The 115,343-nt window shown below is 69.8% G+C and carries 89 protein-coding genes and 1 pseudogene (2 of these 90 only partly in view); 55 read left to right on the top strand and 35 right to left on the bottom strand.

From position 1 onward, the window contains the following. From OG205_RS11890 to OG205_RS11860, 7 genes are all read left to right on the top strand, one after another. Positions 1 to 8,994, top strand: partial view of an SDR family NAD(P)-dependent oxidoreductase gene (locus tag OG205_RS11890; protein WP_330276270.1) — the final stretch only. 14,061 nt of this gene lie to the left of the window's left edge; 8,994 of the gene's 23,055 nt are visible here — the last part of the coding sequence; its start codon lies off the left edge, out of view; the stop codon is at positions 8,992 to 8,994. Then, on the top strand, positions 8,991 to 11,198 hold the full coding sequence (gene fabD, locus OG205_RS11885) for an ACP S-malonyltransferase (protein ID WP_330276269.1): 2,208 nt from the start codon (positions 8,991 to 8,993) through the stop codon (positions 11,196 to 11,198). The genes OG205_RS11890 and fabD overlap by 4 nt, the downstream gene beginning before the upstream one ends. Positions 11,199 to 11,353: 155 nt before the next feature. Further along, complete coding sequence (locus OG205_RS11880) at positions 11,354 to 17,704, top strand: SDR family NAD(P)-dependent oxidoreductase (protein ID WP_330276268.1); 6,351 nt, start codon at positions 11,354 to 11,356, stop codon at positions 17,702 to 17,704. Between the two features lie 43 nt (positions 17,705 to 17,747). Then, positions 17,748 to 18,947, top strand: coding sequence for a methionine adenosyltransferase (gene metK / locus OG205_RS11875; RefSeq protein WP_330276267.1), 1,200 nt, complete (start codon positions 17,748 to 17,750; stop codon positions 18,945 to 18,947). A gap of 2 nt (positions 18,948 to 18,949) precedes the next feature. Beyond that, on the top strand, positions 18,950 to 19,948 hold the full coding sequence (locus tag OG205_RS11870) for a carbohydrate kinase family protein (protein WP_330276266.1): 999 nt from the start codon (positions 18,950 to 18,952) through the stop codon (positions 19,946 to 19,948). A 21-nt stretch (positions 19,949 to 19,969) separates the two neighbouring features. Next, the gene (gene ahcY / locus OG205_RS11865; RefSeq protein ID WP_330276265.1) at positions 19,970 to 21,433 is read left to right on the top strand and encodes an adenosylhomocysteinase; all 1,464 of its coding nucleotides are present in this window, start codon (positions 19,970 to 19,972) and stop codon (positions 21,431 to 21,433) included. 201 nt (positions 21,434 to 21,634) lie between these two features. Further along, a complete protein-coding gene (locus OG205_RS11860; RefSeq protein WP_330276264.1) occupies positions 21,635 to 22,825 on the top strand; it encodes a cytochrome P450 in 1,191 nt (396 codons plus the stop codon). A 6-nt stretch (positions 22,826 to 22,831) separates the two neighbouring features. Here the strand turns inward: OG205_RS11860 and OG205_RS11855 are convergent, their stop codons facing one another. Continuing rightward, positions 22,832 to 23,551, bottom strand: a complete 720-nt coding sequence (locus OG205_RS11855) for a DinB family protein (RefSeq protein ID WP_330276263.1) — start codon at positions 23,549 to 23,551, stop codon at positions 22,832 to 22,834. A 229-nt stretch (positions 23,552 to 23,780) separates the two neighbouring features. On the opposite strand from OG205_RS11855, the gene OG205_RS11850 reads away from it, so the two are divergent. From OG205_RS11850 to OG205_RS11810, 9 genes are all read left to right on the top strand, one after another. After that, the gene (locus OG205_RS11850) at positions 23,781 to 24,374 is read left to right on the top strand and encodes a winged helix-turn-helix domain-containing protein (RefSeq protein ID WP_330276262.1); all 594 of its coding nucleotides are present in this window, start codon (positions 23,781 to 23,783) and stop codon (positions 24,372 to 24,374) included. Next, complete coding sequence (locus OG205_RS11845) at positions 24,371 to 25,657, top strand: MFS transporter (protein WP_330276261.1); 1,287 nt, start codon at positions 24,371 to 24,373, stop codon at positions 25,655 to 25,657. Before OG205_RS11850 ends, OG205_RS11845 begins: the two co-directional genes overlap by 4 nt. Next, positions 25,657 to 26,097 (top strand): hypothetical protein, encoded by a 441-nt coding sequence (locus OG205_RS11840; protein ID WP_330276260.1) that lies wholly within the window; start codon positions 25,657 to 25,659, stop codon positions 26,095 to 26,097. Before OG205_RS11845 ends, OG205_RS11840 begins: the two co-directional genes overlap by 1 nt. Then, positions 26,094 to 27,323, top strand: a complete 1,230-nt coding sequence (locus OG205_RS11835; protein WP_330276259.1) for an ATP-binding protein — start codon at positions 26,094 to 26,096, stop codon at positions 27,321 to 27,323. The genes OG205_RS11840 and OG205_RS11835 overlap by 4 nt, the downstream gene beginning before the upstream one ends. Then, positions 27,320 to 29,086: a tetratricopeptide repeat protein gene (locus tag OG205_RS11830; RefSeq protein ID WP_330276258.1), complete on the top strand. Its 1,767-nt coding sequence runs from the start codon at positions 27,320 to 27,322 to the stop codon at positions 29,084 to 29,086. The genes OG205_RS11835 and OG205_RS11830 overlap by 4 nt, the downstream gene beginning before the upstream one ends. Positions 29,087 to 29,227: 141 nt before the next feature. Next, positions 29,228 to 29,884, top strand: coding sequence for a hypothetical protein (locus OG205_RS11825; RefSeq protein ID WP_330276257.1), 657 nt, complete (start codon positions 29,228 to 29,230; stop codon positions 29,882 to 29,884). Positions 29,885 to 30,165: 281 nt separating this feature from the next. Further along, complete coding sequence (locus OG205_RS11820; RefSeq protein ID WP_330276256.1) at positions 30,166 to 32,187, top strand: MGH1-like glycoside hydrolase domain-containing protein; 2,022 nt, start codon at positions 30,166 to 30,168, stop codon at positions 32,185 to 32,187. Between the two features lie 293 nt (positions 32,188 to 32,480). Further along, positions 32,481 to 33,041 (top strand): snapalysin family zinc-dependent metalloprotease, encoded by a 561-nt coding sequence (locus tag OG205_RS11815; protein WP_330276255.1) that lies wholly within the window; start codon positions 32,481 to 32,483, stop codon positions 33,039 to 33,041. A 176-nt stretch (positions 33,042 to 33,217) separates the two neighbouring features. Further along, positions 33,218 to 35,113, top strand: a complete 1,896-nt coding sequence (locus tag OG205_RS11810; RefSeq protein ID WP_330276254.1) for a DUF1996 domain-containing protein — start codon at positions 33,218 to 33,220, stop codon at positions 35,111 to 35,113. A 534-nt stretch (positions 35,114 to 35,647) separates the two neighbouring features. Here OG205_RS11810 and OG205_RS11805 read toward each other — a convergent pair. Continuing rightward, a complete protein-coding gene (locus OG205_RS11805) occupies positions 35,648 to 38,656 on the bottom strand; it encodes a substrate-binding domain-containing protein (RefSeq protein ID WP_330276253.1) in 3,009 nt (1,002 codons plus the stop codon). Between the two features lie 252 nt (positions 38,657 to 38,908). Here OG205_RS11805 and OG205_RS11800 point away from each other — a divergent pair, with 252 nt between their 5' ends. Further along, positions 38,909 to 39,427 (top strand): RICIN domain-containing protein, encoded by a 519-nt coding sequence (locus OG205_RS11800; RefSeq protein WP_330276252.1) that lies wholly within the window; start codon positions 38,909 to 38,911, stop codon positions 39,425 to 39,427. 87 nt (positions 39,428 to 39,514) lie between these two features. After that, entirely contained in the window at positions 39,515 to 39,715 is a 201-nt protein-coding gene (locus OG205_RS11795; protein ID WP_330276251.1) for a hypothetical protein, read from the top strand. On the opposite strand, the gene OG205_RS11790 is transcribed toward OG205_RS11795, so the two are convergent. Continuing rightward, positions 39,712 to 40,857 carry a serine hydrolase domain-containing protein gene (locus OG205_RS11790; RefSeq protein ID WP_330276250.1) on the bottom strand — a complete coding sequence of 382 codons (1,146 nt, stop codon included), beginning with the start codon at positions 40,855 to 40,857 and terminating at the stop codon, positions 39,712 to 39,714. The two genes, OG205_RS11795 and OG205_RS11790, sit on opposite strands and share 4 nt — an antisense overlap. A 178-nt stretch (positions 40,858 to 41,035) precedes the next feature. Here OG205_RS11790 and OG205_RS11785 point away from each other — a divergent pair. After that, positions 41,036 to 41,707 (top strand): annotated as a pseudogene (locus OG205_RS11785) (DUF4389 domain-containing protein); the annotation flags it as partial. Between the two features lie 174 nt (positions 41,708 to 41,881). Here OG205_RS11785 and OG205_RS11780 read toward each other — a convergent pair. The 3 genes from OG205_RS11780 to OG205_RS11770 all read right to left on the bottom strand — a co-directional run bounded on the left by OG205_RS11780 (position 41,882) and on the right by OG205_RS11770 (position 46,099). Further along, complete coding sequence (locus tag OG205_RS11780) at positions 41,882 to 43,531, bottom strand: GAF domain-containing protein (protein WP_330276249.1); 1,650 nt, start codon at positions 43,529 to 43,531, stop codon at positions 41,882 to 41,884. 101 nt (positions 43,532 to 43,632) lie between these two features. Beyond that, positions 43,633 to 45,000: a wax ester/triacylglycerol synthase domain-containing protein gene (locus tag OG205_RS11775; protein WP_330276248.1), complete on the bottom strand. Its 1,368-nt coding sequence runs from the start codon at positions 44,998 to 45,000 to the stop codon at positions 43,633 to 43,635. Positions 45,001 to 45,112: 112 nt separating this feature from the next. Continuing rightward, complete coding sequence (locus OG205_RS11770) at positions 45,113 to 46,099, bottom strand: LacI family DNA-binding transcriptional regulator (protein ID WP_330276247.1); 987 nt, start codon at positions 46,097 to 46,099, stop codon at positions 45,113 to 45,115. A 227-nt stretch (positions 46,100 to 46,326) separates the two neighbouring features. Between OG205_RS11770 and OG205_RS11765 the strand changes: the two genes are divergently transcribed. The 10 genes from OG205_RS11765 (at position 46,327) to OG205_RS11720 (ending at position 62,125) form a co-directional block, all read left to right on the top strand. Beyond that, positions 46,327 to 48,231, top strand: a complete 1,905-nt coding sequence (locus OG205_RS11765; protein ID WP_330276246.1) for a glycoside hydrolase family 127 protein — start codon at positions 46,327 to 46,329, stop codon at positions 48,229 to 48,231. Positions 48,232 to 48,260: 29 nt separating this feature from the next. Further along, on the top strand, positions 48,261 to 49,535 hold the full coding sequence (locus tag OG205_RS11760; RefSeq protein ID WP_330276245.1) for an ABC transporter substrate-binding protein: 1,275 nt from the start codon (positions 48,261 to 48,263) through the stop codon (positions 49,533 to 49,535). A 17-nt stretch (positions 49,536 to 49,552) separates the two neighbouring features. Then, positions 49,553 to 50,500 (top strand): carbohydrate ABC transporter permease, encoded by a 948-nt coding sequence (locus OG205_RS11755; RefSeq protein ID WP_330276244.1) that lies wholly within the window; start codon positions 49,553 to 49,555, stop codon positions 50,498 to 50,500. 14 nt (positions 50,501 to 50,514) lie between these two features. Continuing rightward, positions 50,515 to 51,324, top strand: coding sequence for a carbohydrate ABC transporter permease (locus OG205_RS11750; RefSeq protein WP_330276243.1), 810 nt, complete (start codon positions 50,515 to 50,517; stop codon positions 51,322 to 51,324). A 97-nt stretch (positions 51,325 to 51,421) separates the two neighbouring features. Next, positions 51,422 to 52,198 carry a hypothetical protein gene (locus tag OG205_RS11745; RefSeq protein ID WP_330276242.1) on the top strand — a complete coding sequence of 259 codons (777 nt, stop codon included), beginning with the start codon at positions 51,422 to 51,424 and terminating at the stop codon, positions 52,196 to 52,198. A 95-nt stretch (positions 52,199 to 52,293) separates the two neighbouring features. Further along, complete coding sequence (locus OG205_RS11740) at positions 52,294 to 54,783, top strand: glycoside hydrolase family 127 protein (RefSeq protein WP_330276241.1); 2,490 nt, start codon at positions 52,294 to 52,296, stop codon at positions 54,781 to 54,783. A gap of 28 nt (positions 54,784 to 54,811) precedes the next feature. Beyond that, positions 54,812 to 56,242 (top strand): glycoside hydrolase family 43 protein, encoded by a 1,431-nt coding sequence (locus OG205_RS11735; protein WP_330276240.1) that lies wholly within the window; start codon positions 54,812 to 54,814, stop codon positions 56,240 to 56,242. A gap of 25 nt (positions 56,243 to 56,267) precedes the next feature. Continuing rightward, complete coding sequence (locus OG205_RS11730) at positions 56,268 to 59,573, top strand: discoidin domain-containing protein (RefSeq protein WP_330276239.1); 3,306 nt, start codon at positions 56,268 to 56,270, stop codon at positions 59,571 to 59,573. A 78-nt stretch (positions 59,574 to 59,651) separates the two neighbouring features. Beyond that, positions 59,652 to 60,800 (top strand): RICIN domain-containing protein, encoded by a 1,149-nt coding sequence (locus OG205_RS11725; RefSeq protein ID WP_330276238.1) that lies wholly within the window; start codon positions 59,652 to 59,654, stop codon positions 60,798 to 60,800. A gap of 71 nt (positions 60,801 to 60,871) precedes the next feature. Continuing rightward, on the top strand, positions 60,872 to 62,125 hold the full coding sequence (locus OG205_RS11720; protein WP_330276237.1) for a PP2C family protein-serine/threonine phosphatase: 1,254 nt from the start codon (positions 60,872 to 60,874) through the stop codon (positions 62,123 to 62,125). On the opposite strand, the gene OG205_RS11715 is transcribed toward OG205_RS11720, so the two are convergent. Further along, the gene (locus OG205_RS11715; RefSeq protein ID WP_330276236.1) at positions 62,112 to 62,429 is read right to left on the bottom strand and encodes a hypothetical protein; all 318 of its coding nucleotides are present in this window, start codon (positions 62,427 to 62,429) and stop codon (positions 62,112 to 62,114) included. The genes OG205_RS11720 and OG205_RS11715 overlap by 14 nt on opposite strands. A 478-nt stretch (positions 62,430 to 62,907) precedes the next feature. Between OG205_RS11715 and OG205_RS11710 the strand changes: the two genes are divergently transcribed. Continuing rightward, positions 62,908 to 63,309, top strand: coding sequence for an STAS domain-containing protein (locus tag OG205_RS11710; RefSeq protein WP_330276235.1), 402 nt, complete (start codon positions 62,908 to 62,910; stop codon positions 63,307 to 63,309). A gap of 29 nt (positions 63,310 to 63,338) precedes the next feature. On the opposite strand, the gene OG205_RS11705 is transcribed toward OG205_RS11710, so the two are convergent. From OG205_RS11705 to OG205_RS11690, 4 genes are all read right to left on the bottom strand, one after another. Then, positions 63,339 to 63,770: an ATP-binding protein gene (locus OG205_RS11705; protein WP_330276234.1), complete on the bottom strand. Its 432-nt coding sequence runs from the start codon at positions 63,768 to 63,770 to the stop codon at positions 63,339 to 63,341. An 89-nt stretch (positions 63,771 to 63,859) separates the two neighbouring features. After that, complete coding sequence (locus tag OG205_RS11700; protein ID WP_330276233.1) at positions 63,860 to 65,416, bottom strand: hypothetical protein; 1,557 nt, start codon at positions 65,414 to 65,416, stop codon at positions 63,860 to 63,862. Positions 65,417 to 65,527: 111 nt separating this feature from the next. Then, a complete protein-coding gene (locus OG205_RS11695) occupies positions 65,528 to 66,013 on the bottom strand; it encodes a GNAT family N-acetyltransferase (RefSeq protein WP_330276232.1) in 486 nt (161 codons plus the stop codon). Continuing rightward, positions 65,994 to 66,872, bottom strand: a complete 879-nt coding sequence (locus OG205_RS11690; RefSeq protein ID WP_330276231.1) for an aminoglycoside phosphotransferase family protein — start codon at positions 66,870 to 66,872, stop codon at positions 65,994 to 65,996. Before OG205_RS11690 ends, OG205_RS11695 begins: the two co-directional genes overlap by 20 nt. A gap of 122 nt (positions 66,873 to 66,994) precedes the next feature. On the opposite strand from OG205_RS11690, the gene OG205_RS11685 reads away from it, so the two are divergent. From OG205_RS11685 to OG205_RS11650, 8 genes are all read left to right on the top strand, one after another. After that, complete coding sequence (locus tag OG205_RS11685; RefSeq protein WP_330276230.1) at positions 66,995 to 67,318, top strand: hypothetical protein; 324 nt, start codon at positions 66,995 to 66,997, stop codon at positions 67,316 to 67,318. Positions 67,319 to 67,390: 72 nt separating this feature from the next. Further along, entirely contained in the window at positions 67,391 to 68,938 is a 1,548-nt protein-coding gene (locus OG205_RS11680; protein ID WP_330276229.1) for a PucR family transcriptional regulator, read from the top strand. Positions 68,939 to 69,022: 84 nt separating this feature from the next. After that, on the top strand, positions 69,023 to 70,276 hold the full coding sequence (locus OG205_RS11675; protein WP_330276228.1) for an NAD(P)/FAD-dependent oxidoreductase: 1,254 nt from the start codon (positions 69,023 to 69,025) through the stop codon (positions 70,274 to 70,276). Positions 70,277 to 70,283: 7 nt separating this feature from the next. Then, entirely contained in the window at positions 70,284 to 70,463 is a 180-nt protein-coding gene (locus OG205_RS11670) for a hypothetical protein (RefSeq protein ID WP_330276227.1), read from the top strand. A gap of 120 nt (positions 70,464 to 70,583) precedes the next feature. Further along, positions 70,584 to 71,054 (top strand): GreA/GreB family elongation factor, encoded by a 471-nt coding sequence (locus OG205_RS11665; protein WP_330276226.1) that lies wholly within the window; start codon positions 70,584 to 70,586, stop codon positions 71,052 to 71,054. Positions 71,055 to 71,090: 36 nt separating this feature from the next. Further along, positions 71,091 to 71,387 carry a DUF3040 domain-containing protein gene (locus OG205_RS11660; protein ID WP_330276225.1) on the top strand — a complete coding sequence of 99 codons (297 nt, stop codon included), beginning with the start codon at positions 71,091 to 71,093 and terminating at the stop codon, positions 71,385 to 71,387. After that, a complete protein-coding gene (locus OG205_RS11655) occupies positions 71,384 to 72,286 on the top strand; it encodes a universal stress protein (RefSeq protein WP_330276224.1) in 903 nt (300 codons plus the stop codon). Before OG205_RS11660 ends, OG205_RS11655 begins: the two co-directional genes overlap by 4 nt. 52 nt (positions 72,287 to 72,338) lie before the next feature. Next, positions 72,339 to 72,713: a hypothetical protein gene (locus OG205_RS11650; protein ID WP_330276223.1), complete on the top strand. Its 375-nt coding sequence runs from the start codon at positions 72,339 to 72,341 to the stop codon at positions 72,711 to 72,713. Here OG205_RS11650 and OG205_RS11645 read toward each other — a convergent pair. Beyond that, positions 72,642 to 73,322: a TetR/AcrR family transcriptional regulator gene (locus OG205_RS11645; RefSeq protein ID WP_330276222.1), complete on the bottom strand. Its 681-nt coding sequence runs from the start codon at positions 73,320 to 73,322 to the stop codon at positions 72,642 to 72,644. The genes OG205_RS11650 and OG205_RS11645 overlap by 72 nt on opposite strands. Positions 73,323 to 73,380: 58 nt before the next feature. On the opposite strand from OG205_RS11645, the gene OG205_RS11640 reads away from it, so the two are divergent. Both OG205_RS11640 and OG205_RS11635 read left to right on the top strand, forming a co-directional pair. Next, the gene (locus OG205_RS11640) at positions 73,381 to 74,607 is read left to right on the top strand and encodes a metal-dependent hydrolase family protein (protein ID WP_330276221.1); all 1,227 of its coding nucleotides are present in this window, start codon (positions 73,381 to 73,383) and stop codon (positions 74,605 to 74,607) included. After that, positions 74,604 to 75,452: an alpha/beta hydrolase gene (locus tag OG205_RS11635; protein ID WP_330276220.1), complete on the top strand. Its 849-nt coding sequence runs from the start codon at positions 74,604 to 74,606 to the stop codon at positions 75,450 to 75,452. The genes OG205_RS11640 and OG205_RS11635 overlap by 4 nt, the downstream gene beginning before the upstream one ends. A gap of 32 nt (positions 75,453 to 75,484) precedes the next feature. On the opposite strand, the gene OG205_RS11630 is transcribed toward OG205_RS11635, so the two are convergent. Further along, positions 75,485 to 76,267, bottom strand: a complete 783-nt coding sequence (locus tag OG205_RS11630; RefSeq protein WP_330276219.1) for a DeoR/GlpR family DNA-binding transcription regulator — start codon at positions 76,265 to 76,267, stop codon at positions 75,485 to 75,487. Positions 76,268 to 76,312: 45 nt separating this feature from the next. Continuing rightward, positions 76,313 to 78,490: a 4-hydroxythreonine-4-phosphate dehydrogenase PdxA gene (gene pdxA / locus OG205_RS11625; RefSeq protein WP_330276218.1), complete on the bottom strand. Its 2,178-nt coding sequence runs from the start codon at positions 78,488 to 78,490 to the stop codon at positions 76,313 to 76,315. Positions 78,491 to 78,667: 177 nt separating this feature from the next. On the opposite strand from pdxA, the gene OG205_RS11620 reads away from it, so the two are divergent. The 10 genes from OG205_RS11620 (at position 78,668) to OG205_RS11575 (ending at position 89,069) form a co-directional block, all read left to right on the top strand. After that, positions 78,668 to 80,245: an ABC transporter substrate-binding protein gene (locus OG205_RS11620; protein ID WP_330276217.1), complete on the top strand. Its 1,578-nt coding sequence runs from the start codon at positions 78,668 to 78,670 to the stop codon at positions 80,243 to 80,245. Positions 80,246 to 80,248: 3 nt separating this feature from the next. Next, positions 80,249 to 81,184, top strand: coding sequence for an ABC transporter permease (locus OG205_RS11615; RefSeq protein WP_330276216.1), 936 nt, complete (start codon positions 80,249 to 80,251; stop codon positions 81,182 to 81,184). Next, positions 81,181 to 82,104 (top strand): ABC transporter permease, encoded by a 924-nt coding sequence (locus OG205_RS11610; protein ID WP_330276215.1) that lies wholly within the window; start codon positions 81,181 to 81,183, stop codon positions 82,102 to 82,104. Before OG205_RS11615 ends, OG205_RS11610 begins: the two co-directional genes overlap by 4 nt. Further along, positions 82,101 to 82,931: an ABC transporter ATP-binding protein gene (locus OG205_RS11605; protein ID WP_330276214.1), complete on the top strand. Its 831-nt coding sequence runs from the start codon at positions 82,101 to 82,103 to the stop codon at positions 82,929 to 82,931. The genes OG205_RS11610 and OG205_RS11605 overlap by 4 nt, the downstream gene beginning before the upstream one ends. Further along, positions 82,928 to 83,755, top strand: coding sequence for an ABC transporter ATP-binding protein (locus OG205_RS11600; protein WP_330276213.1), 828 nt, complete (start codon positions 82,928 to 82,930; stop codon positions 83,753 to 83,755). Before OG205_RS11605 ends, OG205_RS11600 begins: the two co-directional genes overlap by 4 nt. Beyond that, positions 83,752 to 84,708 (top strand): aldo/keto reductase, encoded by a 957-nt coding sequence (locus tag OG205_RS11595; RefSeq protein ID WP_330276212.1) that lies wholly within the window; start codon positions 83,752 to 83,754, stop codon positions 84,706 to 84,708. The genes OG205_RS11600 and OG205_RS11595 overlap by 4 nt, the downstream gene beginning before the upstream one ends. Positions 84,709 to 84,728: 20 nt before the next feature. Next, positions 84,729 to 85,496, top strand: coding sequence for an HpcH/HpaI aldolase family protein (locus OG205_RS11590; RefSeq protein WP_330276211.1), 768 nt, complete (start codon positions 84,729 to 84,731; stop codon positions 85,494 to 85,496). After that, positions 85,493 to 86,668, top strand: a complete 1,176-nt coding sequence (locus tag OG205_RS11585) for a sialidase family protein (RefSeq protein WP_330276210.1) — start codon at positions 85,493 to 85,495, stop codon at positions 86,666 to 86,668. Before OG205_RS11590 ends, OG205_RS11585 begins: the two co-directional genes overlap by 4 nt. Continuing rightward, complete coding sequence (locus OG205_RS11580) at positions 86,665 to 87,345, top strand: SDR family NAD(P)-dependent oxidoreductase (protein ID WP_330276209.1); 681 nt, start codon at positions 86,665 to 86,667, stop codon at positions 87,343 to 87,345. Before OG205_RS11585 ends, OG205_RS11580 begins: the two co-directional genes overlap by 4 nt. Before the next feature lie 143 nt (positions 87,346 to 87,488). After that, positions 87,489 to 89,069, top strand: a complete 1,581-nt coding sequence (locus OG205_RS11575) for a translation factor GTPase family protein (protein WP_330276208.1) — start codon at positions 87,489 to 87,491, stop codon at positions 89,067 to 89,069. Here OG205_RS11575 and OG205_RS11570 read toward each other — a convergent pair. The 10 genes from OG205_RS11570 to OG205_RS11525 all read right to left on the bottom strand — a co-directional run bounded on the left by OG205_RS11570 (position 89,060) and on the right by OG205_RS11525 (position 97,545). Beyond that, positions 89,060 to 89,359, bottom strand: coding sequence for an STAS domain-containing protein (locus tag OG205_RS11570; protein WP_330276207.1), 300 nt, complete (start codon positions 89,357 to 89,359; stop codon positions 89,060 to 89,062). The genes OG205_RS11575 and OG205_RS11570 overlap by 10 nt on opposite strands. 303 nt (positions 89,360 to 89,662) lie before the next feature. Next, on the bottom strand, positions 89,663 to 90,058 hold the full coding sequence (locus tag OG205_RS11565) for an HPF/RaiA family ribosome-associated protein (RefSeq protein WP_330276206.1): 396 nt from the start codon (positions 90,056 to 90,058) through the stop codon (positions 89,663 to 89,665). Positions 90,059 to 90,062: 4 nt separating this feature from the next. Beyond that, entirely contained in the window at positions 90,063 to 91,079 is a 1,017-nt protein-coding gene (locus tag OG205_RS11560) for a hypothetical protein (protein WP_330276205.1), read from the bottom strand. After that, positions 91,076 to 92,209, bottom strand: coding sequence for a glycosyltransferase (locus tag OG205_RS11555; RefSeq protein ID WP_330276204.1), 1,134 nt, complete (start codon positions 92,207 to 92,209; stop codon positions 91,076 to 91,078). The genes OG205_RS11560 and OG205_RS11555 overlap by 4 nt, the downstream gene beginning before the upstream one ends. A 49-nt stretch (positions 92,210 to 92,258) precedes the next feature. Continuing rightward, positions 92,259 to 92,555, bottom strand: coding sequence for a hypothetical protein (locus OG205_RS11550; RefSeq protein ID WP_330276203.1), 297 nt, complete (start codon positions 92,553 to 92,555; stop codon positions 92,259 to 92,261). 364 nt (positions 92,556 to 92,919) lie between these two features. After that, positions 92,920 to 93,756, bottom strand: a complete 837-nt coding sequence (locus OG205_RS11545; protein ID WP_330276202.1) for an alpha/beta fold hydrolase — start codon at positions 93,754 to 93,756, stop codon at positions 92,920 to 92,922. A gap of 99 nt (positions 93,757 to 93,855) precedes the next feature. Beyond that, positions 93,856 to 94,170: an NIPSNAP family protein gene (locus tag OG205_RS11540; protein ID WP_330276201.1), complete on the bottom strand. Its 315-nt coding sequence runs from the start codon at positions 94,168 to 94,170 to the stop codon at positions 93,856 to 93,858. A 20-nt stretch (positions 94,171 to 94,190) separates the two neighbouring features. After that, positions 94,191 to 94,676, bottom strand: coding sequence for a nuclear transport factor 2 family protein (locus tag OG205_RS11535; RefSeq protein ID WP_330276200.1), 486 nt, complete (start codon positions 94,674 to 94,676; stop codon positions 94,191 to 94,193). Continuing rightward, positions 94,673 to 96,430, bottom strand: coding sequence for a CocE/NonD family hydrolase (locus tag OG205_RS11530; RefSeq protein WP_330276199.1), 1,758 nt, complete (start codon positions 96,428 to 96,430; stop codon positions 94,673 to 94,675). The genes OG205_RS11535 and OG205_RS11530 overlap by 4 nt, the downstream gene beginning before the upstream one ends. Next, positions 96,427 to 97,545: an FAD-dependent monooxygenase gene (locus OG205_RS11525; protein ID WP_330276198.1), complete on the bottom strand. Its 1,119-nt coding sequence runs from the start codon at positions 97,543 to 97,545 to the stop codon at positions 96,427 to 96,429. The genes OG205_RS11530 and OG205_RS11525 overlap by 4 nt, the downstream gene beginning before the upstream one ends. A gap of 107 nt (positions 97,546 to 97,652) precedes the next feature. Between OG205_RS11525 and OG205_RS11520 the strand changes: the two genes are divergently transcribed. Continuing rightward, complete coding sequence (locus tag OG205_RS11520; protein WP_330276197.1) at positions 97,653 to 98,570, top strand: LysR family transcriptional regulator; 918 nt, start codon at positions 97,653 to 97,655, stop codon at positions 98,568 to 98,570. Here OG205_RS11520 and OG205_RS11515 read toward each other — a convergent pair. The 4 genes from OG205_RS11515 to OG205_RS11500 form a co-directional block, all read right to left on the bottom strand. Beyond that, entirely contained in the window at positions 98,560 to 99,183 is a 624-nt protein-coding gene (locus OG205_RS11515; protein WP_330276196.1) for a DedA family protein, read from the bottom strand. The genes OG205_RS11520 and OG205_RS11515 overlap by 11 nt on opposite strands. A 245-nt stretch (positions 99,184 to 99,428) precedes the next feature. Beyond that, positions 99,429 to 100,157 carry a GH12 family glycosyl hydrolase domain-containing protein gene (locus tag OG205_RS11510; protein WP_330276195.1) on the bottom strand — a complete coding sequence of 243 codons (729 nt, stop codon included), beginning with the start codon at positions 100,155 to 100,157 and terminating at the stop codon, positions 99,429 to 99,431. A gap of 185 nt (positions 100,158 to 100,342) precedes the next feature. Next, positions 100,343 to 101,161 (bottom strand): SDR family oxidoreductase, encoded by an 819-nt coding sequence (locus OG205_RS11505; RefSeq protein ID WP_330276194.1) that lies wholly within the window; start codon positions 101,159 to 101,161, stop codon positions 100,343 to 100,345. 46 nt (positions 101,162 to 101,207) lie between these two features. Continuing rightward, positions 101,208 to 101,906, bottom strand: coding sequence for a nitroreductase (locus OG205_RS11500; RefSeq protein WP_330276193.1), 699 nt, complete (start codon positions 101,904 to 101,906; stop codon positions 101,208 to 101,210). 86 nt (positions 101,907 to 101,992) lie between these two features. Here OG205_RS11500 and OG205_RS11495 point away from each other — a divergent pair, with 86 nt between their 5' ends. Further along, positions 101,993 to 102,466 carry a winged helix-turn-helix transcriptional regulator gene (locus tag OG205_RS11495; RefSeq protein ID WP_330276192.1) on the top strand — a complete coding sequence of 158 codons (474 nt, stop codon included), beginning with the start codon at positions 101,993 to 101,995 and terminating at the stop codon, positions 102,464 to 102,466. A 273-nt stretch (positions 102,467 to 102,739) separates the two neighbouring features. Here the strand turns inward: OG205_RS11495 and OG205_RS11490 are convergent, their stop codons facing one another. After that, positions 102,740 to 104,002: an extracellular catalytic domain type 1 short-chain-length polyhydroxyalkanoate depolymerase gene (locus tag OG205_RS11490; RefSeq protein WP_330276191.1), complete on the bottom strand. Its 1,263-nt coding sequence runs from the start codon at positions 104,000 to 104,002 to the stop codon at positions 102,740 to 102,742. A gap of 121 nt (positions 104,003 to 104,123) precedes the next feature. Further along, positions 104,124 to 106,130: an ATP-dependent Clp protease ATP-binding subunit gene (locus OG205_RS11485; RefSeq protein WP_330276190.1), complete on the bottom strand. Its 2,007-nt coding sequence runs from the start codon at positions 106,128 to 106,130 to the stop codon at positions 104,124 to 104,126. A 369-nt stretch (positions 106,131 to 106,499) separates the two neighbouring features. Between OG205_RS11485 and OG205_RS11480 the strand changes: the two genes are divergently transcribed. After that, entirely contained in the window at positions 106,500 to 107,768 is a 1,269-nt protein-coding gene (locus OG205_RS11480) for a glucuronoxylanase (RefSeq protein WP_330276189.1), read from the top strand. A 14-nt stretch (positions 107,769 to 107,782) separates the two neighbouring features. Here OG205_RS11480 and OG205_RS11475 read toward each other — a convergent pair whose 3' ends face one another. The 3 genes from OG205_RS11475 to OG205_RS11465 form a co-directional block, all read right to left on the bottom strand. Then, complete coding sequence (locus OG205_RS11475) at positions 107,783 to 108,469, bottom strand: ferritin-like domain-containing protein (RefSeq protein WP_330276188.1); 687 nt, start codon at positions 108,467 to 108,469, stop codon at positions 107,783 to 107,785. Positions 108,470 to 108,546: 77 nt separating this feature from the next. Further along, positions 108,547 to 109,212, bottom strand: coding sequence for a Type 1 glutamine amidotransferase-like domain-containing protein (locus OG205_RS11470; protein ID WP_330276187.1), 666 nt, complete (start codon positions 109,210 to 109,212; stop codon positions 108,547 to 108,549). Positions 109,213 to 109,325: 113 nt separating this feature from the next. After that, the gene (locus OG205_RS11465; protein ID WP_330276186.1) at positions 109,326 to 110,519 is read right to left on the bottom strand and encodes a fumarylacetoacetate hydrolase family protein; all 1,194 of its coding nucleotides are present in this window, start codon (positions 110,517 to 110,519) and stop codon (positions 109,326 to 109,328) included. A 185-nt stretch (positions 110,520 to 110,704) separates the two neighbouring features. Between OG205_RS11465 and OG205_RS11460 the strand changes: the two genes are divergently transcribed. Next, entirely contained in the window at positions 110,705 to 112,528 is a 1,824-nt protein-coding gene (locus tag OG205_RS11460; RefSeq protein ID WP_330276185.1) for an ABC transporter ATP-binding protein, read from the top strand. Positions 112,529 to 112,746: 218 nt separating this feature from the next. After that, positions 112,747 to 113,013 (top strand): isoamylase, encoded by a 267-nt coding sequence (locus OG205_RS11455; RefSeq protein WP_330276184.1) that lies wholly within the window; start codon positions 112,747 to 112,749, stop codon positions 113,011 to 113,013. A 38-nt stretch (positions 113,014 to 113,051) separates the two neighbouring features. Here the strand turns inward: OG205_RS11455 and OG205_RS11450 are convergent, their stop codons facing one another. Beyond that, on the bottom strand, positions 113,052 to 113,345 hold the full coding sequence (locus OG205_RS11450; protein ID WP_330276183.1) for an STAS domain-containing protein: 294 nt from the start codon (positions 113,343 to 113,345) through the stop codon (positions 113,052 to 113,054). Further along, positions 113,275 to 115,343, bottom strand: the 3' end of a protein-coding gene (locus tag OG205_RS11445) for a SpoIIE family protein phosphatase (RefSeq protein ID WP_330276182.1). The gene runs 2,149 nt beyond the window's last position; only the last 2,069 of its 4,218 coding nucleotides appear in the window; its start codon lies off the right edge, out of view — the gene reads right to left on this strand; the stop codon is at positions 113,275 to 113,277. Before OG205_RS11445 ends, OG205_RS11450 begins: the two co-directional genes overlap by 71 nt.

Below are 115,343 nucleotides of genomic sequence, written 5' to 3'. Positions count from 1 at the left end.
GCCGACGGCGACGACCTGGTCGGCCCGATCGAGCGCTGGGACACCTCCGGTCCGGAGTGGACGGACGTGGCCTGCCGGGAGGGCGGTTTCCTCGACGGCATCGACGAGTTCGACGCGCAGTTCTTCCGCATGTCCGGTCGCGAGGCGGCGTACACCGACCCGCAGCAGCGCCTGTTCGTGGAAGAGGCGTGGACGGCACTGGAGAACGCCGGCTACGTCGGTGCGGCGCTCGACGGCAAGCGCGCGGGCGTTTACGTCGGCTGTACCAGCGGCGACTACACGTCATGGTTCACCGAGCGTCCGCCCGCCCAGGCCGCCTGGGGCAACGCCCCGTCGATCGTGCCGGCCAGGGTGGCGTACCACCTGAACCTGCACGGTCCGGCGATCGCCGTCGACACCGCGTGCTCCAGCTCGCTCGTCGCGATCCACCTGGCCTGCCAGAGCCTGCGCGACGGGGAGACCGACCTGGCCGTCGCCGGTGGCGTGGCCGTGCAGACGACCCCGAACACCTACCTGACCGCGGGCCACGCCGGGATGCTGTCCCCGACCGGCCGCTGCCACACCTTCGACGCGTCCGCCGACGGGTTCGTGCCCGGCGAGGGAGTCGGCGTCGTCGTGCTCAAGCGACTGTCCGACGCGCTCGCCGACGGTGACCACGTGCACGCGGTGATCCGCGGCTCGGGGATCAACCAGGACGGTGCTACCAACGGCATCACCGCGCCCAGCGCGGCGTCGCAGGAGCGGTTGATCCGCGAGGTGTACGAACGCTTCGACGTCGACCCCGCCGAGATCGGCCTGATGGAGGCGCACGGCACCGGAACCAAACTCGGTGACCCCATCGAGACGGAGGCGCTCGTCCGCGCGTTCGGTGCCGCCGAGGGATCCACCGGCTGTGCCCTGGGCTCGCTGAAGAGCAACATCGGACACACCATGTCCGCCGCCGGTGTGGCGGGCGTGCTCAAGATCGTGCTCGCGTTGCGGCACGGCATGTTGCCGCCGTCGCTGCACCACGACGAGACGAACCCCGCGATCCGGCTCGCCGGCAGTCCGTTCCGCGTCCACACCGAGCTGACGCCGTGGGAGCCGAACCGCTGGGGCAAGCGCGTCGCCGCGACCAGTTCGTTCGGGTTCAGCGGCACCAACGGCCACCTCGTGGTGGAGGAGCCGCCGGCCCTCGCGGCACGGCAGCACGACGGCCGTGAACTGCTCTTCCCGCTGTCCGCGCCACGGCCGGAAGCGTTGCGGCAGCTCGTCGCGAACCTGGCCGGGCACCTGCGCGAGACGCCGGAGCTCCAGCTCGCCGATGTGAGCCACACCCTGGTGCACGGCCGCGCCCAGTTCGTGAACCGGGTGGCCTTCACCGCCGCGGACCGGCGGACCCTGTTGTCCCGCCTGGAGGACTGGCTGGCCGACGGGACCTCGCACCCGGCTCGCGACGCCATGCTCGACCGCGTCCGTGCACAGTGGACGGAAGGCGGACGGTTGGAGAGCGAGGGGCTCTTCACCGGACTGGACGTGCGGCGCACCCCGCTGCCGACCTACCCGTTCCAGCGCCGCAGTGCCTGGGTGAACGGGAGCGGTCCGGCCGACCGGCAGCCGTCCGTCGCCAAGCAGGCCAACGAGCCCATCGCCGTCGTCGGGCTCGCCGCCCGGTTCGCGGACACCCCGGACGCCGAGCGGCTGTGGGCGCACCTGGCCGCGGGGGACGACCTCGTCGGCGACGTCACCCGCTGGGACCTCGACGGGAAGCTGGGCAAGAGGGCGGGCCGCCAGTACGGCAGCTTCCTCGACGACCCGGCCCGGTTCGACGCGCTGTTCTTCAGCGTGTCCGGCATCGAGGCGACCTACACCGATCCGCAGCAGCGCGTCTTCCTCGAAGAGTGCTGGCACGCCCTGGAAGACGCGGGCTACGCCGGTGAACGGCTGACGGACCGCGGCTGTGGCGTCTACGTCGGCGCCTACCCCGGCGACTACCACGCGCTGATCGGCGACGAGCGTCCCCCGCAGACCATGTGGGGCAACATGGCCTCGGTCATCGCGTCGCGCATCTCCTACCTGCTCGACCTGTCCGGACCCGCCGTCGCGGTGGACTCGGCGTGCTCCAGCTCCCTCGTCGCCATCCACCTGGCCTGTGACGCGCTGCGGCTCGGCACGGTGTCGATGGCACTGGCCGGTGGCGTGTTCGTCCAGGCGACGCCGAGGCTGTACGAGTTCTCGGCCACGGCGAAGATGTTGTCGCCGACCGGACGCTGCCGCACCTTCGACGCGGCCGCGGACGGGATGGTGCCCGGTGAGGGCGCCGGCGTCCTGGTGCTCAAGCGCCTGTCCGACGCCCTGCGCGACGGAGACCACGTCTACGGCGTCATCAGCGCGTCCGGCGTCAACCAGGACGGTGCCACCAACGGCATCACCGCGCCCAGCGCCCAGGCCCAGGAGGACCTGGTGCGCCAGGTCCACCGCGACGCGGGCGTGCGCCCCGGCGGCGTCCAGATGATCGAGGCGCACGGCACCGGCACGCCGCTCGGCGATCCGATCGAGTTCGGTGCGCTGGCAGCGGCCTTCACCGGTGCGCCGGAGGGAGGCTGCGCGCTCGGGTCCATCAAGACCAACGTCGGGCACACCCAGTTCACCGCCGGCGTGGCGGGCACGATCAAGGCCTTGCTCTCGCTGCACCACCGGCAGGTGCCGCCGTCGCTGCACTTCAGCCGTGCCAACCCGGCGATCCCGTTGCAGGGCAGCCCGTTCCACGTGCCGACCGAGTTGCAGGAGTGGTCTGCTCCCGAGTCAGGGCCGCGCCGGGCCGGAGTGAGTTCCTTCGGTGCCAGCGGTACCAACGCGCACCTCGTCGTCGAGGAGGCACCCGAACCGGGTCGGCTGGAACATCCCGCTCAGGACGAGTGGCTGGTGGTGGTGTCCGCTCAGGACGAAGCCACGCTGCGCACCCACGTCGAGCGCGTGATCGATCACGTCGACGCCCGTCCTGACCTCGACCTCGGCAACATCGCGTACAGCCTCGCGACCGGTCGTCGCCACGAGAACCTGCGTCTGGCCGTCGTCGCGGGCGATCGCGACGAGTGGCTCGGTGCGCTGCGCACCTGGCTGCGTGACGGTCACGCGCAGTCCGTGGTGGCCGGTTCGGTGCCTGACGACGCTCCCGCAACTGTGGGTGCAGAAGGCCTGACTCTGGCCGAGGTCGCGGATCGGTTCGTGCGTGGCGAGATCGCGTCGCTCGGAAGCCTGTTCGGACAGGGCTTCCGCGTGGTTCCGCTGCCCGGATACCCGTTCGGTGGTGAGCGCTACTGGATCTCCACCGCACCCGCGCCCAGCCAGCCGGCCGTGGCGGCCCAGCAGCCCGTTGTGGCTCAGCGTCCCGTCGTGTCCGCCCGACCCGTCGTGCCCGCTCAGCCCGCTGTGTCCGCCTCGGCCCAGTCCGTCGCGCCCACCGGGCCGACCTCGTCCGCGCTGACCGTCCACAAGCGAGGGAAGTCCTACGCGGCGGACCTCACCGGTCGTGAGTTCTTCCTTGACCAGCACCGTCTTTCCGGCACTCCGGTCCTGCCGGGCGTCGCGTACGTCGAACTGGCCAGGGCGGCAGCCGAGGCCGAGGGCTACGACCGGACTGGCGTGACGCTGCGCAACGTCGTCTGGATCCGCCCGGCGCGGATTCCCAGTCCCACCGCGGCCGAGGTCACGCTCGAACCGCGCGACGGCGGCTTCTCGTACCAGATCACGACGACCGTCGGCGGCGAAACCCTGGTGCACGGCCAAGGTCGCGTCGAGCCCTCCGTGCAGGAGGCACGACCGACGCTGAACATCGCCGCGCTGCGCGCCAGGTGCACGCGGACCAAGCTCGACCGCGCCGCCTGCTACGCCCGCTACGGCGGCACGGAGGTGCACCTCGGCGAGGCCATGCGCGGCGTCGAGAAGCTGGAGATCGGCGTCAACCTGATCGTCGCCCGGCTGCGCAGGCCGGCCGGAACCGGGGACGGCTTCACCGTGCACCCGTCCATGCTCGACTCGGCTCTTCAGGCGACCCACGGCCTGGCGCTCGCCGAGGGCAGGGACGACGTGACCGCGGCCCTGCCGTTCGCGCTCACCGAGGCGCAGATCCACGCGCCCACGCCGGAGGAGGGCTGGGCGGTGATCAGGCCGTCGTCCAACGATCTGCCCGGCACCGTCCGGCGACTGGACATCGACCTGTGCGACGACGCGGGCAGGGTGTGCGTGCGCCTGCTCGGCTTCACCTTCCGCGAGTTCGGTGCGAGCGAGGAGAAGGCGCAGGAGCCGAGCGGAACGGACCAGCGCCCCGGTGCGCTCGTGCTCGGCCGCCCCGGCTGGCACCCGTCCGCCACCGCCACCGAGACCAGGCAGCTCGTCCGCCACGAGGTTCTCTTCGCGGACGTCGACCCCGGTGACGTCGCCGACCGCCTCGGCGTTCACGGCGAAGTCCTCCCCATCGCCGACGACCTCGCCACGACCTACACCCGCCGGGCCGAGTTCCTGCTGACCCGCCTCCAGGACGCCGCCAAGGCGAGCCGCGACGGCTGGGTCCTCGTGCAGGTCGTCGTCCCCGACGGCCAGGAGCACCAGCCACTCGCCGGACTGGCCGGACTGCTGCGCACCGCGCGCAACGAATGCACCCGCCTGCTCACTCAACTCGTGCTGGTCGCACCCGGCACGAACGCGGCGGACCTGGCCGAACGCCTTCGCCACGAAGCGTCCACTGTGGATGACGTCGTGACCCGGGTGGCCGGAGGGCACCGGGAGGTCGCGCGATGGACTTCCCTGGGCGAAGCCAGGGCTGAGCGACCGTGGCGCGACGGTGGCGTCTACCTGATCACCGGCGGTGCCGGCGGTCTGGGCGCGGTGTTCGCCAGGGAGATCGCCTCTGCCGTCCAGAACGCCGTGCTCGTGCTGTGCGGGCGTTCCGCCGCCGGTGCGAGCCAGCGCGCACTCCTCGACGAACTGCGGGCATCCGGTTCGCACGCCGAGTACCGGCAACTGGACGTCGCCGACCGCGACGCTGTCGACCGGTGCGTCCAGGACATCGTTGCGTCGCACGGGGAACTGAGCGGTGTGCTGCACTCCGCCGGCGTGCTGCGCGACAGCTACTTCGTCCGCAAGACCGTCGCGCAGTTGCGAGAGGTGTTCGCCGCCAAAGTCACCGGCTTCGTCCACCTGGACGAGGCGACCGCCGGGCAGGACCTGGACTTCTTCATCGGGTTCTCGTCGCTGTCCTCGTCCGGGAACCCCGGTCAGGCCGACTACGCGGCGGCCAACGCGTTCCTCGACGGGTACGCCGCCCGGCGTGATGCGCTGGTGGCCTCCGGCAAGCGGCGCGGGCGTTCGCTCAGCGTCGGCTGGCCACTGTGGACGGAGGGCGGCATGCGCGTCGACGCCGCCACCGAGCAGGCGATGTGGGACACGGTCGGCGTCCTGCCGATGCCCACGGACGTGGGCGTGGAAGCCCTTTACCGCGCCTGGGGCAGCGGTGAGGCGCACGTCCTCGTCATCTACGGCGACCGGGAACGGATCGAGCGCACGATCCTGACCGCCCCCGCGACCCCGGACAAGGAGGTCCTTTCCGTGCCGGAGAACGAAGTCCTGGTCAGGTTGCTCGCCGAACGGGTGGCGACCCTGCTGGACGTGCCCGTCGACGACATCGAGGGCGAGGTGGAGCTGACCGAGTACGGGTTCGACTCGATCTCGCTGGTGGAGTACGTCGGCCTGCTCAACGACGAGTTCGGCCTGGGCCTGGTGCCCACGCTGCTGATCGAGTACCCGACCCTCGACGGGTTCGCGTCCTACCTCCGGGACGCCCACGGCGAGGCCTTCGGTAGCGCCGCCCCGGCACCTCAGCCGACCCCGGAGCCCGTCGTGGAGACAGCGCCGGAGCCCGCCCCGATCACGGCGGCCGCTCCGTCCCACGAGGCGCTGCTCGGCGAGCTGATCGGCATGGCCGCCGCGGTGCTCCGCCTGCCCGCCAACCGGATCGAGGGCAGCCGCGAGCTGTCGAGGTACGGCGTCGACTCGCTGTCGCTGACGGAACTGGTGGCGGCGGTCAACCGGCGGTTCGGCCTCGACCTGGACCCGACGATCCTGTTCGAGCACCCGGCACTGAGCGGCTTCGCGGACTTCCTGCTGGAGCACCACGCCGACCGCGTCACGGTGGCGGAGGTCCAGGAAGAGGCTCCCGCACCGGAGCCGGCCTCCACCCCCGCCCCCGACCAGGCTCCGGTGACCACCGTCACCACCCGCGAGCCGGCCGGCCAGGAACCGATCGCCGTCATCGGCATGAGCGGCCGGTTCCCCCAGGCCCGCGACATCGCGGAGTTCTGGCAGAACCTGCTGGACGGCCGTGACTGCATCAGCGAGATCCCCGCAGACCGCTGGGACTGGCGGGAGTGCTTCGGCGACCCCGTCACCGAACCCAACACCAGCAACGTCAAGTGGGGCGGCTTCATCGACGGCGTCGGCGACTTCGACCCGCTGTTCTTCGACATCTCCCCGCGTGAGGCCGAGTTGATGGACCCGCAGCAGCGGCTCCTGCTGCTCTACGCGTGGAAGGCGCTGGAGGACGCCGGGTACTCGGCCGAGTCCGTCGAGGGCACCGACACGGCGATCGTCATCGGCACCGCCAGCACCGGCTACCCGAGCATGGTGGCGAAGCACTCGCCGGCGGTGGACGCCTACGACACCAGCGGGGCGGCCCCCTGCATGGGGCCCAACCGGATGAGCTACTTCCTCGGCGTGCACGGCCCGAGCGAACCGATCGACACGGCGTGCTCCAGTGCGCTCATCGCCGTCCACCGCGCCGTCTGCGCCATCCAGGACGGCACCTCGGACATGGCGATCGTCGGCGGGGTCAACACGATCGTCAACAAGGACCTGCACATCAGCATGAACATGGCCGGCATGCTCGCCGAGGACGGGAGGAGCAAGACCTTCTCGATCGACGCCGACGGATACGGCCGCGGCGAGGGCGTCGGCATGCTGGTGCTGAAGCGGCTGTCGGCGGCCGAGCGCGACGGTGACCACGTCTACGGCCTGATCAGGGGCACCGCCGAGAACCACGGCGGCCGCGCCAACTCCCTGACCGCGCCGAACCCGAAGGCGCAGGCCGCGGTCATCCGCACCGCTCACCGCAGGGCGGGGATCGATCCGCGCACCATCGGCTACGTCGAGGCGCACGGCACCGGCACGAGGCTCGGAGACCCGGTGGAGATCAACGGGCTCAAGGAGGCCTTCCGCGATCTCTACGCGGACACCGGCGCGACGGAGGTCGCCGGACCGCACTGCGCCATCGGGTCCGTGAAGACCAACATCGGCCACCTGGAGGTCGCGGCCGGAATCGCCGGCCTGATCAAGGTCCTCCTGCAGATGAAGCACCGCACGTTGGTGCGGAACCTGAACAACGACAAGACGAACCCGTACGTGAAGCTGGACGGCACGCCGTTCTACCTGCTGCAGGACCAGCGGCCCTGGCGTGCGCCGGTCGACGGCGACGGCGCGGAACTGCCCCGGCGCGCGGGCATCAGCTCGTTCGGCTTCGGCGGAGCGAACGCCCACGTCGTGCTGGAGGAGCACCGGGCGAAGCCGGTGGTGGAAACCCCGCCCGCGCAACCGGTTCCCGTCGTGCTGTCCGCGAGTCACCCCGAAGTGCTGCGGTCCCTGGCAGAGGAGTGGGTCGAGGCGCTGAACGCTCACGACGACGCGGCACTGGCCTCGATCGCCTACACCACGCACGTCGGACGGACGCCGATGGCCGAGAGGCTGGGCTGCGTCGCGGGCACGGTCGCGGAGCTCCAGGCCGGCCTGAGGTCGTGGCTGCGAGGAGAACCGGACAGCACGATCATCACCGGCCGCGTGTCCCGGGACGAGATTCCCGCGGCACCGGCGGGAACCAGCCCGGCGGAGGTGCTGCGGGCATGGGTGCGGGGCGCCGAGGTCGACTGGACCCGCTGGCACGCCGAGTCGCCGCGCCGGATCCCGCTGCCGACGTACCCGTTCCGGCTCAAGCGGTACTGGATCGACACCAGCACGCCGGTGGGGGAGAAGGCGTCGAAGCTGCACCCGCTGGTGCACGTCAACACCTCGGACCTCGCCGGTCCCCGCTACACCACGCGCTTCACCGGTCGCGAGTTCTTCCTCGCCGACCACAAGGTGCGCGGCGCGGCGGTGCTGCCGGGAGCGGCCTACCTCGAAATGGCGAGGGCGGCGGCGGAACTGGCGGGCGGTGACCGTTCCTGGGCACTGACCGACGTCACCTGGGAACTGCCCCTGACCGTCAAGACCGCCACTGAAGTCCACATCGGACTCACGGTCGAGGCCTCCGGCGGTGTGTCCTATCGGGTCTTCGGCTCGACCGGCCAAGGCTCGCCGCTGGTGTACGGGCGGGGAGCCCTGCGGGAGACGAGCGCGGAACCGTTGCCCTCGCACGACATCGACACCTTGATCGGCCGCTGCGCCGGTCCGGTGCTCGAAGCGTCGGAGTGCTACGAGCGGTTCGCCCGTCTCGACCTCGCCTACGGCCCGGCGATGAGGGCGATCGAACGGGTGCACAGCGGTGAACGCCTTGCCGTTGCCCGGCTGCGGCTTCCCGATGCCGCCGCGGGAGGGGTGTTCGCGCTCCACCCGAGCATGCTCGACGCGGCCTTCCAGAGCACCCTCGGCCTCTTCGCCTCGGACGACACGACCACGGCCGTGCCCTACGCGGTCGGAGAGGTGCGGGTGATCGCGCCACTGCCCACGACGGCCTGGGCCGTGACCCGGTTCGCCGCGGAGGGCCAGTCGCCGGGCGAGCAGTCGTTCGACATCGACGTGTGCGACGACGACGGCCGGATCTGCGTGCGACTGACCGGTTTCCGCGTCCGATCCCTCGTGGGAGCGCCCGCGGTGACCACCGAACCGGAGGACGACTTCCTGGCCCGGTTGATCGAAGCCGCCGGAGACGGCTCCCTCAGCCTGGCCGAGTTCGAACGGAGCCTGGCATGAGCCTGACAGCGGTGATCTTCCCGGGCCAGGGGGCCCAGGCGAAGGGCATGGGACGTGATCTGTTCGACGCCTATCCCGATCTGGTCGACCAGGCCTCGGAGCTGCTCGGCTACTCGGTGCGGGAGCTGTGCCTGGACGATCCACGGCGTGAGCTGAAGCGCACGGAGTTCACGCAGCCGGCGCTGTTCGTGGTCGGTGCACTGGCCCACCGGCGCCGGCAGGAGAACGGCGGGACCGAGGCGGCGTTCTTCGCCGGGCACAGCCTGGGCGAGTACTGCGCGCTGCACGCGGCCGGTGCGTTCGACTTCGAGACGGGCGTGCGGCTCGTCCAGCGCCGGGGTGAGCTGATGGCCGGCGCGGCCGGTGGCGGCATGATCGCCGTGACCGGCCTGGATCGGGAACAGGTCACCGATCTGTTGCGGCAGGGCGGTTTCGGCTCGCTGGTCGTGGCGAACGACAACTCGCCAGAGCAGTGCGTCGTGTCCGGGGACGTCGGGTCGATCGAAGCACTCGGAGAGTTCCTGCAGGAGCGGAACGTCCGCTGGGTCCGGCTGAGGGTGTCCGGGGCGTTCCACTCCGAGCTCATGCGCCCGGCACGGGAGGAGTTCAGCCGTTTCCTCGACGGTGTCGATCTCGGCACGCCAGGGACGCCGGTGATCGCGAACGTGACCGCGGCGCCCTACCCGGCCGGTGGCACGGCGGAGCTGCTGTCCGACCACCTGGTGAGTCCGGTGCGCTGGACCGAGACCGTGCGCTATCTGCTCGACGCGGGAGTCACGGAGTTCGCGGAGCTGGGCGGCACCGTGCTGACCAAGCTCGTGGAGCGGACCCGTGCGACCCATCGCCCATCCGCCGACCGCGCCCAGGAACTCGGCAGCGCGACGTTCCGCGAACGCCACGGTGTGCGGTTCGCCTACGTCGCGGGCGGCATGTACCGCGGCGTCAGCTCGCCCGAGATGGTGATCCGGCTCAGCCGCGCCGGAATGCTCGGGTTCTACGGCACCGGTGGGCTGGACTCGGTGGAGGTGGAGCGCGGCATCAAGGAGATCCAGGCCGCCGTGGGACAGGACGGCCCGTACGGCGTCAACTTCATCGCGAACCACGACGATCCGGACTCCGAGCAGGAACTGGTCGACCTCCTGCTGCGCCACCACGTCCGGACGATCGAGGCGTCGGCGTTCATCCAGATGACACCGGCACTCGTGCGATACCGGGTCACCGGGCTGCGGCGAGGTCCCGGCGGCGCACCGATCTGCGACCACCGGGTGGTGGCCAAGGTGTCACGTCCCGAGGTCGCGGCCGCGTTCCTGGCCCCGCCTCCGGACGCGGTGCTGGACGGGCTGCTCGCGGCCGGGGAGATCAGCGCGGAACAGGCCGAACTCGCTCGGCGGGTGCCGATGAGCCACGACGTCATCGTCGAGGCCGACTCCGGTGGACACACCGACGGCGGGATCCCGACCGTGTTGCTGCCGTCGTTGCTCGAACTGCGGCGTCGTGTGGAAGCCGAACGCGGCTACGACGAACCGATCTGCATGGGACTGGCCGGCGGGATCGGCACGCCGGCAGCCGTCGCGGCGGCGTTCGTGCTCGGCGCCGACTTCGTCGTGACCGGTTCGATCAACCAGTGCACGGTCGAGGCCGCGACCAGCGACGTCGTCAAGGACATGCTGCAGGACATCGACGTGCAGGACACGGACTACGCGCCGGCCGGGGACATGTTCGAGCTCGGCAGCAGGGTCCAGGTGCTGCGCAAGGGCGTGTTCTTCCCGGCCCGCGGCAACAAGCTGCACGCGCTCTACAGCCAGTACGGCAGCCTCGACGACCTGCCGGAGAAGACCCGATCGCTGCTCGAACGCACCTACTTCCGCAAGCCGCTGGACGAGGTCTGGGCCGACGTGGAGCGGCGCCTGCGGGCGACCGGCAGGGCCGAGCTGGCCGAGCACGCGACCCGGCAGCCGAAGCAGAAGATGGCCCTGGTCTTCCGGCGCTACTTCGGTTACAGCGCACGGATCGCGCTGGAGGGCCGGGCGGACGACAAGGTCAACTACCAGGTCCACACCGGGCCCGCGCTGGGCTCCTTCAACCAATGGGTGCGCGACACACCTCACGCGTCGTGGCGGCACCGGCACGTCGACGAGGTGGGCCGGAACCTGCTCGTCGCCGCGGCGACGCACCTCAGCGAGTTCTCCCGTCGAACAGCTTGATGTCCGATTTGTCTGCATTACCGCCGGGCAGGTACCGGAGCGGGAACCCGCTCCGCGACCTTGGAGGAGGCAGGTGCCGTGCCACCTCCCGCGTGCCACCCCTCCGCGTGCCCCTGGGCGCATCGGCACTTCCCCGAACGCGAACGGAGCCAGACATGAGCCACCGCGTCACCTCGGTGACCCAGCTGTACGAACTGGTCAGTCAGGGCCGGATCGACAAGGCGGAAGCGGTACGCCTGGCCAGGCAGCTGCAGGAGGCCGGGCCCGCCCGGCCCGCGGTGACGCCGGGAGTCGATCCGGACGTGCTGCGGGACCGGATCTGCGACGTCCTGGCGGACAAGGTCCGGCAGCTGCTCAAGGTCAGCGCCGACGACCTCGACGTGGACGTGGACCTCAGCGAGTACGGCCTCGACTCGGTGATCATCACCCAGCTCGCGACCATGGTGAACGACGCGCTGGGCACCGACATCAAGCCGACCACGATGTTCGACCACCCGAACCTGCGCGAGCTTGCCGCGCACATCGCCGGCGAGCACGGCGCCCGGCTCGCGGACCGCCTCGGCCTGCGTCCCGCCGCCGTCCCGGTGGTGAAGGAACCGGTCCGCGAGGCCCCGCGTGCCCCCGTGCCGTCTCCCCGGCAGGTTCCTGCCACGCAGGACCGGGGAACGGACGCGGTCGCGATCATCGGCATGAGCGGCCGTTTCCCGCAGGCGGACGACCTCGACGCCTTCTGGCGCAACCTGTCCGAGGGCCGCGACTGCATCAGCGAGGTGCCCGCCGACCGCTGGAACTGGCAGGAGCTGTACGGCGATCCCTTCGCTGAGGAAGGCCGCACCACCGTCAAGTGGGGCGGGTTCATGGACGGCGTCGCCGACTTCGACCCGGAGTTCTTCGGCATCTCGCCGCGCGAGGCACGGCTGATGGACCCCCAGCACCGGTTGCTGATGCTGCACGTGTGGAAGGCGTTGGAGGACGCCGGTTACGCCGCGTCGTCACTGGCCGGCAGTGACCTGGGCATCATCGTGGGCACGGCCGGCACGGGTTACCAGCGGCTGATCGAAGAGAACGCACGGGGAGGGGAAGGCGTGGCCGCGACGGCCACCGTGCCCTCCATCGGTCCCAACCGGATGAGCTTCTTCCTCGACGTGCACGGCCCGAGCGAGCCGGTCGAGACGGCCTGCTCCAGCTCCCTGGTCGCCCTGCACCGGGCGGTGTCCGCGCTGGAGCGGGGGGAGTGCTCGCTCGCGGTGGCGGGCGGGGTCAACACGGTGCTCGTGCCGGACGGTCACATCAGCTTCGGCCGGGCGGGGATGCTCAGCGACGACGGCCGCTGCAAGTCGTTCTCGGCCCAGGCCGACGGATACTCCCGGGGCGAGGGCATCGGGATGCTCGTGCTGAAGAGGCTGTCCGCCGCCGAACGCGACGGCGACCACGTCCACGGCGTGATCCGGGCGACCGCCGTCAACCACGGTGGCCGCGCCAACTCACTGACCGCGCCGAACCCGAGGGCGCAGGCGGCGGTCATCCTCGACGCCCACCGCCGGGGCGGCATCGACCCGCGCACGGTCGGCTACGTCGAAGCGCACGGCACCGGAACGAAGCTCGGCGACCCCGTGGAGATCAACGGTCTGCGGGAGGCGTTCCGTGAGCTCTACGCCGACCACGGGGCCGAGGTCGCCGGCAGCCACGTCGGCATCGGCACGGTCAAGACCAACATCGGGCACCTCGAACTGTCCGCCGGGGTGGCCGGCGTGCTCAAGGTGCTGCTGCAGATGCGTCATCGCACGCTCGTCGAGAGCCTGCACAGCGAGACCGTCAACCCGTACGTCGAGCTGGACGGCAGCCCGTTCTTCCTGGTGCGCGAACGACAGCCGTGGGCGGCGCCGCTCGACGCCGACGGCAACGAGCTTCCTCGCCGGGCCGGCGTCAGCTCGTTCGGCTTCGGCGGCGCCAACGCGCACGTCGTGCTCGAGGAGTACCGCGCGCCCGCCGGGACGAGCGCCGAGCAGGGGCCGTTCGCCTTCGTGCTGTCCGCCAAGGAATCCACCACCCTGGTGGCCCGCGCCCAGCAGTTGCTCACCTGGATCGACGACCACGCGCCGTCCGACAGCGACCTGGCGAGCCTCGCGTACACCCTCCAGGTCGGCAGGGTGGCGATGGCGGAACGACTCGCCTTCACCGCCGCGACCGTGGAGGAACTGCGGGAAGTGCTGCGGGCGTTCGTTTCCGGCGATGCACCGGGGCACGTGCACAGGGGCAGCCCGCAGCCGAACGCGCTGTGGAAGGCGCTCGCCGCCGACGAGGACATCGCCGCCGCGATGGACACCTGGGTCGCCAAGGGCAAGCTGTCCCGTCTGCTCGAACTGTGGGCCGGTGGCTTCGACTTCGACTGGCGCCGGTTGCACGGCGACACTCCACCGCGCCGGATGTCGCTGCCGTCCTACCCGTTCAACCTGCGCCGCTTCTGGATCGCCGACGGCGGCTCGCGTGCTGTCACCGCACCGAGCGGCCGACAGCCACACGTCCTGAACGGCAGCGAGTTCTACGTGCGCGACCACCTCGTGCGCGGGGTTCCGATCCTGCCCGCGGTCGCCTACCTCGAACTGGCGAGGGAGGCGTTCACCGCCGGTGGCGAGGCGACCGGCGTGCGGCTGCGTGATGTCTGCTGGCTGCGGCCCATCGAGGTCACCGGACACTGCGGCGTCGAGGTGAGCCTCTCGTCTCCGGAGGGATCTGGAGCACGCGAGTTCGAGGTGAGGGTGGAAGGCACGGTCCACGCCCAGGGCGCCGGACAGGTCGACACGACTCTCGCCACGGCCCGGGAAACGGTTGACGTGCAACGGCTTCTCGGCTCCTGTCCGCGCGGCATGGATTCCGGTGAGTTCTACGAGACCTACGAGCGCCTCGGCATGAACTACGGCCCGGCGTTGCGTGCTGTCCGATCCCTGCACCAGGGCGACGGCGTGGCGGTGGCGAGGCTGACCGTTCCGCGCGAGGCCGAGTCACCGCTGGTGCTCAACCCCAGCGTGCTCGACGGCGCGTTCCAGGCCGTTCTGGGTGCGTGGGGTGGTGAGAGCGACGGTGTGACCGGCCGCCTGGCGCTGCCCTTCGCGGTGCGCGAGGTCGAGGTGCGTGCCGCGACCCCCGCGGACGGCTGGGCCGTCATCCGTCGCCACACCAGCGACCGCGGCGCTGACGTGCACCGGTTCGACATCGACGTGTGCGACTCGGACGGGCTCGTCTGCGTGCGACTGCTCGGCTTCAGCATCAAGTCCCTGCCGGTGCCCGCGCCGTCGTCAGACGCCCGGACCTGCCTCATGACGCAGGTGTGGGACGCCGTCAGCGTGGAGCCCGTCCAGCAGTGGCCCGCGGAACGGGACAGGGTCGTGCTGTTCGGTGGCAACGAGGAAGAGCACGCCTCGTTCCGCGAGCTCCGGCCGGAGACGGTGGTGCTGGACGCCGCGGGCACGGTCGAGGAACTGACGTCGACCTTCCCCACCGACGCCACGCACGTGGTGGTGCTGGCTCCTGCGGACGCCCGTGCGGCGTTCCGTCTGCTCAAGGCAGCCCAGGCGGCCAGCGGCGGGGAGATCGGCTGGACCGTGATCACCCGGCAGGCGAGGCTTCTGCCCGGTGACAGCGAGGCCGACCCGGAGGGCGCAGGACTGCACGGTCTGTTCGGCTCACTCGCCCAGGAGTGTCCACAGTGGCCGATCCGGGTCGTGGACGTTCCCGCCGGGGAACCGGTGCCGTGGCACGAACTGCTGGAGCTGGCCCCGCAGCCGGGCGGTGCGCTGCTGGCACGCCGTGACGGCGAGTGGTACCGCCAGAGGCTGGTGGAGCTGGCCGAGCCGGTTCCGGCCGGACCCGCGCACGAGAACCTGCGCCCGGACGACGTGGTCGTCGCCATCGGAGGTGCGGGAGGCATCGGCGTCGTCTGGACCGAACACCTGATCCGCCGGCACAAGACGCGGGTGGTGTGGATCGGCCGTCGTCCTCTCGACGACCGCATCGAAGGGCTCCGCACCAGGTTGGCGGCACACGGGCCCGCCCCCGACTACATCCAGGCCGACGCGACCGACCCGGTCGCGCTGCGCCGGGCCCGTGACGAGATCGTGCGCCGCTACGGGCCGGTGCGCGGAGTGCTGCACTCCACCATCGTGCTCGGGGACCAGAGCCTGGCGCGGATGGACGAGGAGCGGTTCGGCGCGACCTACGCCGCCAAGGCCGACGTCGCGGTGAACATCGCGGAGGTGTTCGCGGGCGACCCGCTGGACTTCGTCGTGTTCTTCTCGTCGCTCCAGTCGTTCCTCACCTCACCCGGACAGGCCAACTACGCCGCGGGCTGCACGTTCGCCGACGCCTACGCCGAGCACCTGGGCACCCGCCTGTCCTGCCCCGTCAAGGTGATGCACTGGGGTTACTGGGGCGGCGTGGGTGTGGCCGCCGACGAGGCCCACCGCGAGCGGATGGCCAAGGGCGGTGTCGCCTCGATCGAACCCGCCGAGGGAATGGCCGCCTACGACACGCTTCTGGGCTTCCAGCGCTCCCAGCTGGCGATGATGAAGGTGACGAACACCCGCGCGTTCGACGGACTTCTCAGCGAGGACGTGATCGAGCACGTCGCGCCCGTGTCACCTGAGGTGGTCGGCCTTCTGCGCGACAGCCGCGCAGCCGCGGCACTCGACCCCGCGGTGGTGGTCGATTCGACCGCCGGCCACGTGAACGAGGTGCTGGCGGAATCGCTCGTCGACTACGTGCGGCACCGCGTGGCGGACGACCCCATGACCACACTGCGGGTGCTGGAGATCGGCTCGGGTGACCGGGAGGTCCGGGACACCGTGTTCCGCCACCTCGGATCGTGGCGGGACCACCTCGAGACCTACTGCCACACCGGCCTCTCCGAGGAGTCCCTGGAGACCGTCCGGCAGGAGTTCGGCGAGACGGCGCACTACTTCGAGACCCGCGTGTTCGACGTCGGGGAACCCCTTGCCGGACAAGCGGTCCAGGCCGACACGTTCGACGTCGTCATCGCCACCGGGTTGCGGGACGTCACCCCCGACCTCCGCGTCGCGCTGCGCAACGCCAAGGCAGCCTTGCGGGCCAATGGAATCCTGCTGCTCAGCGATCCCACCTCCGTTCTCCCACGACTGCTGGCCGAAGCGGGCTTCCGCGGGACGTTCACCGCCGCGGAGGGACAGCAGGTCCTCATCGCCGAGAGCGACGGTGCCGTTCGACAGCCGAGGAACGGTGCTGGTCCCGTCGAGGTGCCCGAAACTGTCCTCATCGAGCAGGACGAGGCTCCTGGCACGGTCGCGGAGCAGGTCACGGCACTGCTGGCGGACGTCCTCGAGCTCGATCCCGCGCAGCTGGAGCTGGACGCGCCCCTGCGGCGCTACGGCTTCGACTCGATCTTCATGGCCCAGTTCCTGTCCCAGCTGAGGAAGCACGTCGACGACACCCTGTCGCTGGACGTCATCGCCGAGTGCGAGTCGCTCCGCGACGTTCTCGCCGCTGTCGGCGCGACGTCGGCGCCCGTGCTGGCGGTGGAAGATCATCCCGAGCTCATCCAGATGAACCGGGGCCGTGAGGGCAGGCCCGTCTTCTGGATCCACCACGGCAACGGGGGAGTGGAGTCCTACCGGCCGCTGGCCGAACGGTCCGGACGTCCCTTCTACGGGATCCAGCCCAGGGGATGGGCCGGGTCCGGCGAGATGCTCGGCGGACAGGTGCCGATGGCCAGGCACTACGTGTCGCTCATCCGCGCCGTGCAACCGGAGGGGCCCTACGACATCGGCGGGTTCTCGCTGGGAGGCCTGCTGGCCTACGAGGTCGTGCGCCAGCTCCAGCTGCAGGGTGCGGAGGTGAACACGCTGGTCATGCTCGACTCCCTGGACGCCCCGGCGACCAACCAGGTCAACGCCATCATGCAGGGTGGCAGGACCGAGCCGGACGCGGTCGCCAAGGTCTCCGCGTTCCGCGCGGTCAACCTCGTGCTCGGCAACAACAGCCTGAACACCGATACCGGCACGACCCCGATCCTGCACAGGGACGAGGTGGATCCGGGACTGTCCTACCCGGACTTCTTCGACTCGCTCATCAAGGCCGCCCTGGCCGCCGGGATCACCAAGACCGAGGCGCAGCTCCGCAAACAGGTCACCCAGCTCGCCCGGTACTTCGAGGCGATGCAGAGCGCGAACTACGTGACGTCGCGGCTGCCGCGGCGGGACTCGGTGTCCTGCCACTACTTCCGCAACCGCAGCGGTGAGTTCTTCGGTGAGTTCAAGGACTACATGGTGCTCTTCGACAACCCGGAGCTGCCCGGGATGGACGGCGTCGAGTACTGGCGCGACTGGAAGTCCCAGATCGACGACTTCCGCGTGACCGTGGTCGACACCAACAGCCACGCGGACGTGATGACCGCACCCCAGTCGCTGGACGAAGTACTTCGCCTCTGCGACGAGATCTACGCGCACGACACGGAAGCCGTGCAACCGGCCGCGTAAGCCTGCCCGTCCTCAGTAACCCCACTTCAAGGAGCGCTTTGCGATGACCAACAGCAGGTTGTTCACCAGTGAGTCCGTGACCGAGGGACACCCCGACAAGATCTGCGACGCGATCAGCGACTCGATCCTGGACGCGTTGCTGGCCCAGGACCCGCGCTCGCGCGTCGCCGTGGAAACGATGGTCACCACCGGTCAGGTCCACGTCGCGGGTGAGGTCACCACCGAGGCGTACGCGGACATTCCGACGATCGTCCGCGAGAAGATCCTGGAGATCGGTTACGACTCGTCCGCGAAGGGTTTCGACGGCCACTCGTGTGGCGTGAACGTGGCGATCGGCGCGCAGTCCCCGGACATCGCGCAGGGCGTCGACACGGCGTTCGAGAACCGCGTCGAGGGCGCTGACGACGAGATCGACAAGCAGGGCGCCGGCGACCAGGGCCTGATGTTCGGCTACGCCTGCAGTGACACGCCGGAGATGATGCCGCTGCCGATCGCCTTGGCACACAGGCTTTCTCGTCGTCTGACGGCGGTCCGCAAGGACGGCACCGTGCCGTACCTGCGTCCGGACGGCAAGACCCAGGTCACCATCGAGTACGCGGGTGACCAGCCCGTGCGCCTCGACACCGTCGTCATCAGCACTCAGCACGCCGACGGCATCGACCTGGAGAACCTGCTCGGCGTCGACCTGCGCGAGCACGTCGTGGCTCCCGAACTCGCCGAACTGAACATCGACACCGCGAACGTGCGGTTGCTGACGAACCCGACCGGCCGCTTCGTCATCGGTGGCCCGATGGGTGACGCGGGCCTGACCGGCCGCAAGATCATCGTCGACACCTACGGCGGCATGGCCCGTCACGGTGGCGGCGCGTTCTCCGGCAAGGACCCGTCGAAGGTCGACCGCTCCGCCGCGTACGCGATGCGCTGGGTCGCCAAGAACACCGTCGCCGCCGGACTGGCATCGCGCGTCGAGGTCCAGGTCGCCTACGCCATCGGCAAGGCCGCCCCCGTGGGCCTGTTCGTCGAGACCTTCGGCACCGAGACGGTCGACCCGATCAAGATCCAGCAGGCCATCGCCGAGGTGTTCGACCTGCGTCCGGCCGCGATCATCCGCGACCTCGGCCTGCTGCGCCCGATCTACGCCCCGACCGCCGCGTACGGCCACTTCGGCCGCACCGACGTCGACCTGCCCTGGGAGTCGACGGACCGCGCCGACGCCCTGCGCGACCTCGTGAACGGAGGCTGACGATGCGGCTGGCCGTCACCGGTTCGATCGCCACCGACCACCTCATGGTGTTCCCCGGCCGCTTCACCGACCAGCTCCTCGCCGACCGGCTCGACTCCGTGTCGCTGTCGTTCCTGGTGGACACGCTGGACGTGCGGCGGGGAGGCGTCGCGGCCAACATCTGCTTCGGCCTCGGCCTGCTCGGCTCCCGGCCTGCCCTCGTCGGCGCGGTCGGCCAGGACTTCGCCGAGTACCGGGCGTGGCTGGAGGACCACGGCGTCGACACCGCGTCGGTGCTGGTGTCGCAAACCCGCCACACCGCGCGGTTCCTGTGCACGACCGACGACGCCCAGAACCAGATCGCGTCCTTCTACACCGGCGCGATGGCGGAGGCCCGCCACATCGGCCTCGCGCCCGTCGCGGATCGGCTCGGGGGACTGGACCTCGTGCTGGTCTCGCCCAACGACCCCGAGGCGATGCTGCGGCACACCGCGGAGTGCGTGCGTGCCGGCCACCCGTTCGCGGCCGATCCCTCGCAGCAGCTCACCAGGATGGACGGCGACCAGATCCGGTCGCTGCTCACCGGCGCGACGTGGTTGTTCACCAACGACTACGAGCACGACCTGTTGCTGTCCAAGACCGGCTGGTCCGAGGCGGAGGTGCTCGACCGGGTCGGGGCGTGGATCACCACCCTGGGCGAGAAGGGCGTCCGGCTGCAGATGGCCGGCCTGCCGTCCGTGCACGTTCCCGCCGCCACGGCCCGGCAGGTCGTGGACCCGACCGGCGTCGGTGACGGGTTCCGCGCCGGATTCCTCGCGGGCCTCGACCGGGGACTGCCGGCCGAGCGTGCGATGCAGCTCGGCTGCACGCTCGCGACCTTCGTCCTGGAGTCGCAGGGCTCGCAGGAGTACTCGGTGGATCCCGTGCGGTTCGCCGACCGGTTCGCCGAAGCCTACGGCCCGGTGGCCGCGGCGGAGGCCAGTCTGTTCCGAACTGTCCACACCGGACAGTTCGCTCTCTGAAGCGCCTTGGAGGACTTCGCAATGACCTCGGACCGGTTGCAGACCCGCAACGGCATCGACTTCGCCGTGGCCGACCTCTCGCTCCACGAGTTCGGTCGCAAGGAGATCCGCCTCGCCGAGCATGAGATGCCCGGCTTGATGGCGTTCCGCCGTGAGTACTCCGGGGTGTACCCGCTCAAGGGCGCTCGCGTGTCGGGTTCGCTGCACATGACGATCCAGACGGCTGTCCTGATCGAGACCCTGGTGGACCTGGGCGCCGAAGTGCGCTGGGCGTCCTGCAACATCTTCTCCACCCAGGACCACGCGGCCGCCGCTGTCGTGGTCGGCCCGCACGGCACCGAGGAGGAGCCGAAGGGTGTGGCGTGTTTCGCCTGGAAGGGTGAAACGCTGGAGGAGTACTGGTGGACCGCCGAGCAGATGCTCACCTGGCCTGACGGCGGCGGCCCGAACATGATCCTCGACGACGGCGGTGACGCCACGCTGCTGGTGCACAAGGGCGTGCAGTACGAGGCGGCCGGTGTCGTCCCGGCGGTCTCCGAGGACGACTCGGAGGAGTACGCGATCGTTCTCGACACGCTGCGCGCGTCGCTCGCCGCTGACGGCAAGAAGTGGACGAACATCGCCGAGGGCATCCGCGGCGTCACCGAGGAGACCACGACGGGCGTCATGCGCCTGTACCAGCTGGCTGCCGCCGGTGAGCTGCTGTTCCCCGCGATCAACGTCAACGACGCCGTGACGAAGTCGAAGTTCGACAACCGCTACGGCATCCGCCACTCGCTGATCGACGGCATCAACCGCGGCACCGACGTCCTGATCGGCGGCAAGGTCGCCGTCGTCTGCGGCTACGGCGACGTCGGCAAGGGCTCGGCCGAGTCCATGCGCGGCCAGGGCGCCCGCGTCATCGTCACCGAGATCGACCCGATCTGCGCCCTCCAGGCAGCCATGGACGGCTACCAGGTCGCGAAGCTCGAGTCGGTCCTGCCGATCGCCGACATCATCATCACCACGACCGGTAACAAGGACGTCGTCACGGTCGAGCACATGGCGCAGATGAAGCACCAGGCGATCCTGGGCAACGTCGGCCACTTCGACAACGAGCTCGACATGGCGGGCCTGCAGCGCTACCCCGGCATCCGCAAGAACAACATCAAGCCGCAGGTCGACGAGTGGATCTTCCCGACGGGCCGCACGATCATCGTGCTGTCCGAAGGCCGCCTGATGAACCTGGGCAACGCGACGGGTCACCCGTCGTTCGTCATGTCGAACTCCTTCTCCAACCAGGTGATCGCGCAGATCGAGCTGTTCACCAAGTTCAAGGAGTACGACAACGAGGTCTACCGCCTGCCCAAGGTGCTCGACGAGAAGGTCGCGCGCATCCACCTCGAAGCCCTGGGCGGCGAACTCACCGAGCTCACCAAGGATCAGGCCGCATACCTGGAACTGGATGTCGCCGGGCCGTTCAAACCCGAGCACTACCGCTACTGATCGCGACCGCGTGGACGGCAGGGGTTCCGGCTCTGGCTCGGGGCCGGACCCGTTGCCGTCCAGACACTAGTAGTACTACCGGAACATTCATGCCAAGAAGGCCGAACCTGTTGCGGCCGTTGACAATGGATCCGTTCCCACAAATGTACGCGGCACTCCGAGCAGCAGGAGTTCCGTTCCTGAGCACGGAAGTTGTGTGAGATGACCGAAGTGATCTCCGACAGACTGCCACTGGAGCGCCAGAACCCGTTCGACCCGCCCGCCGAGGTCACCGCGATCCGCGACAGGGCACCGATCAGCAGGCTGAGGTTCGCCGACGGACACCTCGGCTGGCTCGTCACCGGCTACCACCAGCTGCGGGAAGTCTTCGGCAGCCCCAAGTTCAGCAGCAGCAGGGAGAACCACCACCTGCTCGACCCGCGGTTCCAGGGTTCCGACGATCCCGGCAACTTCGTCAGCCAGGACCCGCCGGACCACACCCGGATGCGCAAGATGCTGCAGGGCCAGTTCACCGTGCGAAGGATGAACCAGCTGGCCGGCTGGATCGGCGAGATCGTCGAGAACCAGATCAAACACCTGCGCTCCCTCGGCAACCGGGCGGACCTGGTGAAGGACTTCACCCTCCCGATCCCATCGCTGGTGATCTGCGCGATTCTCGGCATCGACTACGACGAACGGCACAGGTTCCAGGAAGACACCGAGATGCTGGCGAGCCAGAACACCTCGCCCGAGGAGCTGATGGCGGCGCTGCACCGGATCCGCAGCTTCATCGGCGAACTGGTGGTCAGGAAGAAGGCGAACCCCGGCGACGACATGCTCAGCGGCCTGCTGGTCACCGGAGGGCCGACCGACGAGGAAGCGTCGAACATGGCGCTGCTGCTCCTGCTGGCCGGTCACGAGACCACGGCGAACATGCTGGGCCTCGGCACGTTCGCGCTCCTGCAGCACCCGGACCAGCTGAAGATCCTCAAGGACGAACCGGAGGTCATCGACAACGCCGTCGAGGAGCTCATGCGCTATCTCTCGGTCCCGCACTTCGGACCGCTGCGCACCGCGCTCGAGGACGTGGAGATCGACGGGCACCTGATCAAGGCCGGTGACACCGTGCTGGCACACCTGCCCACGGCCAACCGGGACCCGAACAAGTTCCCCGGCAACCCCGACGAGCTCGACCTGCGCCGCGAGGGCCCTCACCACCACCTCGCGTTCGGCCACGGCATCCACCAGTGCCTCGGCCACCAACTCGCCCGGATCGAGATGCGGCTCGGCTTCTCCAGGCTGTTCCAGGAGTTCCCCGACCTGCGCCTGGACGTGAAGCCGGAAGAAGTGCCGCTGCGCACGGACATGCTGCTCTACGGAGTCCACTCGTTGCCGGTGACCTGGTCGGACTGAACGGCCCTACTCGGCGTCCTGCGCCTCGATCAGGCCGAGATCGCGGACGCAGAAGCCGTGGTGCTCGAAGGTCTCGTTGAGCACCGTGCGGAGACACTGCCGCACCGAGCGGCCGCGGGCGTACGGCGGCCAGACGTCGTCGTCGGGCACCGGCGCCGGCGCCGCGAGCTGCTCGGCGGTGACGTCGTCGAGCCAGGCCTCGAGCTCGGCGGCCTGCGCGGCGCGCACGTTCACGATCTCGTCGAGGGCCGGATCGAGCGAGAGGTCGAGCCCGTGCGCTTCGCGGTAGGGCTCGACGTCCGGCCCGATGCCCATCGGTGTGAACCGCTCCGTCGAGCCCAGGCAGCAGCGCCGGAACCACGAGTCGTGGACGAAGACCAGGTGGCGCATCGTCTGCGCCGCCGACCACTCGTCGTTCACGCTGCGGCACTCGATGCCGGGCGCACGGCGGATCCGCTCGATCGTGGCGGCCCAGCCGGCGCGGAGCTGCCGCGCTGCCTCGCGCAGATCGGCGGGGTCCTCGGAGCGGACCAGCACCCGCACCGGATGACGCCGGTCGAGCTCCGCTTCGACGTACCCGGTGACCTCGACACCGTTCACCACCAGGTTGGTGACGAGCCCGTCGATCACGGCGTCCTGCAGGACGACGCCGATCAAGCGCGCCCCGGTCAGATCGCACTCGCGGAACTCCGTGCCGTGCAGGTCCTCGTCGACATACCGCGTCATGCCCGCATCCTAGTGGCGCGACTCGGAACGTCGGCTGGGTAATTCACGTTCAGCACGCCACGACGCACCCGTCTGACCGCGCATTCCCCCGGCGACATTCCGAGCCACGCCGCTAGATCCTCGCCGGCAGGGCGGCAGTTTTCTTGTGCGGCAACGCTTCTGACCGGGGGTTGACAGCGGCGAGGTGCCGGAGAAATCTGAAGGAAACCTTTCGAAAGGATCCCTTCAGATGGCCAGGACCCCGAAGGTGCCGCCGCGCAGGCGGATCAGCGACGTGAACCGCATCCGCGCGCTGGCGCATCCGCTGCGCATGGCCGTGCTGCGCCACCTGATGGCGGTGGGGCCGCGCACCGCGAGCGAGTGCGCGGTGGAGGTCGGGTCCACGCCGTCGAACTGCAGCTGGCACCTGCGTCAGCTGGCGACGTTCGGCCTGGTCGAACCAGCCGAGTCGGCAGGCGGGCGGGACCGGCCGTGGCGCGCGACGCCCGTGGGCCTCGACTTCGGTGAGCCGGCATCGGATCCGGTCGTGCGCGAGGCGCAGGACTCGGTGATCGCCGTGAGCCTGCAGGACGAGGCGGAGATGACCAGGCGGTTCTTCGACCACCGCGACGATCTCGACGACGAGTGGGTGTCCGCCTCCCGGTTCGACAGCTACGTCGTGCGCGTGACGCCCGAGGAGCTTCGTGAGCTGATGAAGTCGATCGACGACGTCCTGCGCCCGTACGTGGCGACGGTGCGGCCGAAGTCCGATGCCGAGGCGTTGCTCGCCTACGTGGGCCTGCGCGCCTTTTCCTGGCTGGACGCGACGGGGACGCCGACATGACAGCCGACCGGGACCAGGCCGCCCGGAGCTCCCTGCGCGAACCGGCTTTCGCGCGGCTGTGGGGCGCCGGACTCAGCTCGGAGATCGGCCAGTGGATGCTGTTGCTGGCGTTGCCGCTCTACGTGCTGACGATGACCGGTTCGGCGTTGGTGACCTCCACGGTCGCCATGCTCGGGCTGTTGCCGAGCCTGGTGTGCGCTCCGTTGGCGGGCATGATCGCGGACAGGTGGAGCCGACGGTGGTTCCTCGCGCTGGTCAGCCTCGGGCAGGGCGCGGTCCTGCTGCCGTTGCTGCTGGTGCAGGGGCCTGGGCAGCTGTGGATCGTCTATCTGGTGTCGGCGGCGCAGGCGGGGTTCGGCGCGATGTTCGAGGCCGCGAAGGTGGTGACGCTGCCGGCGCTGGTCCGGCACGAACAGCTGGTCAGCGCGAACGCGATGATCTCGTTGAACGCCACGATCGGCAGGCTCGCCGGCAGTCCGCTCGGCGGTGTGCTGCTGAGCCAGTTCGGCCTGCGCAGCGTCGTGTTCGCCGGGGTGGGGGCGTTCGTGGTGGCGGCAGTGCTGGCCGCGACCATCCCGGCCGGAACGGAGAGCGCAGGGGGCGAGGGGGTCGGCTTCGTCAGCGGCCTGGTGGCGGGAGCGAAGTCCCTCTGGCAGGTCAGGACGTTGCGCGGGCCCGCGATCTGCGTGGCGCTGCTCTCCCTGGCGCAGGGCATGTTCGTGGTGCTGTTCCTGTTGTTCGTGACCGAACTGATCGGCCGGGGCGAGAGCGAGGCCGGTGTGCTGCGCGGCGTGCAGGCGATCGGCGGCTTCGCCGGCGCGGCGGTCGCGGGATCGCTCACCCGCCGCCTGGGCGCGCCACGACTGCTTTCCTGGAGCCCCTTCGCATTCGGTGGCGTGAGCGCACTGACGTGGAACTTCTCGCTGGTCCAACCCGGTTTCTGGGTGTACGTGTGCCTGTTCACCGTGGCGGGCGCGCCGGGTGTGCTGGCCGCCGCGGGATGTATGTCGCTCCTGCAGCAGGCCGCGCCGCCGGCCCTGCGCGGGCAGGTGCTCGGATCGGTGCTCGGGCTCTCGGACACCTTGCAGGCGCTGGGAATGTTCGTCGCGGGTGTGCTCGTGGGCCCGGTCGGCACGCTCTTCCTGCTCGACGCGCAGGCGAGCCTGTTCCTCGTGGCCGGACTGCTGATGTGGCGAATGCTCGCAGGTCCGCGTGTTCGCCGTGATCGACGGCATGGTTCTCTCTGGTCTGGAAACCGGAGCAGACGAGAGAGAACCGCGTGATGAGAGACAACGACCCCGCGACGGTCGCCGAGCTCGACCGCCTCGACGAGGCGGTCAAGGCAGCGCCCGCGGGAGACACGACGGCGCAGATCGCGCTGTGGCGCCAGGCGACCGCTTTGGAGCACTGGTTCTTCATCGCGCGAGGCTCTGCCGACCAGCCCCGTCCCTATGCCGTGGCCGCTGAGCAGGGGTCGATGATCTGCCTCTACAGCAGCGCCGCACGGGCGAGCGAAGCCGGCCATGCCCTCGGGCTGGCCGACGCGCAGGGGAGCGTGGTGCCGACGTTCGGCGTGCCGATGCCGGTTGCGATCGACTACGTCGCCTCGTTCGCCCAGGTCGGCGTCTTCGGCGTGACGCTGGACCATCCGCGGCTCGGTCACTACATCCCGCTGGCGAACCTGGGTCTGCTCAAGGGCTGGATCGAGGGGGCAGCGCGATGAACGGTGCCGATTCCGGCGACGGCTTCGTCGAGGTGATCGCGCGCGAGGTAGAGGCCGACCCCGGGAATCTGACGCTGCGTGAGGACTTCGTCACGCTGCTGCTGGAGCGGGATCCGGAACGCGCCGCCATCGAACTGAGAACCTTCGAGGGCATCGGCGGTGATCCGGCACGGGTCCGGCTGCTGCGCGCCCGGCTGATGGCGGCGCGGCTGCGAGCCTCGAACCCGCCGCCACCCGCGGAGAACGCGCCACCTCCGGCACGGACCGGGGGAGCCGCGCGGACGCCGGTTCCGACCCCGGCCGACGAGGACCGTCAGGACAGCGCTGCCGGTTCGGCGTCGCTGTGGGACGCCGAACGCCCGGCGGTGACGCTGGCCGACGTCGCGGGGCTCGCCGAGGTCAAACGGCACCTGGACACCACGTTCCTGGCCCCGCTGCGCAATCCCGAGCTGGCGGCGGCGTTCGGGCAGACGCCGGGCGGGTCGCTGTTGATGTACGGCCCACCCGGATGCGGCAAGACGTTCATCGCCAGGGCGATCGCAGGCGATCTCGGAGCGTCCTTCATCCACGTGACCCTCGCGGACCTGCTCAGCAGGTGGATCGGGGAGAGCGAGAAGGCGATCCAGAGCGTGTTCCGCGACGCACGCGCGGCGGCGCCGTGCGTGATCTTCTTCGACGAGTTCGACGCGCTCGGCGGCCGGCGCACCTCCGGTGGCGGCGGGTCGCAGACGATGCGGATGCTCGTGACTCAGCTGCTGGAGGAGCTCGACGGCGTGGCGAGCGCCAACGACGGGGTCTACTTCCTGGCCGCGACGAACCGGCCGTGGGACATCGACCCCGCGCTGCGCCGACCGGGCCGGATCGACAGGACGGTGCTGGTGCTGCCACCCGACGCGGCCGCCAGGGCGTCGATCGTCCAGGGCGCGCTGGAGGGCAAGCCGGCCGGCGAGGTCGACGTCGCCGCCGTCTCAGCGGCGACCGAAGGGTTCTCCGGTGCAGACCTCAGCCACCTGACGACCACCGTCCTGCAGCAGGCGATGGTCGAGTCGATGAGCAGAGGTGAACTGGTACCGGTCACCACCGACGCGATGCTGGCCGCGGTCGGCGGTGTCACCCCGTCCACGACGTCGTGGTTCGACCAGGTGGCGCCGGTGCTCGAGTACGGCGTCGACGACGGCACGTTCGATCAACTCCGGGCGTACCGGGTCAAGCGAGGCATGCGATGAGGGACTTCGGCCGCACGGCCTCCGGCGACGACGACGCCGTCGAGCGAAACCTGGACCTGGCCTGGGAGCTCTTCGAAGCACAACCGGCGCATCCCAGGATCGCCGAGCTGGCGTCGCAGGTGCTCGCGTCCCAGCCGGAGCGCAGCGGCGCGGCGCTGTTGCTCGGCAATCACCGCGAGGTGTGCGGCGATGCCGGCGAGGCGCGGCGTCTCTACCTCCAGGTGGCCGGTCGCCGCGACGGCCAGTTCATCAACGCGGCTCGTGCCCTCCGGCACCTGGCGCTGGCCGAGCACGATCATGCCGAGGCGCTGCGGTGGGCGCGCACGGTGCTGGGCGAGGACCAGGAGGAGTGGGACGACTGGATGGAGCTGGGCTTCGCCCAGGCGCTCTGCGGGGACCACGAGGACGGCTGGCGCCGACTCGACGAGGCGGTGGCACTGTGCTCCCGGACGGCGCCGGACGGACTCCCCGGCGCGCTGGGGAAACGCGCGGCGTACCTGCTGGGGACCTTCGCGCCACCCGACCGCTTCGTCGCCACGGCCGAGGAGGCCATCCGGGCCGATGCGGCGAACTCCTGGGTCGCTCTGATGCTCGGCTGGGCCTACCTGGTGCAGTACCGGTTCGCCGACGCCGAACAACTCGGCCTGCGACTGCTGCGCGAGAACCCGACCGAGGACATGCTGCACAACCTGGTGGGGACGGCCAGGACGTTGCGGCAGATCGTGGAGAACGCCCACGCCCAGGACATCTCGCTGGAGGACATCCGCAACGCCGGGGTGATCGAGATGGGGTGGCAGCAGCTCCGCGACCAGATGCTCGGCACCGACCTGGCTTCCGCGCTGGCGGCGCTGGACGACGTGATGCCCGCCGGCCTGCGCGCCACCCTGCGACCGGGAACCTCGATCTCCGACGAGTCCCAGAGGGACAAGCTCGGCTCCATGGCCGCGGAGGACCTGGTGGCCTGGCACGACGGCCAGCAGCCCGGCTCCGGTGGCGCGTGGGGACTGGCCGAACCGTTCCGCCTGATGTCGGCAGCCGAGATCATCGCCATGAGCACCGAGATCGAGGCCGACCCGCAAGCGCACCCGGACTGGCCCGAGAACGAGGTCTGGGAACAGGTGATGACCGACGACGCCGGGGCGTACCTGGTCGTCGTCGCGTTCGGGGAGCTGGTCACGCGCCGCCCGGGACGTCCCGACGAGCCCGTGGCCGCGTCCATGGCCGACTGGATCTGGGACCGGGTGGCCGGCTTCGGCGGTCAGGACCCGCGACCGGCACCCCGGAAGACCGAGGCGCTCCCGACCGGCCTGCCCGCTGTCCCCGGCACGTCGCTGACCGGCACCATCGCCATGATGTACGCCGCTCTGGGCACGTCCGAGAGCTCTGCGCCGTACGAGGAACTGCGTGGGCTCTTCCCCGGCGCGACCGTCCGGCATAGCGCGCTGGACCCGGTGGTCCCCGGTCCCGACGGCGTCGACATCGCGTTGCTCGACGGTCTGGTGAAGAAGGTGACCGTCGACGTCGCGTTCTGCCCGAGCGCCGACCGCGTGATCTCCGGGCTCGACCTCGACGGGCAACGCGAACCAGTCGATGCCCACGTACGCGCGCACGGCGCCCTCGTGCACAACAGCTGGGAGAATCGCGCCTCCGGCGAGGTCACCGTCAACTACGACCTCGCGGAGCATCGACTCGGCCTGCAGTGGCGGACGGGGAGGCTCGCCCGAATCTTCGTGTCCGCCGTCGTCCAGCCGGCAGACGACTGAACAGGGGATGTCGCTTTCTGTAATGGGGCGCTCACCAGCAGAGATGTGACCATGAACACTTGCCTGTGATGTTCTCGTGTTCATTTCGTAATGTGGCGCGCTGTGTGAGCATGCCCCGTCCCCAACGCAAGGTGTTCCCGAATGTCGGGCCGACATAGAACGCAGCAGACCCCCAGCCGGAAACTGCCCATCGCAGTCGCCGCCACCCTCACCGTGGGCCTGGGCGTGACCTTCTGGGTCGTCCGGGGTTCCGACCAGCCGGTCGACCCAGCCGGAGCCGCCGCCCTTCTGGCTGCTCCGCAGACCTCTGTCAGCCAGGACCTGCGGCCTGTCACGTCATCGACCACCGCGCCGCCGTCCTCGGAACCCCCGGCGACCACCACGCCGCCTCCGGTGACCACGACAACACCCGAGGCCCCGCCGCCGCCCCCACCACCGCCGCCCTGTCCGACCACCCTGGACGGCGTCAAACCGCACGTGGCGCAGGTAGGCCACCACATCGCGGGCAAGTTCGGTGTCACGGACATCGGCGGCGCCGCCGGCCGGGGAGGCTCCGGCGAGCATCCCCAGGGTCTGGCGCTGGACTTCATGGTCGACACCGCCACCGGCAACGCCCTGGCCGACTACGTGCTGGCCAACCGCAAGGCGTTCGGCGCGACCTACGTGATCTGGCGCCAGCGCTACAACGACGGCAGCGGCTTTTCGCCGATGGAGGACCGCGGCAGCCCCACGGCCAACCACATGGACCACGTGCACGTGTCGTTCCAGGCGGCCGCGACCGTGAAAGTCACCTGCTGATCTCTTCTGGCGGCATCCCCACCCCGCTCCAACGGCAAAGGCCGGTCGACACTCGCACCTCGTAGGTGCCTTCGAGTGTCGACCGGCCTTTGCCGATGCTTCGGCACCGGCTCGCCCAGGTGCTCCAGTCGGGAATCCCACGGACCAACGACCTGTGCGCCGGTCGCCTCAGCCTCTTACAAAAGCGGACAGGATCTTCGTCGGGCGTTTCTGTGGGAGCGTTTCCATGGTGCACTGCAGTTCGGCTCCGGTCGGTCCGGCAGCCGGGAAAGGTGCACGGAATGAGTCTCCGGCGGCGGATCGCTCGTGTCCTCGTGGCCTTGATGACGGTGTGCGGCGTGGTCACCGGTGCCTCACCGGCGATCGCGGCCACTCCACCGTCCCTGACCTTCGCGAACCCGCACAGCCAAGCGCTGTACGGCGCCGCTTACGTTGCCGCGCTGGACAATCTGCTGCGCGTCAACACGGTGGGATACGACGCGCACTACAACAAGAGCGGTCTGATGGACCCGGCCACCGGCATGGTTCGCGCGGGTGGCGGATACGCCCAGCCGTGGACGCGCGACGCGTCGATCAACAGCTGGAACGCGACCAGCCTGCTGTCCCCGGCCCTGGCGAGGAACACGCTCTGGGCCGTCGTGGACAAGGACTCCGCCGGCGCGTTGCGGGTGCAGCAGGACGACCAGCAGTGGGACCAGGTCATCTGGCTCACCGCCGCGTGGCACCACTACCTCGTCACCGGAGACCAGGAGTTCCTCGGCAACGCCTACCGCACCGCCAAGAACACCCTGACCATCCGGGAACGCGCTGGTACGGCCGGGTTCAACTCAACGTACGGGTTGTTCACCGGCGCGTCGTTCTTCAACGACGGCATCGCCGGCTATCCCGCGCCACCTGCCGACGCGACCGAGTCGGTCAGCACCGGCAGCATGCCGTGGCCGGGCGTTGCGAGCGGGATGTACTTGAGCACCAACGAGGTCTACTACGCCGCGTACGTCAACGCGGCGAACATGGCGGAGCGGCTGGGGCAGTCGCAGGAGGCCGCTGCTCACCGCACGAAGGCCGCCGCGCTCAAGACCGCGATCAACCGGCACTTCTGGAACCCGGCGACGGGCCTGTACAACTACCAGCTGCTCGCCGACGGGACACCCGGCGCCCACCAGGAGGGCACCGGTCTCGCGTTCGCGATCCTCTTCGGCGTCGCGAACCAGGCTCAGGCGCGGTCGATCCTCGCGAAAGCCCGCGTGATGGCCTGGGGCATGCCCGACACCTACCCGCACTGGGACCGCTACTCCGAGGCGCAGCCCGGCCGGCACAACGCGATCGTCTGGCCGCTCGTCCAGGGCCTGTGGGCCAAGGCCCAGGCGCTGCAGGGCAATCAGAGCGGTTTCGCCGCGGAGACCGCGAGACTGGCGAAGCTCGCGAACAACAACAGCGGTTTCTGGGAGATCTACAACGGCACCACCGGCGTCGTCGACGGCGGCTACCAGCGGCTGGGCGACACGGTGAAGTTCCACTGGGGCTCCGAGCCCGACCAGACCTGGTCCGCCACGGCGTTCCTCGACATGGTCCACAGTGGACTGTTCGGCCTGAAGTACACCGGCGCGGGTCTGACCTTCGCGCCGAACCTGCCCGCGGGCTGGGGTGATGTCACCCTTCGCAACCTGCGCTACCGCGACGCCGACCTGACGATCACGCTGCGCGGTGCGGGCACGACGATCCGCTCGGTCACGATCGACGGCCAGCCGTCACGCGCCGAGATCCCCGCCACGCTCAAGGGCGCGCACACCGTGGAGATCACCCTGACCGGAGCTGCCGGCGGTGACCGGGACGGCGACGGCGCGCCCGACGCGGGGGACCGCTGCGCCGACACCGCGGGCACCGTCTCCGGCTGCCCGGCCCCCGCTCACCTGGAAGCCGAGGACGCGCGCAACACCGGCGGCGTCAAGACGAACGTCAACCACACGGGCTATTCCGGCAGGGCGTTCATCGACGGTCTTTGGGCGCAGGGAGCCGCGTCGTCGTTCACGCTGCACCGCACGTCGGCGGCACAGGGCTCCGGGACGATCACCGCGGGGTACGCGAACGCCAACAGCGACGCCCGCACGATGACGCTGTCGGTGGACGGACGCGCCGTGCGCCAGGTGAGCTTCCCGAAGGTCTCCGACAGCTGGGACGCCTGGGGCACGGTCACCTTCGACGACATCCCGTTGAGCGGCCGCGACCCGGTGGTGACGCTGTCCTACGGCCAGAACGACACCGGTTCGATCAACCTCGACTGGCTCGGCTACCGGGGACCGTGACCGGTTGGTCGCCTGCAGGGCTGTCGCCCGTTGGAAAACCCTGCTCGGACCTGACATGGTGCTGGTGGACGTGGATGCCGACCATCCCACAGGGTGGCTGACGCACCGTGACGAGCATTCGCCCCTTTTTCATGTCTATCACCGCATTCGTCCGAATAACGGGCAACGTCAACCGTCAAGAGCGCTGAACCGCATCACGCCAATGGCGGGCGAGTGGGCGCGACGACCTTCCTTACGTTGGGTGGCGGAACCCCGAGGTTCCATTCTTCGCACCCTGCAAGCGAGGAGAACCCATGTTCAGGAAATTCGTCCTGTCCGTCGCGCTCGCCGCGGCCACGACCGTCGTCGCACCCCTGACCGGCCAGGCATCGGCTGCCGAGGCCCCGATCACCGCGGCGGCGGTCACCGTCTACTACGACACCAGCAGCGCACCCACGTTCGCGAGCGCCATCAGGCAGGGCGCCGCGAACTGGAACGCGCGGGTGAGCAACGTGAAACTGGTGGAGAACCGCAGCGCGGCCTCCCTGCGCTACCGCGAGGGCAATGACCCGCGCGGTTCGTACGCCTCCACCAACGGTCACGGCAGCGGCACCATCTTCATCGACTACACGCAGGCGCGGCAGTACTACGTCACCCGCATCACCGCCCACGAGACCGGGCACGCCCTCGGCCTGCCCGACCACTACAGCGGCCCGTGCTCGGAGCTGATGTCGGGCGGCGGTCCGGGCACGTCGTGCACCGTCGCCTCCCCGAACTCCACCGAGGCGGCCAGGGTGAACTCCCTGTGGGCCAACGGGTTCGCCGGCACCTACGAGTGGAAGGTGATCTACGAGCAGATCCCCGTCCACTCCTGAGCGCGCATGACCGCGAGGCCTGGTTCTCCCGTGGAGCCGGGCCTCGCGCCACCCGCGGTCGAGCGGGCGTGGGGAGGTAGCCGCGTCCGGTCTTGTCAGGCGGTAACAATTCGGTTGAGCCGATGAACCCTTCTGTACGTATTCCCGTTCATGCGCCGCACGAACGAGGAGTACGCATGACACACCGCGTGACGGACAGACGGAAGTTTCGCCTGATCGCATCGTTGTCGGCGGTGGCCGTGGTCGCAGCGGGTACCGCCACCGTTGCGCTGGCCGCCAAAGACGGCGAGCCGGCACCGCTCGCCGCGTTCGTGCCCATCGAGAAGGTGAGCAAGAACGTCGTCGAGCCCAAAGTCGGCAAGAACGGCGCCAGCGGCGTCTTCAGGGTCGACTGCGGCACGAACGAGAGCGGCAAGTTCAGCGCCGACAACCCGGTTGCCCAGCCGGGTCTGAAGCACGGCGCACAGCACGTCCACGACTTCGTGGGCAACCAGTCGATCAGCGCGGAGTCGACCGACGAGAGCCTGGTCGACGCGGAGACGTCGTGCCGCAACGGTGACCGCTCGTCCTACTTCTGGCCGGTCGTGCGCATCAACACCAAGGCCAACCCGCAGGACGTCGGCTCCACCCCAGACAAGATCAAGGAGAACGGCCCGGGCGAGGTCGCGTGTCCGGGCGTCGCCCAGCGCCTGCCCGCCGTTCCGCAGCGGGTGCGCGACGAGATCATCCGGAACCTCCAGCAGCTCGCACAGCAGCTCAGGGAAGCCAACGACCGGGTGGCGAGTGCCCAGAACCCCGGTGACCCGAACTTCGTCAACAACACCGTTCTGGGCCCGCTGCGCAGCAAGCGGGTCGCCACCCTCGAACGCATCGCGAACGCCCTGAGCCGGTCCGCGCGCAAGCCGAACCTGACGCCGCTCGCCGACTGCGACCTGCGGTGGGGCCACGGCGGCGGTCACGGCGGCGGCAACCACTCCTCGAAGCCGCACAAGTTCGCCGCGGACGGCGTTCTCCAGCAGGCCGGGCAGAACGGCGCCGAGCAGGACGCCGCCACGCCGACGATCAAGTGCCCGTCGGTGCGCGAGGCTCTGCCGGGTGTGCCGGACCAGGCTCTGGACGAGGTGGACAACAACCTCGACCAGCTGGACAAGCAGATCGCAGAGGCCAACCAGCGCCTGGTGAAGACCAAGGGCCAGGGCGGACCGAACTTCATCGACAACGCGATCCTCGGGCCGTTGAAGGACAAGCGGGTCGCGACCCTCGACCGCATCGCGATCGCGATCGGCCGCAACGCCGAGAAGCCGCAGGGGCTGGACCGCCTCGCGAAGTGCGGCCTCAACGAGGGTGACGAGGGCGGCAACGAGAACAACGGCGAGAACAACAACGGCGGCAACAACAACGGCGGCAACAACAACGGCGGCAACAACAACGGCGGCAACAACAACGGCGGCAACAACAACGGCGGTGCCATCACCACGACCGCGCCGCCCGCGCCGCCCCTGGCCGCTCCCACCGGCAAGAACCTGGAGCTCGTCGGCAACAACGGCAAGATCGTCCGGCCGGCCGAGGTGAAGATCGAGTACCGGGGCAACGCGACCAGCAAGGTCACGGGCATGCCGAAGTTCCTGAAGATGGTCGTCGGTGACGCCAAGCCGACCAGCCGCGGCCCCGCCAACGCCCGCGCGACGTGGACCTGCAGCGGGTCCGAGGACCGTCTGTCCGACAAGTACGTGATCTGCCCGAACGGCAGCAAGGTCATGCGGGTGCACGACTTCGCGGGCTGCTGGGACGGCAAGAACGCGGACAGCGCCAACCACCGCGACCACGTCCGGTTCGCCGACAAGCAGACCGGCGCGTGCCCGCAGGGCTTCAAGGCCATCCCGCAGCTGCGGATCAGCATCTCCTACGACATCTCCCGCGACATCCAGCAGAAGGGCCAGTACCAGCTCGACGCCTTCCCGGAGGAGAACCACAACCCGTTCTCCGACCACAACGACTTCGCCAACGTCAACTCCGACCAGACGATGGCGAAGATCGTGAAGTGCGTGAACGACGGGCGCAGGTGCTCCTGACCTTTTCCTGACCCGCCAACGGGCGGAGCCTTCCCGGCCTCAGGTCCGGGAAGGCTCCGCCCGTTGGCGAATTCCGCGTCCCGGTCTCCGCCTTGGCCGAGGTTCTTCTGAGGGCTGTCGCCACCGCGGCTGCAGTCCGTGTCCGGGCGAACGGAGAATGGATGCGGTGATGAACAGCGGGAGGCATGGATGAGGCGGCGGTGGGTGCGCGCGTCGGCGGTGGCGGTGGGCGCCGTCTTGCTCGGTGTTGCCTGGTTGGTGTGGCGGACCGCCGAGCAGGCGTTGTCGTCAGCGCCAGCGGTGCGGTGGTCATCGGGGGGCGGCATGTCTCAGTGTCCGGGGGACAGAAGCTGTGATCCTCCGGCGATCCCTGACCAGACAGTGGTGGTGATCGCGATCCTGGCCGGAGCGGGAGTGGCTTTGGTCGTCGCCGTCCTGGTGGACGTGGTGCTGCGAGGGCGGGTCAGGCCTGCCGCGGCTGGATGAGCCGGCGTTCGATGCCGGGCAAATCAGCGTCCCGCTGAAAGGGCGTGATCAGACTGCTTGGTCGAGCAGCCTGCGGACCACGTCCAGCAGCTCGGTCTCCGCGTACGGCTTGGCGAGCAGAACCGCCGTGTCGTCCAGCTCGTCCGCGGTCGTGCAGCCGGACACGTACAGCACGGGCAGATCAGGCTGGATCCGCCGCACCGTGGCCGCGAGCTCGGGTCCGCCCATCTTCGGCATCACGACATCGGTCACGATGAGGTCGATGTCGTCGTGGGTGTCGACGAGCTTCAGCGCATGCAGGCCGTTGCGGGCCTCGAGCACCGCGTACCCGGACCGTTCCAGCGAGTGGCGTGCCACGGCGCGCACCTGGCTGTCGTCCTCCACCAGCAGGATGGTTTCCGAACCCTGGAGGGGTGACGTCCGGGAGGTCGCGCGGGGGAGTGGTGCGGCGGGTGCCTGCGCACGGGGCAGGTACACGGAGACCGTCGTGCCCGCGCCGGGCGAGCTCGTCAGGTCGATCTGGCCGTCGCTCTGCTGCACGATGCCGAACACCGTGGCCAGGCCGAGGCCGGTGCCCTTGCCCACGGGTTTCGTGGTGAAGTACGGCTCGAAGATCTGTGTTTGGACCGACTCGTCCATGCCGGTGCCGGTGTCGCTCACGCTGAGCACCACGTAGTCGCCGGGGTGCACGCCGACGATGCGGCCGGGGTGGCAGGCGTCGAGCACCACGTCGTGCGTGCCGATGCCGAGCACGCCGCCGCCGGGCATCGCGTCACGGGCGTTCGCGGCCAGGTTGAACAGGATCTGCTCGACCTGGCCCGCGTCCGCCCAGACCGGCGACACGTGCGCGGGCAGGTCCAGCGCCAGCTCCACGTCCTCACCGATCAGGGTCGCCAGCATGGCCCGCACCTTGGTGATCGTCGCGTTGAGGTCCACCAGTTCGGGGTTCAGCACCTGCTGGCGGGTGAAGGCGAGCAGCTGGTGCGTCAGGTTCGCCGCGCGCTCACCGGCGTGCCGGATGTCCTCGATCTCCGGACGCCGCGGGTCCTCCGGCGAACAGCGCCGGAGGAACGCCTCGCTGTTGCCGTTGATGACGGTCAGGATGTTGTTGAAGTCGTGTGCGATGCCACCGGTGAGGCGGCCGATCGCCTCCATCTTCTGCGCGTGCCGCAGCTGTGCCTCCAGCCGCTCGCGCTCGGCGATCTCGTCGACCAGTGCCGCGGTGCGCTCCCGCACCCGGTCCTCGAGCTCGGCGTGGGCCAGCTCCAGCGATCGCCGCGCCTCTTCGGCCTCGGTGAGAGCCTGCCGTTCCCGCTCGAGCATCCTGATGCCGCGCAACGCACTGCTGAGCTGCTGCTGGATCGCCTCGTAGACCCAGCCCGGCATCGCGCCCACCTCGAACACCGCGAACCCCAGCTGCTCCTCGAGCCCGAAGAGCGCGGCGGCCACGAAGTTGCCCGGCGCCGGCCGGTCGATCCGGTGGGGCGTGAGCTGTGTGGACCGGAACGTCAGCGCCGTGCGTTCCGGCCGGAGTTCGCCGTTCTCGTACGACATCAGGGGACGCGCCAGCTCACGGGTCGACTCGAACGTCATCACGTGACAGCCGGGAATCCCCATCCTGGGCAGTTCGGCCACCAGCGCGTCGGTGAGCTCGGCGACGTCCCGCGAGACGATCAGCCGCTGGCCCGCCTCGCGCACGGTCTGGTCCTGCCGTTCGTGCAGGAGGTACTCGAACGTCCTCTCCCGCTCGACCACGTCGGACACCATCAGCTGCACCCGCAGCCACAGGTCCTCGATCGCGCCCTCGTCGGCGCCGCGCGCGAGAGCGAACCGGCGCAGGTAGAACAACGGTGCCCACCACGACTGCGCCGCGCATCCGGCGCGGGCGCTGTCGCGCAGGTACTCCGCGAACACACCGAGGAAGCCCTCTGGCCGTCCGGCGTCCAGGAACAGGCGGATCAGGTGTTCGGCCCAGCCGTCCGGCAGCACGGCCGACTTCGGACCGAGCCCCTGGCGCAGGTTCGCGGCGACCGCCTCTGCGGTGTCGTGCTCCGGTACGGCGAGCTCACCGTGCGCGGGTGCGGAGACTCCGTTGCCGGAAGGGATGCAGCCGCACGAGCGGCGGACGACGAGCTCGGTGGGAACGATCTCCAGTGCGGGCGCGGGTTCACCCCGAACCAACGCACACGCGAGTTCGGCGGCCCTGCGCCCCATCTCGTAGAACGGAGCGCGCACCGTGGTCAGCCCTGGCGTCCCCGCGTCGATGTTCACCCGGCGGTGCACGCTGCCCGAAGCCGGCAGCGCGGACGCCTGGTAGCCGAGATCGTTCGAGCGGATGCACGTGTGGTTGTCGTACCCGACGACCGCCACGTCCTCCGGCGTGCGCAGGCCCGCCTCCTGCACCGCGGTCACCACGCCCAGCGCGAACTCGTCGTTGGCCGCCGCGAAGGCGTCCGGCGGTTCCGCCGCCTCGTCCAGCAGCCGGGCGACCGCGTCCGCCGCGGCGGCGGGATCCCAGGACGGGGCCGGCGTGGTCACGAGCGCCGGGTCGACCGGCAGGCCGTGGCGGACGAGCGCGTCCACATAGCCCTGGTAGCGGTCCTGCGCGCCGACATGTGCCAGCGGACCGCGCACGAAGCCGATCCGCCGATGGCCGTGCACCTCGATCAGGTGGCTGACCGCCTGGTCCATGCCGGCGCGGTTGTCCATCAGCACGGTCGGCCAGTCCGCCAGGTGCGCCTCGACGCTGACGATCGGGATGGGCGCGTAGCGGTCGGCGAAGTCGCGCATCGCGGCCTCACCGATCTGCTGGCTGATCCGCGTCGTCCAGATGACGAGCCCGTCGATCCGGCCGGGCGCGATGAGGTCGTAGACCGCGTTGGCCTGCCGTTTGTGGCGGTCCGGGTGTGCCAGCTCGGTGCCGGCGAAGCAGACGAGGTCGCAGCCACCGGCGGCCGCGCCGTCGCTGACGCCCTGCCACTGCTCGCCGGCGAGCTCGATGAGCGGGCCTGCCGTGATCATGCCGATGGTGCGCCGCACCGTCGCGCCGTTTCCCACGAAACCTCACACCTGGCTCGTCGTGTGTCGAAGCCAGCGTCAGATGATACGCGCGGTGTGGAATACCTGACACCCCGTCACAGCCAGCCGCTTGCCGCCACGTGCTCCACCTCCCTGAGGATCCAAGGTCCGGCCGTTGTCGGCGCACTGTCGACGGGTTGTCGACGGGCCTTGCCATCGTGCGTGACGACCCATCGTGTTCCACCTCAGGCGGCCCGGGTTCGGCGCCTGAGCTCAGGGGAGGTTGCTCAGATGAGAAAACGGATCGCCACCACAGCGCTCGCCATGACCGCCGCCGTGGTGGGTCTGCTCGGCACCGCCGCTCCGGCCATGGCCGACGACCACTTCGACGTGACCGTCCGGAGCGCCGTCAGCGGCAAGTGCCTGGCGCCGCAGGGCGAGTCGACGGCGGACGGCGTGCCGATCGTCCAGGTCACCTGCAACGGCAGTGCGTTTCAGCGCTGGGACTTCATCGATCGCAACAACCACGTCGTCCAGATCCGCAACGCGGTCACCCTGAAGTGCATGGACGCGCTGGGCTTGAACAACAACGGGACGCCGGTCGTCCAGTGGTCCTGTGCGAACATCAGCAACCAGCGGTTCCAGGCGAGCAGGAACCTGCCCGACTTCGTGACCCTCAAGTCGCGGGTCGCCGGCACGAGCAGCCACTGCCTCGACGTGCCGGGAGGGTTGTCCACTGAGGGCGCCGCGTTGCAGATCTGGGTCTGCAACGGCACCGCCGCGCAGTCGTACGGCGTCTTCCCCGTCTGACAGCGGACCGGCCGCGGCGACCTGTGGCCGTCGCGGCCGGCCTCGTCCGGGCAGCGGGAGATGATCAGCCTCACTAGGCTTGGCGGCGTGCGGGGAAAGGCGAAACGCGCTGGGCTGCCGCGCTGGGCAGGTCCGTTCTACCTGGCCGCCGGCGTGATCACGCTGATCTGGACGGGTGTGCTGTTCAACGACTTCCTGAACGCGTCCGCAGGCAGCGGCTCGCCGACGCGTTGCGTCGGCTGGGGGAGAAGGACGAGCTGGGAGTGTGACCAGCACGCACAGTGCTAGGAGCAGAGGGCGACGTCCATGGTGCGGCGCATGTGGTCGACGCCCGCGCCGCCGGTCAGCGCCGTGATGTAGACAGTCGCCGCACGGCCGGAATCGTCCTGACCGCTGATGTTCGCGACACCGCCGCCGGCCAGGTCACCCCCGTGGACCCAGATGTGGCCGCCGCACGACAGAGGCAGTCGGATCACACCGAGGCCGTACTCCACACCTTTTCCCAGTCCCGGCGCCGGCACGACGGTGTGCATCTGGGCCAGTGCCCAGCCTGGCAGCAACTGGCCACCGAGCAACTTCTGCCAGAACCGGTTGAGGTCCGACGGCGTCGACACCATCGCACCGGACGCGCCCGCCCAGGAAGGCTCGAACTCGGTGACGTCGACCAGCGGTCCGGCCGGATCGGCGTTGTCCACGGTGTAGTTGCGAGCGTGCGGGCCACGGATCCGCCGCTCCCCGGCCGGTGGCCAGTACGTGTTGCGCAGGTGCGCGGGCCGGATCACCAGATCGGTCACTGCCGTGCCAATGTCCTTGTGCGTCAACCGTTCCACGATCATGCCGGCGAGAACGTAGCCGGTGTTGGAGTACTTCCAGCCCTCGCCGGGATCGAAGTCCGGCTTGTGGGACAAGGCGATTCGGACCAGCTCCGCCGCCTCGACCGGCTGGTCCCGCTCGGCGGGGTTCGCGAACGTGACGTAGTCCGGCAGCCCGCTGGTGTGCTGCAACAGTTGGCGCACCTTGATGTCGCGGCCGTCGATCTCGCTTCCCTCACCGGTGCCCCGCACCACCCCGGGCAGGTAGGTCTCGACCGGCGCGTCGAGCCGAACCTGTTGCCGGGCAACCAGTTGCAGCACGGCGACAGCGGTGAACGGCTTGGTGACGCTGGCGATCCGAAAGCGGCCGTCGCCATCGACCATCGCCCGGTCCGTGCCCAACTCGGCCGTACCGGACGTGATCGTGACCGACCTGCCACGCCGATCGCGGACCTCGGCCAGCGCCCCGGGAATCCGGTCGGTGCTGGTGATCAGGTCGAGTTGGGCCTTGACGGCCGCGGCATCGGTGATCGGGCCATGCGCGGCGGCGGCGGGTGCGGACAACGCTGCGACCGACGCGCCTACGGCGATGGCCCCCACGACGCGACGGATTGTCAACGGCTTGATTGTCATTGATCAATCCTGTTGTCCGGCCAGGGGTGCGGCAATGCAACCAGCCTCAGAACCAATGGTGGGGCTGGCCCCATCGACAGGGCACTTGTGCCCACCGGGACAGGGTCGCCGGGTACTGACGGTGCCCGCCCGCGCGCGTGAGGGTTGATGCCAGGAGGCAATGATGACTACCGCTACCGCCGGATATCCGGTGCACGTGCACGCGCGGCTGGACTCCGGTCTGAGCCGCTGGCTGTGGCTGGTGAAGTGGTTCCTCGCGATCCCGCACTACCTGGTGCTCGCGTTCCTGTGGCTGGGATTCGTGTTGGTGAGTGTGGTGGCGTTCTTCGCCATCCTGTTCACAGGTCGCTATCCGCGAGCGTTGTTCGACTTCAACCTCGGTGTGCTGCGCTGGACGTGGCGCGTCACCTGTTACAGCTACGGCGCGCTGGCCACGGACCGCTATCCGCCGTTCAGCCTCGGCGCCGAGCCGGACTACCCGGCGACCCTCGACATCGCTTACCCGGAACATCTTTCGCGTGGTCTGGTCCTGGTGAAGTGGTGGCTGCTCGCGATTCCGCACTACCTGATCGTCGGCGTGTTCGCCGGCGGCGGCAGTTACGCCATGAACGAGTCGGGCCGCTTCTCCGGCGGCGGGCTCATCGGTCTGACGGTGCTCATCGCAGGCGTCGCACTGCTGTTCACCGGCCGCTATCCGTTGGGGCTCTTCGACTTCACGCTCGGCATGAACCGCTGGGCGCTGCGCGTGGCGGCCTATGCCGCACTGATGACCGACGACTACCCGCCGTTCCGCTTCGACGCGGGCGGCGACGAGCCAGGCCCCGCGATCACGCCCGACGATCTGAAGACGTCACACGCCCGCGAGCCCGAGACCGTCGGCTGAAGGCGAATACGGCATGAGAACCACGTCTCGCGATAGAAGTCGGGGGTGACTGCGTCCGGCCTGGTCGCCAGAGGCCGGACGCAGTCGAGCGGACGCCCTGTGTCCATTGTGGATGTTCTGGCGCGGTCAGCGTTCCTTGTCCGGCACGAGCCGGCTGTCGGAGGGGATGCGGACCGTCCAGGTGTTGCTGTGCGCGTGGCCGTCGACGCATTCGACGGCGATCAGGTCGTCGGCCATGTCGACGCGGAGTTCGGCGCGGGTGGCATCGGTGTGGCCGGCGATCGTGGTGAGCGCGTCCCTGACCGCGGCGACCACGTCGTCGGCGAGCGTGCTGGGGATGGCGCGGCCGAGCTGCCCCTTGAAGGTGACCGTCGCCGGGAAGCCGGCCGAGGTCGTGTGGTCGTCGACGGCGGTGAGGACCTGGTTCTGCAGGCTGAGCATGTGACGGCCGGGCGTGACGTCGACGTCGTAGACGTCGGCGCGGATGTGGCTGATCGTGGTGTCGAGAATGTCGACGTACCCGTTGACGCGACTCTGGAACTCGGGGGCCCTGTTCGCCGCGAGGAGTCCTTGCAGCCCGAGGCTGACGGCGAAGAGCCGTTGGATCACGTGGTTGTTGAGCGCGAGGCCTATCCGGTCGTGGTCGTCGGTGATGCGCTGGACCTGCTGGTCGGCGTGGACACGGCCTAGTTCCATCGCGACCGCCGCGTGGCCGCCGAAGCCGGCGAGGTGGTGCATGTCCGCGTCGGTGAACGACCGTCGTCCGGTCAGCCTGCCCACGCTGAGCGTTCCCATGGTCTGATCGCCCGCCGGCAACGGCACCACGATGACCGACCCGATCCGAGCCGGCGCGTCGAGGGCCTCGGGACCCGCGGGGAGCGCGACCAGTGCGGGCACGCCGGAGCAGGCGACCCGCGCGGCCGCGGTGGTGTCCATGCCCGTGAGCATCTCGTCGGTCAGGACTCCGCTGGTCGCCTCGATCCGCAGCTGTGCCGGTGCGGTGAGCAACGCCAGGACCGCGAAGTCGGCGTCCGCGGCCCGCTGTGCGGCCTTCAGCACCATGTCGAGTGGACACTCGTCCTGCTGGGCGAACAGCTGCCGGCTCATCGCGGCCGAGGCGGTCAGCCATCGATGACGTTGTTCGGACTCCTGATGGAGCCGGACGTTGTCGATCGCGATGCCGGCGCTCGCGGCCAGCGCGACGGCGAGCTGTTCGTCCTCGGTGCTGAACCGCCCGTTGGCGCTGCCGGTGAGGTAGAGGTTGCCGAAGACGCGGTCACGGATCCGGATCGGCACGCCGAGGAAGCTGTCCAAGTCCGGGTGACGCGGCGGGAATCCGGCATCGGCCGGATGCGTGGTCAGGTCCGCCAGCCGCACCGGGACCGGGTGAGTGACCAGCAGGCCCAGGATCCCGCGGCCGTGCGGAAGCTCTCCGATCCCCTCGACCGTGTCCTCGTCCACGCCGACGTGGACGAACTCGTCGAGCTCGCCGTGCTCGCCGATCACCCCCAGCGCGGCGTACCGGGCTTCGACGAGCTCCCGTGCGGCGGTCACGATGTGCTGCAGGACCGCGTGCAGGTTCAGTTCGCCGGCGACGACCGCGTGGGTGTGCAGCAGGCGCCGCAGCCGGCTCTGGGTCGCGCGCACGTCCTGCGCCCGTGCGGACAGCTCGCCGAGCAGCTCGTCCAGCTCCACGCGTGGTAGACCGGCGAACGGCAGACGGAAATCGCCCCGGGGCAGGTCGTGTGCACCGGTGGTACCGAAGGTGTGCGACATGGCGTCCACGTCCCGTCGACGTTTGCGCGCGCGTCAGCGGGGTCCGGGCCAACGAGACAACACCCGATGAAGCCGGGAGACTTCCCGGCTACAAGCCGAACCTACGCCGAACGCCTCGGAAGCGATACGGCTTCGGCGGCGCCGCTCAACACCCGGAGTTCTCGCCGCAACCCCTCGGCAAGCACCTCCAGGTCCGGACAGCGCTCTGGATCGGCGATGGCGGTGATGTTCAGCGTTCCCGCGTAGGACAGCGCCACGAAGGCGACGGTCACGTTGCCGGAGATCCCCGACACCGCGATCACGTCGACGACCGGCGCACCGAGGAACGACAGGCGGTGCTCGGGACCGCGCAGGTTGCTCACGAAGGTGTTGACCAGCCGCTGCCGGTCGACGAACCACCCGTACACGCCGATCTTGGCCAAGGCCCGGAACACCGGCGCGATCACCACCGCCGACGAGCCGGGCGCCCCGGTCCTGCGTTGCCGGGTGATCCTGGCGACGGCGGCGAGCCGCCGGACCGGATCACCGCCCGTGGGGACCTCGACTGGGATGACCCCGACCTGATTGCCGAGTTCGGTCGTGGCGTGCTGCCGGGCCGATACCGGCACCGAGATCACCAGCCGGTCTACGGGCTCACCGCGGCCGGCCAGCACCGCCCCGAGGGCACCGGACACCGCGGTGACCACGACGTCGTTGATCGTGCCGCCCTGTGCGTGGGCTGCGGCGCGCACGGCGCTGAGATCCGCGCGAGCCACCGCGAGGACCCGGCCAGTGCCGGTGGGACGGTTGAGCGAGCAACGCGGCGGATGCGCACCGCCACCGAGTTCGGCCGCGGCGGCACGGAGACGACCTGCCGCGGCCGGCAGCCGGCGGACCGCTCGTGCACGGGAACGCCACACGTCGACCAGCAGATCCCGGCGTCGCGGCGCTGCCCGTGGAAACCCTTGGCGGGGCAGGATCGGGACCCCGTCGACCAGGTGGGTGAGAACGGCGAGCCCGCCGATCCCGTCCGCGAGGACGTGGTGGAACACGACCACGACGGCACTGCGGGCGTCCGCGAGGCCGGTGACCAGGGTGGCCGACCAGAGAGGACTGTCCGGTGGCAGCCGCCTGGTGAGCCTGTCGGCGACGACGTCGAGCAGCGCCTGTTCATCGCCGGGTGCCGGGCAGCCGACCGCGCTCACGTGGTCGGCGATGGCGAAGGAAGGGTCGTCGATCCACACCGGCCTGCCCTGTCCGAACGGGGTTCTCACCAATCGCTGCCGGAGCCGGGGCACCGCCGTGATGCGCTCCGCGATCGCCGCCCGCACGGCGGCGATGTCGGCAGGTGACGGGGTCTCCAGCACCAGGACGGCTGCCACCTGCATCGACGTGCCGGTGGAGTCGCACACGAGCTCCATCACGTCGTTGCTGCTCGCGCGCTCGACAGCCTCGCAGCGGACATGATCGTGCTCTCTCTCGTGCGTCATACCCCGAGTGTTCGCAGGGACCGCCGGGGCGGACGCGGGCATTGGTCCCGGCCCGGCAGGGACGTCACGCCCTGTGCGACAGCCGGTCCCGGAAGAGCGGGCGTTGGTCAGCTCACCGGGAGGGGAGTGGCGCGGTGGACTCGCGGACGACGAGCCTGCACGGCTGGCGGATCACGCCGGAGCGGGTCTGCCCGTCCAGTGCGGCGAACAGGTGGGTGGCCGCCGTCGTGCCCAGCTGCTCCAGGTTGAGGTCGACCGTGGTCAGCGGGAGTCTGCAGTCCGCGGCGAAGATCTCCCAGTTGTCGTAGCCGACCACGGCGACGTCGTCGGGGATGGTCCGGCCGAGGTCGGTGAGCGTGTCGGCCACGCCGGTCGCGATCTGGTCGTTGCCGCAGAAGATCGCGTCGACCTCCGGGCTGCCGGCCAGGAGCATCCGGGCGGCCTGTCTGCCCCAGCGCTGGGACCACTCGCCGTACAGCGGTGCGCCGCCCGCGAGGGTGAGGCCGTGTTCGGTCAGCACGTCGGTCAGCCCGGTGACCCGGTCGCGCGCGGCCCGGTAGGACTCGGGTCCCGTGATGTGGGCGATGTGCTTGCGCCGCAACGACACCAGGTGTGCGGCGGCCAGTCGTGCGCCGCCCTCGTCATCGGCCAGAATCGAGAAGTCGCCGGGGTCGGTGGACTCGCAGTAGACGTAGACGACCGGCACCGGGATGTCACGGGTGAGCGAGGGGCGGATGTCGTTGCTGTCGCCGAGGATGATGAACCCGTCGACCTGACGGGCGAGCAGGGTGCGGATGTAGTGCTGGCGGCGGATGGCGTCGCCGCGGGCGTCGCAGAGCAGCACCGACATCTGCTCGTTCGCCAGCGCGTTCTCCGCGCCGAGCAGGATCGGGATGGAGAACCGTCCGGCGAGTTCGTCGGTGAGCAGTCCGATGGTGCGGGTCCGTCCGGAGATCAGCCCCTTGGCGAGCGCGTTGGGCTGGAACGAGAGTTCGGCCGCCGAACGCAGCACGCGCTCGCGGGTGGCCGGGGCGACCTCGGCGCGTGCGTTGAGCGCCTTGGAGGCGGTGGAGATCGAGACGCCTGCCAGCTTGGCCACGTCGCCGAGGGTCACAACGTCGGATCGTCTCTTGGTCACCGAAAGCCTTTCGAACGGGTTTCGACTGCTGATTCGACTGTAGTCACGCGTCGCAGCTGTGTAGAGAGCGCGGCGGGTGACATTCCTGTGACACGAATGGCAGATTGCCGAAAACGATTTCGGTCGCCATCGTGACTCCAGCAGGACGGTTGGGAGCGGTCCCAGCGCGAGGTTGTTGGAGGATCCGGATGACTGTGACGTCGCGGAACGCCGAACTCGTCGGTGGTCGCCCGGTCGTGCCGTCCCGCGGGGCCCTGCGCCCGCTGGGGCTCGGCGAGGTGCGGATCACCGGAGGTTTCTGGGCCGCGCGCCAGCAGGTCAACGGCGACGCCACCCTGCCCCACGCCCGGTCGTGGATGGACAGGCTCGGGTGGATCGGCAACTTCACCACCGGTGGGATCGGATCGCCCGACCGGCGGGGGCGGGAGTTCTCCGACTCGGAGGTCTACAAGCTGGTCGAGGCCATGGCCTGGGAGGTCGCCCGCACCGGCGACCGCGACAGGGTCTCCGACATCGAGGAGCTGACCGCCGCCATCGCCGCGGCGCAGTCACCTGACGGCTACCTCCACACGGCGTTCGGCCGCGAGGGCCAGCGGCCCCGCTACAGCGACCTGGCGTCCGGGCACGAGCTGTACTGCACCGGCCACCTGCTCCAGGCGGCCGTGGCGGCCGCGAGGACCGGCGTCGCGGCTCCGCTGCTCGACATCGCCCGCCGCGCCGCCGACCACGTGTGCCGGACGTTCGGGCCGGACGGGGTGTGGGGACTGTGCGGGCACCCGGAGATCGAGGTCGCGCTGGTGGAACTGGCGCGGCTGACCGGTGAAAGGCGCTACCTCGACCAGGCCGCGCTCTTCCTCGAGCGGCGCGGTCACCGGACCCTGCCGCCGCACCACTTCGGCTGGGTCTACTCCAACGACGACGTCCCCGTGCTGACCGCGACCGTCCTGCGTGGACACTCGGTGCGGTCGCTGTACCTGGCGTGCGGCGCCGTCGACGTCGCGGTCGAGAACGGCGACGACGAACTGCTGGCCGCCGTCGCCGAGCAGTTCGACCGCACCCTCGCCCGGCGCACCTACCTGACCGGCGGGATGGGCTCGCGGCACGAGGACGAGGCGTTCGGCGACGACTTCGTCCTGCCCGCCGACCGCGCCTACTCCGAGACCTGCGCCGGGGTGGCCGCGATCATGCTCGCCTGGCGACTCCTGCTGGCGACCGGCGAGGGACGCTACGGCGACTTCATCGAACGCGTCCTCTACAACGTCGTCGCCACGGCCATCGGCGACGACGGCCGCTCCTTCTTCTACGCCAACACGTTGCACCAGCGCGTTCCCACCGCGACGCTGCCCGGCGACGAGGAGCAGCTCGGCTTCGGCGGCGGGCCCAGGGCCCCGTGGTTCGAGGTGTCCTGCTGCCTGCCCAACATCGCCCGCCTCCTGGCGAGCCTGTCGACCTACCTGGTCACGGCCGACGACGACGGCCTGCGCGTGCACCAGTACGCCGACGCCGAGATCGACACGGCGCTCACCGACGGCCGCCGGGTGGCGCTGACGATGCGCACGGACTACCCGGCCGACGGCGCCGTGACCGTGCGGATCACCCGGACCGACGGCGGGTCGTGGCCGTTGACCCTGCGGGTGCCGCAATGGGCAGACGGCGCGGTGCTCGTGACGGCGGACGGACGACGCACCGTCCCGGCCGGTGACCTGGTGGTGCGCCGCGACTTCACGGCAGGGGAGGAGATCCGCCTCGAACTGCCGATGCGGCCCCGCTTCACCCGTCCCGACCCGCGCATCGACGCGGTGCGGGGCTGCGTCGCCGTTGAACGGGGGCCGATCGTCTTCTGTGCGGAGTCGGTCGGCGGCGAGAGCGGTGACCTCGACGCCCTGCGAGTCGAGGTCACCGCCCAGCCCGCCGACGCCGACGGGGAAGTCGTGGTGCGCGCGTGGATCGACGTCCCCGCCGAGGCACCGTGGCCGTACGGGGCGGCCGAACCGGCGTTGAGCACCGACACGGCGTTGCTGCGCCTCGTGCCCTACCACCGCTGGGCCCGCAGAGGTCCGTCGACCATGCGTGTGTGGCTGCCGACCACCTGACTCACCCGCCAACGCAAGAGGAGACACCGGTGAACCTGAGAGGTCTTCGACTGGCCGCCGTCGTGACGGCAGGCCTGCTTGCCGTGACGGCCTGCGGCAACGGCACCGCGACGGACTCCACCGCCGCGAGCGCCGACGACGGGGCGACCCTGACCCTGTGGACCCGCGCCGCGACCGAGTCGGTGTCGAAGGCCATGGCCGACGCCTACAACGCGACGCACCGCAACAAGGTCGAGGTGACCGCGTATCCGAACGAGGAGTACCCGGCGAAACTCGCCTCCGCCGCGGGCGCGAAAGCCCTGCCGGACCTGTTCGCCGCCGACGTGGTGTTCGCCGCCCAGTACGCCTCCCAGGGCCTGTGGACCGACGTGACGGAGCGGTTCGCGGCCTTCCCCGCCAAGGACAGCGTGGCGCCCTCGCACGTGAAGGCGGCCACCTGGGACGGACGCAACTTCGCGGTGCCGCACACCATCGACATGTCGGTGATGCTCTACGACAAGGACCTGTACGCGAAGGCGGGCCTCGACCCGGAGAAGCCGCCGGCCACGCTGCGGGAGTTCGCCGACCACGCGCGGAAGATCGACCAACTCGGCGGCGAGGTCAGCGGCACGTACTTCGGCGGCAACTGCGGCGGCTGCGTCGAGTTCACCCTGTGGCCGTCGGTGTGGGCGGCCGGTGGCGAGGTGCTCGACGCGGACGGCAGGCAGGCGAAGGTCGACTCGACCGAGATGGCCGAGGTGTTCGCGCTCTACCGCTCGCTGTACGAGGACGGGGTGGCGGCACCGGCCTCGAAGGACGAGGCGGGGCCGACCTGGCTTGGTGCGCTGCAGGGCGGGAAGGTCGGCATCGCTCCCGGTCCGTCGGTCTGGCTCGGGGCGATGGAGGCCAAGGGCGTGAAGGTCGGGGTCGCACCGATCACCGGGATCACCGGCGGTGAGTCGACGTTCGTCGGCGGAGACACGATCGGCATCGGCGCCACGAGCGGGAAAGCCGCGCAGGCGTGGGACTTCCTGGCCTGGACGATGTCGGACGAGGCGCAGGTCGAGGTCGTCGCGAAGAGCAAGGGCGTACCCACCCGCACCGACCTGGCGTCCAACAAGTACTCCTCGGTCGATTCACGGCTCGTGACCATCAACAGCCTGGTGTCCAAGGGAAGGACGCCATACGCGCAGAACTTCAACGCCTCCTTCAACGACGCGCAGAGCCCGTGGCTCAGGACCGTCCGGGGTGCGCTGTTCGGCGACGCGGACAAGGCGCTCAGCGAAGGCAACTCCGCCATCACCAAGTCGCTTCAGCAGGGCTGAGACCCATGGCCGTGACAATGACGTCACCTCCGCGGGAGCGGGTGGAGCCGGAGCACCGGTCTGCACCTCGCACGGCCCGCCGTCCGAACAGCGGCAGGCGGCGGCGCGCACTGGCCGGCGTCGCGTACGCCGCGCCGACAGCGGTGATGGTGGGCCTGTTCTTCCTGGTGCCGCTCGGGCTCGTCGGCTGGATGTCGTTGCACCGCTGGCCGTTGCTGGGCAAGCCGACGCTCAACGCGCCGGACAACTACGCGGGCATCGCCGACAACGAACTGGTCGTGTCGGCGGCCTGGTTCACCCTCAAGTACACCGCCATCATGACCGTGCTGCTGTTCGTCGTCGCGTTCGGCCTGGCCCTGCTGGTCCAGCACCGCCGGCCTGGCGTCGGCTTCCTGCGGGCGGCGTTCTTCCTGCCGATGGCCGTCGGCTTCGCCAGCGCGTCGCTGCTCTTCCTCGGCCTGCTCAGCGACGAGATCGGCCCGGTCAACGACCTGCTGTCCCGGCTCGGCCTCGTCGACGGCTACGTCTCGTGGACCAGCGGCAGCGCGGGGTCCGCGCTCGGCTCGGCGGTCGTGCTGGTGCTGTGGCGGTTCGCGGGGTTCAACATGCTGATCCTGCTGACCGGTCTTCAGGCCATCCCGGTGGACGTCTACGAGGCCGCGCGCATCGACGGGGCGTCGCGCTGGCAGACGTTCCGGCGGATCACCCTGCCGTTGATGCGGCCGACGATCGCCCTGGTCCTCACGCTGATGTCGACCGGGTCGCTGCTCGCGTTCGACCAGTTCTGGATCCTCACCCGCGGTGGCCCGGACAACAGCACCACGTCGTTGGTGATGGTCATTTACAGGGAGGCGTTCATCCGCCTCGACCTCGGTTCGGCCGCGGGCATCTCGGTGGTGCTGCTGGCCGTGCTCCTCGTGTTCAACGCAGTCCAGTTCGGCGTGCTGCGCCGTCGCTCCGAGTGAGAGGCATCGAAGCCATGCCCGGATCCAGCACCGCCTCGCGGTGGGGCTACTACGTCACCGGCGCGGCACTCGCGATTCTGTTCCTGTTCCCACTGCTGTGGAGCGGGTGGGCGTCGGTGCGCACGGACACCGGGTTCGGGCTGGAGAACTACGACCGGCTCTTCACCTCCGACAACGGCATCCGGCCCTACCACGTCCTCAACAGCCTCGCGGTCAGCGCGTTGACCGTCGGGGGCACGTTGTTCGTCGCGACGCTGGGCGGCTACGCGTTCGGCCGGTTCCGGTTTCCCGGCCGTGACGCGTTGTTCCTGCTCACCCTTGCGATCCTGATGGTCCCGTACGCGACGATCCTGATCGCGCTGTACGTGCTGCTGGGCTGGCTTGGGCTGGAGGACTCGCTGATCGGGCTGAGCCTGGTGCTGATCATGTTCCAGCTGCCGTTCTCGATCTTCATGATGCGCAACTCCTTCGAGGCCGTCCCGCTGGAGCTGGAGGAGGCCGCGCGGGTCGACGGCTGCACCTCCTTCGGCACGCTGGTGCGGATCATGCTGCCCGCCGTCCGGCCGGGACTCATCACGGTGGGGCTCTTCGCGTTCCTGACGTCGTGGAGCGAGTTCTTCGCACCGCTGATCCTGCTCAACTCGACCGACAAGTTCACCACCACGCTCGCCGTGGTCAACCTGCGCACCGCGAGTCACGGCTCCATCGACTACGCCGCCCTGGAAGCGGGCGTCGTCTTCATGGCCGTGCCCTGCCTAGTGCTGTTCGCCTTCATGCAGCGCAGCTACGTGCGCGGGTTCACCTCCGGTGCACTGAAAGGCTGAATCCCTGCTATTGCAAGGAGTATCGACGGTGATACGACTGTGCAGAAACCTTCTCCTCGCCTGCCTCGCCGGGGCCCTCGTCGCGAGTGGTGCGGGGGTGGCCCAGGCCGGTCCCGCCCCGATCACGGCGGCGGACACCTGGAACCCGCCCGCGAACCTGGTCACCCCGCTCAACCAGGTGTGGTCGCACCAGGAAAGCACCTACGGCAACCTCTACGGCTTCCGCAACTACGGCTGGGACCAGGTCTTCGCCAACGGCGGCTACCTGAACTTCTGCGTGCGGTGGGACTCGCCCGCCAGGGTCACCGCCGCCCAGCGCGACCAGATCCACGCCCAGCTCGCCCGCCAGTACAAGAAGTGGATGGACGTCATGGCGGGCCACAACAACTGGCCCTACGCCACCGTGCCGATCAAGGTCGTCGGCTGGGCGGTGCGCGACCGCGCGCAGCTGCAGTGGACGGACAACTCGGTCGACATCTACGTCAACAACATCCGGGAGAACGCGCCGCAGTGCGCCGAGCCGTGCGGCCGGTTCTTCGTCCGCGACGGCCAGTACCGCAACTGCCCCGGCGGAGTGGCCCGGCACTACGACCAGTCGCTGTGGCTGACCGCCGGGATGGGCGGCGGAGCGGGAGGTGACTGGGGCCAGCGGATGGGCAGCGAGTACTTCCTGAACAACCTCAACGCCGACAGCGTGACGATCTTCCTGCACGAGGTCGGCCACACGTTCGGACTGGACGACTTCTACGACTGGACGCCGTCCGGTGTCAGCAACTTCATCATGAGGGCGGGCAGTTCCGCCACCATCACCGAGTTCGACAGGTGGATGCTGCGCGACTGGTGGCGCCACCTGAAGAACCGCTACGGCCTCTGATCCACCCGCGCGACCGTCCCGTGATCCCTGCCGCGTCACGGGACGGTGGCCTCGCCCTGCCCGTTTTCGTGTCATCCCCCTGAAAGGTGACGCGCATGTCCCTGCCCACCCCCAGCCGTCGTTCCGTCCTGCGGGCCGGGGTGCTCGCCGCCGCAACGGCCGCGGGCACGTTCCCCGCCGTTCCTGCCGTGGCTTCCGGCGCCGCGGCCCGTCCGGACGCCGGCGTGTCGGCGGAGCCCTTCCCGCTCGGCGCGGTGACCCTCCTCGCGGGCCCGTTCCAGACCAGCGCCGCCCGTACCCACGCCTACCTGAAGTTCCTCGACTCCGACCGGCTGTTGCGCACCTTCCGGCTCAACGTCGGACTGTCCTCTACGGCCGTCCCTTGTGGAGGATGGGAGTCACCCACCACCGAACTGCGCGGGCACTCCACCGGCCACGTGCTCACCGCATTGGCGCAGGCCTACGCGAGCAGCGGCGACACGGCGTTCTCCACCAAGGCCAACTACCTGGTCACCCAGCTCGCCACCTGCCAGGACCGGGCCCAGATCGCGGGTTTCACCTCCGGCTACCTGTCCGCGTTCCCCGAGAGCTTCATCGCCCGCGTGGAGGCACGTGAACCGGTGTGGGCGCCCTACTACACGTTGCACAAGATCATGGCCGGCCTGCTGGACGTCCACCTGCTCGCAGGCAACGCCCAGGCTCTCACCGTGCTCACCCGCATGGCGGGCTGGGTGCGGACCCGCAACAGCGCCCTGACCTACGCCCGCCGCCAGGCCATGCTGCAGACGGAGTTCGGCGGCATGAACGAGGTCCTGGCCAACCTGTACCAGGTCACCGGCGACCCCGCGCACCTGACGAGCGCCCAGTACTTCGACCACGCCGAGATCTTCGACCCGCTCGCGGCGAACACCGACGCGCTCAACGGGTACCACGCCAACACCCAGATCCCCAAGGCGATCGGGGCCATCCGCGAGTACCACGCCACCGGCACCACCCGATACCGCGACATCGCCGCGAACTTCTGGACCATCGTCACGGGCGGACACACCTACGCCATCGGGGGCAACTCCAACGGCGAGTACTTCAAGGCCCCAGGCAGGATCGCGTCGGAGCTGTCGGACAGCACCTGCGAGTGCTGCAACTCCTACAACATGCTCAAGCTGACCCGGCAGCTCTTCCGCATCGATCCCGGCCGCGCGGACCTCTTCGACTTCCACGAGAAGGCGCTGTACAACCACCTGCTCGGCGGCCAGAACCCGAACTCCGAGCACGGGCACCACAGCTACTACGTGCCGCTTCGGCCGGGCGGCATCCGCACGTACAGCAACGACTACAACGACTTCACCTGCTGCCACGGCACCGGGATGGAGACCAACACCAAGCACGCCGACAGCATCTACTTCCAGTCCGGCACCATCCTCCACGTCAACCTCTTCATCCCGTCGGTGCTGACCTGGCCGGGCCGCGGCATCACCGTCCGGCAGGACACCACGTTCCCCGACACCGCCTCCACGAAGCTGACCATCACCGGCTCGGGCGCGATCGACCTGCGCGTCCGCATCCCTTCGTGGGCAACGGGAGCCCAGCTCCGCGTCAACGGCGCGGCACAACCCGCCACCACGCCCGGCACCTACGCGCGGATCAACCGGACGTGGGCGAGCGGGGACGTCGTCGACCTGACCCTGCCGATGACCCTCACCAGGGAGAGCACCCCCGACAACCCGGCCGTGCAGGCGGTGAAGCACGGTCCGATCGTGCTCGCGGGCGCCTACGGCACCACCAACCTCACGACGATGCCCACCCTGCAGGCGTCGACGCTCCGGGCGACCCAGACCCCGTTGCAGTACACGGCGACCGCGAGCACCGGCCCGGTCACGCTCTCGCCTTTCCACCGGATGCACGGCCAGCGGTACACCGTCTACTGGAACGTCGGCGACGCACCGCAACTGCCGCCGTTCGTGGCGCACTACCCCTTCGACGCGGGATCGGGCACCACCGCCGTGGACGCCACGGGCAACGGCCGCACAGCCACCCTGGCAGGCGGCGCCGGGTGGACCACCGGGCGTTCCGGGGGCGCTGTCGATCTCACGGGTTCCGGCGCGCACGTGGTGCTCCCGTCCGGGCTGCTGGCGGGCGCGACCGCGTTCAGCGTGACGGCGTGGGTGAAGCTCGACGTGGTCACCACGTGGGCGCGGGTGTTCGACTTCGGCGCGGGCACCGGCGCGTACCTGTTCCTCACCCCGCGCAGTTCCGCCGGTGGCGCCAGGTTCGCCATCACCGCCACCGGCGCTGCGGGGGAGCAGCAGATCAACGCTCCGTCCCCGCTGCCGGCCGGGGTGTGGACGCACGTCGCCGTGACGCAGCAGGGGGATCTGGGCGTACTGCACGTGAACGGCGCCGAGGTCGCGCGCAACTCCGCGATGACGGTGCGCCCGGCGGCACTCGGTGGCACGGGTCAGAACTGGATCGGGCGCTCGCAGTACGCGGGCGACCCCTACCTCGACGGCGCGGTGGACGGCGTCCGCGTGTACAGCCGCGCCCTGTCCGCGACCGAGATCGCGGACATGCACGCGACCGGCCAGTAGCCCGTCCCGCACCCCTGAAGGAGAAGTCATGCCGTTCCGGCACAGGGCGGTGAGGCTGGGCGCCGCGATCGCACTCGTGACCAGTGCGCTCGTCACGCCTTCCGCACACGCGTCGAACCCGATCGTCACCTCCTACTACACCGCGGACCCGGCGCCACTCGTCGTCGGCAACACCATGTACATCTACGCGGGCCGCGACGAAGCAGCCTCGGGAGGCAACAACTTCCTCATGCGCGAGTGGCGGGTGCTTTCCTCGACCGACGCCGCCACGTGGACCGACCACGGCGCCAAAGCCAACATCGGCACGTTCAAGTGGGCCGGCGCCGACGCGTGGGCCAGCGAAGTGGAACCCCGCAACGGCAAGTACTACTGGTACACCTCGGTCAACGGCAACGGCGCCGGGTGGATGGACATCGGCGTGGCCGTCGGCGACAGTCCACTCGGGCCGTTCACCGACGCCAAGGGCGGGCCGCTGGTCAGCGACAGCACCCCGAACTCGTCGGGCCTCAACATCGATCCCACGGTGTTCACCGACGACGACGGCCAGGCCTACCTGTACTGGGGCGGCTACTGGGGTGTCCGCGCGGCGAAGCTCAAGCCGAACATGATCGAGCTGGACGGCCCGGTCGTCACGCCCGCAGGGTTGACGGACTACTGGGAAGCGCCGTGGATGTTCAAGCGCAACGGCCTCTACTACATGATCTACGCCGCCAACGACACCAACGGCTGCGTGACGTCCTCGAGCTACGCGTGCCAGCGGTACGCCACCGCGACCAGCCCTCTCGGGCCGTGGACGCACCGCGGCGTCGTGCTCGGCCAGGTCTCCTCGACCACCAACCACGCGGGCGTCGTCCAGTTCAACGGGCAGTGGTACATGGTCTACCACAACGCCAACGCGCCCGGCGGCGGCAACTTCCGCCGGTCCGTCGCGGTCGACCTGCTGAACTTCAACGCCGACGGCACGATGCAACGGGTCACCCAGACCGCCGCCGGGCCACCACCCAACCCCGGCACGGGAACGGGGCCGGGCACCAACATCGGGCCGTCGGCGACCCGGTCCACCTCGTTCGTGTCGGCGTGGGAGAACCTGGCGGCGATCAACAACGGTGGCGTGCCCGCGAACTCGGCGGACCGGGGCAACCTCGCGTACGGCAACTGGCCTGAGCGGGGCACGCAGTGGGTCGAGTACACGTGGCCGTCCAGCCGGTCGATCAACAAGGTCGCCACCTACTGGTTCGACGACGGCCAGGGCATCGACCTGCCCGCCTCCTGCCAGGTCCAGTACTGGAACGGCAGCGCCTACGTGCCGGTGCCCGGCCAGTCGGCCTGCGGGGTCGCGGGCAACACCTTCAACACCACCACGTTCACCGCCGTCAGCACCACCCGGCTGAGGCTGAGCATCACCTCCGCGCCGGAGCACTCCACCGGAGTCCTGGAATGGCAAGCGTTCCAGGCCTGACCGCTCACTCTCGGAGGTGTACGACATGATCCTCATCAGACGCGCCAAGCGGTCGAGGTGGACGGTGCTGCCTGCCGCGATCCTCGTCCTGGCGGGCGTCACGGTCGCCACGACGACCGCACACGCGGCCCAGACCATCGGCTACCCCACGTTCTCCGGGCCGGCCATCCCCGCCGCCCCGGTCGGCTACAGCACCGGCAGCACCATGAAAGCCATCTACGACGCGGAAAGCGCCGGAACCGACTTCTGGATGGACCGGCTGCTCGCCCGGCCCGGCAACGACCCGGCGGGCACGTGGCTGATGACCCGCGGCCGCGGCCTGTACATGAACACCCACAACCCCGGCGTCATCGGCTTCGGCGGGAACGCGGCCTATTGGGACAACATCAGCAGCCAGAACGCCTACGCCGTCACGATCTCACCGGGGACGTTCGCCGAGCAGGTCAGCGGCCGCCTCCAGACGCCCAGCCACTGGAAGGGCGTGTTCACCAGTGGATCGCTGCGGGTCGACATGGCGAAGTTCATCACCCACAACAACGTCGCCGTCACGAACCTGACGATCACCAACAACGGCAGCGCGTCCTCCACGCTGCAACTGCGGGCGACCTCGCCCTACGCGACCACCGCCTCCGGCTCCGAACTGACCGGCAGCAGGCTCGTGAAGAACAACCTGACCACCATCCGCCCACGCCTGTCCGGTGACGGGTTCGCCGTCGCGGGCGGCGGGCTGGACCGTTCGATCACCGTCGCCGCGGGGCAGACCGCGACGACCAAGGTCGTGATGGGGTTCCTCACCGACGAGATCCCCGAGTCGGCGACGGAGTACAACACCTACCGCGGCTACACACCCGCGACCGCGTTCGCGACCCACGTGCGGGCCTACAACCGTTGGTGGGCCGACAACATCCCCTACATCGACGTGCCCGACCCGGCCATCAAGAAGAACATCTACTACCGCTGGTGGCTGATGCGGTACAACTACCTCGACGTCGACATCCCCGGCCAGGACTACCAGTTCCCGGTGTCGATCGAGGGCGTCACGGGCTACAACAACGCGATCGCGCTTACGCAGCCGATGCACATCGACGACCTGAAGTACCTGCGCGACCCGGTCTACTCCTACGGCCCGTGGCTGTCGGCGGGCCAGACGTCCAGGGGCGGCCGGTTCATGGACAACCCCGGCGACCCGGAGAACTGGTCCAACTCCTACACCCAGTACATCTCCGAGGCCGCGTGGCGCAGCTACCAGGTCCACGGCGGCCAGCCCGTGATCGCCGGCACCCTGGCCAGGTACGCCGAGGGCGACGCCAAAGGTCAGCTGTCCTACTACGACTCCAACAACAACGGCGTCATCGAGTACGACTGGGGCGCCCTGACCGGAAACGACGCGGACGCGGTCTCCTTCGACTGGCGTGCGGGCAAGCTCGACCGCGCCGAGACCGCGTACGTCTGGAGCGGCGCGATGGCCGCGCAGCAGGCCTACGCGACCGTCGGCAACACCGCCAAGGCGACCGAGATGCAGGCACTGGCCGACCGCATCCGCAACGGCGTGATCACCACGCTGTGGAACCCCGGCCGGAGGCTGCTGGAGCACAAGCACGTCGCCACCAACACCCACGTGCCGTGGAAGGAGATCAACAACTACTACCCGTACTCGGTGGGCCTGATGCCCAACACCGAGCAGTACCGCGAGGCCCTGCGGCTGTTCGACGACCCGGCCGAGTACCCGGTCTTCCCGTTCTACACCGCGAACCAGCGCGACAAGGCGGCGGCAGCGGCGGCGGGCTTCCCCGGCAGCAACAACTTCTCCACGATCAACTCCACGGTGCAGTTCCGCTTGTACTCCTCGGTGCTGCGCAACTACCAGAACCAGTGGATGTCCAATGAGGACTACAAGAAGCTCCTCTACTGGAACGCCTGGTCCCAGTACGTCGGCGGCAACACGCAGTGGCCCGACGCCAACGAGTTCTGGGCGGACTGGAACGCGGGCTCCCGCACCATCGACTACCGGTCGTGGATCCACCACAACATCCTCGGCAGCAGCAACTGGACCGTCATCGAGGACGTCGCCGGTCTGCGTCCGCGCAACGACGCCCAGGTCGAGCTGTCACCGATCAACATCGGATGGTCGCAGTTCGCGGTGAACAATCTGCGTTGGCGCAACATGGATCTCAGCGTCGTGTGGGACGACCCCGCCGACGGCATCACCCGCTACGCGGGCGTTCCCCAGGGGTATTCCGTGTACCTCAACGGAACGCGGGCCTTCACCGTCGACCGCCTCACCAAGGTGCTCTACAACCCGGCCACGGGCTCGGTCACGTTCCCGTCCGGAGCCGGTGTGGTCAACTACAGCACGGCGATCTCCGGGGCGCAGGCGCCGCAGAACGTCGTGCAGAACAGCAGTCGCATCGTCGACGTGTTCGCCAAGGCGGGCGCCGACCTGACGTCGACGACGCCCAACCTGGCCCAGGGCGCGGGCGTGACCGCGTCGTACACGGCCTCGGGCACTTCGACCGGGGCGGCGGTGGACGGGTTCCCGATCAACGATCCCGTCTGGGGGAGTTCCGGCTCGCCCAACGGCACGGATTCCTACGAGCTGGACCTCCGGCAGTCCCGCACGGTCGACGAGGTGCGGCTGTACTTCCGCGACGACCGCGCGGGCAACCGTTACCGGGCCCCAGCTTCGTACAACGTCCAGTACTGGAACGGCGGAGCGTGGGTCGACGCCGCCGCCCAGTCGAGATCGCCCGGTACCCCGAAGGCCAACTACAACGTCGTCCACTTCACCCCGGTGGGCGCGCAGCGGATACGGGTGCAGATGACCCACGCCTCGGGTTTCAAGACCGCGCTGACCGAGGTGAAGGTCTACAACCGTGGCGGTGGAACCGATCCGGTTCCTGGACCGACGACGAATCTGGCGTTGACCGCGACACCTTCGGCGTCCTACACCTCGGCGTGGGAGAGCGTGACCGCCTTGAACGACGGGATCGATCCGCCGTCCTCCAACGACACGGTCAACCCGCGGTGGGGAACGTGGCCCAACACCGGGGAGCAGTGGGGCGAACTGACCTGGACGACGGCGCAGACCGTGAAGTCCGCACAGGTCTACTTCTTCGACGACAACGGGGGAGTGCGCCTGCCGGCGTCGTGGAAGCTCCAGTACTGGACCGGCACCGCCTACGCGGACGTGCCGGGAGCGAGCGGTTACCCGGCCACGATCGACCAGTACAACCAGGTCACCTTCTCCGCGGTCAGCACCACCCGGCTGCGGGCGGTGCTGCAGAGCGGCGCGAACTCGGTCGGCGTGCTGGAGGTGAAGGCCTTCGGCTGACCGGCATCAGGATCCGCTGGGCGGTCGCCGCCCGCTCAGCGGACCACCCCACGTGATCGACCGAGGACGTGAGAACCGATGACCCGAACCACGTTCAAGACCTTTCCCCTGCTGCTCGTGGCGGCACTCCTGTTCGCCGTCGCATCCGTGCCGTTCCTCAACACCGGTACGGCACTGGCTGCCGCGGCGGCCTTCTCCAGCACCCTTGTCAACCAGGGCAACGGCAACTGCGCGACCGCGCCCACGGGCGTGGCGCAGCTGACCCAGCGATCGTGTGACTCCAACGCCAACCAGAACTTCACGTTCAGCCCTGTCGCGGGCACCACGGACACGTACGCCATCGGGACCTCGACCGCGGGCAGTTGCGCGGACATTTCGGGCGCATCCGGAGCGGACAACGCCCTGGTGATCCAGTACGTCTGCCACTCGGACGCCAACCAGCGGTTCCGCCTGCAGGCGGTGACCATCAGCGGGGTCGCCAACACCTTCGCCATGGTGGCGGCCGGTTCCGGCAAGTGCGTCGCGCCCAGCGGGGACGGCACGGCGACCGGCACCGGCCTGGTGCAACTACCGTGCGGCTCGATGACGAGCCGGGTGTGGCGGATTCCCGGGTTCTCCTCCGGTCCACCCACGGGCGACCCGCCGTCGAAGACCGTGCGGGTGCTGTGGCTCAGGCCGTCCGACGTGCCGTTCGACCAGCGTTACCCCGACGGCATCGGGAAGGTCATGATCGAGGCGCAGAAGTACTACCGCCAGGAACTGGGCAGGACGTTCGTCCTCAACCCCCAGATCGTCGAGGTGGTCGTCGGCGACCACGTCAAGAGCTGGTACGAGAACACGCCCAACGGTCCCGACCGGTACTGGTGGTCGGTGTTCAACATGCAGAACGAGCTGATGCGCAAGAAGGGCCTGCGTTCCCCGGACAGCCGCTGGCTCCTCGTGGGAGAGATCAGCGCCGAGGGACCGGGTGCGGGCGGCGGAGGCGGCAACGGCTGGGTGATCCTCTGCCAGCACGACGCGGACGGCGCCGCCGGCATCGGAGGGCCGATGAACCGCTGGTACGGCGGCATGGTGCACGAACTCGGCCACGCCCTCGGCCTGCCCGATTCCACGTCGACCGACGGCACCCCGATGTCGGCCTCGTTCTACGACTACCCGAACACCCACTTCAGCCAGGCGCAGAAGACCGCGATCCTCAACGGTCCGTACGGAGGTTTCCTGTTCTGACGGCGAGCTTCGTCGTGTTCAACCTCTGCGGGTGATGCGGTTAGGGTGGTCCCAACTGCTCGGAGGTTGCCGTGGATGGCGATGTGTTGCGACCGGGTGATGTGCTGGCGGCGGCCGAGAGCGCACCGCCGGTGGAGTCGGTCGAGGTCGTCGCGCGAGACCTGGCGAAGCGGTTCGAGGCCGTCGACGTGTCGTTCCTGCTGATCGACGTCGGCGATGAGCGGCTGGTGCGGCTGGCCTCGACCACCCGCGATCTTCCCGGGCGCGGCGCGGAGAGCGTCGATCTGCGGGACAGCGTCTACGAGGAGGTCCTGCGCACCCAACGGCCGTGGCAGGGGCCGGACGGTGGCGCGGTGCGGGTGGTGCTGCCGGTGACCAATCGCGGCGACTGCGTCGGGGTGCTGGAGGCGACGGTGCCCTCGCTCGACGACGAGATGCTGGCGCAGCTGGGAGAGGCCGCGCACGCGTTGGCCTACGTCATAGTGACCGACCGCCGCTTCACCGATCTCTACCACTCCGGCAGGCGCACGACGCCGATGAGCCTGGCAGCGGAGATCCAGCACCAGCTGCTGCCCACGGCGTCGTGCTGCGAGGCTGCCCAGTTCACCGTGGCCGGCGCTCTGGTGCCGGCCCACGACATCGGTGGCGACACCTACGACTACGCCCTGGACCGCGACGTCCTGCACCTGTCGATGACCGATGCCGTCGGTCACGACGTGGGCTCGGCGATGACGGCGACACTGCTGGTCGGCGCGTTGCGCAGGGCCCGCCGGGCCGGTGACGACCTGGCGGAGCAGGCAGAACAGGCCAACCAGGCCCTGCTGAACCACCGCCTGGGAGCACTGGCGACCGGGCTGCTGGTGCGCGTGGACCTGCGCGACGGAGCAGTGGAGCTGGTCAACGCCGGTCACCCGGTACCGCTGCTGCTGCGCGACGGCGTGGTGGACGAGCTCGATCTGAAGGTCGACCTGCTCTTCGGCGTCCAGCCGCACCCCTACCGGGTGCAGCGGCTGAACCTGCGCCCAGGAGACCGGCTGATGCTGCTCACCGACGGCATGTTCGAACGCGACGCCGAAGCCGTCGACCTTCCCGAGTTGCTGCGCAACACCGAAGCACTGCACCCCAGGGAGGTGGTGCGGGCGGCGACCAGGGCTGTGAGGCGCGCCTACCGCGATCACCTCCAGGACGACGCCACCGTGCTCTGCCTGGACTGGCACGGCTTCGGCCGCACCGAACGCCAGGCGGACAACGGCGCCGACACGGACTCCGCCTCGCCCTCGCGCCCTCTGCGTCCGGCCGATCAGGCGAACGTCAGCAAGCCTTGACGATGACCGAGTGCGCCTTGCTGCCGAGGTCGAGGATCGTCACGTCGCGTTTGCCGGCGGGCACGCGGACCTGGTACTTGCCGGGGTAGACCGGGTAGCCGAAGTAGCTGCCCGCCGGGGCGGCCGCGGTGCCCGCGATGGTCGAGCCGTCGGTGCGGTGGATCGTGGTGGAGACCGCTTTGCCGCAGTTGTTGGAGATGTAGATCTTGCCCTTGGTCGCGGCGCTTGCGGAACCCGCGCCGAGGGCGGAGATGACAAGTCCTGCGGCGGCCAGGCCGGTGAGAACGCGCCGGGTGGTCGTCATGGTGCTCCTCAGAGTTTTGTGGACGTCGGTCGCAAGATATCCACCGGCGCGTCCGAGCACAGTGGGTCGAATGACCGACACCGTGTTTCGAGATCTGCCACTGCGCACAAACCCGTCCGAGCTGTGACGTGTTCGGAGATTGATCTCCGTCCGCACGGGGCATCCGGGGCCGCGCAACTCTTGAGAAGAAAGTCGACATCATGCAAATCCAGCACGTTTCGCGTCATGACATCGGCGGCCACGACGAGCTCTTCAGTCACGTGGACGTGGTTCGTGCCGTCTCAAAGCCTGGTACGCCGCCCGCCGCAAGTCAGTGGTCCCACACCGAACTGTTCCGTGAACCAGCCGGCTCTCCGCGGAGCATCAGCACGAGCGCCTGAACTCATGGCGCGAGCAGTACGCGGTGCCCGCGTCGCTGCGGTTGTGCGTCTCCGCGAACGGGCATAGCGTAGTTCGCGACCGCCCGATGGGAGTGGCGATGAACAGCCGGTACGACGGAGCTGTGGACGCACTGGCCACCCGGATCGTGGATCATGACGGCGTTGCGATCGTCGTGCTGACCGGCGAAGTCGACATGGCGACGGAGGCCGATCCGCTTGCCGGGGCCATCGCTGCCGTGCAGCGGGCCAGTGCCGGTCTCGTCATCGATCTGAACGCCGTCACCTTCTTCGGATCCTCCGGCATCAACCTGCTGGTGGCCGCGCGGCAGCACGCGCGGCTCATGGGCGTCCCGTTCGCTGTCGTCGCAGATCAGCCGACCGTGCTGAAGCCGTTGGCGATAACGGGGATGGACGCGTGCCTCGCCCTGTTCCCCAGCGTGCCGGACGCCCTGGCCGGCATCCGCGCCCAGCCTTCCGTGCCGCCTCAGTCGCGGCGTTAGCGAGCACCGCCGCTGGGCGCCGTTGTCGTTCAGGGGGTCGCCGGGCAGGGCACCACGGCCCACACGCACTTCCCGACGGCGCGTCGAGCCACGCCCCACTTCTTGGACAGCTGGTCCACCATCACCAGCCCGCGGCCTCGTGCCGAATCAGGTGAGGACGGCCGCAGCTGTGGCGGTGCCGCCGAAGCGTCCTCGCTCGCGATGCTGACCTCGCAGGGCTTGGTCGACCTGCGCAGCTTCACGCGTGCCGGGAACCGGCCGTGGTCGTACACGTTGGACACCAGCTCCGTGATCACCAGCAGCACGTCGAGGAGATCGTCCTCATGCAGGTTCGGGAGCACCGACCGAGCCCATCGCCGGACTTTTCCGGTGTCAGGAACGGTCTCGAGAAGTTCCAATGTGTACCACTCGTCAGCAGGTACTCCGTCCACCGTGTTGGGGCTCTGTTCTGCCGACGTCATACCCGTTGAAGTACCTCACCTGAATCGATCGAAACCCATGTCAACGCAATATGACTGCCAGTGCGCGGACGATGCCGTCGAACGGCCGCTCAACCAGCCGAGCCAGGCCATGGGGAGTCGCGGACGACCACGGCGTCGGTGACCGCCGGGGCGCGACCTGCCCACCAGCCGGCCGCGACGAGCAGGGGCAGGCATCCCGCCACGAGGATCAGACCGATCTGGACGGCGGTCTCGCGGTCGGCAGGAAGGCCCAGAGTCCAGCCGAGGAAAGGTCCGAGGAACGCCAGACCGGTCACCACCGCGACAGCGTCGACCACCGCCGCGCGTGACCGGCGCACCGTCCCCTGCGCCATCGTGAGACCGATGCCGATGCCGGTCAGACACAGCGGCAGCGTCAGGTTGGGCCCGGTCGACGTCCAGGAACTGGAGGCGAAGAACGCCACCACGCCGGTGATCGGGACGGTCGCCAGAAGGAGGAAGACGAGTGGCAGCACCACGACGAGCACGTGTCCGAGCCCGGCGCGGGTCCGGGCGGCCGCGACCGACATCCCGATCAGCAGGGCGAGCAGGGTGATCAGTCCGGCGTCGTTCACGTCGTCGCCGATCACCTGGCCGAACCCGGTGAGCGGTGCGGGACGGATGTCCACCCCGGTCGCCGCGACCACGACCGGCACGCGTCGCCACGCGCCGTCGGCGCCGCGAACCGCGAGCCCTTCGACGCCGTTGGCCACGATCACTTCGTGTCCACTGGGGACTGAGCGGACCAGGACGTCCACACTGGCCACCTTGGACCTGCGGTCCACTCCGCCGGGAATCGAGTGCTGGCGCTCGACGAACGGCCACCGTGCGGCCGGAACCTCCCAGACCGTGTGCCAGGCCTGACCGGCATCGGTCGTTTCGTCGACGCCGAGCTGCCGGCCTCCGTGTGGCTTCCGCTCAAGGGTGTCGAGGTCACCGCCACCGTGCACCCGGTAGCAGTGCGCGGTGTCATCGGGTACGCAGGCTTCGCGCTGTTGGCGCTCCGGCAACCGTCCGGGCGGCGTGTCCGGCAGCAGCGTCCACTCGCCGGTACCGGAGTCGGAACCGTAGAACCGCTCGTTCACCTCGATGATCACCTGCTCGCCCATGAGCTGCACGGAGTCCACCGACGGACGCGTGTCGGGGGCCGCGGAGGTCGCGGCGATCGCCAGCACCGCGAACGGCATCGCGAGCACCACCCGCAACCGGTGAGCCGGGTGGTCCGGCAGTGGTGGAGCCGCCGCCGACCGCCGCCAGGCCCACCAGGCGAGGCCCAGCGCGGGCAGCGCGATCAGGTCGCTCGGATCGGCCAGAACGACCGAAGGTCCATTGACGACGGACCACGCCGCCGACGCGACCTCGGCTCCGGTGCCGCTCAGCTTCACCCACGCGAATCCGGCTCCCGTCAGCAGCGTCGCCGCCGCGGCGCCGAACGTGCCGGCGCGGAAGAGGCCGAACAACACCCCCAGCACCGCCGGCGCCACCACCAGTCCGGCGACGTCACTGAGTTTGCCGGTGACGATCCCCGGCCACGCCTGTTTGAACACGTGGTCGTTGAGCAGCAGGACCGCGGTTGCCGCGACGGTCAGCGGATGCGCCACCCAGCGCAGGAAAACCCCAGCTCGCATGAGGTCAGCCTGCGTTGCCGTGATCACGGCAACGACTCGGCCCGGCGCCAGATCGGCCTAGACGAGCTCTCGGAGCCGTCAGCCGAGCTCAGGGCCGCCCCACGCCGCTCGTCACAGGTCCAGCCACATGATCCGCAGGCCCACCAGCCCCTCGACGGGATGGCGGAACGCCCTGGGCGCGGTGCCGAGCGTGACGAAGCCGAGGCTCTCGTAGAGGTGGATCGCCGCCGTGTTCGTGTCGGCGACGGCGTTGAACTGGACGGCGGCGAACCCGCTGCGCCGCGCCCAGTCGATCATGTCGGTGGTGAGGGCACGCCCGACACCCTTGCCGCGGGCCTCCTCGGCGACCATCAGGGTGCCGGACGCGACGTGGTTGCCGGGGCCGCCCCGGTTGGCGTACATGTTCGCGGTGCCGAGCACCTGGTCGCCGGCCACGACCACTCTCGCCGGTGCGGGCAGCAGCCACGTCCGCCGGGCGTCGGGTTCGCTCATGCCGGGGTCGTAGGGGATGGTCTCCTGCTGGGTGATGACGTTCCGGATGATCGGCCAGATCTGCGGCCAGTCGTCCTGGCGGGCCTCACGAACGGTGGGAAGCATGGGGTCCTTCGTCTTCCAGGGCTTGGGTGATCTGGCGGGTGGTCTGCTCGGCGACGCGGGGGTTGACCGCGGCGTGGTGGACGTAGGCGTTCAGGCCGGTGGCCAGCGCCCAGCCACGGCCGCGCGTCCAGGTGGCGTCGTCCACCCCGAGGGCAGCGCGGAACGTGGCTCGCGTCCCGGCGGACAGGAGCGTGAAGGCGATGATCAGGTCGAGGGCCGGATCGCCCACCCCGAACTCGCCGAAGTCGATGACGGCACTGAGCCGCCCCTCGGTCGTCAGCAGGTTGCCGGTGTGGAAGTCGCCGTGGCGCCACACCGGATCCTGTTGCGGGGCAGCGAGAGCCGCGTCCCACAGCTCGGTCATCCGCACCCGGTCGAACGGGACCTCCGCGATGGCCGACCGCGTCGCCGCGTCCCGTGTGGACAGTGGTGCGGCGATGCCGGTCGGTTCGGCGTCGAACCGGTGCAGCGCCTGGAGAAACCCGGCCAGCGCCTCAGCGGCCTCGTGCGAACCGGACAGTGCCTCGACGGTCGCCACCTCGCCGTCCAGCCAGCGCGACACCGCCCACGGCCAGGGATAGCCGAAGTCCGGTTCGCCCACCTCCACCGGCACGGGCACGGCGAGCGGCAGGTGCGGGGCGAGCCGGGGCAGCCACTCGGCCTCCTTGCGCGCCTGGCCGATCGCGCCGTCGTGACGAGGCAACCGGACGGACAACTCGTCGCCCAGCCGGTAGATGACGTGATCCGAACCGGCCGGGTCGTGCAGCCGCAGCGGCAACCCGGCCCAGCGCGGGAACTGCGTGTCGACCAACCGCCTCGCCAGCGTCGCGTCGATGTTCGGTGTCGCTCCGACGGACAAGCACGGCTCCCTGCAAAATGGACGATCAACGGCCGTGGCAGCCTGACATCGTCCCTCAGGTTCCATCAACCGGTTATCGAGGTGTCGTCGCCAGTTCGGCGTCTCCATCTGCTCATCGAACAATGGAGACCACACCCCGCATCGCCACCGCGTGCGACCACGTCGTCTCGACCGGGAAGCAGGTTCTCAGCCTGGGGATTGTCGCTTACGCGAGCCAGGAGGAGTCGGAGCGGCTCACGCCGATGCTCTGCGCCAGCGGGGTGCTGGACTCCGCGACCAAGTCGTGTGAGGCCGGGCAACCCGGAGACGAGGGGCTGTCGGTGCACGCCGTTGCCGGGCGGTGGAACGTGCGGGTGCACGTGTACGAGCTGCCGGTGAACGACGAGATCAAGGAAGCCGTGCAGCAGATCGTCGAGGACCTCAGGAACTCCGACAAGACCAGGTGATCCCCGGCCGGAGGTGCTCGCCGCGGTCTCGGCCTCTACGGTGGCGTGAGCGGTAGGACAGGGAGCTCGCGCATGGTGAGGCTGGACCGGCTGGTCAACGTGCTGGGTGGGTACGGGGTCCGGTTGTGTTGTTGCCCGGTGCCGCGATCGGCGGAGCTGCGTGGGGTCGTGCTGCGGGACGCCGCGGATGACCGGGCCGAGGTCGGCGACGTGTACCTCGCCGTCGGTGCCGGGTCCGTGGCCGAGGCCGTGCGTGCGGCGGTGTCCGCGCGTTCCGTCGTGGTGCTCGTCCGCGGTGGTGAGGAGCTGCTGGCGGACGCCGTCGCGGTGGGGGAGTCCGAGGGTGTCGCGGTGATGCTGGCGGATCCGGCCCTGTCGTGGAGCCAGCTGGCGGGAGTCGTGTACGGCCTGGTGCTCGAGGGCCGTGAGACGGAGTCGGGACGCGGTCCCACCGACCTGTTCGCGCTGGCTGACAGCCTGGCGGCGGCCACCGGTGGCGCGGTGACGATCGAGGACCAGCTGTCGCGTGTGCTGGCCTACTCCGGTCCGCAGCAGGAGGTCGACGCGGCGCGCCTGGAGACCATCATGGGTCGGCAGGTGCCCACGTGGGTTCGTGAGTTGTTCGACGCGGCGGGTGTGCGGGCGCACCTGCTCGGGTCCGATGAGCCGCTCTTCGTCTCCGGGGAGCCCTCGCGCGGCCTGACCGGGCGGATGGTGGTCGCGGTCAGGGTGGGCAGGGAGTTGCTGGGGGCGATCTGGGTGGCCTGCCCGGCGCCGCTGAAAGGTGCTCGGCGCACCGCGTTGACCGACGGCGCCCGCACCGTGGCGCTGCACCTGCTGCGGTTGCGGGCCAGTGCCGATCTGGAGCGCCAGGTGGAGTCGGAGTGGGTGATCCGGCTGCTGGAGGGCACGGCGGACGCCGCGACGGTGATCAGCCAGCTGGGGTTGCCGCCCGGACCTGCCAGGGTGGTCGCGGTGCGCGCGCACGTCGGGGACGAGCGGCACGCGGCCGTGTTGCTGGCGTTCGAACAGGCGACCACCGGGTTCGGCTGGTCGCGGCCGGGACGAAGTACGTTGGCGGGCAACAGTGTTTACACGATCCTGCCGGGGGAGCGGGTCGCCGCGGCGCGGGAGTGGCTGGCGGCGTTGAGGGCGGCGCTACCCGAGAACGTCACCATGTCGGCGGGAATCAGCGCGGTCGCCGAGCCCGCGGACCTGCCCGCCGGTCGGCAGGAGGCGGACGAGTGCCTGGCACTGCACGAGATGCGTGCTGCGGACACGGCTCCGCCCGCCTACGACGAGTCGTGGGACGAGATCCTGCTGCAGCGTCTGCGCACCGCCGCACGGGTCGGCCGGGCGTCGGCCCGCGGTCCGGTGGCCGACCTGCGCAAGCACGACACCGAACACGGCACCGACTACGTCGCGACGTTGCGCGCGTGGCTGGAGGCGCAGGGCGATCTGGCGGTGGCCGGTGAGCGGCTCGCCGTGCACGGCAACACGGTGCGCAACCGGCTGCGCAAGATGAGCGAGGTGACGAACCTCGGGTTGGACGACGCCGCCAAGCGGGTCGCGATGCTGATCGATCTCGCGGCGACGGTGTCGGAAACCGACAATCGCTGAGCGGCAATTGTAGGAAACGGACAAGCGGTTCGACCCCTGTCCCCAGCATCCTGGAATCGAGACAAGCGATGACAGGAGGTCGGGATGGACGAGCGCCTTGACGGTGGTCCGCGCTCAGCGGTGGTGGTCGGTGCGGGCGTCGTGGGGCTGTCCACGGCATGGTTCCTGCAGGAGCGCGGCGTCGAGGTGACGGTGGTCGACCGCACCGGAGTCGCGGCCGGCGCGTCCTGGGGCAACGCCGGGTGGATCGCACCCGGCCTGGCGATCCCGCTGAACGAACCGGCGGTGCTGCGCTACGGACTGCGGTCCCTGTTCGACCCGGCCGCGCCACTGCACATCCCCCTGACCGCGGACCCGAAGCTCTGGTCGTTCCTGACGCGCTTCGCCACCCACTGCCGGTGGCCGTCGTGGACCAGGGCGGTGAAGGCGAACCTGCCCCTCAACGAGGAGAGCCTCGAAGCCTACGACGTGCTGACCGCGAACGGCGTCGAAGCGCCCACGATCGATGCCCCGATCACCGCCGTCTTCACCTCTCCCGGACAGGCACGAGGTCTGCTGCTGGAGCTGGAAAGGCTTGCGGCGGCGGGACAACCGGTCGACCACACGGCACTGTCCACAGCGGACCTGTGTGAGCAGGTCCCGCTGGCGTCGACCGCCCTCGCCGCCGGTGTGCGCATCGACGGACAGCGTTTCGTCGACCCGGGCGGCTTCGTACAGGCTCTCGGCCGTGCCGTGGTCGCCCGTGGCGCCACGATCCGTTGTCTGGAGGTGGCCGACATCCGGTCGGAGACCTCCGGTGTCATCGTGCGGACGAAGGACGGCGACGCCATCCCCGCGGACGTGGCGGTGCTGGCCACCGGTGCCTGGCTGCCGAAGCTCGCCGCACGGGCCGGGGTTCGCACGCCGGTCCAGGCGGGTCGCGGGTACTCGTTCACCGTGCCTGTGCGCAAGCCGGTGCACGGTCCCGTTTACCTGCCCGAGGTGCGCGTGGCGTGCACGCCTTACCAGGGCGGTCTACGAGTCGCGGGCACGATGGAGTTCCGCGGCCCGGACGCGCTGTTGGACGAGGCGCGGGTGGACGCGATCATCGCCTCCGTCCGGCCGTTGCTGGACGGAGTGTGGTGGGAGGACCGCACCGACGTCTGGGTCGGGCCCCGTCCGGTCACGCCGGACGGTCGCGCTCTCATCGGCGCGACCCGTTCGCCGGGCGTCTACGTCGCGGGCGGGCACGGAATGTGGGGCCTGGCGCAGGGACCCGTCACCGGACGGTTGCTGGCGGAGCAGATCACCACCGGCAAGCAGCCCGACGCGCTGCGCGAGTTCGACCCGCTCAGGTGACCGCCACGTGGAACCCGAACACACCGAACCACCGTTGACCGCCGGCGAGCGAGCCGAACTGACGTGGCTGCGCAAGGAGAACGACTTCCTCCGCGTCCAGCGCGACATCCTCCTGCGCGTGGCCTCCGGCTACGCCCACGACTTCGAAACGGCGCTGCGCCGCAACGACGGCCAACGCCACCACTGACCCCTTTCCTGTCCGTGCGGGTCGCGGGACGAACCCGGCCTGCACGGACGCCCCGCCGTCAGGGCGGTACCTCCCCCCAGACCGCCCTGACGGCACTTACACCTGCCACGGAGGCATGACATGACGAGTACGACCCCGCGCGTGTGGCTGACCCCGCAGGCGCACCACAGGCTCCGCAACGAACTGATGACCCTGCTCTCGCCGGTGCGCAGCCGTCTGGGCGAGGAGGCCGGCGAGTCGGACTTCCTCTCGCAGCGGGATCGGGAGGCGCGCGTCCGTCAGATCAAGGACCTCCTCACCAACGCGATCGTGGGCGAAGACCCCCCGGACGACGGCATCGCCGAACCCGGCATGGTGCTCACCGTCAGCTTCGACGACACCGGCGAGACCGACACGTTCCTGCTCGGCGCACGCGGCGCGGAGCACGGCACGATCGAGGTCTTCTCGCCGGACTCCCCGCTGGGAGCGGCGGTGAACGGTGCCCGCCAAGGAGAACAGCGCGCCTACCGGACCCCGAGTGGAGCCACGGTCCGCGTCACCCTGCTGAACGCGGTGCCCTACGGGCAGGCGCGCGAACAGGAGGCCCGGTGACACCGGCACGTCGCGAGCCGTGGCAGGAGGTGTGCCGTGCTCAGTGATCGTGAACGCGAGACGTTGTGCGAGATCGAACGCAACCTCAGTGACGAGGACCCGAAACTCGCCGAAACCTTCGAGAGCGCTCGGTTGCGGGCGCCGCATGATCGCCACCGCGGCTTGTACCTGGCTCTGCTGGTCATCGCCGCGCTGCTGAGCGTCCTCGCGATGGCGCTCGGGCACATGACAGGTGCGCTGGCCTGTGCGCTGGTCGCCGGGTGGACCTGGGGCGCGTGGCAGCGCCGGGCGCTGCGGGCGCGTACCCACGGACACGACAGGAGTCACCGATGACGGAAGCAACCCCGAACAAGCCGATTGTCGTTGGAGTGGAGGGATCCCCGTCGGCGATCCACGCGGCACGCTGGGCCGCCGCGGAGGCCGCCCGGCGCGGCACCGGCCTGGTGATCGTGCACAGCAGCCCACCGGTACCCGTCCACTCGCCACAGGTCGCCGTGTCGATCGCGGAGTTCGGCGAAGCGGTCCGCGAGCAGGCCCGCCACTGGCTTGCCACCGCGGAGGCCTCGGCCGCGGTGGTGGCGCCGCAGGTGGAGATCAGCACCGAACTGCTCACCGGCGGTGCGGCCGGACAACTCATCGGACGGTCGGCCTCCGCCGAACTCGTGGTCCTGGGCTCACGCGGACTGGGCGGCTTCACCGGACTGCTCGTCGGATCGATCGCGGTCGCGGTCAGCACACATGCCCTCTGCCCCGTGGTCGTGGTGCGTGAAGCGCAACCTCAAGCCGACCGCGCCGAGGACGCGCCGATCGTGGTGGGCGTCGACGGTTCCGCCGCCAGCGACGCGGCGCTCAAGTTCGCGTTCGAGACCGCCGCACTCCGCGGCGCACCTGTGCTCGCGGTGCGCACCTGGCTCGATGCCGTGGTCGACGCGACGCGGCTCACCGTGCTGATCGCCGCGAGCATTGAGGCGATCGAGGCCGACGAACGACGGCTGCTGGCCGAGCAGGTGGCCGACTGCGCGAAGGACTATCCCGACGTGCCCGTGCGGAGGATGCTCAGCCGCGACGGCTCGGCACGCGTCCTGGTCGAACAGTCCGCGTCGGCGCAGCTGGTCGTGGTCGGCACGCGCGGACGGGGAGGTTTCCGCGGCCTGCTGCTCGGATCGACGAGCCAGTCCCTGATCTACCACGCGGAGTGCCCCGTCGCCGTCATCCCGCCGGCACACCGATGACCTCGGAACAGAACGGCAACGGGCAATCGGCAACGGCACGAGGAGGCATCAAGTGACGAAGTCGTTCAGCGACGTTCAGAACCCGCCGCAGGGCACCTATCGACTGCGACTCGCCCCGGACGAGGTCCGGGAACTGCGCAAGTACCTGTCGGTCATCGTGTCCAGGGTGCGGGCAGCGATGACGGTCGATCCCGATGACCCGGACCTTCACCCGATCAAGAAACTCACGATCGATCTGGACGGCGCCCCCACCGTCCCCGGCGCGCAACTGGTCATGCTCGTCAAGCTGTTGCGCCGCACCCTCGGCAACGGTGTGCTCGTCGAACTGTCGGGGGTGAAGCCGACGATCCTCGGGTCACTCGTCGCGTTCGGCATTCCTCCTGACGTGGCCGTGATCGACTCGCGGGGCCGCCCGTGGACCAACTGAAGACGCCTGGCCTGAGCCGGCCTCGCGAACCGGCGAGCAGGTCCGCTCTCCACCCATGCCCAGGATGAGCGCGACGGCGTCCTCCGAGCACGCCCCCGGTGTCAGAACCTCCTGCAGCAGCAGGCCACGGATCGCGGCGACGGCCACGGTGGACCTGGTCAGCGCCTCCCCGGCGTCGAGCCCTTCGCGCTCCGCCAGCGAGGCCAGCATCCTGGTGAGGTCGTCCAGCGACGAGATGAACTCGCGGAAGTCGTCCGGGTTGTACGCGGCCAGCCCCACGACGTGGAAGAACCCGCGGACGCGCGACAGCTGCTCCGGACGGGTGTAGGCCCGCCAGATCGCCAGGACGAGGTCGTCGAAGGTGCCCTGCGCGGCGTCCCGGAACAGCGCCTCGTTGTCGCGGGTCCGCTGTGCCGCGAGCACGGCCGCCAGGACGCCCGTGAGCGACCCGAAGTGGTACCGCAGCAGCGCGTGGCTGGTCTCGGTCCTGGCCGCGATCTCGCGGAGCGAGGTCTCCGGTGGTGGAAGGCCGTCGTCGAAGACGTCGAGGAGCCGCGCCAGGAGGCGCTCGCGGGCATCGCCGTTGCGTGCCGTGCTTGACAGGACCACGCCCGTAGCTTATCCATTGGAAAAGCAATTTATCCATTGGAAAACGACGGGAGGGCTCATGGGACGTTTCCAGGTGGTGGGCGCGACGGTCGTGGACGGGTCAGGCCGCGATCCGGGCGACGTCGCCGCCGTCACGGTCGAGGACGGGCGCATCACCGAGCTCGGAGCCTCCAGCGCGAACGGTGAGCGGCTCGACGCCGGCGGGCTGACGATGACGCCCGGCCTGATCGACGCCCACGTCCACCTCGGGCTGTCGAGCCTGATCCAGCCGCAGTTCTCGTTCCAGATCAGTGCCGCCGAGCTCGCGGCCGACATCTTCGCCACGGCCGGCGCGGCGCTCGACGCCGGCTTCACGACCGTCAGGGACACCGGCGGGATCGACGGCGGTGTCGTCACCACGATCGCGAAGGGCAAGGTCAGGGGGCCACGCGTGGTGTCGTGCGGGCCTGTTCAGTGCCAGACCGGCGGCCACGGCTACTACGGGGCCGAGTGGGAGCCCACCGAGCTGTGGAGCAGCCATCACGTTCCTGGTCTGTGCGCCCTGTCCATGATGGCGGGCAACGCGGACGAGCTGCGGCGCAACGTGCGCGAGGCGTTCCGGCGCGGGGCCTCGTTCCTGAAGCTCTGCGTGACCGGCGGGGTGGTGGGCGGCAACGACCGGCTGACCGACACCCAGTTCACCGTCGAGGAGATCGCCGTCGCCGTGCAGGAAGCCGAGGCGCGAGGCACCTACGTGACGGTGCACGCCCACAACAACGAAGGCATCCGGAACGCGGTCGAGGCCGGGGCGCGCTGTGTCGAGCACGGCACGGATCTCGACGAGCCGACAGCCGCCCTGATGGCCGCTCGCGGGGTTGCTCTCGTGCCCACGTTCGCCGTCGTCGAGCGGCTTCTGCACGATCCCGCCGCAGCCGGCCTGGACGAATCGGCACGCGATCGGGTGGCAGGAGTGCGAGAGCGGATGGCCAGGGCGCTCGCCGTCGCCAAGGAGGCCGGTGTGCGGATCGGGCTGGGTTCCGACCTCATCGGCCCGGCCCAGGACCGCCGCGGTGAGGAACTCGGATTGCGCGCACAGCTCGAGACACCGATGGACGCTCTCGTGGCGGCCACGAAGACCAACGCCGAGATCATCGGTCTGGCCGAGGTGGGCGTCATCGCTCCCGGCAAGCAGGCGGATCTCGTGCTCTGGAACGGAAACCCGCTCGAAGACCCGAACATCTTCGCCGACCCCGCCAACGCCGTACTCGTCGTCCAAGCCGGACGTGTTGTGAAGGATCTCCGATGAGCACCATGTGGCACGGCTGCCTGGCCGACACCGACTACTTCGAGCTGCGTTCCAGCGGTGGGCACGACTACGGCGTCTGGGTCACCACGCCGCCGCGCTACGACCCCGCCACGACGCAGGCGCCGGTCGTGTACGTGCTCGACGGTAACTGGGCGGTGGGCCTGACGGCCCCGCTCATCGTCACCCAGCACGACCCCATGCAGCAGATCAAGCCGTACATCCAGGTCAGCATCGGCTACGCGGGCGAGGAGGCGGAGCACTGGGCGAGGCTGCGCAACAGGGACCTCGTGCCACCCGGCGAACCCGTCGCGCAGGAGTTCCTCGACGCCGTGGAGTTGGGAGTTCAGAGGGGTGCGATGACCCGCGAGGAAGCCGACGCCTACGTCGACGAACTGCGCGACACCCGGGGCGACGCGTTCCTGAGCTTCATCACCGAGGAACTGCACCCTCGGATCGAACGCGACTACGGCACGTCCACGAGCGGTCACGGTCTCTTCGGCTACTCCTACGGCGGCCTCTTCAGCCTCTACGCCTGGCTCACCGGTACCACGCTCTTCGAGAGCGTCGGAGCGGGCAGCCCGGGCGTCGCCGGCGAGGACAGCCGGATCTTCACGCAGATCCAGGAGCTGGGCGACCAGCCGGCCAAGCTGCACCTGACCTTCAACGACCGGGAGATCCTCGGGAACGTGCCCATCTACCAGAACCTCACGAAGAACGCGGCCACCGTCCTGCACCGCCTCACCGCCCGCGGCGCGGCCGTCACCAGCGAGGTGCTGCGGGACACGCACGTGACCGGTCTGCAGGCCTCGTTCCTCAGCTACCTCAGGACCTGCCGCGCCGTGTGACCGTCAGCCCTGATTCATGGCGCTCGCTCAGCTCAGCCCGGCTCGGGGCTGACGGTCACCACCCGCGCCCCGCGTGAGGTGAACTCGTCGACCAGACGAGGATCGGCACTGTCGTCGGTGATGAGGGTCCAGCCTGCCGGCAGGCGGACCCAGGAGTGGAACGGGCTGCTGCCGAGCTTGTCCGCGTGGGCGAGGACGTAGACCTCGGTGGCCCGGCGGATCATCAGCTCCTTGAGCCTGGTCTGCTGGAGGTCCGCCTCGCACAGGCCGTTGTCGGGGGTGACGCCGTCGGCGCTGAGGTAGACGCGGTCGAACGTCATGCGTTCCAGCGCGGCTTCGGTGAGTGGGCCGACGAAGCCCTGGCTGAGGTGGCGGAGGGTGCCGCCGAGGCATTCCACGTGCACCGACTCGGAACCCGCCAGCTCCTGCAACGCGGTGAGGCCGGTGGTGGCGACGGTCAGCTGTGGCACGTCGCGCAACTCACGGGCGAGCGCGCCGATGGTCGTGCCGGCGTCCAGGAGGATGGTCTCGCCGGAGTTGATCTCCGCCGCCGCCCGGCGGGCCATGGCGGTCTTCTCGGCGAACGCCTCCTGGGTTCGTTGCCGCAGTGACGGTTCCGGGTGGGCGAGCAGGGCGATGGCGCCGCCGTACGTGCGCGCCACCCTGCCCTCGTCGGTCAGCCTCGCCAGGTCGCGGCGGATCGTCGAGGCGGTGACGTCGAACGTGTCGGCGAGTTCGTCGACGCTGGCGAGGCCTGTCGTGGTCGCCAGCCGGACGATCTCGTCGCGCCGGTCGCGCGTCCGCATCCCCGCCATGCGTTGCCTCCGGTGCTGTCGTCGTACGAGAGTCCGGACAGTATTTCAGGCAGGCACCGCACTGGGGCTGGGCGACATGCGCGCGGCCTGGTGCAGCGCCTCGATCATGCTGCGGATGTCGGCCACGCCCTTGCCCGCGATGTCGAACGCGGTGCCGTGGTCGACCGACGTGCGGATCACCGGAAGGCCGACGGTGATGTTGACGCCGGCCTCGATGCCGAGGACCTTGACCGGACCGTGGCCCTGGTCGTGGTACATCGCGACGATGAGGTCGTAGTCGCCGCGTCCCGCGAGGAAGAACGCGGTGTCGGCGGGCAGGGGGCCGCGGGCGTCGATGCCCGCCGCCTGGAGGACCTCGATGGCGGGGACGATCTTCTCCTCCTCCTCGCCCTGGCCGAACAGCCCGTTCTCGCCCGCGTGCGGGTTGATCGCGCACACGCCGATCCTGGGTTCCGGCACGCCGGCGCGGACCAGGGCCTCGTGGCCGCGGCGGACCGTGCGCTCCACCAGACCGGGCTCGATCTTGCGAACGGCGTCCATCAGACCGATGTGGGTGGTCACGTGGATGACCTTGACCTTCGGCGTCGACAGCATCATCGACACCTCCTCGGTCCCGGTGAGGTGCGCCAGCAGTTCGGTGTGGCCGGGGTAGACGTGGCCGCCCGCGTGCAGCGCCTCCTTGTTCAGCGGCGCCGTGCAGATGCCCTGCACCTTCCCGGACATCGCCAGTTCCGACGCCACCCGGATGTAGTGGTACGCCGCGTCGCCCGCCACCGCGGACAGTTCGCCCCACTGGAGGTCGGCGGGCAGCAGGCCCAGGTCGATCACGTTGACGCGGCCGGGAAGGAACTCGGCGTCCTCGACGGACTCCACGGTGACGATGTCGGCCGTCACGCCCAGCGCCTCCGCGCCCAGCCGCAGCCGGGCGGCGTCGCCGATGACGACCGGCCGGCACTCGGTGGCGATGCCCTCGTCGAGCAGTGCGCCGACGACGACCTCGGGGCCGACGCCCGCGCCGTCGCCCATCGTGACCGCGATGAACGGGCGGGTGTCGGGACGGGAAGTGGTGCTCACGTGACTGCCTCCGTGGCGTTCGTGGTCGGACCGCAGCGCGGCCGCGATGTCGGTGAGGGAGCCGGGCACGCCGAAGCTGCCCGGCCTGGTGACGACCCTGCGGCCGTCGGGTGTGGTGCTCAGGACGGCGCCGTGGTGCCCGGCCAGCGGGCCGTGGACGGTGAGCCGGGTGACGCCGAGCCGGTCGAGCACGGCGCGGGCGGTCTCGCCGCCGGTGAGCACGAGGTCGGCGGTGGTCGGTCGCACGGCGTCGGCGGCCACGTCGGCGAGCGCGGCCACGAGCGTGCGGGCCGCGCCGGGCACTACGCCGGCAGCCGGGTCGACGGCGAGCACGACGACGGCGTCGCCCACGGTGATCTCGGGCCGCTTCAGGAGCGACGGGCTCAGCGGGACGACGTGCGCGCCGGACGCCCGCAGGTGCTCGACCTGCGGCGAAGCCGCCGCCGAGCCGACCACCACCAGGACGCCCGAACCGGGAGTCCTGGCCGGCCAGGACGGGCCGTTCTCCCGTCCCAGCGCGGCGGCGAGTCCGGCGGATCCCACCAGCACCGCTCCGGCGGCCGTGCCCGCGGCGGCCACGGCCTGGAGATCGGCGTCGTCCTCCGCGTCGCACACGGCGACCGCCCCGGTCGCGCGGATCGCGCGGAGCCGCGTCACGAGTCCCGGATCGCGCACGCCGGCCAGGTCCACCGTCTCGACGCGCTGGGGCGAGAGCAGGTCGGCGACGGAGAGGGGTGGCGGCGTGTGTTCGACCCGCCACGCGTCCGTCTCGTGCAGCGGCACGCCGTCCAGGTGCACGACGCCGCCGCGCACCACCCGGCCGAGCCGGGGGAGGGCGGGGCACACCACGGCGAAGCCGCCCGCGCCGCGCACCGCCGCGGCGACGTGTCCGCGGAGCAACGAGTCGACCTTCACGAACACCTGCCGGGACGCCCCGAGGGCGGCGATGGCGCGGGTGGTCTCCGCTGCCGCCGCGGAGGCGGGTCCGGAGCGCGTGTCGAGGTCCACGACGATCACGTCACCGTCATCACCGGGAAACGCCGGGTCGATCCCGAGGAGCACCAAACTGCGCGTTGTGCGCACCCTGATCGCGGAGGCCACCTCGGCCGCTCCGGACAGATCATCAGCCACAACAAGGATCTTTGCCATTTCGGACTCACCTCCTCCGCCGGTTCCCGTTAGAAGGATTGCACAGAACGCGCCATTGAGGCCACATCTCTTGCGCGAAACGTGCAGGACATGTCACTGTGGCTCGGGTAACACCGGTGCACCCCGGCCACGCCAGGCCGCAGCGCCGTCACCCCCGAGCACTGTGAGAGGTCGACGATGACCCGATCCGGAAGCGGCCCGGAGCTCTCCCGCCGCACCCTGTTGAGATGGGGAGCGATCACCGGCGCCGGTGTGGCGCTGACCCCGCTGCTGAACGCGTGCGCGGGCCCGACCGGCACTCCCGGCCCCGGCACGCTGACCCTCGCGCTCAACCGCTCGCTGGTCAGCCTGGACAACAAGCTGAACCAGTTCGACGCGGCCGTCACCGTCCAGCGTGGCGTGCGCCAGGCGCTCACGAGGGTCGACCAGAACCTGAAGCCCGAGCTCGTGCTGGCCGACCGGTTCGAACTGACCGCACCCACGCAGTGGACGGTGCACCTGCGCGACGGCGTGCGCTACTCGGACGGCTCACCGGTCACCGTGCAGGACGTGACGACCGCGCTGGAGATGTACCAGCAGGTGAACGGGTCGTTCCTCGCGGGCTTCTTCCCCGAGTTCCCCACCGTCGTGCCGGTGGACGACAGCACGTTCGTGCTCCGGACCGAGCGCCCCATCCCGGTGCTGGACTACCTGATGGCGAACATCCTGGTCACGCCCTCGGCGGCGAACCGGCCGGAGGAGCTGCAGGACGGGATCGGCTCCGGCCCGTACGTGGTGCGCGCGGGCAACCGCGGCACCGGCGACTACTCGCTCGCGGTCAACGAGAACTACTGGGGCCCCGCGCCGCGCGTGCCGAACGTGCAGGTCCGGTTCATGCCGGAGGAGTCGAGCCGGGTCGTGTCACTGCGCAGCGGCGAGGTGGACGTGATCGACTCGATCACGCCGGACGCCGCCGACCAGCTCGCGGGTCTGCCGGGCGTGCGGATCACCCGCATCCCGAGCACCCGGATCAACCAGCTCTTCTACAACTTCCGCAAGCCGCAGGGCCATCCGCTGGCCGACCCGAGGGTGCGCGAGGCGCTGACCTACGCCATCGACGGCCGAGCGCTGGTCCAGGACGTGCTCGTCGGCTCGGTCACCCAGGCCGACGGCGTCGTGCCGACCGGCCTGGAGGGCGCGGTCAGGACCGGCGAGTACGTGTACGACCCGAACCAGGCCAGGCAACGGCTGGACGCGCTCGGCGTGCGCGACCTGGAACTGAAGATCATCTGGGAGCGCGGCGAGTTCGCGGGGGACACCTCCGTCATGGAGGCCGTGCTCCAGATGCTCGGCCAGGTCGGGGTGCGCACCACGCTCCAGCAGTTCGAGCCCGGTGGCGACATCCTGTCGTGGCGCCAGGGCAAGGCGGGCGACTGGGACGTGCTCGGCAACGGCTACCCCAGCCCCACCGGCCTCGCCGTGAGCATCCTGCAGGGCATGTACGCGGGCACTCCCGAGAAGGAGAAGACCCGCGACACCTACCAGGGCTACGTGGTCCCGTCGATCGCCGCGCAGATCGCCGACGCCGCCGCCGACCCCGACGCCACCCGCCGCACGCAACTGCTCGGTGACGCGCAGCGCGCGGTGTGGGCGACGTGGCCGTGCCTGTGGGCGTTCGTGCCCAACGCCGTCATCGCCAGCCGCAGCCGGGTCGGCGACATCTCGCTCGTCCCCACGAACTCCTACGACCTCGCGTCCGCGCGGCTGGAGGGCTGACCGATGGCGCCCTACCTGTTCAAGCGGCTCGGCCAGAGCGTCCTCACGGTGTTCCTGACGATCTCGACCGTGTTCGTGCTGATCCGCCTGGCTCCCGGCGACCCGGCCGCCGCCTACGCCGGCCCGCTCGCCACCTCGGAGGACCTGGCGAAGATCCGCGCCTCCTTCGGCCTCGACCGGTCCGTGGTCGAGCAGTACCTGTTGTTCCTCAAGGGAATCCTCACCGGCGACCTCGGCACGAGCTACTCGTTCCGCTCGCCCGCGCTGGACGTGGTGCTCGAGCGGCTGCCGTTCACCATCACGCTCGCCGTCGCCGCCATCCTGATCACCACCGTCGTGGCCGTGCCGCTGGGCGTGTGGATGGCCCGCCGCGCCGACACGACCCGCGAGCTGGGTGCGAACGTCGTGACGATCGCCGGCCAGTCCATGCCGGACTTCTGGAGCGGCGTCATGCTGCTCACGGTCTTCGCGGTGCTGATCCCGGTGCTCCCGGCGTCCGGTTTCGCCACGTGGAGCGGCCTGGTGCTGCCCGCGGTCACCGTCGCCATCCTCCAGATCGCGCTCATCTCCCGGCTGGTGCGCGGCGAGATGGCCAGGAACCTCGCCGCCCCCTACCTCGTGGTGGCGCGCTCGCGCGGGGTGTCGGAACGGGCGCTGGTGTGGCGCTACGCGATGACCAACTCGTCCATCCCCGTCGTCACCGCGCTGGGCACGCGGTTCGCGTCCATGCTGAACGGCGTGGTCGTCGTCGAGGTCGTGTTCGCCTGGCCGGGCGTCGGCTCGCTCGTGGTCCGCGCGCTGGAGACCCGCGACTACCCGCTGATCCAGGCCACCGTTCTCGTCACGGCCGCGCTCGCCGTCGGCGTCCAACTCCTGGTCGACCTCGCCTACCCGCTGCTCGACCCGCGGGTGCGCCTCGGGAAGAAGGTGTCCGCGTGAGCACCACTCACACCGACCTGGAGCGCGTGGAGCAGTCCGCGCCCAGGCCCAGCGCCGTCACCGCGAAGCACCTGGCCCGCGCGAAGGTCACCCGGCAGCGCCGGGGATCGGGGCTCAAGCTGTGGACCGGACTGGTCTGCACGCTGCTCGTCGTCGTCCCCGTGGCGCTGGCCCGCGTGCTGCCGCTGCCCGGCCCTGACCAGCAGGACCTCGCGAGCCGCCGCCTCGCGCCGTTCACCGGCGGCCACCTGTTCGGCACCGACCAGCTCGGCCGCGACCTGCTGTCCCGCATCCTGCACGGCGGCCAGGTGTCGCTGCTGGTCGGCCTGCTCGCCGTCGTGGTGTCCGGCGTGATCGGCGTCGTGCTCGGCGCGTCCGCGGGCTACTTCGGCGGCTGGATCGACTCGGTCGTGTCCCGGCTGCTGGAAGCACAGCTCTCCTTGCCGCTGCTGATGATGCTGCTCCTCGTGGTGGCCCTGTTCGGACCGTCGATCCCGGTCATCACGTTCGTGATCGCCATCGCGCAGTGGCCCGAGGTGGCCCGCCTGACACGGTCGCTCGTGCTGGTGGAGCGGGAGAAGCCGTACGTGGCCGCCGCCAGGGTGCTCGGGCTGCACCGGCTCGCGATCCTGCTCCGCCACGTGCTGCCGAACGTCGTGAAGCAGGCCAGTCTCGTGGTCCTGCTGTTGCTCGCTCAGGCGGTGCTGCTCGAAAGCGCGCTGTCCTACCTGGGCGCCGGTCCGCAGCGGCCGTTCGCCACGTGGGGCCGGATCATCTCCGACGGGCAGGACTACATCACCACCTCGTGGTGGATGGTCACCCTGCCCGGCCTCGTCATCGTCGCCCTCGTCGTGGGCGTGAACCTGCTGGGAGACGGCCTGCGCGACCGTGCGCGCCGGCGGAAGGCGAGCACCTCGTGAGCACCGCGCTGCTGGACGTCGAGGACCTCCAGGTCGAGCTGATCACCGCCGGGGGAGTGGTGCGCGCCGTGGACGGCGTCAGCTTCACCATCGGCGAAGGCGAGACCGTGACCGTCATCGGCGAGTCCGGTTCAGGCAAGTCGACCACCGCGATGGCGGTCCTCGGCCTGCTCCCGGACGATCTGGCCGTGGTGTCGGGCTCGGTCCGTTTCGGCGACACCGACGTCATCGCGCAACCCAGGGCCCTGCGGGCGGTGCGCGGCCGGACCGTGTCCCTGATCCCGCAGGATCCGATGACCGCGCTCAGCCCGGTGCACACGATCGGGCGGCAACTGGTCGAGGCCGTGCGGCTGCGCAAACCGGAGCTCGCCAAGCGCGACGCAGAGGCGCGTGCCGTGGAACTGCTCGACCTGGTCCACGTGCCGCGCGCCGCCGAGCAACTCGGCCGCTACCCGCACCAGTTGTCCGGCGGGATGCTCCAGCGCGTGCTGATCGCCATCGCCCTCGCCGGGGAACCCCGGCTGCTGGTGGCCGACGAGCCGACGAGCGCGCTGGACGTGACCGTGCAGGCGGGCATCCTCGGACTTCTGCTGGAACTGCAGGAGAGCACCGGCATCGGCATCCTGATGATCACGCACGACCTGGGCGTGGCGCGGCTGGTGTCCGACCGCATCCACGTGATGCGCGAAGGCAGGTTCGTCGAGTCCGGCGACGTGGAGTCCGTTGTGGACGATCCGCGCCATGAGTACACCCGCAAGCTGCTGTCTGCTGTGCCCGTTCTCGGGCCATGGGACGAGGACGACGCCGTCGCCGGAGGAGACCGATGACCACACCGCTGCTCGACGTGCGCAACCTCGTGGTGGAGTACCACGTGCGCGGCGGCTCGTTCCGCGCGATCGACGACGTCAGCTTCACGGTCCACAAGGGACGGACGCTGGCGGTCGTCGGCGAGTCCGGGTGCGGCAAGTCCACCATCGCCTGCGCGATCGTGCGCCTGCTCAAGCCCAGCTCCGGCCAGATCCTGCTGGACGGCACGGACATCGCGGGGCTGTCGGAACGCCGGATGCGCCCGCTGCGCCCGCGAGTGCAGATGGTGTTCCAGGACCCGTACGCGTCGCTGGACCCGCACCTGAACGCGCAGGACATCGTCGCCGAACCCCTGCGGCTGCGCGGAGTCCGCTCCGCCACCGAGCGCAGGGCGAAGGCGGCGGAGCTGATCGACAGGGTCGGCCTGCCGTCCAGCGCGCTGGAGCGGCGGCCCGCCGAGTTCTCCGGCGGCCAGCGGCAGCGCATCGGCATCGCCAGGGCGCTGGCCAGCAGTCCCGAACTGCTGGTGTGCGACGAGGCGACCAGCGCGCTGGACGTCTCGGTGCAGGCACAGGTGCTGGCGCTGCTGGAGGACCTCCAGCGCGACACAGGGCTGACCTGCATCGTCATCTCGCACAACCTGGGCGTGGTGCGGCAGATCAGCGCGGACGTCGTGGTGATGAAGGCGGGCAGGGTCGTCGAGTCCGGCCCGACCGCCGACGTGCTGGCCGCACCCAAGGAGCCCTACACCCGCGCGCTGCGCCGAGCCGCGCTCGATCCCACCGCCATGACCGGCCGCAAGCCGCGCGCCTTCGTCACGGCCCGAGAGGAGATCCCCGCGTGAGCGCGTTCGCCCTGTCCCGGCTGGTGCTGGGCACGATGACCTTCGGCGACACCGTCGACGCGCACGGCGCGCGCCGCATGGTCGACGCGGCCCTCGACGCCGGGATCACCGGCGTGGACACCGCGAACGGCTACGCGGCCGGCGCGTCGGAAGAGATCCTGCGCGACCTGCTGCCCGGCCGCCGCGACCGCGTCGTGCTGGCGACCAAGGCGGGAATCCCGCATCCGGACGCCGACGGGGCGCCGCCGCTGTCGGCGGTCGCGCTGCGCCGGTGCGTGCGGGGGAGTCTGCGCCGGCTCGGGGTCGACCACGTGGACCTGTTCTACCTGCACCAGCCCGACCGGGCGACGCCGATCGCGGAGACGGTCGCCGAACTGGGCAAGCTGGTCGCCGAAGGGCTCGTGGCCGCGATCGGGGTGTCGAACTTCGCCGCGTGGCAGATCGCCGCGCTGAACCGCGAGTGCGACGAGCAGGGCGTGCCCAGACCTGTTGCCGCGCAACAGCTCTACAACCTGATCGCCCGCAGGGTGGAGGACGAGTACCTGGAGTTCGCCCAGGTCACCGGGCTGCTCACAGTCGTCTACAACCCGCTGGGCGGCGGCCTGCTGACCGGCAGGCACACGTTCGAGCAGAAGCCGGGCGAAGGCCGGTTCGGCGACTCCCGGCTGGCCGAGATGTACACCCAGCGGTATTGGAACGACCGCCTCTTCGCCGCCGTCTCCGCGTTGTCGGACGTCGCCGCGAGCGCGGGGATTCCGTTGACCGAGCTGTCGCTGCGGTGGCTGCTCAGCCAGGCCGGCGTGGGCTCGGTGCTGCTCGGCGGCTCCCGCGTCGAACACCTCGTCGCCAACGTCGAGGCCGCCTCCGCCGGACCGCTGCCCGCCGACGTGCTGGCCGCGTGCGACGAGGTCGGGGCCGCGCTGCACGGTCCCATGCCCGCCTACAACCGCTGACCGATCCTGGAGGAGTGGGAATGTCCGCGAGCGAGTTCGCCCGCAAGATCCGCGCCCGCGAAGGGGCGATCGGTTACTGGTGCGTCCTGGACGCGCCCGTGGCGACCGAACGGATCGCCCGGCTCGGCTACGACTACGTGTGCCTGGACGGCCAGCACGGCCTGCTCGGCTACTCGGGGCTGCTGGCGGGGCTGACCGCGATCGACGCGGGCGGCACGTCCACCGGTCTGGTGCGGGTGGAGGCCAACGACCCCACGCCCATCGGCCGGGCGCTCGACGCGGGTGCGGGCGGGGTGATCGTGCCGCTGGTCGACACCGCGGCGGACGCCGCTGCCGCCGTGGCCGCGGCGAAGTACGGCCCGGAGGGAAAGCGGTCCTACGGACCTATGCGGTCCGCGTTGCGCATCGGCCCGATCCCGGCCGACGCCAACGCCGCGACCGTCGTGCTGGCGATGATCGAGACCGCGCAGGGACTGGCGAACGTCGAGGAGATCTGCGCGACCTCCGGCCTGGACGGCGTGTACGTCGGCCCGTCCGACCTGATGCTCGCCCTCGGCGGCGCCTTCCCCGGCGACCCCGAGTTCGCTTCCGAGTTCGAAGCCGCGCTCACCCGCGTGCGCGAAGCCGCCGCCGCGGCCGGAATCGCGGCGGGCATCCACACCCCGGACGGGACCTCCGCGGCGAAGCGGCTGGCCGAGGGCTACACGTTCGCGTCGATCTCCTCGGACCTGACCCATCTGGAGGCCTCCGCCGCCGCCCACCTCGCCGCGTCGCGGGGCGAGTCGTGAGCGCGCGGACCGTCGCGTTCGACGGAGTCCTGCGCCCCCGCCCCGACGACCCGGAGCGGCTGGACGCGATGCTGCCCGCGCCCGCCGTGCAGAACCACGCCGCGAACCTGGCCACGCTGCCCGGCGGTGACCTGGGCTGCGTGTGGTTCGGCGGCACGCAGGAGGGTGTGCCGGACATCAGGGTCTGGTTCTCCCGGCTGCCCGTCGGCGCCGACACGTGGTCCACGCCCGTGCAGTTGTCCGACGACGGCACGAGGTCCGAGCAGAACCCGGTGCTGTTCGTCGCTCCCGGCGGCGACGTCTGGCTGCTGTGGACCGCGCAGATCGCGGGCAACCAGGACACCTCCGAGGTGCGCCGCCGGATCTCCGGCGACGGTGGCCGCACCTGGGGCCCGGCCACGACGCTGATCCCCGCGAGCGACACCGGCGGCGTGTTCGTGCGCCAGCCGATCGTCGTGCTGCACTCCGGCCGGTGGCTGCTGCCCGTGTTCCACTGCGTGTCCGTGCCGGGACAGCGCTGGGTGGGGGACCGCGACACCAGCGCCGTCCTGATCTCCGACGACGCCGGGGCGACCTGGCGCGAGTCGGCCGTGCCGGACAGCACGGGCCGCGTGCACATGAACGTGGTGCCGCTGGCCGACGGCACGCTCGCCGCGTTCTACCGCAGCCGGTGGGCCGACTTCGTCTACCGCTCCACGTCCACCGACGACGGCGAGACGTGGACCGCGCCCCAACAGGTGCCCGACCTGCCGAACAACAACTCGTCCGTCCAGGTCGTCCGGCTGGCCGACGACCGGCTCGCGGTGGTGTTCAACGACAGCAGCGCCCGCGACGCCATCGAGCGCAGGCTCTCGCTGTACGACGAGATCGACGACGGCGGCCTCGCCGAACAGGCCCAGCCGCCGGAGGAGTTCGGTGCCGCGTTCTGGGGAGCGCCTCGCGCGCCGATGACTCTCGCGCTCTCGTCCGACGGCGGCCTCACCTGGCCGGTGCGGCGGAACCTCGAGGTCGGCGACGGGTACTGCCTGACCAACAACTCCCGCGACGGCCTGAACCGCGAGTTCTCCTATCCGACGATCCACCAGACCGCCGACGGGACGCTGGACATCGCGTTCACGTACTTCCGGCAGACGATCGAGCACGTCCGCGTGCCCGTGTCGTGGGTCGGATGACCCGGCACGCCCTGGTCACCGGCGTCAGCTCTGGCATCGGTCTCGCCATCACGCGCAGGCTGCTGGCCGAGGGCTGGACCGTGACGGGACTCAGCCGGAGCGAACCGCCGCTGCACCACGAGCGGCTCACGTGGCACGCCCTGGACCTCGGCGATCTCGACTCGCTGCGGTCGTTCGTCAGCTCCCTGTCCACTGTGGACGCCGTCGTGCACGCCGCGGGCCTCCAGCGCTCGGCGCCACTCGGCTCGCTGTCCACAGAGGACGGCGCGGACATGTGGCTGGTGCACGTGGAGGCGGCGACGGTGCTGGTCGACGCCGCCGTGGCCCGCATGCCGCGCGGTGCCCGCGTGGTGCTGATCGGCAGCCGCACGATGACCGGCGTGGCGGGCAAGAGCCAGTACGCCGCCACCAAAGCCGCACTGGTGGGCCTGGCGCGTTCGTGGGCGGCCGAACTCGTGGACCGAGCGATCACGGTGAACGTCGTGGCGCCCGGTCCGACCGACACCCCGATGCTGCACGACCCCGGCCGGGCCGCGACCCCTCCACGGTTGCCGCCGATGGGCGCGTTGATCGACCCGGCCGAGGTCGCGGGCACGGTCGCGTTCCTGCTCGGACCGGACGCCCGCAACATCACCGGCCAGGCGCTGGTCGTGTGCGCCGGGGCGTCCCTCGGCTGACCTCAGGGTTCAATCTCAGTTGCACCGCGGCCCACGGCCTGATCGACTGCGCATGACCAGTCGGCCGGACAAGGAGAGGCACATGTGCGTGGCGTTCGTGTTCACCCAGAAGGTATTCGTTGCCTATCTAGAGGACATGACGCTTGTCGCGCACCTTGAACTTGGGGATCCTGGCTCACGTCGACGCCGGTAAGACCAGCCTCACCGAGCGGTTGCTGCACACCGCCGGTGTCATCGACGCACTCGGCAGCGTGGACGCGGGGAACACGCAGACCGACTCGCTCGCGCTCGAACGGCAGCGCGGCATCACGATCAAGTCCGCCGTCGCGTCGTTCGTCGTCGGTGACGTCGTGGTCAACCTGATCGACACACCGGGCCACCCGGACTTCATCGCCGAGGTGGAGCGGGTGCTCGACGTGCTCGACGGCGCCGTGCTGGTGGTGTCCGCGGTGGAGGGCGTGCAGGCGCAGACCCGCGTGCTCATGCGCACGTTGCGGCGCCTGGAGATCCCGACTGTCGTGTTCGTGAACAAGATGGACCGTCGCGGCGCTGACGGGGAGCGCGTGGCGCGCGACGTGGTCGAGAAGCTGGCGACCGAGGCGCGGATCTACTTCGGGTCCGCGATCACCGGCGACGGCCTGGACGAGCTGGTCGCCGGTGTCACGTCGTCGTTGCCGGTGACCGATGTGGTCGACTGTCCGCTGTCCGGCACGGTGTTCAAGATCGAACGTGGCAGGGCGGGGGAGAAGATCGCGTTCGTACGGCTGTTCTCCGGGACCGTGCGGGTGCGTGATCGGGTGAAGATCGGTGACCGCGAAGGAAAAGTCACCTCGATCGCGGTGTTCGAAGGCGGTTCGGCGCCACGTCGCGCCACCGCGCGGGCAGGACAGATCGCGAAGCTCTGGGGCCTCGACGTCCGCATCGGAGACACGATCGGCGTCGCTCACCACGACCGGGTACGCCACTTCGCGCCACCGACGCTGGAAACCGTGGTGGAATCAGACGATCGGGTGGCTCTGCACTCCGCGTTGAAGCAACTCGCCGAGCAGGACCCGTTGATCAACCTGCGGCTCGACGGCGACGACATCGTGGTCTCGTTGTACGGCGAGGTGCAGAAGGAGGTCATCGAGGCGACGCTCGCCCTGGAGTACGGCGTTGCCGTCACGTTCCGCGAAACGAGAACGATCCGCCTGCAACGTCTCCAGGGCGTGGGTGAGGCGGTGCGGTTCCTCGGTGAGAACCCGTACGCGGCCACCATCGGGTTCCGGGTGGAACCGGGACCGGAGGAGTTCCGGCTGGAGGTGGAGCTGGGCTCGTTGCCGCTCGCCTTCTTCAGGGCCACCGAGGACGCCGTGCGCGACACGTTGCGCGCTGACCGGATTCACGACTGCACGGTCACGATGACGCACTCCGGATACTACTCACCGGTGAGTGCGGCGGGCGATTTCCGCGGCCTCGCACCGATCGTGCTGCGGGAAGCGTTGCGCCGAGCGGGAACTGCGACGTGCGAACCGATGCACCGCTTCCGGCTGGAGATCCCGGCGGACGCACTCGCCGCGACGCTCACCGCGCTGGGCAAGGTCGGCGCCGTTCCGCTGACGACGACCGCGACCGTCCTGGAAGGACACATCCCGGCGGCGCGGGTGGGTGAGCTGCAACGACGACTGCCTTCCCTGACCAGAGGGGAAGGCGTGCTGGAAAGCGAGTTCGATCACTACGCCTGAGGCGCGTGACATGCGGCCAGGCTGGGGATCACGTCGAACTTGCGGTCCAGTCCGGTGAGCCTGAGCGGCCGGAGGACCGCGCGGGTGTGTGCCACCACGATGAACTCGACCTCGGCGGTCACGGTCGCCTCCCACACGGCCATCAGGGTGGCGAGGCCGGCGATGCCGAGGAAGCTCACCGCGGTGAGGTCGACGATGAGATCCGGGCCCGCCAAGCGAATGTGCTCCCGGAGACGGGTGTGCAGTACTGGACCACTGCGTGAGTCGACCTCGCCGAGCACCGCGACCACGACGGACCCTCGTCGGACGAGCTGTTCTGTGACGGTGAATCGCACGACGCCTGGGGATCGGCCCAACCGGCGGGAGACGCTCTGGGCGGTCACGGGTGCCTGGGCAGACGGACGGTGCTCACGGGAATCTCCTCGGGGAACCGTGGCGACCGCGGGGTCCAGGCGGACGAGGGGCAGAGAAGCCGCAGGTTAGGTATCAGCGGAGTCCACGCACAAGCCCGCGTCGGGTGCCACCACTCGATCGGGTTGTCATCTGTGCCCGTTCAGCCGTCACGACATCGCGTTGAGCTATGGCTCCAGTGTTCACCGCTGGGGCTGATCGGGCTCAGCCAGTGCGGGGACAAGCCTCAGCGCGCGGTTGTGGCGCGGTTCTGTCCGCGTCTTGGCCTCGTCGACCTGCCGGATCAGCTCGGTGCGGACCTCGTTGAGTGCGGCGGGCAGATCCGGCTCGGACGAGGTGGCGACGAGGTGCAGGCGGGGAGTGCGGTTGATCCAGCACTCCAGGGTGACTCGTTGCTCGACGCCGCTTCGGTCCTTCACGCTGATCTCGAGGTCGACCTGGTCGTCGTGGAACGAGCGCAGGCGGGAACCCAGTGCGGCCAGACGTTCCACGACCCAGCCGCGTTCGTTCGAGAGGAAGCCGGTGGCGAGGTGCAGGCGGTTGGTGATCACCGCGGTGTCTTCTGGCTGTTCGCTCATCTACTCACTTGTCCTTTGTGGAGTTTTCTACGAGGTGGCCGTGTTGCAGCGTGGAGATCAGCGCCAGCGTCGACTCGGCGCCCTGGTTGCGGTTGGGGCCGTCGGGGGTGAGTCCGTCGTAGCCGCCGCCGGTCTCCTTGTCGCGCATGGGCACGCGGAGGTCGTTGTCGCCGTTGAACCACGCGATCGCGTGGCGGACCCCGGCCTGCCACCTCAGGTCGCCGGTGGCCTGATGGGCGCGAGCGCAGGCGTCAGCGAGTGCCGCGACCTCGATGGGTTGCTGGTCGAACGCCGGGCGGGGTTCACCGACGCGCCAGCCACCTGCCGGGGTCGGCGAAAGGCGGGCCTCGCGGGACTCGACGGTCAGCAGCCAGTCCAGCAGCCGCAGGCCGTCATGGCGGATCTGGGGATCGTCGAGGAGGTGGCCCGCGGCGATCAGCGCCTCGGGAAGTACGGCATTGGCGTAGAAGAGCCGGTGTTCTGGCCACGGCCAGTCCGGTGCGTCGGCGGGCTCGCCGACGTACGAAGAGACGTCACCGAGCAGCTTGGCCGCGAGAGCGTGGTCGGCATCGACACTCAGCACCTCGGCCGCGCCGAGCGCCGCGAAGGACATCGCCCGCACCGATGACGGCCGGTGATGTGCGCTTCTGTCGAAGCAGGCCAGTGCGGCCCGGCGGATCCAGGGCACCGGGCAGCGGGCGGCCGCGGTGCCCAGCCCCCACAACGCACGTCCCCACCAGTCGCCCAGGCCCGGTTCGTCGCGCCATTCGCGGTCGGGACCGAGCCGGTTGTGGAAGCGGCCGCCGTTGGCCTGCGCGTGAGCGGTGAAGGCCAGATAGCGTTCCACCAGAACGATCAACTCGGCGGACGGCTCCGGCTCACGGCACAGCACGACCAGGCCGCGGGCGACGTCGTCCAGGCAGTAGCCGTGTGCCCGGCGGGGCAGCGGACCGTCGGCGTGCTCGTACAGGCCGGTGTCGTCGCTGAGCCGGATCAGGTGAGCGAAACTCGGGCCGGTCACGTGGTCACCACGACCCGGCCGGCGAGCACGCGCTCCGTCAGACGGCGATAGCGGTTCGCTACCGCGGCCCAGCTCAGTGCCGGGGCGAGACGCGCCGAACGGTCGCTCATCCCGGCCGCGAGTCCCGGTTCGGTCAGCACCCGCCGCAACGCCGCGGCGATGGCGGCCGGATCGCGGTGGGGCACCAGCAGCCCGGCGCCGTCCGCCAGCAGTTCGACGGCGTGCGGGAACTCGGTCGCGATCACCGGTTTGCCTGCGGCCAGGGCCTCGATCAGCACGCCGGACGTGACCTGCTCGGACGAGTCGTAGGGCAGCAGGACGACGTCGGCCTGGCCGACCAGCTCCGCCAGCGCTTCGACCTCGCGGTAGGCCGGGTCGAACTCGACCAGGTCCGTGACGCCGAACGTGGCCGCGCGGTTGCGCAGATTCCTGCGGTAGATCTCACCCTCGTGCGCCAGCACCTTGGGATGGGTCTGGCCGGCCACCAGGTAACGGGGCTTCAGGTCGCGCAGCGCGCCGAGCGCGGAGATGCCCCACTCGATGCCCTTGCCACGTCCCAGCAGACCCCAGGTGAGGATCATCGGCCGGTCGGCGGACGGAGTGTGCGCGGGTGGTTCGACGGGAAGCGCGCCGTGCGGGATCACGACGACCTCATCGGGCCGTGCGACGGCGTAGCCGTCCACGAGCCGCTGCCGCGCGGCCATGGACATGGTCACCACGGCATCGGCGTAGCCGACGACCTCTTCGAGAACCTGCCGCTGGCCGGCGGTGGGCGTGGTCAGCACCGTGTGCAGCACGACGATCACCGGCACGCGCAGCCGGGCGAGAACGCCGAGCACGTCCTCGCCATCGCGGCCGGCGTAGATCCCGTACTCGTGCTGGATCACGACCACGTCGCAGCGGTTGAGCACCTCGGCCGCGTCCTCGACCGCGCCGGGAGTCATCTGGTGCACCATCCGGGTTTCCGCGGAGGCGACCGGCTCGTGGTCCGGCTCCGTGAGGACGCGGACCACCCGGCCCGTGCTTCCCGGTGTCACCGCGGTCAGATGGCGCAGGAGAGAGGCGGTGAACGTGGCGAGTCCACATTGCGTGGGCGGATACGTGCTCAGAAAACCGTAGGTGCGGACCACCAAGCGGGCCTTTCGGATCGTCGGGAGCAGACGCTCCACTGTGGACGAATCAGGCGAGGGGTCGCCGTGCCTGGTCCGGGATGTGGCCGTGCAGGCTCAGCCTGCGCATCTCGACGTGCTCCCGGCGCGCGGACAGCGTGATGCGATGCCCGTCCAGCGTGGTCAGGTCGATGGTGCGCACGGGGCGTGAGACGACCCCGTCGAGCTGAGTCCGCCGCCATCGGTCGGCGAGGTGGTAGTAGCTCAGCCACAGGGCGTCGCCCAGCTCGGCGAGCAACGCGCGCCGAGGCCGCTGGGAGGCCGGGTCGGCCGGTGGGGCGATGGGAAGGTGGGATGCCGACATCACGCCGGGACTCCCGTCCCCGGCCGGAAAACAGCCGGTTCAGTTTTTCGCCGAGTACGACATGGGCTTGACCGCCCACGTACGAGGTGTTCCCGGCAAAATCGACACTACACCAATTCCGATTTGATCAGGAAAATGTGCTTCCTGATTTTTCTGCTACGACTCTTCGCAGGTGAGAGCCCTATTCGGTGATCCGCCAGATGCCAAGCAGAAAATATCGTGAGCGCGTAACATGAGGTGAAACACAAAATTCGGCAGAACGTAACTCAATTCGGCTCTCCGGTGGGCCGCGATGTCCTCCGTCCGGCCGCGTACACGACCGCCCGGTAACACGCGCGCCGCGGCCACGGTCCGGAAAATGGTGCCCCTAGGCGCGCGTCAGCGTCTCCGCCAGGAACGGCAAGGCGAGCGCGAGGACCTCGTCGGGTGTCTGGACGTGCGGGTAGTGCCCGGCGCCCTCGATGACCGCCAGTTCACCGCGTCCCCGAGGCAGGTCGGCGATGACCTTCTCGCCCTCGGCGCGCGGGTCGGCCCAGTCGGGGTCGGCGCTGCCCATGACGACCAGGACCGGACACGTGACGTTGGCCAGCTGCGCACCGGCGTCGGCGGGACTGGTCTTGCACATGGCCTGAAGGACCTTCATCCGGCCGGGCTCGCGCAGCTTGGCCTCGATGCGGGCGAGTTCGGCGTCCCAGTCGGCGGGCTTGGCCGGCACCGCCACGTCGAGGTAGCGCTTCCAGCTCTCCAGGCTTCCGCCGAACATGACCTTCGCGAGCTGGGTGTAGCCCGCACGGAAATGCTTGACGCGCAACAGTCCTGCGAGATCGACGGACTGCGCGCGCGTGAACGGCGCGAGCTCGATGACGCCGGTGATCACGTCGGGTGCGGTGGCGGCGGCGATGGTCGCGGCACCGCCGCTGATCGACTGGCCGACGATCACGGCCGGGCCGCCGAGGTGGCGGACGACGGCGACCAGGTCACCGGCGATGTCCGTGCGGCTGTAGCCGTTCCAGCCCAGGCTCGAGTCACCGCAACCGCGGATGTCGACGTTCGCGACCCGGTACCCCCTTGCGGCCAGAGCGGGGGCGAGGAAGCGGTAGGAGTGGCGGCTGTCGCCGATGCCATGAGCCAGCACGACGAGCGGGCCCTGCCCGGTCACGTCGTAGGCGATGGTGTTTCCGGCGATGTTCAGGTACTCGGTCATGCCGTCCTCCGAGACAAAAAGCTAATGGTATTAGCTGAAAGCTAAGACCATTAGCCTAACTCTGTCAAGGGTGCGACGTCTCAGTCCTGATCGCTGGAGTCAGCGGAGGCCGGACCTGGGGGTCGGTTCCAGCCGCACCGTCGACTCGGCACCGCTCAGCAGTGCCGACACCACGTCGACGACTGTCGCGCATCGGGGGTGGCTGTGGACGGCGTCCAGGACCCGTTCGCGGTCCGCGGCGTCCTCGAAGCGCCGGATCCAGACGAAGCTGTCCTCGTCGTCGGCCACGGTGAAGGAGCCGACCACGGTCATGCCCATCTCGCGGTGCAGGGGGATGACGGTCTCGTCCATGTACTGCGCCAGTTCGGGGCCGAGGCCGGCGCGGGCGTGTTCTGTCCGGATCTCGTAGAACATCGAGTTCTCCTCGTCGGCCGTCAGGTTGTTGATGCGGAGCGTTGGGCGGCGAGTGCGTAGACGTCCGGGGATCCCTCCCACGGACAGGTGCGCCGCACGGCCCAGTGGGTGATCAGCCAGCGTCCGCCGTGCTTGTGCAGCTTCAGCTGCCAGTACCCGCGCATGGTGCAGTGGTCGACGACGCCTGGGTCCGCGGGGACGTGGTGGTAGGCGACCACGTGTGCGCGGCATTCGGCGTCGTCGCCTGACAGGCGCACGTCCAGGTTGGAGGTGGCGTGGTGGGTGCTGTCGAAGCCGGTGAGGGTGTTGCTCGCCAGGGCGACCAGGTCTGCGGCCGCCGTGGTGGCCGGTGGTGTGCCGAAGTGGTGGGTGGACAGGTCCAGCAGCACTTCGTCGGCGAGCAGCCGACGCAGCGTGGGCCAGTCCTTGTCGTCCTGGGAGTGGGCGAGGCCGGCGACGACATCGGCGATGGCCGCGCGGTCGGCCAGTTCTTTGAGGGTGGTCACGCCCGCACCTCCGCGCGTTCGATCAGCGGCAGCACCAGGCGGCTGGGATGTGCCGGTCCGTGGTGGACTCTGTTGACGGCGACGGTCAGGTCGTCCTCGGTGTCGGTGGCGATCGTGCCCCCGGTGTTGGTGTTGCGGTCGTAGCGGGGGAAGTTGCTGCTGGAGACCTCGAGCCGGATGCGGTGTCCCGCGAGGAAGACGTTCGAGGTGACGCCTGTGTCGATGGTCAGCTCGTACACCGTGCCCGGTTCCATGAGCGCCGGGTCGGTCAGGGAGTCGCGGTAACGGGCGCGCTGGATGCCTTCGCACAGCAGGATCGCCCTGCCGTCGGGGTGCACGTCGACGAGTTTGCCGGTGAAGTCGGTGTCCGGCGCCGAGCTGGAGACGTGGAGCACCAGGGTGACGTGCCCGGTCACTTCGACCGGATGATCGAGGACGTCGGTGGTGAAGCACAGCACGTCGTCCCGTGCTTCGACCGCTGCCTGGTCGGCCGGACCGGGGTAGTCGCCGGACGCGCCCGCCAGCACGGTGCCGCCCAGCGTGGGAACAGGGCGGCGCGGGTCGTAAAGAAAGGTGTCCGTCGCCTCCTCCTGCACGCCGTCGCGTGTCAGGACTCCGTCGCTCGTGGCGGTGTTGGCGCGACCGCCACCGGAGAGGAAGAAGTCGGTGTAGCCGGTGCCGGGCAGCGGCCAGTCCTCCTCGTCGCGCCACCGGTCGATGCCCATGACGAAGATCCGGACGCGGTGCGTGTGATCGGGAGTGTCCGTCCGGCCGCGGACCCAGCGGTCGAAGAACCTCAGGTGCTCGTCGGTGACGCCGGCGGCCTTGATGCTGCCCGCGAGGCCGAACGACCGGTCCGGGAACGTGCCGAGGTCGGCGCCGTCGGGGTGTGCCCAGGGGCCGACGATGAGCCGTTGGCCGTCGCGGGCGGCGGCGGTGCCGCCGTGGTTGCGCATCATCGTGTACGACCGGATGGTTTCGCCGATGAACACGTCGTACCAGCCGCCGATCTGGAGTGCCGGGACGTTGATGCTGCCGCAGCGGTCAATCGGGGCGACCTCCTGCCAGAACGCGTCGTGTTCAGGATGGCCGAGCACCTCGCCGAACCACGGCAGGTTGCGCGTCACGGCGTCTCGCCCGGAAAGCGGATCGCGCAACGGCCGAGGGCTGTCCACAATGGACAACAGCTTCTGCGCGTCGGCAGGGTCACCGCGGCCGTCCGTGAGATCCCGGCGCAGGTTGCGCAGCGCCGAAAGCGTGCTCCACGTGAGCAGGGTGTCCTGGGACAACGCGCCGCCGGGGGAGTACCACGGTGCGCGGTACAGGTCGGCTGAGCTCATCACGGGTGCGATCGCGCGCAACGCCGGTGAGGCGTGCGCGGCCGCGAGCCATTGCGTGAAGCCCATGTAGGACCCGCCCCACATGCCGACTGTGCCGTCACACCACGGTTGTTCGGCCAGCCACGTGAGGGTGTCGGCACCGTCACGACTTTCGTGAACGCCCGGCACGAAGTTCCCGGGTGATCGGGAAGTCCCGCGAACGTCCTGCGCCACCACCGCGTATCCGGCTTCCACGAACGCGAACACGTCCGGCAGCTTCGGGTTGCCGTACGTTCCGGCGTCGTCCTTGCCGTAGGGAGTGCGAATCAGCAGAACGGGGAAGGGACCTGGACCTTCGGGGTGCCACACGTTCGTGGCGAGGGCGATGCCGTCGCGCATCGGCACGGTCACGTCCACGTCGACGGAGAACCTCATGCCCGCACCTGGACCTGCGCAGAGTTCTGGGGCGTGATCATCCAGTGGCTGAACGCGGCGTAGTGCCGCGCGAACTCCTGTGGTGTGGGAGCGTGTTCAACCGCTGCGGACAGCTCTGCGACGCGGGCGTACCGCGGAATCCGGTCGGCCTGGTAGGCCGCCAGTGCGGTGGGCACGTCGCCGGCGGCGAGCAGGTCCCCGAGCAGGGCGGCGTCCTCGATGCCCAGCGTCGCTCCGGCGGTGATGTGCGGCGAGATCGCGTGTGCCGCGTCCCCGGCCAGCGCGACCCGTGCGGAAACCCAGTGCGGCAGTGGCGGTACGAGCATGATCTGGTTGTGCAGGATCAGCTCTTCCGGTGTCGCGCCGATCAGCCGGGCCAGAACTCCGTCCTGGCCGTCCTCCAGGTGGAGGGCGCGTTCCAGCGCCTGCTGCTTGCGGGTACCGGTCAGCGGTGGTGACTTGAACTGGTTCACGAGCCAGTAGACGCTGCCGTCGTAGGTGCGCACGTACCCGCCGCGGCACCCGTTGGTGCCCAGAATCAGCCGGTTCCCCTGGACGCCGGTGCCGTCGGCCGGGACGACCGCGCGCCAGACCTGATGGCCGCGGTGTTCCTGCGCCGGACTGCCCGGCACCAGCTGCGTGCGCACCGCCGAGTACGCCCCGTCCGCTCCGACGAGCACGTCCGCTTCCGCGCTGCTGCCGTCGGTCAACCGGACGGTGATGCCATCAGCGTGTTCCTCGTACCCGTGGAACCCCGTGTCGAGGCGGATGTTCTCGCGTCCCACGGCATCGGCGAGCAGATCGGTCAGCTTCGCGCGGTGCACCAACAGGTACCGGTGGTCCTCGACGCCGAATTCCGGCGTCTCGAGCAGGCGCCCGGCGGGGTCGTGGAAGTACATCTCGCTGGGTTTGCCGATGGCGCGCACCTGCTCGCCGATGCCGAGCTCGTCGAACACCGCCAGCGCGTTCGCCCAGAGTCCCAGCCCGGCACCGGCCGCGCGGATCTCCGGCGCCTGCTCGCAGATCAGCACGTCGATCCCCGCCCGGCGAAGGGCGATTCCCGTTGTAAGCCCGACGATTCCGGCGCCGATCACCACAGCCCGCGTCACAGTCATGTCCTTGTCCTCCAACGGTTTCTTCCTGATCTCGACAGTAGGAGGAATGGCGGATTAACTCCAGTGCAACTCTGGCAAGGAAGGATTGCGGATGTGATAATCGGCGGGTGGACTACATCGATCTGAATCTGATCGAGGCGTTGGACGCGCTGCTCGCCGAGAACAGCGTGACCAAGGCAGCCGCCCGGCTGCACACCTCGGCGCCCGCGATGAGCCGTGCCCTGGCCCGGTTGCGCCGGACCTTCGACGACCCACTGCTGGTGCGGGCCGGGCGCGATCTCGTGCCCACCCCGCGGGCGCTGGAACTGCGCGGCGAGGTGCACGCGATCGCCACCAGAGCCCGGGCGCTGTTCGCGCCGTCCACCACCGCCGATCCGCGAACCGCGGTGCGCATGTTCGACCTGCAGGTCACCGACATGCTCTCCACGACCTTCATCCCCTCGCTCATCGACGACCTGCGCGAGCAGGCGCCCGGCATCTCGTTGCGCCTGCGACCGGAGAACCTCGAGGACACCCCGGCGCTGCGAGAAGGCTTGGTGGACCTGGAGATCGGCAGCATCCGCCCGGGTGACTCGGAGATCCACTCGGAAGCACTCGTCACCGAGACGCTGATCGCCGCGGTGCGTCCCGGCCACCCACTCGCGAAGGCGAAGACCGTGACGCCACAACGGTTCGCCGCCGCCGATCACATCGTCGTGTCGCGGCGCGGCCGGGCCCACGGCCCGATCGACGAACAACTGGCGGAGCTGGGACTGAGCCGGCGCGTCGTGGCCGTGGTGCCCACGTTCGCGAGCGCGCTGTTCCTCGCCTCGGAGACCGATGTCGTCTGCATCGCCCCGGCCAGGCTGGCCCAGCGGATGCTGGACACGTTGGGGCTCCGCGCGTTCCCGATCCCTCTCGCGCTGCCGTCGGTGACCGTCGCCATGGCGTGGCATCCACGCAACCACCACGACCGCACGCACCAACTGCTGCGCGAACGCGCCCGTCACATCATGGCCATCGCCGCCGAGGGGGTCAGTCGGTGACGGCGTCCTGCACGGCGGGGCTTCTGCGGTGGTGCAGACGGCGCACGACCTCGATGAACCCGGTCACCACCAACGCGAGACCGACGCCGACGGCGATCGCCAGGAGCGTGTTCTCCTGGAACAGGACGCCGCCGAGGTAGCCGGTGAGCGCGGTGTAGGCGCTCCAGGACGCGGTGGCGAACGCGACGAACAGCACGTACCTGCCGAGTGGGAAGCCGACGAGCCCGGTGGACAACGTGGCCAGGTAACGCCCGACCGGGATGAAGCGCGTGGTCACCAGGATGAAGCCGCCGCGGGCGTCGAGCTCGCGGGCGAACCAGTCGTGCGCCGCGCGGCGTTTGGTGCCGGGCGGGAGACGCTTGAGCAAGCGCGTGCCGAACAGCCGTCCTGCCGTGTACGGAACCATGTCGCCGAGGAAGGCGCCGAGTGTCGTGGCGGCGATGACGAGCACGATGTCGGTCTGCCCGGTCGCGGCGTAGACACCTGCGACGATCACGACCGGCTCACTCGGGATCAGGGGCAGGAACGAGTCCAGGAAGGACACCGCGATCAGCACGGCGTAGAGCCACGGCGAGGAGATGAGCGACTCGGCGAGCCGCATCCAGTCGATCACGAAGGATCCTTTCCCGCACGGCGGCAGGGATGTACGCGCGCCATTGATGTTCGAACACGAATTCGTGCTTTTCTGTCGCCGCCCGGTAATGGCGATCGCCCTGGGCTCCCTTGTGAAACTAGGCAGGGATCAATGTGGCGACAAGTGCGTTCTCGGCAACAATGTGTTCGTCCTGGCGCAATCGGGCCGGACGCAGCACACGACGGCCTGGACCAGGCCGTCGTGTGCTGCGTGCCCTGGAACTCTCAGCCGCTGACGGAGGCCGAGAAGTTGTCGACCGCCAGACCGGTGCCGCCGTTCCACGGTTCGAACCCGGCCTGGATGCTGGTCAGGTACCACGAGTTCGTGATCGCACCGCGGTTGCGCACGTCGTTGATGAAGTCGAGCACGCTGAACGACCACGAGTTGATCGGTGACGGCGCGACGTAGGAGATGACGTTGTTGCCGCCGTTGTTGCCGCGCCACACCTGCCAGCTGCGACCGCCGACGTTCGTCGTGCCGACCGCGCTGCCGATGGGCTGGATCGAGCCCTGGCGGTTGAACCAGATCATGATCTCCATCTGGTTCACGCCGTTGGTCTTCGGCGTGGGATCGAGCCAGATGTCGTAGGAGGCGTTGTAGGTGCCGCCGGTGTACCGGTAGTTGATGGACGACGTGGCGCTGCGGATCCGGCTGACCTGCATCGGCAGGGTGGAGCCGGGGGAGCAGTTGGTGTAGTGGCAACCGAGGAACGCCGACGGGTACGACACCGGCGCTCCGTTGGTCGGGGACGAGCCCTGCTGGCTGGTGATCTGAAAGCCGGATGACGTGACGTTGATGCATTGCTGGGCCGAGGTGCCCCACCGGTTGTTCTGCACCACGTAACGGCCCTGGATGGTGGTCGATCCGTACTGGTCGCAGATCCTCACATCGGCGTGAGCGGGGGCTGCTGTCGCGACAAAAGTGCTCGCCACCAGCAAGCCGGCGGCAGCCACTGCACGGATGGTCCTTCGCATGGCGACTCCAATGACAGGTTATGGGAGCGCTCCCAGAGTACCGAGATGTCAATGAGCGGGCAGATCATCGAATAGGCGCCGTCGAATAGCGCGTCGAATCGACGGTAATGCTCAGACAAGTCGGAAGATGCATTTGTGCAGTGCGCACTAAGGCCTGGGGGAGATCAGTCCTGCCGGTCGCGTGCCACGAGCTTGCGCTGGGTCCGGCGGCCTTGCGCCACCATGAACGGAATCGCGCGCAGCCCGAAGCACGGGAACGTGTCCGCCAGCCTGGCCAGTGCCCCGCGCCACCGGGGGATGGCGGAGACCGGCTTCGGTTTGTCGAGCACTGCGGCGACGGCGGCGGCGACGTCGGCGGGTTGCAGCAGCGTGCCGGAGAACGACAGCGCGGCCGCCGGATCGTCGAGCTTGTCGTGGAGCATCGGTGTCCAGATGCCGTCCGGGCAGACGCACGAGATGTCGATGTCCTGGACGCCCGCCTGCCGGAGATCGGCGAGGGTGCTGAGGCTGAAGCCGATGGCCGCGTGCTTGGAGGCGGCGTACACCGCTTCGCCGACGACGGGCGTGATGCCCGCCAGGGACACGATGTTCACGACGTGCCCGCCGCCGTGGCCGCGCATGGCCTGGATCGCGGCGACCGTTCCGTTGATGGTGCCGAGGGCGTTGACCTCGATCATCAGCCCGCGGGTGGCGGCGTCCTGCTCCCACGCGGGCCCGGTCATCAGCACCCCCGCGTTGTTGACCCAGACGTCGAGCCGGCCCGCACGGGCGACGATGTCGTCGCGCGCCGCTTGCACCGCCGCGTCGTCCCGCACGTCGAGCACCCGCGCGGTCGCGCCGATCTCTGTGGCCGTCGCGGTCGCGGTGGCTTCGTCGACGTCGGTGACCAGCACCGTGTAGCCGCGTTCGACCAGCATCCGCGCGACCAGCTTGCCCACGCCGCGCCCGGCTCCGGTCACGACCGCGCCTGCTTTCGCCGTCATGGCAGCAGTATCGCGTCCTTCGCGCCGTCGATCGACCCCGGTGACGTCACGTGGAGTGCCACGTCACGGCGGAGTCGGTGTTCGCCCGCGTGGTGCGGAAGCCGTTGGCAGGATGCGCCGTGTCGGGATAGCCGAACGAGACTCCGACGACGACGCGCCTGGAGTCCGGCAGCCCGAAGTGGTCGCGCAGGAAGCCGGAGTACCCCGCGAGCGCTGCCTGTGGCGCCGCGGCGAGGCCGAGGCTCTGCGCGGCGAGCAGGAACGAGTTGAGGTAGAGGCCGCAGTCGATCGCGCCGTAGACGCCGAGGTCGGCCTCGGTGGTGATGATCGCGACGTGCGGTGCGTCGAACAGCTCGAAGTTGCGCAGCATCTGCCGGCCCGTGCCCTGGTGATCGCCACGTTCGATGCCGAGGCTGGTGTAGAGCTGCTTGCCGCACTCCCGTCGGCGTTCCTGGTGGACGCCCGTGTACTGGGTGGGGAAGGGGAAGTCCGGCTGGCCCGGATTGGTCTGCAGGTGCTCGAGCAGCCGCGTGCGCATCCGGTCCGTCGCGGCGCCTTCGGTGACGACCACGTGCCACGGCTGGGTGTTGCACCAGGACGGGGTGCGTTGGGCGAGGACGAGCGCCTGCTCGATGGTGTCCCTCGGGACGGGCTCTGGCAGGAACTGGCGGCAGGTCCACCTCTCGGCGAGCAACCGGCGCAGCGCCTCGTGCAGGTCTGGGGGCGTGACGGCGGCCGCGCTCACGGGAACCTCCGAAGGTGGTCTCTTTTCGAGACCGACGCTAGCACGGAGCAGTCTCGAAAAGAGACCACCTTCGGTAGGGTCGCGGCATGCGGTACGAACAGCTCGCCGACCTGCCCTGCTCGATCACCCGCCCGCTGGTGGTGCTGGGGGACAGGTGGACGTTGCTGATCCTCAAGGAGGCGTTCGCGGGTGTGCGGCGGTTCAACGCGTTCCAGGGCAACCTGGGCATTCCGCGCAGCCGCCTGCAGGACCGGCTCGGGCGGCTGGTGGAGCACGGGATCCTGGTGCGGCAGCAGGCTGCCGACGGGGACCACGCCGAGTACCGGCTCAGCCGCAAGGGGCACGACCTCTACCCGATCCTGATGGCGATCAAGGACTGGGGCGACGCCCACATGGCGCCTGACGGGCCGCCGGTGCACTACCGGCATCGCGACTGCCCCGGCGAGGCACGGGTCTCTCTGGCGTGCGACTGCTGCGGAGAACGAATGACGGCGCACGACGTCGTGCCCGAGGCCGGTCCCGGACTTCTGGCCCATGTCGACGCGGGTGCACCGGGCTAGTTCCCGGTCAGCCGGGGTGCGCGTGGAACTCCACCGGTGCCCCGGCCGTGGCCTTCTCCGTTCGAGCGGGCGCCGGAGAAGAGGACGACGACCTCGCAGCTCGCCGGAGTCGACCAGCGCCACGAGCCCGCCGCCCGCCGGGCGGTAGACCGACGGACGCGGGCTCGGTGGTCTCGTGCAACCGGCGCACTTCTGCGCCGAGATCACGCGACGCCATGACGTGAGTGTCTCTTGTGGAGCGAATGCGGTGTCTCGGTCGTCCTTTTGGGTCGGTCAGCCGGTGGAGCAGGCTGTGCCGTTGAGGGTGAACGAGGACGGCGCCACCGCGTTTCCGGTGTGGACGGCCTGAAAGCCGATGTCGACCGACCTGCCGGGCGGGATCGTGGCGTTGTGGCCGGCGTTGCGGGCGGTGACCTGGCCGGTCGTCGGCGCGTAGGTGGCGTTCCAGCCGGAGGTGATGGTCTGCCCGCCGGCCAGGGTGAAGCCGAGGGACCAGCCGTTGACCGCCGCGGTGCCGGTGTTGGTGATGGCGAGGCTCGCGGTCAGACCGTTGTTCCAGGCGTTGACGGTGGCCTTGACGGCGCACGTGCCCGGCGTCGGCGGGTTCGGGTCACCGCCACCGATGACGCCGAAGAACTCGAGTGCGACGGCGGCCATGCCCGACGACGGCAGGCTGTGCCCGGCGCCCTGGATGCTGTAGGCCTCGACCTTGTCCGAGTAGCGGCTGCGGTTCCAGCCGGCGCGCGGGGTGTCGGTCGACGTCGGCGTCTGGCTCAGGCCGAACACGTCGGTCCACTGCTCGACCTCCTCCTGCAGCAGCGAGTACGGCACGAGTGTGTCCGCGGTGCCGTGCCACAGCTGCATCTTCGGCCGCGGGCCGGTGTAGCCGGGGTAGGCCTGCCGGACGAGGTTGCCCCACTCCTGGGGAGTGCGGTTCAGGCCGCCGCCCCCGGTGCACCGGCTGCTGCCCGGCGGGTAGTCGGCGGCGTTGGCGAAGCAGTGGAACGGCACGCCCATGAACGCCGCGCCCGCCTTGAACACGTCCGGGTAGAGGGCGAGCATCTCGTTGGTCATCATGCCGCCGGAGGACGACCCGGTGGCGAAGACCCGGTCCGGGTCGCCGCCGTAGCGCTGCTGGACGTGCGTCACCATCGAGACGATCGACACCGGGTCGCTGCCGCCACCGCGGCGCTTGGCCGCGTCCGACCACGTGTCGAAGCACTTGCCGAACCCGGCTTCCTGCTGCGCGCTCGGGTAGATGACGATGAAACCGTGCCTGTCGGCGAGCGAGGCGAACTCGCTTCCCGAGTAGAAGCCGGGACCGGAGCCGCCGCAGCCGTGCATGGCGACCACGATCGCGGGCTTGGCCGGCCGGGTGTCCGGCACGTAGACGTGCATGCGCATCCGGCCTGGGTTGTCGCCGAAACCGGTCACCTCCACCAGTGAAGCGGCGGACGCCGGTGTCGCCGGCACGACGCCGGCGAGAGCGAGCACGGCGATGACGATGGCTATGAGCGTCGTTCTGCGCGTGATCACGAATGACCTCCGGTCAGGGCTTTCGAGTCCCCCGGACCGCGAAGCTATTCACTTTCGTGACGGTCGTCAAACTTTCGACGTACGAATTTGGTGAGGCGTTCGACGAACGAGTTCTCCCAGTTCAGTGCGAGGTGTCGCTGATGGTCAAGGTCAGATTTGAGTCGGTGACCGTCACGACGACGTGCTGTCCACCGCGCAGTTCGTCCGCGAGCAGTGCGCGGGAGAGGCGCCGGTCGAGCTCCTTGACGATGGTGCGGCGCAACGGCCGTGCGCCGTACTCGGGTACGTAACCGCGGGCGGCGAGCCAGTCGACGGCCTGTGCGTCCACGTCCAGCGTGATGTTCTGTTCGCGCAGCCGCTGGCGGGTGGGTTCGAGCAGCAACGAGGCGATCTGCCGCAGCTGGGCGGCGTCGAGCCCGCGGAACAGGATGATCTCGTCGAGGCGGTTGAGGAACTCCGGGCGGAAACTGCGGCGGACGGCCGCCATCAGCGGTTCCCTCAGCTGTTCGGCCGCGACACCCGAGGTGGCCGCGGCGAGGAGCTGGTCGGCGCCGATGTTGCTGGTCATGATGATCACGGTGTTGGTGAAGTCGGCGGTACGTCCGCCGGCGTCGGTGAGCCTGCCCGCGTCGAGCACCTGCAGCAGGGTGTTGAAGATGTCGGGGTGCGCCTTCTCGATCTCGTCGAGCAGGAGGACCGAGTACGGGGTTCGCCGGACCGCGCCGGTGAGCTGACCGGCTTCCTCGTGGCCGGCGTACCCCGGCGGCACGCCGATCAGCCGCGTGACCGCGTGCGCCTGCGAGAACTCGCTCATGTCGAACCGGATCAGCCGGTCCTCCGAGCCGAACAGCGCTTCGGCCAACGCCCGTGCGATCTCGGTCTTGCCCACGCCGGTCGGGCCGAGGAACAGGAAGGAGCCGACGGGCCGGTGCGGGTGCTTGAGACCGGCGCGACCCTGACGGACGGCGTCGGCGACCGCCTCGACGGCCTCGTCCTGCCCGACGATCCGCTGGTGCAGGTGGTCCTCCAGGTGCAGCAACCGGTGCCGTTCGGCCTCGGTGAGCTGGGCGACCGGGATGCCCGTGCTGCGGGACACGATCTCTGCGACGTCGTTCGCCACGACCTGGGGCGCGTCGGCCAGTGCGGCGCGGGCGGCCTCCAGTTCGGCGATGGCCTGGTCGAGCTCGGCGGTGAGGAACACCGCGTCCTCGCCCTGTGCGGCGTCCTTCTCGCGCTCCAGCCGCCGCACCCGTTGTTCGAGCAGCACCGGATCCGGTGGCATCGGGGACTTCTCGCGCAACCGGACCCGCGCACCCGCGCGGTCGACCAGGTCCACGGCCTTGTCCGGCAGGAACCGGTCGGCGACGTACCGGGCCGACAGCTCCACGGCGGACACGATCGCCTCGTCCGAGATCCGCACGCCGTGGTGCATCTCGTAACGGCCGCGCAGCCCGCGCAGGATGGCGATCGCCTCGTCGACCGACGGTTCGGCGACCTGGATCGGCTGGAACCGCCGCTCCAGCGCGGCGTCCTTCGCGATGTACCGCCGGTAGTCCTCGGCCGTGGTGGCCCCGATGACCTGCACCCGTCCGGTCGTGAGCACGGGTTTGAGCATGGTCGCGGCGTCCATCGGCGCGCCCTCCGCGCTCCCGGCGCCCACCAGGACGTGCAGCTCGTCGATGAACAGGACGACCATCCTGTCCGTCGCCGTCACCTCGGCGATGACCCCTTCGAGCCGTTCCTCGAACTCGCCCCGGTACTTCGCCCCGGCGACCATGCCCGCCAGGTCCAGCGAGATCAGGCGTCTGCCGCTCAGCGTGGCGGGCACCTCGCCGCTCGCGATCCGTGCCGCGATGCCCTCGACGACGGCGGTCTTGCCCACGCCGGGATCGCCGATCAGAACGGGATTGTTCTTGGTGCGCCGCGACAACACCTCGAGCACCTCGTCGATCACGTCCTCCCGGCCGATCACCGGGTCGAGCAGGCCGTCCCGCGCCGCGGCGGTGAGGTCACGCCCGAAGCGGTCGGTGCGCCGCGTCGCGGACGGTTCCTCCGATCCGCCGAACAGCTTTCCGACCAGGTCCTCCCAGGAGTAGGACCCGAAGCCGAACACCCAGTCGTCTGCCATCGGCCGCCATCTTCGCTCGATCGGAGGGCTTGCGTCTCCAATCTTCCGCCTCGTGGCCCGAGAACACAGGTCAGGCCTGCGACGGCACGGCGTGGTCGACGCGACGACCTACCGCCGCCCGGTCGCCGGTCGCCGTGGCCATAAGGCGATTGGGGGAGTGGTGAGATGGCATGAAGAACGTGACCCCGATCGACAATCGTTCGACAATTTCGCGAAGTCCTGCCATTCGATTCATTCGATTATCGGGTCGCTTGACTGCGAGGCACGAGCGCTGTTAGGACTGATTGTGCTTCATTCAGGCCGCGTTGCCGATCGGCCGGACATCTGAGTTGTCTCAACCCTGCACGAGATCAACTTTGTGGAGATGCCATGTCAGCACGTCGAGACCAGTCCGACATCGAAGGTTCGCAGCCCTTGCGCCGGCGGACGTTGCTCGCGGCGGGCGCCGCGCTACCGGTGCTGGCGGTGGCGACACCTGCCGCGGCGGCCACCTCGGTGGTCGTCGAACCGTCGAACGTGCAGCAGACGATCCTGGGCTTCGGCGGCATGAACCACACCGTCTGGATCAGCGATCTGACCGCAGCGCAGCGCGAAACGGCGTTCGGCAACGGTGCGGGGCAGCTGGGGTTCACCGTGCTGCGCATTCCTGTCCACGAGGACAGGGCGAACTGGAGTCGCGAGGTCGCCACCGCCAGGCGCGCGGTCGAGCTCGGGGCCAAGGTGATCGCCTCGCCGTGGAACCCGCCTGCCTCGATGACCGAGAGCTTCTCCGGAGGCAAGCGGCTGCGGTACGCCTCCTACGGTGCCTATGCGCAGCACCTGAACGACTTCTCCGCGTTCATGGCGAACAACGGAGTCAACCTGTACGGCATCTCGGTCCAGAACGAGCCGGACTACGCGCAGGAATGGACGGCGTGGACCTCCGGTGAAATCGTCAGGTTCCTGCGCGAGAACGCGGGCACCATCAACACCAGGGTCATCGCTCCCGAGTCGTTCCAATATCGCAAGAACCTCTCCGACCCCATCCTCAACGACGCCGCCGCACTGGCGAATGTGGACATCATCGGCGCGCACCTCTACGGCACCCAGCCCGCGGACTTTCCGTACCCGCTGTTCCAGCAGAAGGGCAGCGGCAAAGAGTTGTGGATGACCGAGGTCTACCACCCCAACAGCAGCGACTCCGCCGACCTGTGGCCGCAGGCGCTCGACGTGGGCGAGCACATCCACCGCGCGCTGGTGAACGGCCGGTTCCAGACCTATGTGTGGTGGTACATCCGCCGCTCCTACGGTCCGATGCGCGAGGACGGGCAGATCAGCAAGCGCGGCGCCAACATGGCGCACTTCTCGAAATGGGTTCGGCCCGGCTACTCGCGCATCACCGCGACCGCGAACCCGCAGTCGAACGTCTACATCTCTGCGTTCAAGAGCGGATCCAGGATCGTGATCGTCGCCGTCAACAAGAACACGTCGCCGGTCGACCACGTGTTCACCATCCGGGACGTCGGTTCCGCGACGATCTCGACCTGGCTGACCAGCCAGACCGCGACCCTCGGCCATTACAACGACTTCACCATGTCGAACGGGTCCTTCAACGCCCAGTTGCCTGCCCGCAGCATCAGGACGTTCGTCCTGAACTGAGGCCATCGCGCTCATCAAGGCGCGGCCGTGCGTGCAGAACGATGCGCTTCGCCGTCCATTATTCCTTGCAGTCGAACGATTTCGAGCGTCTGCACGACGAACTGCCAGGGCCCGACTCCGAGCTGTCGCAGCCCTGGCGCGTGGTCGTGCGCGACCGTCACCACGGCTCCGGCGAACAGCAGCCACCAGAACGCCCGCGCAGGCCACCGAACCCGGCCGAGCCGGGCTTGGTGGAACGGAACGTGCCGCTCCTCGTCCCGCAGGATCCGATCCGCGACCTCAACGGTGAGTGGGTCACGACTGCCGTCCCGCAACGCCCGGTAGTACCGCAGAGCCACGGTTTCCGCGATGAGCAGCACCATCAGCTCCAGTCGCAGTCCCAGCGCACGACGCAACCGGACGAACACCACGTCCGTCCAATGTGAACTGATCGTCGGCTGGCCTGCCGCCCGCAGCAGATGCTCCAGCATCCGCGCGTGGTTCTGCTCCTCGGCGACGAACAGCCGCACCGCCGCGCCGTACGTCCCGCCGCCCGCCTTGGCGATCAGGTTGGCGCCGTCGCCGGACTCGCCGACCTGGAACCGTTGCACGCTCTTGACGACGTCGGGGTGCATCCGGGCGCCGACGGCCCAGTCGGGATCGCCCACTCGCTTCCGGCGCGCGGCTTCGGCCTCGAAGTTCTCGACCCATGTGGTGAACATGAACGGAAGACGGCCGGGCCGCCGCACGCGTTGGCCGGGTTGTGGGGAGGTTCTGTGAAGGTTCGGCGTGCGGGTGACTACGCCTCGAACTTCGTCCATTGCCCCTCGGAGACCACCTCGACGGAGCCGTCGACGACCTTGATGGCCGTCTGGTCGTCGATCGCGTAGGCGGGCACGCCGATCTCGGCGGCCCACCGCTCCGCGTCGGCCATGGTGTTCGTGGGGAAGACGTCCAGGTGCGGGAAGATCGAGAAGTCGACGACCCCCAGCGTCCGGTCGTCCGGAGCCGCGGGCCACTCGACGAAGTCCGTCCCGACGCGGGGCGTCATCACCATGCTTCCGGCGCTCACGCCCACCCAGACCTTGTCGGGCAGGGAAGGCAGCAGATCGGCCAGCCCGGACTCCCGCAGCCAATGGCACAGGTACGTCGCGTCGCCGCCGTTGACCAGGAGCACGTCCGCCTCGTAGACCCAGGGAACCCATCGCCGCGCGTCGATGGTGGGCAGTGCGGTGAGCTCGAGGACGCCGAGCGACGCCCAGCCCAGGCCGGAAGAATGCCGGGACCTGGGGTCGGCGGCGGCCACGAATCCCCGCACCGACGCCGGACTGCTCATCGGGTTCCCCCACTGGGCTGTCGGAATGCAGAGGGCGTAGCACTCGGAGATCGGCTTGCCGGCAAGCTGCTCGAGCGCCGAGTGGATGCTCGGGTTCGTGACGCCGCCTGAGGTGAGCAAGAGCTTCACAGTTGTCTCCAAACGTGCGCGGAAGGTCGATGTGGTTGTAGACCACGGACCTGCTCGCAACTCATCGCGGATCCCAGGGCGACGTTCCACGACCGAGATTCGGACCACCTAGGTCACGAGCGCGCCTCCGTGCGCGAGCCCAGCAGACCGCGGGCGGCGAGGTTCTCCATCAGCGCGGTGATGCCGAACGCCCAGTCGTCGGCGTCCTCGGCCGTGTTCACGACGTTCGTCAGCGCGCCCAATCGGGGCGAGGAGATGCGAACGACGTCCCCGACCTTGTGGGTGAACCCTTCGCCGGGCTGGTCCCGGTCCTCGGTCGGAGCGAACATCGTGCCGGTGAACAGCGCGAACCCGTCGGGATAGCGGTGGTGGGGGCCGAAAGCGTGGGACACGAGGTCCTCGAGCTCCCGGCTGATCTCGGAGACCGGATTCACGCCGTGCAGCTCGAAACCGTCGGGGCCGGTGATGTCCAAGGCGATCTCGGTGGCTTTGGCGTCCGCCAGGCTGAACCCGTCGTCGAACAGCCGCAGGAACGGCCCGATGGCGCAGGAAGCGTTGTTGTCCTTCGCCTCGGTGAGCAGCAGAGCACTGCGGCCCTCGAAGTCGCGCAGGTTGACGTCGTTGCCGAGCGTCGCGCCGACCGGGTTCCCGCGCGAGTCCACCACCAGGACGAGCTCGGGCTCGGGGTTGTTCCAGGCCGAGCGGGCGAGAACGCCGATGTCGGCACCCAGCCCCACCGCCGAGAGCACCGGGGCCTTGGTGAAGATCTCAGGGTCCGGGCCGATACCGACCTCGAGGTACTGCGACCACAGGCCCTCGGCCTGAAGAACCCTCTTCACCTCCGCGGCCTCCGCGGACCCCGGCTTCAGGTTCGAGATGTGGCCCTGGACGATCGCGCCCACCTTCGCGCGAACTTCCTCGGCCCGCGTGGGATCCCCGTCGGCGCGCTCTTCGATGACCCGCTCGAGCATGCTGCGGACGAAGGTCACGCCGGCGGCCTTGAGCACCTGCAGGTCGACCGGTGCCAGAAACCGGGGAACGGCATCGGCCGGGTTCGTCGTGGCGGCCAGAACCTCCGCGAGCGGCCACGACGTGCCGCCCTGGTGATTCTTGACGATCTCCAGCGCGTCCGGCCGCTCGAGCAGCGACGAAACGGTCGCCGCCAGCGGCGACAGGTCGATGACCTCGTCGCCGCGGACCGTCACGACCGAAGGGCCGGCCGCGGACGGGTCGAAGACCCTCGCGACAAGCGTGGCGTCCGCTGCGTCGTGAGGAAGAACGTTGGCTGCGTCGAGCGAGATCCCCATGGAGATCCTTCCTGCCGGCACCACAGATCAGTTCGAAGTCCCGATGAGCTTCCCCTGTCCCGGCTTCGAGTGACAGCTCTGCCTCGGAGCAGGCGAAGACCGAACTCCGCATCGCGGGATATTCGATCGCTGCCACCCGGCCCTCTGCGGCAGCATGAGGAATCCGGGGTGTTCGGAGGGGGCGGATGGTAGTGCCAGGATCGGAGAGGCCTGTCCGCAAGAACGCGGTGCCGCTCGCCCTGCGCCTGTACGGAAAGGAAGTGCGGCGCCACGGATTCATCTCCGCGGGGGCACTCGTGTTGCCCGCGCTGGGCGTCACCTGCCAGCTCTATCTCGCGCCGTTGGCGGTGGGCGGGCTCGTGGGAAAGCTCGCGGGTGGTGGGGGCACGAGCCTGAGCGCCGTCCTGCCGTACGTGCTGGCCTTCGGCGGTTTCATGCTGCTCTCGGAACTGTTGTGGCGCATCGGCCTGCACTGCCTCAACCGCGTGGACGGCCGCGGCATCGAGAACCTGTCCGCCCTCGCGATGGACGAGCTGCTGGGGAAGGACGCGGCGTTCTTCCACGACAACTTCGCCGGGTCGCTCACCAAACGGGTGCTGGGCTTCGCGTTCCGCTTCGAGGACTTCGTGGACACGCTGGCGTTCAAGATCTTCGCCAACGTCATCCCGCTGGGTTTCGCCTGCGTCGTGCTGTGGAGCTACCACCCGGTGCTCGTCGCGGTGCTGGTCGGCCTGATCCTGGTCACGGGATGTGTGGTCGCGCCGCTCATCCGCCACCGCCAGCGGCTGGTCGACGAGCGCGAGGCCGCCATCGCCCAGGTGTCCGGCCACGTCTCGGACACGCTCACGAACATGGAGACGGTGCGGGCGTTCGCCGCCGAGCGGCGAGAGGGAGCGGAGCACCGGACCCGTGCCGCCAGGCAGCGAACGCTGGCAATGCGGTCGTGGGACTACAACAACCTGCGCATCGACACCGTCATCGCCCCGCTGTCCGTGCTCACCAACGTGCTCGGCCTCGTGGTCGCGATCGGGGTCAGCGACGGGCTCGGCGTGGAGGCGATCGTGGTGACGTTCGCCTACTTCGGGAACGCGACGCGGATCATGTTCGAGTTCAACCAGATCTACCGGCAGGTGGAGAGCGCGCTCACCGAGGCGGCCCAGTTCACCGAACTGCTGCTCGACCCGCCGACCGTGCTCGACCTGTCGCACCCGGAACCGTTGCGCGTGAAGGACTCCCGGGTCCAGTTCGAGAACGTCGTGTTCACGCACGGCGGTGGCGAGCCGCTGTTCGACGGGCTCGACCTCGACATCCCGGCGGGCACGCGGATAGGGCTCGTCGGCCGCTCCGGCGGCGGCAAGACCACGCTCACCCGGCTGCTTCTGCGGCTGATGGACGTCGACCGGGGCCGCGTCCTCATCGGCGGCCAGGACATCGCCCGCCTGAGTCAGGCCGACCTGCGGGGCCTGATCGGGTACGTGCCCCAGGACCCGGCCATGTTCCACCGGACGCTGCGCGAGAACATCGCGTTCGCACGGCCGGGCGCGACCGACGCCGAGATCCACCGCGCCGCGCATGCCGCGCACGTGACGGAGTTCGTGGACGCGCTGCCCGACGGGTTCGACACGATGGTCGGCGAACGCGGCATCAAACTGTCCGGCGGACAGCGGCAGCGGGTCGCGCTGGCCCGCGCCATCCTGCGTGACGCGCCGATCCTGCTGCTGGACGAGGCGACCAGCGCGCTGGACTCGGAGAGCGAGGTGCTGGTCCAGGAGGCGCTGTGGCGGCTCATGGAGGGCCGCACCGCGATCGTCGTGGCGCACCGGCTGAGCACGGTCGTGCGGATGGACCGGCTGATCGTGCTCGACCGGGGCCGGATCGTCGAACAGGGCACCCACGCGGAACTTCTGGACGTCGACGGGACGTACGCGAAGCTGTGGCGCCACCAGTCCGGCGGCTTCCTCGACGAGGCGGTGCCCGCCGAATCCCTGTCCGGTGAACGGGCGCGGTGAGCCCGAAGCGACGCGACGACCGGGAAGGTGACGACGCTCCGCAGGTGTCCTCGTGAGTGGAATCGCTCCGGTGAACGTTGACCTTCGCGGGTCACTCGATCCGGCGATTTCGCGCCTTGCCAGGCGCGCCGACTAGTCCGATGTGGACACAACCGGCAGGTTGTCACAGCGTCGCAACCGAAACACGGGGAAGGAACGACGAGCGGATGATTCGAATCGTGCCCGCCAAGGATCAGCACATGCGGGTGACCTGGGCGCTGCCCCGGCACGAGCCGCCAGGGCCGGTGAGCGTGGTCGGTGACTTCAACGGCTGGAAACCGGGAGCGACCGAACTCCGCGCCCGCTCCAACGGCAACCGCACCGCGGCGGTCGTCGTTCCGCGCGGCACGACGCTGCGGTTCCGCTACCTCGGCTCGAACGGCCACTGGTTCGACGACTCGGACGCGGCGGCACAGGACGACCACGGCTGCGTGATCACCGTCTGACGGGGCACCAGGTCAGCCGGCGAGCGGGTCGGCCCCTGCTACGCGTCCTTCTCCCGGACCGTGGTCAGCGAGGTGAGCCCGGACATCTCGAGGATCGGCGCGAGCAACGGGTTCGCGATCAGCTCGGCCCGCTCGGCGTGCGTGAACAGCACGCTCATCCCGGCGCTGTCGATGTACTGCACCTCGGACAGGTCGACGACCAGCGGACCGGTCGTGTCCGCGAACGCGGCCGCGAAGGCCTCGGCGTTGCTCAGGTCGATCTCACCGACCGCCTTGATGGCCGAGCGGCCCTGCGGATCGACGGTCTTGGTCAGCGTCAGCGGCGTCGTCATCGAGAATCCTCACCTGCATCGTCACGGTGGTGCCGGATGGATCGGGACGAATGGTGACCTCGTCCATCATCTTCCTCATGATCGCGGTACCCCGGCCACGCTTCGTCGCGGGGTCGCTGGCCTGTGGTTTCCAGGTGCCGGTGTCGGCGACGGTCGCGAGCAACCCGGAGCTGCCCGCCGTCTCCACCCGGACCCGGACGTCCTTGCGGGCGGTCTCCAGATAGGCGTGCTCGACGGCGTTGGTGCACGCCTCCCCGACGGCCAGCAGGACGCTCTGGGCGCGTTTCGCGGAGAGCCCGCACTGCCGCAGCCAGGTGCGCAACGCGTGACGGGCGCCGCCGAGCTGGCCTGGCTCCGCGGGGAAGGTCATGTCCAGCGGCGCCGGATGCCGGTACAGGAGCATGGCCACGTCGTCGTCGTAGCCTCCCTCCGGTGCCAGTGCGGCCATGATCTGGCCGGCGAGGTCCTCCAGGCCGCTCGCACGGCCTTCCTGGACGGCACGCGCGGCCTTGTCCATGCCCTCGGTCAGCGAGCTGCGACGGCGTTCGACGAGTCCGTCGGTGTAGGTGAGCAGGGTGGAGCGGGGCGGCAGGTGGCACTCGGCCTCCGTGCGCGGCACGCCCACCTTGACCGCGAGCGGGATGGACCGCCCGCCTTCGAGCAGGTGGGTGGTGCCGTCTGCCAGCGCCAGGATCGCGGGCGGGTGTCCGGCGCTCGAGTAGACGAGGTGTCCGGTGGAGGGGTCGAGGACTCCGCAGAACACCGTGGTGCACAAGGCGCCGGGAACTCCGTCGGCGAAGTGGTCGAGCGCCATGAGTGCGCGTGCGGGCCCGGTCTCCTGCAGCATCAACGCACGGCAGGCGCTGCGCAGCTGACCCATCACCGCCGCGGCGCTGAGGCCGCGGCCGACGCAGTCCCCGACGACGATGCCGATGCGCTTGTCCGGCAACGGGAACGTGTCGTACCAGTCACCGCCGACCTCGAGCGGACGCGCCGCCGGTTCGTAGCGCACAGCGAACCCGCCGGGCAGGTGCGACGGGCCCAGGATGGCTCGTTGCAGCGCCAGCGCCGTCTCCCGCTGCTGGTCGATCTGCCGCGCCCGGGACAGGCCCTGCGTGAGATGACCGGCCAGCAACGACAGCAGCAGCTCGTCCTGCTCGGTGAAGCCGTTGTGCGAGTGGAGGCGCAGCCACAGCACCATCGGCCCGTCGGGGTGCTCGACGGTGACGGCGGCGCTGCCCCGCTCCGGGGAGACGGGGGTGAGCGCCCGGTGGTCCTTCACCTCGTCGAGCGTCGAGCGCAGGTCCGCCGGGAGGTCGTCCCAGGCGAGGTGCCCGGCGACGGTGGTGACCCGCGGCGTCTCGTGGCGGCCGAAGACGACGGCCAGCACCTGCTCGGCCCGCCACAGGGTCTCCAGGTGCTCGAGCGCGCCGGACAGCGCCTCGGGCGCGCTGGTCGCCCGCGACAACCGCAGGCTGAGCTCCGCGAGCGCGGCCTCACGCCTGCGCGCGTGGTGCTCGGCGGTGACGTCGCGGAAGGTGCCGACCGTCATCGTCCTGCCGCTGTCCGGGTCGCGGGCGGGGTTCATGAGGGCGCTGACCCACAGCCTCCTGCCGTCGCGATGGGTGACCGGGACGGTGTGGCTGCGCTGGTCGCGCCCGGACCTGGCCTCGAACGCCCCGGCGAACTGGCTGTGCGCCTCGGGATCGGTCCGCTCGTCCGGCCACCACGGGTGCGGGACGGCGTAGGGCAGGCCGTCCGGCCCGTAGCCGAGGATGTCGGTGAACGCGGCGTTGACCTCGACGACGGTGCCGTCGTCGTCGCAGACGAAGAACGCCTCCTGCAGGGAGTCGATCAGCGCGTCACGCCAGCGGGCGTGCCGGCCGCGCAGCCGGGAGAGGTCCACGTTCGCCCGCACCCGCGCCAGGAGGTCCGCGGCGGCGAACGGTTTGACGAGGTAGTCGTCCGCGCCGGCCAGCAGCCCCTCGCCGGACGCCT

It is taken from the genome of Lentzea sp. NBC_00516 (assembly GCF_036346835.1).
Lineage (GTDB): Bacteria > Actinomycetota > Actinomycetes > Mycobacteriales > Pseudonocardiaceae > Lentzea > Lentzea sokolovensis.
Note: the sequence above shows the minus strand (reverse complement) of the source record. Positions and strands in the feature narration are given on the sequence as shown.

What these genes read in the sequence shown, in the direction of transcription:
- fabD (WP_330276269.1), top strand. Translation starts at nt 8,991, where the DNA reads ATGAGCCTGACAGCGGTGATCTTCCCGGGCCAGGGGGCCCAGGCGAAG.
- OG205_RS11880 (WP_330276268.1), top strand. Translation starts at nt 11,354, where the DNA reads ATGAGCCACCGCGTCACCTCGGTGACCCAGCTGTACGAACTGGTCAGT.
- metK (WP_330276267.1), top strand. Translation starts at nt 17,748, where the DNA reads ATGACCAACAGCAGGTTGTTCACCAGTGAGTCCGTGACCGAGGGACAC.
- OG205_RS11870 (WP_330276266.1), top strand. Translation starts at nt 18,950, where the DNA reads ATGCGGCTGGCCGTCACCGGTTCGATCGCCACCGACCACCTCATGGTG.
- ahcY (WP_330276265.1), top strand. Translation starts at nt 19,970, where the DNA reads ATGACCTCGGACCGGTTGCAGACCCGCAACGGCATCGACTTCGCCGTG.
- OG205_RS11860 (WP_330276264.1), top strand. Translation starts at nt 21,635, where the DNA reads ATGACCGAAGTGATCTCCGACAGACTGCCACTGGAGCGCCAGAACCCG.
- OG205_RS11855 (WP_330276263.1), bottom strand. Translation starts at nt 23,551, where the DNA reads ATGACGCGGTATGTCGACGAGGACCTGCACGGCACGGAGTTCCGCGAG.
- OG205_RS11850 (WP_330276262.1), top strand. Translation starts at nt 23,781, where the DNA reads ATGGCCAGGACCCCGAAGGTGCCGCCGCGCAGGCGGATCAGCGACGTG.
- OG205_RS11845 (WP_330276261.1), top strand. Translation starts at nt 24,371, where the DNA reads ATGACAGCCGACCGGGACCAGGCCGCCCGGAGCTCCCTGCGCGAACCG.
- OG205_RS11840 (WP_330276260.1), top strand. Translation starts at nt 25,657, where the DNA reads ATGAGAGACAACGACCCCGCGACGGTCGCCGAGCTCGACCGCCTCGAC.
- OG205_RS11835 (WP_330276259.1), top strand. Translation starts at nt 26,094, where the DNA reads ATGAACGGTGCCGATTCCGGCGACGGCTTCGTCGAGGTGATCGCGCGC.
- OG205_RS11830 (WP_330276258.1), top strand. Translation starts at nt 27,320, where the DNA reads ATGAGGGACTTCGGCCGCACGGCCTCCGGCGACGACGACGCCGTCGAG.
- OG205_RS11825 (WP_330276257.1), top strand. Translation starts at nt 29,228, where the DNA reads ATGTCGGGCCGACATAGAACGCAGCAGACCCCCAGCCGGAAACTGCCC.
- OG205_RS11820 (WP_330276256.1), top strand. Translation starts at nt 30,166, where the DNA reads ATGAGTCTCCGGCGGCGGATCGCTCGTGTCCTCGTGGCCTTGATGACG.
- OG205_RS11815 (WP_330276255.1), top strand. Translation starts at nt 32,481, where the DNA reads ATGTTCAGGAAATTCGTCCTGTCCGTCGCGCTCGCCGCGGCCACGACC.
- OG205_RS11810 (WP_330276254.1), top strand. Translation starts at nt 33,218, where the DNA reads ATGACACACCGCGTGACGGACAGACGGAAGTTTCGCCTGATCGCATCG.
- OG205_RS11800 (WP_330276252.1), top strand. Translation starts at nt 38,909, where the DNA reads ATGAGAAAACGGATCGCCACCACAGCGCTCGCCATGACCGCCGCCGTG.
- OG205_RS11780 (WP_330276249.1), bottom strand. Translation starts at nt 43,531, where the DNA reads ATGTCGCACACCTTCGGTACCACCGGTGCACACGACCTGCCCCGGGGC.
- OG205_RS11775 (WP_330276248.1), bottom strand. Translation starts at nt 45,000, where the DNA reads ATGACGCACGAGAGAGAGCACGATCATGTCCGCTGCGAGGCTGTCGAG.
- OG205_RS11765 (WP_330276246.1), top strand. Translation starts at nt 46,327, where the DNA reads ATGACTGTGACGTCGCGGAACGCCGAACTCGTCGGTGGTCGCCCGGTC.
- OG205_RS11755 (WP_330276244.1), top strand. Translation starts at nt 49,553, where the DNA reads ATGACGTCACCTCCGCGGGAGCGGGTGGAGCCGGAGCACCGGTCTGCA.
- OG205_RS11750 (WP_330276243.1), top strand. Translation starts at nt 50,515, where the DNA reads ATGCCCGGATCCAGCACCGCCTCGCGGTGGGGCTACTACGTCACCGGC.
- OG205_RS11740 (WP_330276241.1), top strand. Translation starts at nt 52,294, where the DNA reads ATGTCCCTGCCCACCCCCAGCCGTCGTTCCGTCCTGCGGGCCGGGGTG.
- OG205_RS11735 (WP_330276240.1), top strand. Translation starts at nt 54,812, where the DNA reads ATGCCGTTCCGGCACAGGGCGGTGAGGCTGGGCGCCGCGATCGCACTC.
- OG205_RS11730 (WP_330276239.1), top strand. Translation starts at nt 56,268, where the DNA reads ATGATCCTCATCAGACGCGCCAAGCGGTCGAGGTGGACGGTGCTGCCT.
- OG205_RS11725 (WP_330276238.1), top strand. Translation starts at nt 59,652, where the DNA reads ATGACCCGAACCACGTTCAAGACCTTTCCCCTGCTGCTCGTGGCGGCA.
- OG205_RS11715 (WP_330276236.1), bottom strand. Translation starts at nt 62,429, where the DNA reads ATGACGACCACCCGGCGCGTTCTCACCGGCCTGGCCGCCGCAGGACTT.
- OG205_RS11710 (WP_330276235.1), top strand. Translation starts at nt 62,908, where the DNA reads ATGAACAGCCGGTACGACGGAGCTGTGGACGCACTGGCCACCCGGATC.
- OG205_RS11705 (WP_330276234.1), bottom strand. Translation starts at nt 63,770, where the DNA reads ATGACGTCGGCAGAACAGAGCCCCAACACGGTGGACGGAGTACCTGCT.
- OG205_RS11700 (WP_330276233.1), bottom strand. Translation starts at nt 65,416, where the DNA reads ATGCGAGCTGGGGTTTTCCTGCGCTGGGTGGCGCATCCGCTGACCGTC.
- OG205_RS11695 (WP_330276232.1), bottom strand. Translation starts at nt 66,013, where the DNA reads ATGCTTCCCACCGTTCGTGAGGCCCGCCAGGACGACTGGCCGCAGATC.
- OG205_RS11685 (WP_330276230.1), top strand. Translation starts at nt 66,995, where the DNA reads ATGGAGACCACACCCCGCATCGCCACCGCGTGCGACCACGTCGTCTCG.
- OG205_RS11680 (WP_330276229.1), top strand. Translation starts at nt 67,391, where the DNA reads ATGGTGAGGCTGGACCGGCTGGTCAACGTGCTGGGTGGGTACGGGGTC.
- OG205_RS11675 (WP_330276228.1), top strand. Translation starts at nt 69,023, where the DNA reads ATGGACGAGCGCCTTGACGGTGGTCCGCGCTCAGCGGTGGTGGTCGGT.
- OG205_RS11665 (WP_330276226.1), top strand. Translation starts at nt 70,584, where the DNA reads ATGACGAGTACGACCCCGCGCGTGTGGCTGACCCCGCAGGCGCACCAC.
- OG205_RS11655 (WP_330276224.1), top strand. Translation starts at nt 71,384, where the DNA reads ATGACGGAAGCAACCCCGAACAAGCCGATTGTCGTTGGAGTGGAGGGA.
- OG205_RS11640 (WP_330276221.1), top strand. Translation starts at nt 73,381, where the DNA reads ATGGGACGTTTCCAGGTGGTGGGCGCGACGGTCGTGGACGGGTCAGGC.
- OG205_RS11635 (WP_330276220.1), top strand. Translation starts at nt 74,604, where the DNA reads ATGAGCACCATGTGGCACGGCTGCCTGGCCGACACCGACTACTTCGAG.
- OG205_RS11630 (WP_330276219.1), bottom strand. Translation starts at nt 76,267, where the DNA reads ATGGCGGGGATGCGGACGCGCGACCGGCGCGACGAGATCGTCCGGCTG.
- pdxA (WP_330276218.1), bottom strand. Translation starts at nt 78,490, where the DNA reads ATGGCAAAGATCCTTGTTGTGGCTGATGATCTGTCCGGAGCGGCCGAG.
- OG205_RS11620 (WP_330276217.1), top strand. Translation starts at nt 78,668, where the DNA reads ATGACCCGATCCGGAAGCGGCCCGGAGCTCTCCCGCCGCACCCTGTTG.
- OG205_RS11615 (WP_330276216.1), top strand. Translation starts at nt 80,249, where the DNA reads ATGGCGCCCTACCTGTTCAAGCGGCTCGGCCAGAGCGTCCTCACGGTG.
- OG205_RS11600 (WP_330276213.1), top strand. Translation starts at nt 82,928, where the DNA reads ATGACCACACCGCTGCTCGACGTGCGCAACCTCGTGGTGGAGTACCAC.
- OG205_RS11590 (WP_330276211.1), top strand. Translation starts at nt 84,729, where the DNA reads ATGTCCGCGAGCGAGTTCGCCCGCAAGATCCGCGCCCGCGAAGGGGCG.
- OG205_RS11580 (WP_330276209.1), top strand. Translation starts at nt 86,665, where the DNA reads ATGACCCGGCACGCCCTGGTCACCGGCGTCAGCTCTGGCATCGGTCTC.
- OG205_RS11565 (WP_330276206.1), bottom strand. Translation starts at nt 90,058, where the DNA reads ATGAGCGAACAGCCAGAAGACACCGCGGTGATCACCAACCGCCTGCAC.
- OG205_RS11545 (WP_330276202.1), bottom strand. Translation starts at nt 93,756, where the DNA reads ATGACCGAGTACCTGAACATCGCCGGAAACACCATCGCCTACGACGTG.
- OG205_RS11540 (WP_330276201.1), bottom strand. Translation starts at nt 94,170, where the DNA reads ATGTTCTACGAGATCCGGACAGAACACGCCCGCGCCGGCCTCGGCCCC.
- OG205_RS11530 (WP_330276199.1), bottom strand. Translation starts at nt 96,430, where the DNA reads ATGAGGTTCTCCGTCGACGTGGACGTGACCGTGCCGATGCGCGACGGC.
- OG205_RS11525 (WP_330276198.1), bottom strand. Translation starts at nt 97,545, where the DNA reads ATGACTGTGACGCGGGCTGTGGTGATCGGCGCCGGAATCGTCGGGCTT.
- OG205_RS11505 (WP_330276194.1), bottom strand. Translation starts at nt 101,161, where the DNA reads ATGACGGCGAAAGCAGGCGCGGTCGTGACCGGAGCCGGGCGCGGCGTG.
- OG205_RS11495 (WP_330276192.1), top strand. Translation starts at nt 101,993, where the DNA reads ATGCGGTACGAACAGCTCGCCGACCTGCCCTGCTCGATCACCCGCCCG.
- OG205_RS11485 (WP_330276190.1), bottom strand. Translation starts at nt 106,130, where the DNA reads ATGGCAGACGACTGGGTGTTCGGCTTCGGGTCCTACTCCTGGGAGGAC.
- OG205_RS11480 (WP_330276189.1), top strand. Translation starts at nt 106,500, where the DNA reads ATGTCAGCACGTCGAGACCAGTCCGACATCGAAGGTTCGCAGCCCTTG.
- OG205_RS11475 (WP_330276188.1), bottom strand. Translation starts at nt 108,469, where the DNA reads ATGTTCACCACATGGGTCGAGAACTTCGAGGCCGAAGCCGCGCGCCGG.
- OG205_RS11465 (WP_330276186.1), bottom strand. Translation starts at nt 110,519, where the DNA reads ATGGGGATCTCGCTCGACGCAGCCAACGTTCTTCCTCACGACGCAGCG.
- OG205_RS11460 (WP_330276185.1), top strand. Translation starts at nt 110,705, where the DNA reads ATGGTAGTGCCAGGATCGGAGAGGCCTGTCCGCAAGAACGCGGTGCCG.
- OG205_RS11450 (WP_330276183.1), bottom strand. Translation starts at nt 113,345, where the DNA reads ATGACGACGCCGCTGACGCTGACCAAGACCGTCGATCCGCAGGGCCGC.